Annotated in this window: 126 protein-coding genes, 5 tRNA genes, 3 pseudogenes and 1 riboswitch (1 of these 135 cut by a window edge); of the genes and pseudogenes, 116 read left to right on the top strand and 18 right to left on the bottom strand. The window is 38.5% G+C overall.

What is annotated here, in order from left to right:
• Positions 1 to 35 precede the first annotated feature (35 nt).
• Complete coding sequence (locus tag U9R83_RS22885; RefSeq protein ID WP_014458167.1) at positions 36 to 818, top strand: phosphatidylserine decarboxylase; 783 nt, start codon at positions 36 to 38, stop codon at positions 816 to 818.
• Positions 819 to 891: 73 nt separating this feature from the next.
• Here U9R83_RS22885 and U9R83_RS22880 read toward each other — a convergent pair whose 3' ends face one another.
• Positions 892 to 1,032, bottom strand: coding sequence for a sporulation histidine kinase inhibitor Sda (locus tag U9R83_RS22880; protein ID WP_013059264.1), 141 nt, complete (start codon positions 1,030 to 1,032; stop codon positions 892 to 894).
• 549 nt (positions 1,033 to 1,581) lie between these two features.
• On the opposite strand from U9R83_RS22880, the gene U9R83_RS22875 reads away from it, so the two are divergent.
• The 8 genes from U9R83_RS22875 to U9R83_RS22840 are packed head-to-tail and all read left to right on the top strand — an operon-like array spanning position 1,582 to position 6,674.
• Entirely contained in the window at positions 1,582 to 2,094 is a 513-nt protein-coding gene (locus tag U9R83_RS22875) for a YqeG family HAD IIIA-type phosphatase (protein ID WP_013059263.1), read from the top strand.
• A gap of 3 nt (positions 2,095 to 2,097) precedes the next feature.
• Positions 2,098 to 3,204: a ribosome biogenesis GTPase YqeH gene (yqeH, locus tag U9R83_RS22870; RefSeq protein WP_014458169.1), complete on the top strand. Its 1,107-nt coding sequence runs from the start codon at positions 2,098 to 2,100 to the stop codon at positions 3,202 to 3,204.
• Between the two features lie 19 nt (positions 3,205 to 3,223).
• A complete protein-coding gene (aroE, locus tag U9R83_RS22865) occupies positions 3,224 to 4,063 on the top strand; it encodes a shikimate dehydrogenase (protein ID WP_016765605.1) in 840 nt (279 codons plus the stop codon).
• An 18-nt stretch (positions 4,064 to 4,081) separates the two neighbouring features.
• Complete coding sequence (yhbY, locus tag U9R83_RS22860; RefSeq protein ID WP_013059260.1) at positions 4,082 to 4,381, top strand: ribosome assembly RNA-binding protein YhbY; 300 nt, start codon at positions 4,082 to 4,084, stop codon at positions 4,379 to 4,381.
• 60 nt (positions 4,382 to 4,441) lie between these two features.
• Positions 4,442 to 5,014, top strand: a complete 573-nt coding sequence (locus tag U9R83_RS22855) for a nicotinate-nucleotide adenylyltransferase (RefSeq protein ID WP_013059259.1) — start codon at positions 4,442 to 4,444, stop codon at positions 5,012 to 5,014.
• Complete coding sequence (yqeK, locus tag U9R83_RS22850) at positions 5,001 to 5,573, top strand: bis(5'-nucleosyl)-tetraphosphatase (symmetrical) YqeK (protein WP_014458170.1); 573 nt, start codon at positions 5,001 to 5,003, stop codon at positions 5,571 to 5,573. Before U9R83_RS22855 ends, yqeK begins: the two co-directional genes overlap by 14 nt.
• Positions 5,566 to 5,919, top strand: a complete 354-nt coding sequence (gene rsfS, locus U9R83_RS22845; protein WP_013085071.1) for a ribosome silencing factor — start codon at positions 5,566 to 5,568, stop codon at positions 5,917 to 5,919. The genes yqeK and rsfS overlap by 8 nt, the downstream gene beginning before the upstream one ends.
• Positions 5,916 to 6,674 (top strand): class I SAM-dependent DNA methyltransferase, encoded by a 759-nt coding sequence (locus U9R83_RS22840; RefSeq protein WP_014458171.1) that lies wholly within the window; start codon positions 5,916 to 5,918, stop codon positions 6,672 to 6,674. The genes rsfS and U9R83_RS22840 overlap by 4 nt, the downstream gene beginning before the upstream one ends.
• Before the next feature lie 40 nt (positions 6,675 to 6,714).
• Here the strand turns inward: U9R83_RS22840 and comER are convergent, their stop codons facing one another.
• Positions 6,715 to 7,545: a late competence protein ComER gene (gene comER / locus U9R83_RS22835; protein ID WP_042991880.1), complete on the bottom strand. Its 831-nt coding sequence runs from the start codon at positions 7,543 to 7,545 to the stop codon at positions 6,715 to 6,717.
• An 87-nt stretch (positions 7,546 to 7,632) separates the two neighbouring features.
• Between comER and U9R83_RS22830 the strand changes: the two genes are divergently transcribed.
• The 3 genes from U9R83_RS22830 to U9R83_RS22820 all read left to right on the top strand — a co-directional run bounded on the left by U9R83_RS22830 (position 7,633) and on the right by U9R83_RS22820 (position 11,300).
• Positions 7,633 to 8,277: a helix-hairpin-helix domain-containing protein gene (locus U9R83_RS22830; protein WP_014458173.1), complete on the top strand. Its 645-nt coding sequence runs from the start codon at positions 7,633 to 7,635 to the stop codon at positions 8,275 to 8,277.
• 96 nt (positions 8,278 to 8,373) lie between these two features.
• Positions 8,374 to 8,940: a ComE operon protein 2 gene (locus U9R83_RS22825; RefSeq protein WP_014458174.1), complete on the top strand. Its 567-nt coding sequence runs from the start codon at positions 8,374 to 8,376 to the stop codon at positions 8,938 to 8,940.
• Between the two features lie 68 nt (positions 8,941 to 9,008).
• On the top strand, positions 9,009 to 11,300 hold the full coding sequence (locus U9R83_RS22820) for a DNA internalization-related competence protein ComEC/Rec2 (protein WP_328575423.1): 2,292 nt from the start codon (positions 9,009 to 9,011) through the stop codon (positions 11,298 to 11,300).
• Positions 11,301 to 11,357: 57 nt separating this feature from the next.
• Here the strand turns inward: U9R83_RS22820 and U9R83_RS22815 are convergent, their stop codons facing one another.
• A complete protein-coding gene (locus tag U9R83_RS22815) occupies positions 11,358 to 11,492 on the bottom strand; it encodes a YqzM family protein (protein WP_013059251.1) in 135 nt (44 codons plus the stop codon).
• A gap of 327 nt (positions 11,493 to 11,819) precedes the next feature.
• Here U9R83_RS22815 and holA point away from each other — a divergent pair, with 327 nt between their 5' ends.
• Positions 11,820 to 12,836 carry a DNA polymerase III subunit delta gene (gene holA, locus U9R83_RS22810; RefSeq protein ID WP_042991883.1) on the top strand — a complete coding sequence of 339 codons (1,017 nt, stop codon included), beginning with the start codon at positions 11,820 to 11,822 and terminating at the stop codon, positions 12,834 to 12,836.
• 34 nt (positions 12,837 to 12,870) lie between these two features.
• Here the strand turns inward: holA and rpsT are convergent, their stop codons facing one another.
• On the bottom strand, positions 12,871 to 13,137 hold the full coding sequence (gene rpsT / locus U9R83_RS22805) for a 30S ribosomal protein S20 (RefSeq protein WP_013059249.1): 267 nt from the start codon (positions 13,135 to 13,137) through the stop codon (positions 12,871 to 12,873).
• A gap of 256 nt (positions 13,138 to 13,393) precedes the next feature.
• Between rpsT and gpr the strand changes: the two genes are divergently transcribed.
• The 35 genes from gpr to U9R83_RS22630 all read left to right on the top strand — a co-directional run bounded on the left by gpr (position 13,394) and on the right by U9R83_RS22630 (position 47,803).
• Positions 13,394 to 14,506, top strand: coding sequence for a GPR endopeptidase (gene gpr / locus U9R83_RS22800; RefSeq protein ID WP_013059248.1), 1,113 nt, complete (start codon positions 13,394 to 13,396; stop codon positions 14,504 to 14,506).
• An 84-nt stretch (positions 14,507 to 14,590) separates the two neighbouring features.
• Positions 14,591 to 14,926 carry a DUF3679 domain-containing protein gene (locus U9R83_RS22795; protein WP_014458177.1) on the top strand — a complete coding sequence of 112 codons (336 nt, stop codon included), beginning with the start codon at positions 14,591 to 14,593 and terminating at the stop codon, positions 14,924 to 14,926.
• Between the two features lie 128 nt (positions 14,927 to 15,054).
• Positions 15,055 to 16,878, top strand: a complete 1,824-nt coding sequence (gene lepA, locus U9R83_RS22790) for a translation elongation factor 4 (RefSeq protein WP_013059246.1) — start codon at positions 15,055 to 15,057, stop codon at positions 16,876 to 16,878.
• Positions 16,879 to 17,053: 175 nt separating this feature from the next.
• Positions 17,054 to 18,193, top strand: a complete 1,140-nt coding sequence (hemW, locus tag U9R83_RS22785; RefSeq protein ID WP_115654928.1) for a radical SAM family heme chaperone HemW — start codon at positions 17,054 to 17,056, stop codon at positions 18,191 to 18,193.
• 91 nt (positions 18,194 to 18,284) lie between these two features.
• Entirely contained in the window at positions 18,285 to 19,313 is a 1,029-nt protein-coding gene (gene hrcA, locus U9R83_RS22780) for a heat-inducible transcriptional repressor HrcA (RefSeq protein ID WP_013059244.1), read from the top strand.
• 105 nt (positions 19,314 to 19,418) lie between these two features.
• Entirely contained in the window at positions 19,419 to 19,979 is a 561-nt protein-coding gene (grpE, locus tag U9R83_RS22775; RefSeq protein WP_028411655.1) for a nucleotide exchange factor GrpE, read from the top strand.
• A 30-nt stretch (positions 19,980 to 20,009) separates the two neighbouring features.
• On the top strand, positions 20,010 to 21,827 hold the full coding sequence (gene dnaK, locus U9R83_RS22770) for a molecular chaperone DnaK (RefSeq protein ID WP_014458181.1): 1,818 nt from the start codon (positions 20,010 to 20,012) through the stop codon (positions 21,825 to 21,827).
• A gap of 235 nt (positions 21,828 to 22,062) precedes the next feature.
• Positions 22,063 to 23,193: a molecular chaperone DnaJ gene (gene dnaJ, locus U9R83_RS22765; protein WP_013059241.1), complete on the top strand. Its 1,131-nt coding sequence runs from the start codon at positions 22,063 to 22,065 to the stop codon at positions 23,191 to 23,193.
• A 117-nt stretch (positions 23,194 to 23,310) separates the two neighbouring features.
• The gene (gene prmA / locus U9R83_RS22760; RefSeq protein WP_042992417.1) at positions 23,311 to 24,252 is read left to right on the top strand and encodes a 50S ribosomal protein L11 methyltransferase; all 942 of its coding nucleotides are present in this window, start codon (positions 23,311 to 23,313) and stop codon (positions 24,250 to 24,252) included.
• A gap of 19 nt (positions 24,253 to 24,271) precedes the next feature.
• Positions 24,272 to 25,024, top strand: coding sequence for a 16S rRNA (uracil(1498)-N(3))-methyltransferase (locus U9R83_RS22755; protein ID WP_014458184.1), 753 nt, complete (start codon positions 24,272 to 24,274; stop codon positions 25,022 to 25,024).
• A 5-nt stretch (positions 25,025 to 25,029) separates the two neighbouring features.
• Complete coding sequence (gene mtaB, locus U9R83_RS22750; RefSeq protein WP_013059238.1) at positions 25,030 to 26,388, top strand: tRNA (N(6)-L-threonylcarbamoyladenosine(37)-C(2))-methylthiotransferase MtaB; 1,359 nt, start codon at positions 25,030 to 25,032, stop codon at positions 26,386 to 26,388.
• A 226-nt stretch (positions 26,389 to 26,614) separates the two neighbouring features.
• Positions 26,615 to 26,788, top strand: coding sequence for a 30S ribosomal protein S21 (rpsU, locus tag U9R83_RS22745; protein ID WP_013059237.1), 174 nt, complete (start codon positions 26,615 to 26,617; stop codon positions 26,786 to 26,788).
• Positions 26,789 to 26,803: 15 nt separating this feature from the next.
• A complete protein-coding gene (locus tag U9R83_RS22740; RefSeq protein WP_013059236.1) occupies positions 26,804 to 27,247 on the top strand; it encodes a GatB/YqeY domain-containing protein in 444 nt (147 codons plus the stop codon).
• Between the two features lie 178 nt (positions 27,248 to 27,425).
• On the top strand, positions 27,426 to 28,757 hold the full coding sequence (locus U9R83_RS22735; RefSeq protein WP_243549948.1) for an NfeD family protein: 1,332 nt from the start codon (positions 27,426 to 27,428) through the stop codon (positions 28,755 to 28,757).
• Positions 28,757 to 29,740 carry a flotillin-like protein FloA gene (floA, locus tag U9R83_RS22730; protein WP_013059234.1) on the top strand — a complete coding sequence of 328 codons (984 nt, stop codon included), beginning with the start codon at positions 28,757 to 28,759 and terminating at the stop codon, positions 29,738 to 29,740. Before U9R83_RS22735 ends, floA begins: the two co-directional genes overlap by 1 nt.
• 31 nt (positions 29,741 to 29,771) lie before the next feature.
• Positions 29,772 to 30,233: a hypothetical protein gene (locus tag U9R83_RS22725; protein ID WP_014458186.1), complete on the top strand. Its 462-nt coding sequence runs from the start codon at positions 29,772 to 29,774 to the stop codon at positions 30,231 to 30,233.
• A gap of 59 nt (positions 30,234 to 30,292) precedes the next feature.
• A complete protein-coding gene (yqfC, locus tag U9R83_RS22720; protein WP_013059232.1) occupies positions 30,293 to 30,577 on the top strand; it encodes a sporulation protein YqfC in 285 nt (94 codons plus the stop codon).
• A gap of 16 nt (positions 30,578 to 30,593) precedes the next feature.
• Positions 30,594 to 31,781: a sporulation protein YqfD gene (yqfD, locus tag U9R83_RS22715; RefSeq protein ID WP_014458187.1), complete on the top strand. Its 1,188-nt coding sequence runs from the start codon at positions 30,594 to 30,596 to the stop codon at positions 31,779 to 31,781.
• A gap of 3 nt (positions 31,782 to 31,784) precedes the next feature.
• Positions 31,785 to 32,759 carry a PhoH family protein gene (locus tag U9R83_RS22710; RefSeq protein ID WP_014458188.1) on the top strand — a complete coding sequence of 325 codons (975 nt, stop codon included), beginning with the start codon at positions 31,785 to 31,787 and terminating at the stop codon, positions 32,757 to 32,759.
• Between the two features lie 63 nt (positions 32,760 to 32,822).
• Positions 32,823 to 34,931: an HD family phosphohydrolase gene (locus U9R83_RS22705; RefSeq protein WP_035335158.1), complete on the top strand. Its 2,109-nt coding sequence runs from the start codon at positions 32,823 to 32,825 to the stop codon at positions 34,929 to 34,931.
• A complete protein-coding gene (ybeY, locus tag U9R83_RS22700) occupies positions 34,928 to 35,398 on the top strand; it encodes an rRNA maturation RNase YbeY (protein WP_014458190.1) in 471 nt (156 codons plus the stop codon). Before U9R83_RS22705 ends, ybeY begins: the two co-directional genes overlap by 4 nt.
• The gene (locus tag U9R83_RS22695) at positions 35,382 to 35,753 is read left to right on the top strand and encodes a diacylglycerol kinase family protein (protein ID WP_115654926.1); all 372 of its coding nucleotides are present in this window, start codon (positions 35,382 to 35,384) and stop codon (positions 35,751 to 35,753) included. Before ybeY ends, U9R83_RS22695 begins: the two co-directional genes overlap by 17 nt.
• Positions 35,754 to 35,844: 91 nt before the next feature.
• Positions 35,845 to 36,243: a cytidine deaminase gene (locus U9R83_RS22690; protein WP_013059226.1), complete on the top strand. Its 399-nt coding sequence runs from the start codon at positions 35,845 to 35,847 to the stop codon at positions 36,241 to 36,243.
• Positions 36,236 to 37,141 (top strand): GTPase Era, encoded by a 906-nt coding sequence (era, locus tag U9R83_RS22685; RefSeq protein ID WP_013059225.1) that lies wholly within the window; start codon positions 36,236 to 36,238, stop codon positions 37,139 to 37,141. Before U9R83_RS22690 ends, era begins: the two co-directional genes overlap by 8 nt.
• A gap of 155 nt (positions 37,142 to 37,296) precedes the next feature.
• Positions 37,297 to 37,440 (top strand): YqzL family protein, encoded by a 144-nt coding sequence (locus tag U9R83_RS22680; protein WP_014458193.1) that lies wholly within the window; start codon positions 37,297 to 37,299, stop codon positions 37,438 to 37,440.
• A gap of 27 nt (positions 37,441 to 37,467) precedes the next feature.
• Positions 37,468 to 38,232 carry a DNA repair protein RecO gene (gene recO / locus U9R83_RS22675; protein WP_014458194.1) on the top strand — a complete coding sequence of 255 codons (765 nt, stop codon included), beginning with the start codon at positions 37,468 to 37,470 and terminating at the stop codon, positions 38,230 to 38,232.
• A 258-nt stretch (positions 38,233 to 38,490) separates the two neighbouring features.
• Positions 38,491 to 39,129, top strand: coding sequence for a helix-turn-helix transcriptional regulator (locus tag U9R83_RS22670; RefSeq protein ID WP_025750542.1), 639 nt, complete (start codon positions 38,491 to 38,493; stop codon positions 39,127 to 39,129).
• A 33-nt stretch (positions 39,130 to 39,162) separates the two neighbouring features.
• Positions 39,163 to 39,966, top strand: a complete 804-nt coding sequence (locus U9R83_RS22665) for a pyruvate, water dikinase regulatory protein (protein WP_014458195.1) — start codon at positions 39,163 to 39,165, stop codon at positions 39,964 to 39,966.
• A 311-nt stretch (positions 39,967 to 40,277) separates the two neighbouring features.
• Positions 40,278 to 40,748, top strand: coding sequence for a YaiI/YqxD family protein (locus U9R83_RS22660; protein WP_080564741.1), 471 nt, complete (start codon positions 40,278 to 40,280; stop codon positions 40,746 to 40,748).
• A 41-nt stretch (positions 40,749 to 40,789) separates the two neighbouring features.
• A complete protein-coding gene (gene dnaG, locus U9R83_RS22655) occupies positions 40,790 to 42,598 on the top strand; it encodes a DNA primase (RefSeq protein ID WP_226554889.1) in 1,809 nt (602 codons plus the stop codon).
• A 65-nt stretch (positions 42,599 to 42,663) separates the two neighbouring features.
• Positions 42,664 to 43,797, top strand: coding sequence for an RNA polymerase sigma factor RpoD (gene rpoD / locus U9R83_RS22650; RefSeq protein ID WP_014458197.1), 1,134 nt, complete (start codon positions 42,664 to 42,666; stop codon positions 43,795 to 43,797).
• A gap of 382 nt (positions 43,798 to 44,179) precedes the next feature.
• Positions 44,180 to 45,319 carry an acyl-CoA dehydrogenase family protein gene (locus tag U9R83_RS22645; RefSeq protein ID WP_013059218.1) on the top strand — a complete coding sequence of 380 codons (1,140 nt, stop codon included), beginning with the start codon at positions 44,180 to 44,182 and terminating at the stop codon, positions 45,317 to 45,319.
• 131 nt (positions 45,320 to 45,450) lie between these two features.
• Positions 45,451 to 45,810 carry a cytochrome c550 gene (gene cccA, locus U9R83_RS22640; RefSeq protein ID WP_013085044.1) on the top strand — a complete coding sequence of 120 codons (360 nt, stop codon included), beginning with the start codon at positions 45,451 to 45,453 and terminating at the stop codon, positions 45,808 to 45,810.
• Between the two features lie 170 nt (positions 45,811 to 45,980).
• A complete protein-coding gene (locus U9R83_RS22635; RefSeq protein WP_014458198.1) occupies positions 45,981 to 46,685 on the top strand; it encodes a tRNA (adenine(22)-N(1))-methyltransferase in 705 nt (234 codons plus the stop codon).
• Positions 46,682 to 47,803: a Nif3-like dinuclear metal center hexameric protein gene (locus tag U9R83_RS22630; RefSeq protein ID WP_014458199.1), complete on the top strand. Its 1,122-nt coding sequence runs from the start codon at positions 46,682 to 46,684 to the stop codon at positions 47,801 to 47,803. The genes U9R83_RS22635 and U9R83_RS22630 overlap by 4 nt, the downstream gene beginning before the upstream one ends.
• A gap of 43 nt (positions 47,804 to 47,846) precedes the next feature.
• Here the strand turns inward: U9R83_RS22630 and U9R83_RS22625 are convergent, their stop codons facing one another.
• Positions 47,847 to 48,797, bottom strand: a complete 951-nt coding sequence (locus U9R83_RS22625) for a 4-hydroxy-3-methylbut-2-enyl diphosphate reductase (RefSeq protein WP_014458200.1) — start codon at positions 48,795 to 48,797, stop codon at positions 47,847 to 47,849.
• Positions 48,798 to 48,925: 128 nt separating this feature from the next.
• Entirely contained in the window at positions 48,926 to 49,639 is a 714-nt protein-coding gene (locus U9R83_RS22620; RefSeq protein WP_243549946.1) for a YqfQ family protein, read from the bottom strand.
• Between the two features lie 176 nt (positions 49,640 to 49,815).
• Between U9R83_RS22620 and U9R83_RS22615 the strand changes: the two genes are divergently transcribed.
• Together U9R83_RS22615 and U9R83_RS22610 are read left to right on the top strand one after the other, a co-directional pair.
• Positions 49,816 to 51,135 carry a DEAD/DEAH box helicase gene (locus U9R83_RS22615; RefSeq protein WP_014458202.1) on the top strand — a complete coding sequence of 440 codons (1,320 nt, stop codon included), beginning with the start codon at positions 49,816 to 49,818 and terminating at the stop codon, positions 51,133 to 51,135.
• A 28-nt stretch (positions 51,136 to 51,163) separates the two neighbouring features.
• Positions 51,164 to 52,051 carry a deoxyribonuclease IV gene (locus tag U9R83_RS22610; protein ID WP_016765580.1) on the top strand — a complete coding sequence of 296 codons (888 nt, stop codon included), beginning with the start codon at positions 51,164 to 51,166 and terminating at the stop codon, positions 52,049 to 52,051.
• Positions 52,052 to 52,100: 49 nt separating this feature from the next.
• Here the strand turns inward: U9R83_RS22610 and U9R83_RS22605 are convergent, their stop codons facing one another.
• Positions 52,101 to 52,352, bottom strand: coding sequence for a DUF2624 domain-containing protein (locus U9R83_RS22605; protein ID WP_116073681.1), 252 nt, complete (start codon positions 52,350 to 52,352; stop codon positions 52,101 to 52,103).
• A 273-nt stretch (positions 52,353 to 52,625) separates the two neighbouring features.
• On the opposite strand from U9R83_RS22605, the gene U9R83_RS22600 reads away from it, so the two are divergent.
• Genes U9R83_RS22600 through U9R83_RS22590 form a run of 3 tightly spaced genes read left to right on the top strand, consistent with a single transcriptional unit; the run spans position 52,626 to position 54,654 of the window.
• Positions 52,626 to 53,405 (top strand): metal ABC transporter ATP-binding protein, encoded by a 780-nt coding sequence (locus tag U9R83_RS22600; RefSeq protein ID WP_243549944.1) that lies wholly within the window; start codon positions 52,626 to 52,628, stop codon positions 53,403 to 53,405.
• Complete coding sequence (locus U9R83_RS22595; RefSeq protein WP_013059208.1) at positions 53,402 to 54,244, top strand: metal ABC transporter permease; 843 nt, start codon at positions 53,402 to 53,404, stop codon at positions 54,242 to 54,244. Before U9R83_RS22600 ends, U9R83_RS22595 begins: the two co-directional genes overlap by 4 nt.
• Positions 54,241 to 54,654: a Fur family transcriptional regulator gene (locus U9R83_RS22590; protein ID WP_014458205.1), complete on the top strand. Its 414-nt coding sequence runs from the start codon at positions 54,241 to 54,243 to the stop codon at positions 54,652 to 54,654. Before U9R83_RS22595 ends, U9R83_RS22590 begins: the two co-directional genes overlap by 4 nt.
• Before the next feature lie 31 nt (positions 54,655 to 54,685).
• Here the strand turns inward: U9R83_RS22590 and U9R83_RS22585 are convergent, their stop codons facing one another.
• The gene (locus U9R83_RS22585; protein ID WP_014458206.1) at positions 54,686 to 55,261 is read right to left on the bottom strand and encodes a 5' nucleotidase, NT5C type; all 576 of its coding nucleotides are present in this window, start codon (positions 55,259 to 55,261) and stop codon (positions 54,686 to 54,688) included.
• A 259-nt stretch (positions 55,262 to 55,520) separates the two neighbouring features.
• Between U9R83_RS22585 and U9R83_RS22580 the strand changes: the two genes are divergently transcribed.
• Entirely contained in the window at positions 55,521 to 55,886 is a 366-nt protein-coding gene (locus U9R83_RS22580) for a hypothetical protein (protein ID WP_014458207.1), read from the top strand.
• A gap of 36 nt (positions 55,887 to 55,922) precedes the next feature.
• Here U9R83_RS22580 and ispG read toward each other — a convergent pair whose 3' ends face one another.
• Both ispG and U9R83_RS22570 read right to left on the bottom strand, forming a co-directional pair.
• A complete protein-coding gene (gene ispG, locus U9R83_RS22575; RefSeq protein ID WP_201763664.1) occupies positions 55,923 to 57,026 on the bottom strand; it encodes a flavodoxin-dependent (E)-4-hydroxy-3-methylbut-2-enyl-diphosphate synthase in 1,104 nt (367 codons plus the stop codon).
• A gap of 151 nt (positions 57,027 to 57,177) precedes the next feature.
• On the bottom strand, positions 57,178 to 57,510 hold the full coding sequence (locus tag U9R83_RS22570) for a hypothetical protein (protein WP_014458209.1): 333 nt from the start codon (positions 57,508 to 57,510) through the stop codon (positions 57,178 to 57,180).
• A gap of 76 nt (positions 57,511 to 57,586) precedes the next feature.
• Between U9R83_RS22570 and U9R83_RS22565 the strand changes: the two genes are divergently transcribed.
• Complete coding sequence (locus tag U9R83_RS22565; RefSeq protein WP_208732867.1) at positions 57,587 to 58,798, top strand: MFS transporter; 1,212 nt, start codon at positions 57,587 to 57,589, stop codon at positions 58,796 to 58,798.
• 151 nt (positions 58,799 to 58,949) lie between these two features.
• Here U9R83_RS22565 and U9R83_RS22560 read toward each other — a convergent pair whose 3' ends face one another.
• Complete coding sequence (locus tag U9R83_RS22560) at positions 58,950 to 59,732, bottom strand: DUF1189 domain-containing protein (RefSeq protein ID WP_328575422.1); 783 nt, start codon at positions 59,730 to 59,732, stop codon at positions 58,950 to 58,952.
• A gap of 356 nt (positions 59,733 to 60,088) precedes the next feature.
• Here U9R83_RS22560 and U9R83_RS22555 point away from each other — a divergent pair, with 356 nt between their 5' ends.
• The 22 genes from U9R83_RS22555 (at position 60,089) to U9R83_RS22450 (ending at position 79,050) form a co-directional block, all read left to right on the top strand.
• Complete coding sequence (locus tag U9R83_RS22555; protein ID WP_013059199.1) at positions 60,089 to 60,574, top strand: DUF456 domain-containing protein; 486 nt, start codon at positions 60,089 to 60,091, stop codon at positions 60,572 to 60,574.
• Positions 60,575 to 60,636: 62 nt separating this feature from the next.
• Positions 60,637 to 60,711: transfer RNA gene (locus tag U9R83_RS22550), tRNA-Asn, on the top strand.
• A gap of 1 nt (position 60,712) precedes the next feature.
• Positions 60,713 to 60,786: transfer RNA gene (locus U9R83_RS22545), tRNA-Met, on the top strand.
• Between the two features lie 40 nt (positions 60,787 to 60,826).
• Positions 60,827 to 60,901 (top strand) — tRNA-Asn (locus U9R83_RS22540).
• Positions 60,902 to 60,904: 3 nt separating this feature from the next.
• Positions 60,905 to 60,981: transfer RNA gene (locus U9R83_RS22535), tRNA-Ile, on the top strand.
• A gap of 11 nt (positions 60,982 to 60,992) precedes the next feature.
• Positions 60,993 to 61,085: transfer RNA gene (locus U9R83_RS22530), tRNA-Ser, on the top strand.
• Positions 61,086 to 61,282: 197 nt separating this feature from the next.
• On the top strand, positions 61,283 to 61,891 hold the full coding sequence (sodA, locus tag U9R83_RS22525) for a superoxide dismutase SodA (protein WP_014458213.1): 609 nt from the start codon (positions 61,283 to 61,285) through the stop codon (positions 61,889 to 61,891).
• A 129-nt stretch (positions 61,892 to 62,020) separates the two neighbouring features.
• The gene (locus U9R83_RS22520; protein WP_013059197.1) at positions 62,021 to 63,298 is read left to right on the top strand and encodes an MFS transporter; all 1,278 of its coding nucleotides are present in this window, start codon (positions 62,021 to 62,023) and stop codon (positions 63,296 to 63,298) included.
• Positions 63,299 to 63,459: 161 nt separating this feature from the next.
• Entirely contained in the window at positions 63,460 to 65,637 is a 2,178-nt protein-coding gene (locus U9R83_RS22515) for a peptidoglycan D,D-transpeptidase FtsI family protein (RefSeq protein WP_014458214.1), read from the top strand.
• 613 nt (positions 65,638 to 66,250) lie between these two features.
• Positions 66,251 to 67,048: a phosphate ABC transporter ATP-binding protein PstB gene (gene pstB / locus U9R83_RS22510; protein WP_042992419.1), complete on the top strand. Its 798-nt coding sequence runs from the start codon at positions 66,251 to 66,253 to the stop codon at positions 67,046 to 67,048.
• A 22-nt stretch (positions 67,049 to 67,070) separates the two neighbouring features.
• A complete protein-coding gene (gene phoU / locus U9R83_RS22505; protein ID WP_013059193.1) occupies positions 67,071 to 67,730 on the top strand; it encodes a phosphate signaling complex protein PhoU in 660 nt (219 codons plus the stop codon).
• 193 nt (positions 67,731 to 67,923) lie between these two features.
• A complete protein-coding gene (locus U9R83_RS22500; RefSeq protein ID WP_014458216.1) occupies positions 67,924 to 68,418 on the top strand; it encodes a DUF4912 domain-containing protein in 495 nt (164 codons plus the stop codon).
• Entirely contained in the window at positions 68,411 to 70,729 is a 2,319-nt protein-coding gene (locus U9R83_RS22495; RefSeq protein WP_226554891.1) for a glycosyltransferase, read from the top strand. The genes U9R83_RS22500 and U9R83_RS22495 overlap by 8 nt, the downstream gene beginning before the upstream one ends.
• Positions 70,726 to 73,005, top strand: a complete 2,280-nt coding sequence (locus tag U9R83_RS22490) for a sugar phosphate nucleotidyltransferase (protein ID WP_182420456.1) — start codon at positions 70,726 to 70,728, stop codon at positions 73,003 to 73,005. The genes U9R83_RS22495 and U9R83_RS22490 overlap by 4 nt, the downstream gene beginning before the upstream one ends.
• A gap of 242 nt (positions 73,006 to 73,247) precedes the next feature.
• Positions 73,248 to 73,397, top strand: coding sequence for a 50S ribosomal protein L33 (gene rpmG, locus U9R83_RS22485; RefSeq protein WP_013059189.1), 150 nt, complete (start codon positions 73,248 to 73,250; stop codon positions 73,395 to 73,397).
• 46 nt (positions 73,398 to 73,443) lie between these two features.
• Positions 73,444 to 74,010, top strand: coding sequence for a 5-formyltetrahydrofolate cyclo-ligase (locus U9R83_RS22480; RefSeq protein WP_014458219.1), 567 nt, complete (start codon positions 73,444 to 73,446; stop codon positions 74,008 to 74,010).
• A complete protein-coding gene (locus U9R83_RS22475; protein ID WP_182420455.1) occupies positions 73,997 to 74,794 on the top strand; it encodes a DUF92 domain-containing protein in 798 nt (265 codons plus the stop codon). The genes U9R83_RS22480 and U9R83_RS22475 overlap by 14 nt, the downstream gene beginning before the upstream one ends.
• A 51-nt stretch (positions 74,795 to 74,845) precedes the next feature.
• Complete coding sequence (locus U9R83_RS22470) at positions 74,846 to 75,022, top strand: hypothetical protein (protein ID WP_013059186.1); 177 nt, start codon at positions 74,846 to 74,848, stop codon at positions 75,020 to 75,022.
• Between the two features lie 134 nt (positions 75,023 to 75,156).
• Positions 75,157 to 76,677 (top strand): rhomboid family intramembrane serine protease, encoded by a 1,521-nt coding sequence (locus tag U9R83_RS22465; protein WP_328575421.1) that lies wholly within the window; start codon positions 75,157 to 75,159, stop codon positions 76,675 to 76,677.
• A gap of 181 nt (positions 76,678 to 76,858) precedes the next feature.
• Positions 76,859 to 77,065 (top strand): YqgQ family protein, encoded by a 207-nt coding sequence (locus U9R83_RS22460; RefSeq protein WP_328575420.1) that lies wholly within the window; start codon positions 76,859 to 76,861, stop codon positions 77,063 to 77,065.
• Positions 77,066 to 77,067: 2 nt separating this feature from the next.
• The gene (locus U9R83_RS22455; protein ID WP_013059183.1) at positions 77,068 to 78,036 is read left to right on the top strand and encodes an ROK family glucokinase; all 969 of its coding nucleotides are present in this window, start codon (positions 77,068 to 77,070) and stop codon (positions 78,034 to 78,036) included.
• Positions 78,037 to 78,147: 111 nt separating this feature from the next.
• Positions 78,148 to 79,050, top strand: a complete 903-nt coding sequence (locus tag U9R83_RS22450; RefSeq protein WP_208732871.1) for a M14 family metallopeptidase — start codon at positions 78,148 to 78,150, stop codon at positions 79,048 to 79,050.
• Positions 79,051 to 79,085: 35 nt separating this feature from the next.
• Here the strand turns inward: U9R83_RS22450 and U9R83_RS22445 are convergent, their stop codons facing one another.
• Positions 79,086 to 79,262 carry a DUF2759 domain-containing protein gene (locus U9R83_RS22445; RefSeq protein WP_013059181.1) on the bottom strand — a complete coding sequence of 59 codons (177 nt, stop codon included), beginning with the start codon at positions 79,260 to 79,262 and terminating at the stop codon, positions 79,086 to 79,088.
• A gap of 208 nt (positions 79,263 to 79,470) precedes the next feature.
• On the opposite strand from U9R83_RS22445, the gene U9R83_RS22440 reads away from it, so the two are divergent.
• Complete coding sequence (locus U9R83_RS22440) at positions 79,471 to 80,103, top strand: MBL fold metallo-hydrolase (RefSeq protein ID WP_208732872.1); 633 nt, start codon at positions 79,471 to 79,473, stop codon at positions 80,101 to 80,103.
• A 37-nt stretch (positions 80,104 to 80,140) separates the two neighbouring features.
• Here U9R83_RS22440 and U9R83_RS22435 read toward each other — a convergent pair whose 3' ends face one another.
• Positions 80,141 to 80,377, bottom strand: a complete 237-nt coding sequence (locus tag U9R83_RS22435; protein ID WP_013059179.1) for a DUF2626 domain-containing protein — start codon at positions 80,375 to 80,377, stop codon at positions 80,141 to 80,143.
• Between the two features lie 261 nt (positions 80,378 to 80,638).
• Here U9R83_RS22435 and U9R83_RS22430 point away from each other — a divergent pair, with 261 nt between their 5' ends.
• From U9R83_RS22430 to U9R83_RS22390, 9 genes are all read left to right on the top strand, one after another.
• Positions 80,639 to 81,022, top strand: coding sequence for a Spx/MgsR family RNA polymerase-binding regulatory protein (locus U9R83_RS22430; RefSeq protein WP_013059178.1), 384 nt, complete (start codon positions 80,639 to 80,641; stop codon positions 81,020 to 81,022).
• Between the two features lie 269 nt (positions 81,023 to 81,291).
• Positions 81,292 to 82,344, top strand: coding sequence for a competence type IV pilus ATPase ComGA (gene comGA / locus U9R83_RS22425; RefSeq protein ID WP_013059177.1), 1,053 nt, complete (start codon positions 81,292 to 81,294; stop codon positions 82,342 to 82,344).
• Positions 82,335 to 83,381: a competence type IV pilus assembly protein ComGB gene (gene comGB / locus U9R83_RS22420; protein WP_014458228.1), complete on the top strand. Its 1,047-nt coding sequence runs from the start codon at positions 82,335 to 82,337 to the stop codon at positions 83,379 to 83,381. Before comGA ends, comGB begins: the two co-directional genes overlap by 10 nt.
• Before the next feature lie 14 nt (positions 83,382 to 83,395).
• A complete protein-coding gene (gene comGC / locus U9R83_RS22415) occupies positions 83,396 to 83,707 on the top strand; it encodes a competence type IV pilus major pilin ComGC (RefSeq protein WP_013059175.1) in 312 nt (103 codons plus the stop codon).
• Entirely contained in the window at positions 83,649 to 84,131 is a 483-nt protein-coding gene (gene comGD / locus U9R83_RS22410; RefSeq protein WP_223260330.1) for a competence type IV pilus minor pilin ComGD, read from the top strand. The genes comGC and comGD overlap by 59 nt, the downstream gene beginning before the upstream one ends.
• A complete protein-coding gene (locus U9R83_RS22405) occupies positions 84,115 to 84,453 on the top strand; it encodes a type II secretion system protein (RefSeq protein ID WP_116742547.1) in 339 nt (112 codons plus the stop codon). Before comGD ends, U9R83_RS22405 begins: the two co-directional genes overlap by 17 nt.
• Positions 84,450 to 84,887 (top strand): competence type IV pilus minor pilin ComGF, encoded by a 438-nt coding sequence (comGF, locus tag U9R83_RS22400; RefSeq protein WP_116742548.1) that lies wholly within the window; start codon positions 84,450 to 84,452, stop codon positions 84,885 to 84,887. Before U9R83_RS22405 ends, comGF begins: the two co-directional genes overlap by 4 nt.
• The gene (gene comGG / locus U9R83_RS22395) at positions 84,877 to 85,251 is read left to right on the top strand and encodes a competence type IV pilus minor pilin ComGG (protein ID WP_013059171.1); all 375 of its coding nucleotides are present in this window, start codon (positions 84,877 to 84,879) and stop codon (positions 85,249 to 85,251) included. The genes comGF and comGG overlap by 11 nt, the downstream gene beginning before the upstream one ends.
• A 43-nt stretch (positions 85,252 to 85,294) precedes the next feature.
• Complete coding sequence (locus U9R83_RS22390) at positions 85,295 to 85,480, top strand: YqzE family protein (RefSeq protein WP_013059170.1); 186 nt, start codon at positions 85,295 to 85,297, stop codon at positions 85,478 to 85,480.
• A 23-nt stretch (positions 85,481 to 85,503) separates the two neighbouring features.
• Here U9R83_RS22390 and U9R83_RS22385 read toward each other — a convergent pair whose 3' ends face one another.
• On the bottom strand, positions 85,504 to 86,328 hold the full coding sequence (locus U9R83_RS22385; RefSeq protein WP_014458232.1) for a YqhG family protein: 825 nt from the start codon (positions 86,326 to 86,328) through the stop codon (positions 85,504 to 85,506).
• On the bottom strand, positions 86,315 to 87,988 hold the full coding sequence (locus U9R83_RS22380) for a DEAD/DEAH box helicase (protein ID WP_115654916.1): 1,674 nt from the start codon (positions 87,986 to 87,988) through the stop codon (positions 86,315 to 86,317). The genes U9R83_RS22385 and U9R83_RS22380 overlap by 14 nt, the downstream gene beginning before the upstream one ends.
• Before the next feature lie 180 nt (positions 87,989 to 88,168).
• A riboswitch (glycine riboswitch) is annotated at positions 88,169 to 88,261 on the top strand.
• A gap of 212 nt (positions 88,262 to 88,473) precedes the next feature.
• Here U9R83_RS22380 and gcvT point away from each other — a divergent pair.
• From gcvT to gcvPB, 3 genes are read left to right on the top strand one after another with little or no spacing between them, the layout of a single operon-like run.
• On the top strand, positions 88,474 to 89,574 hold the full coding sequence (gene gcvT / locus U9R83_RS22375; protein ID WP_116742549.1) for a glycine cleavage system aminomethyltransferase GcvT: 1,101 nt from the start codon (positions 88,474 to 88,476) through the stop codon (positions 89,572 to 89,574).
• A gap of 20 nt (positions 89,575 to 89,594) precedes the next feature.
• Positions 89,595 to 90,941 carry an aminomethyl-transferring glycine dehydrogenase subunit GcvPA gene (gene gcvPA, locus U9R83_RS22370; protein ID WP_116742550.1) on the top strand — a complete coding sequence of 449 codons (1,347 nt, stop codon included), beginning with the start codon at positions 89,595 to 89,597 and terminating at the stop codon, positions 90,939 to 90,941.
• Positions 90,934 to 92,412, top strand: coding sequence for an aminomethyl-transferring glycine dehydrogenase subunit GcvPB (gene gcvPB / locus U9R83_RS22365; RefSeq protein ID WP_050689212.1), 1,479 nt, complete (start codon positions 90,934 to 90,936; stop codon positions 92,410 to 92,412). Before gcvPA ends, gcvPB begins: the two co-directional genes overlap by 8 nt.
• Before the next feature lie 44 nt (positions 92,413 to 92,456).
• Here the strand turns inward: gcvPB and U9R83_RS22360 are convergent, their stop codons facing one another.
• On the bottom strand, positions 92,457 to 92,840 hold the full coding sequence (locus U9R83_RS22360; RefSeq protein ID WP_014458235.1) for a rhodanese-like domain-containing protein: 384 nt from the start codon (positions 92,838 to 92,840) through the stop codon (positions 92,457 to 92,459).
• A 230-nt stretch (positions 92,841 to 93,070) separates the two neighbouring features.
• On the opposite strand from U9R83_RS22360, the gene U9R83_RS22355 reads away from it, so the two are divergent.
• The 6 genes and pseudogenes from U9R83_RS22355 (at position 93,071) to U9R83_RS22330 (ending at position 99,140) form a co-directional block, all read left to right on the top strand.
• Positions 93,071 to 93,904, top strand: coding sequence for a lipoate--protein ligase family protein (locus U9R83_RS22355; RefSeq protein ID WP_013085005.1), 834 nt, complete (start codon positions 93,071 to 93,073; stop codon positions 93,902 to 93,904).
• Positions 93,905 to 94,216: 312 nt separating this feature from the next.
• A pseudogene (locus tag U9R83_RS22350) lies at positions 94,217 to 95,005 on the top strand (ribonucleotide reductase N-terminal alpha domain-containing protein); the annotation flags it as partial.
• A 378-nt stretch (positions 95,006 to 95,383) separates the two neighbouring features.
• A pseudogene (locus U9R83_RS22345) lies at positions 95,384 to 96,037 on the top strand (ribonucleoside-diphosphate reductase); the annotation flags it as partial.
• Between the two features lie 282 nt (positions 96,038 to 96,319).
• Positions 96,320 to 97,441 (top strand): annotated as a pseudogene (locus U9R83_RS22340) (hypothetical protein); the annotation flags it as partial.
• 283 nt (positions 97,442 to 97,724) lie between these two features.
• Complete coding sequence (mntR, locus tag U9R83_RS22335; RefSeq protein WP_013085004.1) at positions 97,725 to 98,156, top strand: transcriptional regulator MntR; 432 nt, start codon at positions 97,725 to 97,727, stop codon at positions 98,154 to 98,156.
• Between the two features lie 102 nt (positions 98,157 to 98,258).
• The gene (locus tag U9R83_RS22330; RefSeq protein ID WP_016765549.1) at positions 98,259 to 99,140 is read left to right on the top strand and encodes a patatin-like phospholipase family protein; all 882 of its coding nucleotides are present in this window, start codon (positions 98,259 to 98,261) and stop codon (positions 99,138 to 99,140) included.
• 30 nt (positions 99,141 to 99,170) lie between these two features.
• On the opposite strand, the gene U9R83_RS22325 is transcribed toward U9R83_RS22330, so the two are convergent.
• Complete coding sequence (locus tag U9R83_RS22325; protein WP_013059160.1) at positions 99,171 to 99,569, bottom strand: SA1362 family protein; 399 nt, start codon at positions 99,567 to 99,569, stop codon at positions 99,171 to 99,173.
• Between the two features lie 48 nt (positions 99,570 to 99,617).
• Positions 99,618 to 100,574 carry a DUF1385 domain-containing protein gene (locus tag U9R83_RS22320; protein ID WP_014458240.1) on the bottom strand — a complete coding sequence of 319 codons (957 nt, stop codon included), beginning with the start codon at positions 100,572 to 100,574 and terminating at the stop codon, positions 99,618 to 99,620.
• Positions 100,575 to 100,872: 298 nt separating this feature from the next.
• On the opposite strand from U9R83_RS22320, the gene U9R83_RS22315 reads away from it, so the two are divergent.
• From U9R83_RS22315 to U9R83_RS22220, 20 genes are all read left to right on the top strand, one after another.
• Positions 100,873 to 101,409 (top strand): YqhR family membrane protein, encoded by a 537-nt coding sequence (locus tag U9R83_RS22315; RefSeq protein ID WP_115654913.1) that lies wholly within the window; start codon positions 100,873 to 100,875, stop codon positions 101,407 to 101,409.
• 121 nt (positions 101,410 to 101,530) lie between these two features.
• Positions 101,531 to 101,968, top strand: a complete 438-nt coding sequence (gene aroQ / locus U9R83_RS22310; RefSeq protein ID WP_013059157.1) for a type II 3-dehydroquinate dehydratase — start codon at positions 101,531 to 101,533, stop codon at positions 101,966 to 101,968.
• Between the two features lies 1 nt (position 101,969).
• Positions 101,970 to 103,028, top strand: coding sequence for a M24 family metallopeptidase (locus U9R83_RS22305; protein ID WP_182420447.1), 1,059 nt, complete (start codon positions 101,970 to 101,972; stop codon positions 103,026 to 103,028).
• A gap of 19 nt (positions 103,029 to 103,047) precedes the next feature.
• Complete coding sequence (efp, locus tag U9R83_RS22300; protein WP_013059155.1) at positions 103,048 to 103,605, top strand: elongation factor P; 558 nt, start codon at positions 103,048 to 103,050, stop codon at positions 103,603 to 103,605.
• 138 nt (positions 103,606 to 103,743) lie between these two features.
• Complete coding sequence (locus tag U9R83_RS22295) at positions 103,744 to 104,025, top strand: YqhV family protein (RefSeq protein WP_028411599.1); 282 nt, start codon at positions 103,744 to 103,746, stop codon at positions 104,023 to 104,025.
• 65 nt (positions 104,026 to 104,090) lie between these two features.
• On the top strand, positions 104,091 to 105,038 hold the full coding sequence (gene spoIIIAA, locus U9R83_RS22290; protein ID WP_014458242.1) for a stage III sporulation protein AA: 948 nt from the start codon (positions 104,091 to 104,093) through the stop codon (positions 105,036 to 105,038).
• A 6-nt stretch (positions 105,039 to 105,044) separates the two neighbouring features.
• Positions 105,045 to 105,557 (top strand): stage III sporulation protein SpoIIIAB, encoded by a 513-nt coding sequence (gene spoIIIAB, locus U9R83_RS22285; protein WP_013059152.1) that lies wholly within the window; start codon positions 105,045 to 105,047, stop codon positions 105,555 to 105,557.
• Positions 105,558 to 105,576: 19 nt separating this feature from the next.
• Positions 105,577 to 105,783, top strand: a complete 207-nt coding sequence (gene spoIIIAC, locus U9R83_RS22280) for a stage III sporulation protein AC (protein WP_013059151.1) — start codon at positions 105,577 to 105,579, stop codon at positions 105,781 to 105,783.
• 20 nt (positions 105,784 to 105,803) lie between these two features.
• Positions 105,804 to 106,187: a stage III sporulation protein AD gene (gene spoIIIAD / locus U9R83_RS22275; RefSeq protein WP_013059150.1), complete on the top strand. Its 384-nt coding sequence runs from the start codon at positions 105,804 to 105,806 to the stop codon at positions 106,185 to 106,187.
• Positions 106,188 to 106,211: 24 nt separating this feature from the next.
• Entirely contained in the window at positions 106,212 to 107,396 is a 1,185-nt protein-coding gene (gene spoIIIAE, locus U9R83_RS22270; protein WP_013059149.1) for a stage III sporulation protein AE, read from the top strand.
• Positions 107,393 to 108,022, top strand: coding sequence for a stage III sporulation protein AF (gene spoIIIAF / locus U9R83_RS22265; RefSeq protein ID WP_243549939.1), 630 nt, complete (start codon positions 107,393 to 107,395; stop codon positions 108,020 to 108,022). Before spoIIIAE ends, spoIIIAF begins: the two co-directional genes overlap by 4 nt.
• On the top strand, positions 108,019 to 108,681 hold the full coding sequence (gene spoIIIAG, locus U9R83_RS22260; RefSeq protein WP_013084996.1) for a stage III sporulation protein AG: 663 nt from the start codon (positions 108,019 to 108,021) through the stop codon (positions 108,679 to 108,681). The genes spoIIIAF and spoIIIAG overlap by 4 nt, the downstream gene beginning before the upstream one ends.
• A gap of 7 nt (positions 108,682 to 108,688) precedes the next feature.
• Complete coding sequence (locus U9R83_RS22255) at positions 108,689 to 109,339, top strand: SpoIIIAH-like family protein (RefSeq protein ID WP_226554902.1); 651 nt, start codon at positions 108,689 to 108,691, stop codon at positions 109,337 to 109,339.
• Positions 109,340 to 109,691: 352 nt separating this feature from the next.
• Complete coding sequence (gene accB / locus U9R83_RS22250) at positions 109,692 to 110,198, top strand: acetyl-CoA carboxylase biotin carboxyl carrier protein (protein WP_013059145.1); 507 nt, start codon at positions 109,692 to 109,694, stop codon at positions 110,196 to 110,198.
• A gap of 12 nt (positions 110,199 to 110,210) precedes the next feature.
• Complete coding sequence (gene accC, locus U9R83_RS22245; RefSeq protein WP_013084993.1) at positions 110,211 to 111,563, top strand: acetyl-CoA carboxylase biotin carboxylase subunit; 1,353 nt, start codon at positions 110,211 to 110,213, stop codon at positions 111,561 to 111,563.
• Positions 111,564 to 111,592: 29 nt separating this feature from the next.
• Positions 111,593 to 111,994: an Asp23/Gls24 family envelope stress response protein gene (locus U9R83_RS22240; protein WP_013059143.1), complete on the top strand. Its 402-nt coding sequence runs from the start codon at positions 111,593 to 111,595 to the stop codon at positions 111,992 to 111,994.
• A gap of 221 nt (positions 111,995 to 112,215) precedes the next feature.
• Complete coding sequence (gene nusB / locus U9R83_RS22235) at positions 112,216 to 112,608, top strand: transcription antitermination factor NusB (protein WP_013059142.1); 393 nt, start codon at positions 112,216 to 112,218, stop codon at positions 112,606 to 112,608.
• A gap of 84 nt (positions 112,609 to 112,692) precedes the next feature.
• A complete protein-coding gene (xseA, locus tag U9R83_RS22230) occupies positions 112,693 to 114,033 on the top strand; it encodes an exodeoxyribonuclease VII large subunit (protein ID WP_014458246.1) in 1,341 nt (446 codons plus the stop codon).
• Between the two features lie 3 nt (positions 114,034 to 114,036).
• On the top strand, positions 114,037 to 114,270 hold the full coding sequence (locus tag U9R83_RS22225; protein ID WP_013059140.1) for an exodeoxyribonuclease VII small subunit: 234 nt from the start codon (positions 114,037 to 114,039) through the stop codon (positions 114,268 to 114,270).
• A protein-coding gene (locus U9R83_RS22220) for a polyprenyl synthetase family protein (protein ID WP_014458247.1) crosses the window boundary here: on the top strand, positions 114,270 to 114,781 show its 5' portion. The gene runs 385 nt beyond the window's last position; the window shows 512 of its 897 coding nt (coding positions 1-512); its start codon is at positions 114,270 to 114,272; its stop codon lies beyond the right edge, outside the window. The genes U9R83_RS22225 and U9R83_RS22220 overlap by 1 nt, the downstream gene beginning before the upstream one ends.

Here is a 114,781-nt window from a genome sequence, read left to right as displayed (position 1 = left end):
AGTAAAGAACTATTCAGTATGTGGAGGTAAAATTATTGTTGCAGCACCTGTATCGAACGTTTATTGAGCTTACGAATCACCAAGGATCATCGAAGCTCATTCGAAAATTCACTTTCTCTAAATGGAGTCGGTTTGTTATACCCTCCTATACAAAAGTTTTTAAAGTAAATAAAGAAGAAATGGACAAGCCTCTGCATCACTATCAAAACTTACACGAGCTATTTATTCGCCGTTTGAAGCCTTCTGCCCGTCCGGTCGATCAGCAGAAAGATAGCGTTGTCAGTCCTGTAGATGCAAAGATAGAAGCATATGGAGTCATTACGCCTCAAAAAGAAATGATTGTAAAAAACAAACCTTATTCTATACAGGAAATGGTTTCAAATGATCTCATTCTTGAAAAATATATAGAAGGACAGTTTATTATCCTCTATCTTAGTCCGAAAGACTATCATCGCATTCACAGTCCTCTTAAAGCCCAAGTAGGGAATACGTGGACCGTTGGACAAAAGTCTTATCCAGTAAATTCATTAGGAATCAAATACGGGAAAGAACCGCTTGTGAAAAATTTCCGGAAGCTCACGGAGTTAACATTTGAGAATGGTCACATGCTAATGGTAAAAGTAGGAGCCATGTTTATAAACAGCATTGAAGCGGTTTCTAAAAAAGAAGTAGTCGAAAAAGGGGAAGAAATGGCTTACTTCACGTTTGGCTCGACTGTCATTTTATTATTTGAGAAGAACTCAATCACTTTTGATTCTAACGTTCACTCAGGTTCTTACGTAAAATGTGGAGAACCAATTGCTCATTTGAAAAAATAGAGCCTATATAATAAAAGAGTAGATAGATAAATAAAGATGCAGCTTTCTTTTATTAAGAAGGCTCTTTTATTCGTTAAGAAGGAATTTGTATGCTAATCTTTAATGATCTTCTTTCAATTTCCTCTTCAATTAATTTTATAAAATCAGGGCTTAATTGCAGTTCGGTTGCTTTGCTGTATGATTCAATAAGCAGCTCATCTGATAATTTTCTCATAAGATTGCCGCCACCTCCTACTAAAATAAATATCCTAAAAAGTTATATTTAAATGCTAATAAATTCCTTATTTATAATCTAACATGAATCAAATAAAGGAACAATCGTTCTGTTATCCACAGCTTTCGGTGGATAAAATGTGGGTATGTTGTTTATAATTACCATTAATTACTGAACTATAACAGAGGATAATGTGTATAAACTTATCCACATAATTAGGCTTATCATTTTTTGTCGAAAACTTTTAACAGAATTTGTTTACCACTTACCCTATTTGATAAGTAATAAACGTTTTCTGCACTATTTTTTATTTTAAGTTTGCAGAGAGTGAATATATCTTAAGCCCACGAACAAATGGAGGTTTACTGCCTTTTGTCAATAACTTTCTGTATAAAGTTAAAGCATTCACAAGTCATATCCTTTATACTAAGAAAAGACCTGTTTTTGAAGAGAATAAAATTTTAGGTTGGAAAATAACAAGAAGTCGTTATAATGATAGACGGCGTTAATTTTAGTATGTAACTATATATTCGAGGTGCATGATACGTGTTGAAACTTTTTTTACCAAATGAACATGTGAAAAACGTGTTTCAAATTAAGCCAGACGATTTGAAAGAGCGCGGAATAAAAGGAATTATTACCGACTTAGATAACACGTTGGTGGAATGGGATCGCCCTGATGCCACTCCGGAATTAATTGAGTGGTTTCAGTTAATGAAAGATAGTGGAATTAAAATTACGATTGTATCGAATAATGTGGAGAAACGAGTCAAGCTGTTTTCAGATCCAGTTGGACTTCCATTTGTATATAAAGCACGCAAACCGATGCGTAAAGCATTTAGAAGAGCTCTTCGTGATATGGAGCTGCAAAAAGATGAGGTTGTAGTTATTGGCGACCAGCTTTTAACGGATGTATTAGGAGGAAATCGCCTAGGCGTATATACGGTTTTGGTTGTACCAGTTGCGCAAACAGATGGATTTGTAACGAAATTTAACCGTAAAATGGAACGAAGAATTCTAGGTTGGATGAAACGAAAAGGTATGATTAACTGGGAGGATTAAAACGTGAGTGAAGAAAAATTACAGTGCGTAGGATGCGGAGTGGAGATTCAAACAGAACGACCGAATGAACTTGGCTATGCTCCAAAATCAGCGCTAGAAAAAGAAGCTATTATCTGTCAGCGATGCTTTCGCTTGAAGCATTATAATGAAGTACAAGATGTTTCCTTAACAGACGATGATTTTTTAAAAATCTTAAATGGAATTGGTCAAACGGACGGTTTGGTTGTAAAAGTTGTAGATATCTTTGACTTTAACGGCAGCTGGTTACCTGGTTTGCATCGATTTGTTGGAAATAACAAGGTTCTTTTAGTGGGAAATAAAGCAGATTTACTGCCAAAGTCTATAAAGAAAAATAAACTAATTCATTGGATGAAGCGAGAAGCGAAAGAGCTTGGGCTAAAATCAGTGGATGTGTTCCTCATGAGCGCACAAAAAGGACAAGGAATTCGTGAAATTGCCGAAGCCATTGAACATTACCGCGAAGGTAAAGATGTATATGTTGTGGGATGTACAAACGTTGGTAAATCAACATTTATTAATGCCATTATTAAAGAAGTAACGGGAGAAAAAGATATTATTACTACATCTCAATATCCGGGCACAACGCTCGATATGATTGATATCCCGCTTGATAACGGCGCGTCTTTATATGATACGCCTGGTATTATTAATCACCATCAAATGGCTCACTATGTAGATAAACGAGACTTAAAGTTAATTTCTCCTAAAAAAGAAATAAAGCCGAAGGTTTATCAGCTAAATGAAGGGCAAACGCTATACTTTGGAGGACTGGCGCGCTTAGATTATGTACAGGGAGGACGCAAGTCATTAACATGTTATGTATCGAATGATTTGCATATCCATCGTACAAAGCTTGAAAAAGCAGATGAGTTGTATGAAAAGCAAGCAGGTGAACTGCTTCAGCCGCCGCGCCCAGAGCAAATGAGTGAGTTTCCTGAACTTGTTGCACATGAATTTACAATAAAAAATGAAAAAACGGATATCGTTTTTTCAGGGCTTGGCTGGGTGACGGTTAATGAGTCAGGTTCAAAAGTTGTGGCGCATGCACCAAAAGGAGTCGGCGTATTTGTGCGCGATTCTTTAATTTAAACAAAAAGGGGAAAAAATCTTGAGTACATTATATGGGCTAGTTGGTTATCCGCTTGGGCATTCACTATCGCCATTGATGCAAAATGATGCCTTTAAACGTCTGAATATGGATGCTCATTATGAAGCTTTTCCAATTGAACCTGTTCATTTTGAGTCAGCCATTGGAGAGCTAAAAGATAAAAACATTCAAGGATTTAATGTCACGATTCCTTATAAAGTTGATATTATGAAGCATTTGGATGAAGTCGATCCATTAGCAAAGGCAATTGGCGCTGTAAATACAGTTGTTAATCAAGATGGCCGTTATATTGGATACAATACCGACGGAGAGGGGTATGTGACGTCTTTACTCAAAGCAGTAGAAGGCAGTTTATCCCAAAAAAGAATTTTAATTATTGGAGCTGGAGGAGCTGCAAAAGCTATTTTTTATACAATTGCAGCTCAGCATGCTCCTGAGGTAATTGCGATATGCAATCGTACCGTCGAAAAAGCAGCTGTATTAGCTAACGAGCTGCCTTTTTCGACGAAAACGGCGGCGATGTCTATTTCTGATGCAGAAAAACAATTAGATACATTTGATATTATTATTAATACCACTTCAGTGGGGATGTATCCTAATGTTGATGAGCTGCCTTTAGCACTTACTTTATTGCAAAAAGAAGCCGTAGTCAGCGATATTATTTACAACCCTTTAAAAACAAAGCTTTTAAAAGAGGCTGAAGCAAAAGGGGCAGGCACTCATAACGGTGTCGGTATGTTTGTACTGCAAGGTGCACTTGCATTTGAAAAGTGGACGAACGTCCGTCCTGACGAAGAGGCAATGGAACACATTGTTCTTTCAACACTAACTAAGAGATAAGATACAACGGAGGTTTTTATGTTAACAGGTAAACAAAAACGTTTTTTACGTTCAAAAGCACATCATTTAAATCCAATTTTCCAAGTAGGAAAAGGTGGAGTCAATGAAAATATGATTGGTCAAATTGCTGATGCATTAGAAGCAAGAGAATTATTAAAAGTAAGCATTCTGCAAAACTGTGACGAAGATCGTGACACGGTTGCTGCTCGATTAACAAAAGGAACAAAAGCAGAGCTTGTACAAGTGATTGGAAATACAATTGTATTATATAAAGAATCACGCGAAAATAAGCAGTTAATGCTTCCAAAAGTGAAATGAAATAGAGCGGGGAAACCCGCTCTATTTAAAAATGAAGTAAATTAAAGGAGTCGGGGATTGTTGAAGAGTATTGGAATTTTAGGTGGAACATTCAATCCGCCTCATTTGGGGCATTTAATGATGGCAAATGAGGTTTTGCATGCCTTGAAATTAGATGAGATATGGTTCATGCCGTCGTATATTCCACCTCATAAAACAATCAAAGAGCCTATTGAGCCATATCATCGTTTACAAATGCTAAAGCTAGCTATTGAAGAACATGATCAATTTACCCTGCAGCCGATTGAATTTGAGCGCAAAGAGCCTTCATATACATATGATACGATGAGAATACTAACAGAGAAATATCCAACGTATCAGTTTCATTTCATCGTTGGTGCTGATATGGTAGAATATTTGCCGAAGTGGTATGAAATTGATGAATTAGTCAATTTGGTTACATTTGTAGGTGTAAAACGCCCGGGGTATACCATTACCTCCCCTTACCCGATAAAAGAAGTAGAAGTTCCGCAGTTTGATGTCTCCTCTTCCTTTATTCGCGAACGAGTAGTAAAGAAAGAAACCATTCGTTATTTTATACCTGCTGGTGTTAAACAATATATCGAGGAGAATCAATTATATGAATCGAACTGAGGCATTAGAAATCGTAAAGAAACAGTTAACAGAACGTCGTTATATTCATACTGTCGGGGTAATGGAAACAGCAATTGAATTAGCTAAGCGTTTTGAAGTAGACGAAAAAAAAGCAGAACTGGCTGCTATTTTTCATGACTACGCCAAGTTTCGTCCAAAGGAAGAGATGAAGCAAATTATTATTGATCAAAACATGAACCCTTCTTTATTGGAATACAATACCGAATTATGGCATGCTCCAGTAGGCGCGTTTTTAGTGAGAAATGAAGTAGGGATTACGGATAAAGAAGTATTGGATGCAATTGCTTATCATACATCCGGAAGACCAGGCATGACGTTACTTGAAAAAATTGTGTACGTTGCTGATTACATTGAACCCGGAAGGAAATTTCCAGGGGTTGATGAAGTGCGGGAGTTAGCTAAAACCGACTTAAATGCAGCACTTATTCAATCACTGAAAAACACCATTTCTTTTTTAATGACTAAACATCAGGCCGTTTATCCTGATACGATGATGACATATAATGATTTAATCTTAGGAGGTCAAACACATGACTGAACGTGAATTGCTATCTCTTGTTGTAGAAGCAGCAGACGATAAAAAAGCAATCGATATCGTAGCGTTAAATATGGAAGGAATTTCACTTGTGGCAGATTATTTTGTTATTTGTCACGGTAACTCAGATAAACAAGTGCAGGCAATCGCTCGTGAAATTAAAGAAAAAGCACACGAACAAGGCATTTCTGTGAAGCGTTTAGAAGGATTTGAGCAGGCTAAGTGGGTTCTTGTTGATCTTGGAGATGTTGTGGTTCACATTTTCCATAAAGATGAGCGCGGATATTATAACTTAGAACGCTTATGGGGAGATGCACCATTTGTAAGTTCAGAAGAGCTACAGCTATGAGCAGGTACGGAGAATTTGCCTACGTATATGATCAGCTAATGGCAGACGTTCCGTATGACGATTGGGCTGAATTTTTTAATCAGCAGGTGGCAAAAGCGAAAACAAAGCCTGACAGTATATTAGACCTTGCCTGTGGCACGGGAGAACTCTCCGTTCGATTTGCACAAGAAGGTTTCTCCGTAGTAGGCGTTGATTTGTCTGATGATATGCTTATGGTAGCCCAGGAAAAAGCGGCAGAAGCAGGGGTAACGCTATCTCTTTTTCAGCAAAACATGGCGGAACTTGAGTTATTGAAAGAGTTCGACTGTGTAGTAATCTTTTGTGATTCTTTGAACTATTTGCAAAGTGATAAAGAAGTTCAAGAAACCATTCAACGTGTATATAAGCACTTAAAACCAGGTGGGCTCTTCATATTTGATGTTCATTCAGTGCATAAGATGAAGGACGTATTTGGAAATCAATCTTTTTCTTACGTAGATGAAGAGGTGTCGTATATTTGGAACTGCACCTATAACGATACAGACATGCGCGTAGAGCATGATATTACGTTTTTTGCTTATGATGAAGAAATCGATGCATATCATCGCTTTGATGAGGTGCATGCTCAGCGCACTTGGTCGATTGACCATTATCAATCATGGCTGAGCGAAGCTGGTTTTATAAATATAGAAGTGAGTGCAGATTTCAAAATGAGTAAGCCTACTTCAAACAGTGAGCGCATCTTTTTCTCTGCGCAAAAAAAAGAAGCCGAGTAGAGGCTTCTTTTTTTGTTTCAAAGCAGGATTTTTACAGAAATTATGGAATAAGACTATCAAACTGATTGTGAACAAGCTCAATGTCTTCGTCAAATTTTTCATGTGTTTTTTGAAATACGTGCACAAACATCTCTCCGAGTTCCGCTTCTAAAACTTTAATACCTTCTCCGGTTACACCGCCTTTTACGCATACTTTATCCTGCAAGGTAGGAAGCGTAAATATTTCTTTTTCCAACAGTTTTCCCATTCCAATAATCATATCACTGGCCATGACGGTAGCTTCTTCTTCAGAAATATTTGTTTCTTGAACTGCTGCATCAATAAAGCGTTGAAGCAAAAAGCTGAAAAATGCAGGACCGCAGCTTACGATATCGGATGATACGCGCGTAATCGCTTGATCAATAGCCACAGGCTTTGACATAGATGAAAATAATTCATGTAAATAATTTTGGTAAAAAGGCGTACATCTTTCTCCAAACGTGAAAAGAGAAACACCGGCTAATGCCCGATTCGTAATGCTAGGGATAATTCTAGCTGCTTGACTCGGAATGAGGCGTTCGATTTGTTCTACGCTAATTGGACTGGTAATGGATACAATGCAGTGTTCTTTCGTCAGCAGTGGTTCTAATTTTATTAAAAGGGGGTGAATATCCAATGGCTTAACACAAATAAAAATGACTTTGGATGCGTGAACAACTTCTTCAGCTGTATCAGCAACATGAATTTTTTTATGCTGCTGTTGAATCTCTTTGGCTCTTTTTTTTGTGCGATTCATAATAGTAATTTTAGAAGGACGTACGGCTTTTGATTCAATAAACGCATCAATTAATATTTTCCCCATGTTTCCTGTTCCGATAAACCCTATGTTCACTGATTCATTCCCTCCTTCAAAAGCCTTTTCTTCTAAACACTATGAAGACATAATGGAATTTATGACGTTACTTCAAAATTCAAAGGAGTGTACAATTTGACTTTTTCAAAAAAACAATGGCTAATTGGGTGCATTTGTTTAGCAGTTGGATTGGCGTTTTATATCTATCGTACAGGCGTAGAGAAACCGGAAAGTTCTCTTCAAACCTCAGATATGATAAAGGCAGAACCTTCTGCTGCAAAAAAAGAAGGAGAGTCGTCTGACCAAGTAATTTCAAGTCAAGACTCCCCATTTGTGATGGTCGATATTAAAGGAGCTGTTCAGAAGCCTGGGGTATACCAACTTCCGAAAGATGCAAGGGTAAAAGATGCTTTAGCACAAGCGGGAGGTGCTACGAAGGAAGCGGATTTAAGACAGCTCAATTTAGCTAGCAAACTACAAGATGAAATGGCTGTTTATATTCCAGCTGCTGGAGAAGAAATCCCCCCTTCATCTCCTATTTCCTCAATCTCTTCCTCAGGAACTTCAAATAATCAGCCCCTTGTTAATATCAATACAGCAACTACTGATGAACTGCAAACGTTAAATGGGATTGGCCCTTCAAAAGCCAGTGCCATCGTTTCCTATCGAGAAGAAAATGGCTTGTTTCAAAAAGTAGAGGATTTGGGGCAAGTATCAGGTATTGGCGAGAAGTCGCTAGAAAAAATTAAAGCGGAAATTACAGTACAGTAGAGACTTATTGACGATAAAGGAAAAGAAACGCTACACTATGAAAGAGACAAGTATGATTATAACCATTCAGTTTTAAATAAAAAGGTAGGGAATGAGATGAACCGGATTTCATGGGATCAATATTTTATGGCACAAAGCCATTTGCTAGCTTTAAGAAGCACTTGTGAACGTTTAGCTGTTGGGGCTACAGTTGTGCGTGATAAACGTATTATAGCTGGAGGATATAACGGCTCGATTAGCGGAGGGGTGCACTGTGCTGATGAAGGCTGTTATGTGATTGATGGACACTGTGTAAGGACTGTACACGCAGAAGTGAACGCACTGCTGCAGTGTGCTAAGTTTGGCGTGAAAACGGAAGATGCGGAAGTATACGTCACGCATTTTCCTTGTTTAAACTGCTGTAAAGCCCTTATTCAAGCAGGAATTAAAACAGTCTATTACGCTAATGATTACAAAAATCATCCGTATGCTGTTGAGTTATTTCAACAGGCGGGAGTGAAAACAGCAAAAGTTGAACTTGATGAAGCAGTCATTGACTTAAAAAGTAAAGAGAAGCTTCAATTTGTGACGGATGTTCTCGCTCGTTTAGAAAAAAGCGGAGCGGACGAAGCTGAAGTGATGAATTTACAGCGTGAGGCTCTCGCTTTGTTTACGGCAAACTAAAGATAAAAGAGGTTTTTTACTCGGTAACAGTAAAAAGCCTCTTTCTTTTAAGAAGAAAGGAGCTAAAAGTGAAAGGATATTATATTTACTGTGCTTTTAGCATGATGCTAGCTTTATATGTATATGATAACCATTCCGCTGTAAGCCTGTTTTTGCTAATCGTACTTTTCATGTTTCAATGGCTACAATGCCCGAGGAAAGTAGTCATTGCTTCTGCACTGTTGAGCGTTTTTTGCGTCTATCTATTAGCTGAGACAAACAAGCATAACAAAACGGTTCTTTTAGCTGAATCTTCTACTTTTACAGGCGAAATTTCATCTGTGCCGCATAGTGACGGCGACAAGCTTACTTTTAAGTTTACGGTTCAAAATGAAGAGGTCATGGCTTTTTATAAACTAAAAACGTTGGAAGAGAAACAGCAGCTCGAAAAGCTAACGATTCATCAAGTTTGTCAACTAGCGGGGCAATTAACTTCCCCTTCACCTGCTCGCAATCTTCATGCATTTGATTATCAGCAATATTTGTACCATCAGTCTATTCATTGGCAGCTTAACGTTAAGAGACTTGATTTGGTAAAATGCCAGCTCCCCACTTTAACTCCACTTACGTACCTTACCTTTATTCGTCAAAAAGGAATTAATTATATTCAACAAAATATGTCGGATCCAGGCGCTGGGTTTATGCAGGCACTAATTTACGGCGAGCGCACTGGCATCGAAGAAGAGAGTATCAAGCGCTATCAGCAATTTGGTTTAATACACTTGCTTGCCATATCAGGTCTTCATGTTGGACTGCTGATAGCCATGTGTTTTTATTTGCTCATTCGGATTGGAATAACGCGCGAGCGAGCCACTACGCTTTTACTTTTGCTTCTTCCTGTATACATGGTTTTGGCCGGTGGTAGCGCTTCAGTTGTCCGAGCTGTTTTTATGAGTATGCTGATGCTTATATCGATAAAGATACAAAGAAAAATTCTTTTGGTTGATAGCATCAGCCTTGCTTTTATAGCCATGCTGCTTTTTAAGCCGTACTATTTATTTGATGTAGGATTTCAGCTTTCTTTTGCCGTTAGTTTTGCATTGATTTTATCGAGTCAGACGATTTTACCTCGTTTTCATTCTTCTTTCAGCCAGCTCATGGCTGTTTCAGCGATTGCACAAGTCAGTTCACTTCCTTTATTGTTGTACTATTTTTATGGAGTATCTCTCCTCAGTTTGCCATTAAATATGGTTTTTGTCCCGTTGTTTTCTCTTGTTGTATTACCTCTTTGTTTGCTCATTCTTTTTGTTCGTATCCTCTTGCCGGGAGTGAGTGAACTGCTGGAGCAGATTCTTCACGTTCTTTTACTTTTTTGTGAAAAATTGCTTGGCTTTTTTGAGTGGATTCCCGCTGATTTTGTAACGGGAAAACCCCACATTGTGCTGTTTTTGGGCATGTACTTATGCATTTATGCTTTATTCGTGGCGATCGAAGACGGGAAATTTTTCGTTCGCTATATGTTTCTTCTCGTGGCATTGTTAGCCGCACAATGTATGTATCCTTATTTGAATCCAAAAGGAACGGTCACAATGGTCGATGTAGGGCAGGGAGACTGCTTTATCATTGAACTTCCTTACCGAAAAGGTGTGTATATGATCGATACCGGAGGAACGGTTTCATTTCCAAAAGAACCATGGCAAAAACGTCGTTCTTCTTTTGACGTGGGAGAAGACGTACTTGTTCCCTTTCTGCATTCAAAAGGAATGACAAAGATAGATAAAATGATTATCACACACGGCGATTATGATCACGCAGGGGCGGCACAGCATTTATTTTCACAAGTGGCTGTCGGAGAGCTGGTGCTTGGGAAAAAAGCCGAATTAAATGACGTAGAGAATGGCTTGGTGATTGCTGCTCAAAAACAAAGCGTGCCTGTTCAAATTGTTCAACAAGGAGATAGCTGGCAAGAAGGAGGTGTCTTATTTCAAGTTATTTCTCCGACAGGTTTCGAAGAAACGAGCAACAACGGCTCAATTGTAATAGACGCTAAGTTAGGAAATTTAAGATGGCTATTCACCGGAGATTTAGAAAAGGAAGGAGAACAAAGAATATTGAAAGACTTTCCCAACCTTAAAGCAGATGTATTAAAAGTTGGACATCATGGCAGTAAAACCTCAACTTCAGAAGAGTTTGTTCAACATTTAAATCCTAAAGTAGCGCTTGTTTCAGCGGGGGAAAAAAATCGTTATGGTCATCCCCATCAAGAAATATTAGAGCTTCTGAAAAGCTACGGGATTTATATTTATAGAACGGATGAAGATGGTGGGGTAATGTATGAATTTACAAAAAAGTCAGGAACGTTTTCGCAGCAACTTCCATAGTCTATAGTAAGAAAAACGAACTAAAAAAGACTGCTAAGAAGCAGCCTTGAAGCAATTTTACGAACCCAAGTAGTGAATCACAGTTGCTATAACAAATAAGGCAGTGAAAAAGCCAAATGAAACACCAAATCCTACGGCAGAATCGACAGCGTCGTTGCGTTTACTTTGGACACTTTCTTCAAATTGGTTCATTAACACCCCTCCTGTTTACAGTATAATCTAACTTTTTTTAAAAATCTAGACAATTTAAAAGCGTTTTCACAAACTGACAACAGTTAACAACTATACTTTATGAGCATGAGGAGAAAATAGAGATAAGGGTTTAATCATTAACAAATAAGTAACCTAGGGCTTATATTGTTGATGTTTATCATAAACTGAGGAATTGTCGTTTTAAGACAATTCCTTTTGTATTGTTGCCAAAAACTCGTAACACCTTTACGATAGAAATTGTATTTTGTTTATCAATAACTATACATAATCAATATAGATGAATAAAAAAAGAGGAGCGTATATACGTTGGCAGTTGATAGCTTAAAAAGTATTACCAAAAATAATATAGCCCCCGTTTACTTAATACATGGGGTTAATGCATTTATGAGTAAAAAGATTAGAGATAAAATCGTCGACTATACGTTGAATGAAGAAGATAAAGAATTTAACTTGTCACTATACGATTTAGAAGAGACATCGATTGATCAAGTTCTAGAAGATGCTGAAACGCTTCCTTTTTTAGGAGACAAGCGTGTAGTGGTTGCGAAAAATGCAGCATTTTTAACGGCTGAAAAATCAAAAGATAAAGTCGAGCATGATCTGGCAAAACTTCAGCAATATGTCGAACAGCCCCCGTCTTTTTCAACGTTAATTCTTCTAGCCCCTTATGAAAAGCTGGATGAAAGAAAAAAAATAACAAAATTATTAAAAAAACAAGCAGCTTACATCGAAGCGAACGAATTTGGTGAAAAAGAAATGAAGCAGTGGATTCATAATTTACTTTCAAAAGATGCAGTGAATATGGATGAAGATGCTGAAACACTGCTTATTCAGCTTGTGGGTCTTAATGTAACGCTTGTGACAAATGAAATTGAAAAAATGGTGTTATACGTTGGACAAGGAGGAGTCATCACAAAAGAAGTTGTGCTTAAGCTTGTGGCAAAAACGCTTGAACAAAACGTATTTACGCTTATTGACGCTGTTATTCAGCGAAAGGTTTCTATCGCTTTAAATATGTATCAGGATTTGCTGCGTAACAACGAAGAGCCTATTAAAATTTTATCTTTGTTAGCGACGCAGTTTCGTTTGATTTATCATACGAAGCAGCTGTCTAGTCAAGGATACGGTCAGCAGCAAATTGCTCAAACGATTAAGGTTCATCCGTTTCGGGTGAAAATTGCTTTGCAGCAGAGCAGAAGCTTTGAGGAACAGCAGCTTAAAGAAATTTTAAAGGATTTAGCAGAGGCAGATTATGAAATGAAGACGGGGAAAATGGATAAAGCGCTTATTTTACAGCTATTTTTATTAAAAAGAGCGCAATAAAAAAACGATCCTAATGGGATCGTTTTTGTCTCAATTATGCAGATAAACCGTTAAGTTTTACTGCTAAGCGAGATTTTTGACGAGCTGCAGCATTTTTGTGGATAATACCAGATTGTGCGGCTTTGTCTAATTTTTTAGAAGCAACAGCAAATGCTGCTTTTGCGTTATCTACATCGTTGTTTTCAACTAAAGCTTCAAAGTTTTTGATTGCAGTACGCATAGCTGATTTAGCTTGAATGTTATGAGCACGGCGAGCTTCAGTAGTTTTTACACGTTTGATAGCTGATTTAATGTTTGGCATCCGTTTCACCTCCCGAAATGATAACAATCGAGATTATATAGAACTCGACATTCTTCACAATAAGAACAAAAGATATTTTATCAAACACAAGGACAGAATGCAATAGCCTTGACAAGGAATTTTATATGACAGACCTCTCTTTAAAAGCTTGTAGCTGATATTGCGCCCTTCCTTCTACTTTTCATTTCTTAAATGCATGAATCTGCCAGTCCTCGGTGACAATAATTTCAACAAAGATTGTCTAGGAGGTTAAGAAATGGAAAAAGAACTTGATTTAAGTCAATATAGCGTGCGCACGGATTTAGCTGTCGAAGCAAAAGATATAGCGTTAGAAAATCAGCCTAAACCGAATAACCAGTCAGAAATCAAAGGCGTAATTGTAAAAGAAAAAGAAGAACAAGGTGTCAAAATTTCAATGGTAGAAATTACGGAAGAGGGCGCAGAAGCAATCGGTAAGAAAAAAGGCCGATATGTAACCCTCGAATCGGTAGGCATTCGCGAGCAGGATACTGAAAAGCAAGAGGCCATGGAAGAAGTATTTGCTAAAGAGCTGAATTTTTTTATTAAAAGCCTCAACATTCCAGATGATGCTAGCTGTCTTGTAGTGGGCCTTGGAAACTTAAGTGTTACACCAGATGCGCTTGGACCAAAGGCAGTAGATAATTTGTTGATTACAAGACATTTGTTTGAGCTACAGCCTGAAAGCGTGCAAGATGGCTTTAGACCCGTTAGCGCCATTGTTCCGGGAGTAATGGGAATGACGGGTATTGAGACAAGTGATATTATCTTTGGCGTTGTAAAGAAAGTGAATCCAGATTTTATCATTGCAATCGATGCACTGGCCGCTCGTTCGATTGAACGGGTAAATGCTACCATTCAAATTTCAGATTCAGGTATTCATCCAGGGTCTGGGGTTGGAAACAAACGCAAAGAAATCAGTTATGAAACACTTGGCATTCCAGTTATTGCAATAGGTATTCCAACGGTAGTGGATGCTGTTTCCATTACAAGCGATACAATTGACTTTATCTTAAAACATTTCGGCCGAGAAATGAAAGAGCAGGGAAAGCCGTCTAAGTCGCTGCTTCCGTCCGGTATGACGTTTGGAGAAAAAAAGAAGCTCACCGAGGATGATTTACCCAACGAAGAGCAGCGTCAAACGTATCTCGGTATGATTGGCACCCTTCCCGATGAAGAGAAAAGACGTCTTATTCATGAAGTGCTTGCACCTTTAGGCCATAATTTGATGGTTACACCAAAAGAAGTGGATATGTTTATTGAAGATATGGCTAATGTAGTTGCAGGAGGACTTAACGCTGCTTTGCATCATGAAGTGGATCAAGAGAACTTTGGGGCATATACTCATTAATACGCTTTTAGATGAATGAGTTCTTCAGAATATAGTCATAATGGTTAGTACTACAGAAGATAAAGAAGTAAGGGGCCTAATAATATGATTAAATTTACTTTAAAATCAGTAGTGCTAACCATTTTTTTACTGTGCGTCGTATTTTTAGGGATGCAGACGGCTCAGCAAGGGTTGATTAAAATGAAGGGATATAATGATCCTTCGATTGAACATGTTATTAATGTGTCTAAAACGTCAGATGGTCAGGTGGAAGCTGCTGTTTTAGGTTCAAAAAAAGTCGTGAACATTGATGAAAAACAGCAGTTTTTAGAAAAACGAAAGGCTTTTAACTTTTTCTCCTCGCTAGGTCAAAGTCTAGCGGAAGGCGTGAAAAGTACAATAGGAAAAGCTTTTAAGGCTATCCATCATCTTCTTAATTAAAAGCAGAATCTCTTTCTGCTTTTTTGTATGGAAAAATCCCCAATGGAATGCTTATTGAATGTTGACGAATGTGTTGTTATAATTTAATTTAGTGTATTTTGCCGATTTTCAGTAGGAGTGAAAAAAATATGGATAGAGAAGCAAGATTGAAACGACAATCGAAAATCAGAAACTTTTCGATTATTGCTCATATAGACCACGGTAAGTCAACATTAGCAGACCGTATTTTAGAAAAAACAAATGCGTTAACACAGCGAGAAATGAAAGCTCAGCTTTTGGATTCGATGGATTTAGAACGTGAACGTGGAATTACCATTAAATTAAATGCTGTGCAGCTTCAATACAAAGCAAAAGATGGAGAAGAGTATACTTTTCATCTAATTGATACACCGGGACACGTCGATTTTACATATGAAGTGTCGCGAAGTTTAGCCGCGTGTGAAGGTGCTATTCTAGTAGTAGATGCAGCTCAAGGTATTGAAGCTCAAACATTAGCAAACGTATATTTAGCGCTTGATAACAACCTTGAAATTTTACCTGTCATTAATAAAATTGACCTGCCGAGCGCAGAGCCAGAGCGAGTGCGCCAAGAGGTTGAAGACGTAATTGGATTAGATGCGTCAGAAGCTGTATTAGCTTCAGCTAAAGCAGGAATTGGAATCGAAGAGATTTTAGAACAAATTGTTGAAAAAGTTCCTGCTCCTGAAGGGGATCCAGATGCACCGCTTCAAGCACTAATCTTTGATTCATTTTATGATGCATACCGAGGTGTAGTTGCATCTATTCGTATCGTACAGGGACGAGTAAAAGTAGGCGACAAAATTAAAATGATGGCAACAGGAAAAGAGTTTGAGGTAACGGAGCTAGGTGTGTTAACGCCAAAAGCCGTGGCTAAAGATGAACTTTCTGTTGGGGACGTAGGGTTTTTAACAGCAGCTATTAAAAACGTTGGAGATACGCGAGTAGGGGACACGATCACTCTTGCTAAAAACGGAGCAAGTGAACCTCTTCCTGGTTATCGTCGTCTGAATCCAATGGTATACTGCGGACTGTATCCAATTGATACAGCGAAGTATAACGATCTTCGTGAAGCACTAGAAAAGTTAGAGCTAAATGACTCTGCACTTCAGTTTGAACCAGAGACGTCTCAGGCCTTAGGGTTTGGTTTCCGATGTGGATTCTTAGGGTTGCTTCACATGGAAATTATTCAAGAGCGTATTGAGCGCGAATTTAAAATTGATTTAATTACAACAGCTCCAAGCGTTATTTATGACGTGTATTTAACAGACGAGACTCATCTGTCTGTAGATAACCCGTCTAATATGCCGGACCCACAAAAGATTGAACGCGTAGAAGAACCGTATGTGAAGGCAACGATGATGGTACCAAACGATTATGTTGGTGCTGTGATGGAGCTTTGTCAGAAGAAGCGAGGCAACTTTATTGATATGCAGTACTTGGATGCTAATCGCGTCAGTATTGTGTATGAAATTCCGCTAGCGGAAATTGTATATGATTTCTTTGATCAATTAAAATCAAATACAAAAGGATATGCGTCATTCGATTACGAGCTTATTGGATATCAGCCTTCGAAGCTTGTGAAGATGGATATTCTCTTAAATGGTGAAACGGTCGATGCGCTGTCGTTTATCGTACACAGAGATTCAGCTTACGATCGTGGTAAAGTCATCGTAGAAAAGCTTAAAGAGCTTATTCCACGTCAACAGTTCGAAGTGCCGATTCAAGCGGCAATCGGTCAAAAAATTGTGGCGCGTTCAACAATTAAAGCCATTCGTAAAAACGTTTTAGCAAAATGTTACGGAGGAGATATCTCTCGTAAACGTAAACTTCTTGAAAAACAAAAAGAAGGTAAGAAACGTATGAAGCAGGTCGGATCGGTTGAAGTACCGCAGGAAGCATTTATGGCTGTGCTTCGCATGGACGAAGATTAATAGCTGAAATTCTATTATTTAACATGTCGAATTAGTTTTGAAAATGAAGCTAATCTGATACGATAGTAAAGAGTTTTGAGCGCCGTAAATAAGTGTGAACGAACATAGATAAAAATACCGCAGAGAGACTCTGCGGTATTTTTATCATTTATAAATGTGATTGAGGTGAAAGTCCATGGTGAAGGCAGCATATCTGCATATCCCGTTTTGTCATCATATTTGTCACTATTGTGACTTTAATAAAGTGTTTTTCAAAAATCAGCCTGTTATGCCATATTTAAAAAGCATGCGGGAAGAAATGAAACAAACAGTGGAACGTTATCCAACAACCAATTTAAACACAATATTCGTTGGAGGCGGCACGCCCACAGCGTTAGATGAACAGCAGCTAGAGTATTTTTTAGAATCCATTCGTATGTATCTTCCTTATGACGAAAAAGGTGAGTTTACATTTGAAGCGAATCCGAATGAATTGACAAAGGAAAAGCTTCAGCTTCTTCATGATTATGGCGTGAATCGTTTAAGCATTGGTGTACAAACGTTTAATGAAAGATTATTGGAGAAAATTGGACGTGTGCATTCAAATAGACAGGTATTTGATTGTGTTGAGCAAGCGAGAAAGATTGGAATGTCGAATATAAGCTTAGACTTAATTTATAGCCTGCCGGAACAAACAGTAGCTGATTTCTCTTCTACGCTTCAAACCGCTTTTTCATTAGAGGTAGAGCACATGTCTGCCTATTCGTTAATTATTGAACCTAAAACCGTATTTTATAATTTAATGAATAAAGGAAAGCTGCCTCTTCCTGCTCAAGAAGAAGAAGCAGCCATGTATGAGCTGCTCATGAAAGAAATGGACAAACAAGGTTTTCATCAATATGAAATCAGTAATTTCGCAAAGTCAGGCTACGAGAGTATTCATAATCTAACATATTGGAACAACGAAGATTATTACGGAATTGGGGCAGGCGCACATAGCTATATAGACGGAATAAGACGAGCAAATATTGGACCATTAAAAAAGTACATTGATTCGGTCGAGCAAAACGGAAATGCATATCTCAATGAAGTGAGCGTGACCGAGGCTGAAAAAATGGAAGAAGAAATGTTTTTGGGCCTTCGTAAAACAAAAGGAGTCTCAAAAGAGGAGTTTAAGAAAAAATTCAATCGAGAATTAAAAGATGTATTTGGAGAACCTATTCAAGAATACAAAGAGAAAGGACTTTTGGGTGAAGACAATGGCTCAGTCTTTTTAACACACAATGGTCGATTTTTGGGGAATGAAGTTTTTCAAGCCTTTATTGGGATAATCTAATATCAAATCGTTGACATCGCTATAGTGATTTGGTAATTTATTATTAGATTTAGCACTCAGAGTTTTAGAGTGCTAACAGAGGTGATGAAGCGTGCTTACTGATCGACAGTTATTAATTTTACAAGTCATTATTGATGATTTCATTCGATCTGCGCAGCCGGTAGGCTCTCGAACATTATCTAAGAAAGAAGAGTTTAATTTTAGTTCGGCTACGATTCGTAATGAGATGTCAGACCTAGAAGAACTTGGATTTATTGAAAAAACTCATACTTCTTCAGGGCGCGTTCCGTCTGAGAAAGGTTATCGTTATTATGTTGATCATCTAGTGTCCCCGCAGCATTTGAAAGCAAGCGACGTCTCGACGGTACGTTCAGTATTTGCTGAACGCATTGTAGAACTGGAGCAGCTCGTTCAAAAGTCAGCGCAAATTTTATCTGATTTAACGAGTTTAACGTCCATTGTGCTAGGGCCAAAAGCGGTCAGCCATAAATTAAAACAGCTGCAGATTTTACCTTTAACGGCTCAGTCAGCTGTTGCCATTATTGTGACCGATACAGGACACGTTGAAAGTCGGACGATTACGCTGCCGAGCAGTATTCAACCTTCCGATATTGAAAAGATGGTTAACATTTTGAACGAAAAGCTCATCGGCGTTCGCATTACTGATTTACATGATAAAATGTACAAAGAAGTAGCGACGCTCTTAAAAAGCCACATTCAAGGGTATGAGCAGACGATGGATATACTCAATGATGCATTAAAGCTCAACATGAATGGCAAATTAGTAGTTGGCGGCAAAACGAATATGTTTGCTCAGCCGGAATTTCATGATCTTAATAAAATTCGCGGGCTGTTCAACATTATTGAACATGAACAGCAGTTTTATAAGCTGCTAAGCCCAAACGAGGCTGGCATACACGTGAAAATTGGTCATGAAAATAAGTTGAATGAAATGGTAGGGTGCAGCTTAATTACAGCTAGTTATTCTTTTGGTCACGAACAGCTTGGCACAATTGCTATACTGGGACCGACCCGTATGGAATATGCGCGTGTGATTAGTTTGCTTACACTGCTATCATCAGATATGTCTCAAGTGTTAACAAACTTGTATAAAGAATAAAGGAATCGGGTGGAATATATTACTTCCATCCTTTCCCTGTGATAAAATAAAAATCGTTGTTTAAAATGTGAAAATGTGTGTAAACATTTAAGGGAGGTGAATGAATTGTCAAACGAAAAGCAAGTAGAAGAACAAAACGAAGAAGTGGTTGAAGAAGTTCAAACAGAAGCTGCTGAAGCAACTGAAGCTGAAGCGTCTGAGGAAGTAAACCCTCTTCAACAAGAAAATGATCAATTAAAGCAACAGCTTGAAGAAGAAGAGAATCGCTACTTACGTCTACAAGCTGATTTCGATAATTTCCGTCGTCGTTCACGTCTCGATGCAGAAGCTGCTCAAAAATACCGTGCTCAATCATTGGTTGCGGATATTTTACCAGCACTTGATAACTTTGAACGTGCATTACAAGTTAACACAGCTGACGAACAAACCAAATCTGTGCTACAAGGTGTAGAAATGGTATACCGTCAATTGGTAGAGGCACTTCAAAAAGAAGGTGTTGAAGCAATTGAGTCAGTTGGGAAAACTTTCGATCCATACGAGCATCAGGCAGTGATGCAAGTAGAAGACGATGAATACGAACCGAACACGGTAGTAGAAGAGCTTCAAAAAGGTTACAAATTAAAAGATAAAATCATCCGCCCTGCGATGGTTAAAGTGAATCAATAACACTACATATTATGAAGGAGGTCATTGTCAATGAGTAAGATCATTGGTATCGATTTAGGTACAACTAACTCTTGTGTCGCTGTATTAGAAGGCGGCGAACCAAAAGTAATTCCAAATCCAGAAGGAAACCGTACAACGCCATCAGTTGTGGCATTCAAAAACGGTGAGCGTCAAGTTGGGGAAGTAGCGAAACGTCAAGCTATTACAAACCCTAACACAATTATTTCAGTTAAACGTCATATGGGTACAGACCATAAGGTGGAAGCTGAAGGTAAGCAATACACGCCTCAAGAAATGTCAGCTATCATTCTTCAACATTTAAAAGGTTATGCTGAAGAGTATTTAGGTGAGCCTGTAACAAAAGCTGTTATCACAGTTCCTGCTTACTTTAATGATGCTGAGCGTCAAGCAACAAAAGATGCTGGTAAAATTGCTGGTTTAGAAGTAGAGCGTATTATTAACGAGCCTACTGCAGCAGCACTTGCATACGGGTTAGAAAAAACAGATGAAGATCAAACAGTTTTAGTTTATGACCTTGGTGGCGGTACGTTTGACGTATCTATTCTAGAACTTGGCGACGGCGTATTTGAAGTTCGCGCAACTGCAGGTGACAACCGCCTTGGTGGTGACGACTTTGACCAAGTAATCATCGATTATTTAGTAGCTGAATTCAAAAAAGAAAACGGCGTTGATTTAAGCAAAGATAAAATGGCGCTTCAACGTTTAAAAGATGCGGCTGAAAAAGCGAAAAAAGATTTATCAGGCGTAACATCTACGCAAATTTCTTTACCATTTATCACTGCTGGAGAAGCTGGTCCTCTTCACTTAGAGGTATCTTTATCACGTGCTAAATTTGACGAGTTATCAGCAGGTCTTGTTGAGCGTACAATGGCTCCTGTGCGTCAAGCTTTAAAAGATGCAGGTCTTTCTGCAAGCGAACTTGATAAAGTAATCTTAGTTGGTGGTTCAACTCGTATCCCAGCGGTACAAGATGCAATCAAAAAAGAAACTGGTCAAGATCCTCATAAAGGTGTAAACCCTGATGAAGTAGTTGCACTTGGTGCAGCAATTCAAGGTGGCGTATTAACTGGTGATGTAAAAGACGTTGTATTACTAGACGTAACGCCTTTATCACTAGGTATCGAAACAATGGGTGGCGTATTTACAAAGCTAATTGAGCGTAATACGACAATTCCAACAAGTAAATCACAAGTATTCTCAACGGCTGCAGATAGCCAAACGGCTGTAGATATTCACGTTCTTCAAGGTGAGCGTCCAATGTCTGCAGACAACAAAACGCTAGGACGTTTCCAATTAACAGATATTCCTCCTGCACCACGCGGAGTACCTCAAATCGAAGTATCATTCGATATTGATAAGAACGGTATCGTAAACGTTCGTGCAAAAGATTTAGGTACAAACAAAGAGCAGGCTATTACAATTAAATCTTCAACTGGTTTATCAGATGACGAAATCGAACGCATGGTAAAAGAGGCGGAAGAAAACGCAGATGCTGATAAGCAACGTAAAGAAGAAGTGGAACTACGCAACGAAGCAGATCAATTAGTGTTTACAACTGAAAAAACATTAAAAGATCTTGAAGGAAAAGTAGAAGAAGCTGAAGTAACAAAAGCTAACGAAGCAAAAGATGCTTTAAAAGCTGCGATTGAAAAGAATGACCTTGAAGAAATCAAAGCGAAAAAAGATGAGCTTCAAGAAATCGTTCAAGCGTTAACTGTAAAATTGTATGAGCAAGCTCAACAAGCTCAGCAAGCAGGTGAACAAGGCGCTCAAAATGATGATGTTGTAGATGCAGAGTTTGAAGAAGTAAACGACGACAAAAAATAATGCATCTTGACGACTAACGTGAATGACGCCATGGTGCGATTCACATCTTTTTAAAAAGTCAAAGTCAAGCTTATTTCTTGGCTTTGACTTTTTTAACGTGGAAAAGCGAAAGGGAAAGTTTTTCTCTTGGCTCTCTGCGTGCATGAGAGCAATAGAAAGTAACTTTTATGTTGCTATGGAATTATTAATAATGATACAATTACGTTTATGTGAAACGATTCGGGAGTGAGTATTGATGAGTAAGCGAGATTACTATGAAGTACTCGGTATCAGTAAGAGCGCTACAAAAGATGAGATAAAAAAAGCATACCGCAAGCTTTCTAAACAATATCATCCAGATATTAACAAAGCGGAAGATGCTGCTGACAAATTTAAAGAAGTAAAAGAAGCATATGAAGTATTGAGTGATGACCAAAAAAAAGCACAATACGATCAATTTGGTCATACTGATCCAAATCAAGGCTTTGGCGGCTTTGGTGGAGGCGGCTCAGACTTTGGCGGCTTCGGCTTTGAAGATATTTTCAGCTCGATCTTTGGTGGTGGTGGTCGCAGACGTGACCCTAATGCTCCGAGACAAGGTGCCGATTTACAATACACGATGACACTTTCTTTTGAAGAAGCTGTTTTCGGAAAAGAAACAACAATTGAAATTCCACGTGAAGAAACGTGTGAAACATGTCACGGTTCAGGTGCAAAACCTGGAACAAAAGTCGATACATGTTCGCACTGTAATGGTTCAGGCCAGTTAAACGTTGAACAAAACACGCCGTTTGGCCGCGTGGTAAATCGACGTGCGTGTCATCATTGTAATGGTACGGGAAAAATCATTAAAGACAAATGTGCAACGTGCCACGGTGACGGTAAAGTAACAAAGCGACGTAAAATTAATGTTAAAATTCCAGCTGGTGTAGATGATGGTCAACAGCTGCGCGTTAGTGCTCAAGGAGAACCAGGGGTAAATGGTGGTCCTCCGGGAGATTTATACGTAGTGTTCCACGTGCGCACTCATGAATTCTTTGAACGTGATGGAGACGATATCTACTGCGAAATGCCTTTAACGTTTGCTCAGGCAGCGCTAGGTGATGAAGTAGAAGTGCCAACTCTACACGGCAAGGTGAAGCTGAAGATTCCTGCTGGTACACAAACGGGGACGAAATTCCGTTTAAAAGGAAAAGGTGTGGCAAACGTACGAGGATATGGTCAAGGAGATCAGCATATTCACGTTCGCGTTGTAACGCCAACAAAAATATCAGAAAAACAAAAACAATTATTGCGTGAGTTCGCTGAACTGAGCGGTCAAGAAGCCGTTGATGAGCAGCATGATTCCTTTTTTGCAAAAGTAAAACGAGCAATTAAAGGAGAATAATTGTCTTTCATAGTAAACAGAGACAGGTTGGTAAAGGTACTTTGCCAACCTGTCATCTGTCATGTTCATATTTAAAATCCTATATTACTGAAGGCAGAAAGGATGAAGTTGGTAGCAATGAAATGGTCTGAAATTTGTATTCATACAGCGCAAGAAGCAATTGAACCCATCTCTCATATTTTACATGAATCAGGAGCTAGCGGGGTAGTCATTGAAGATCCTGCTGATTTAGTGAAGGACAGAGATACAACTTTTGGTGAAATCTATGATTTAAACGTAGAAGACTACCCAGAGGAAGGTGTAGTGATTAAAGCATACCTTCCAGTTAACAGCTTTTTAGCAGAAACTGTGGATGGTATTAAAAAAGAAATTAATGGACTGCTTGTTTACGATTTTGATTTAGGAGCTAACAAAGTTACGATCAGTGAAGTGAACGAGGAAGAGTGGGCCACTGCTTGGAAAAAATATTACCACCCCGTGAAAATTTCAGAGCGTTTTACGATTGTACCAACTTGGGAAAACTATGAAAAAGTAAGCACAGATGAATTAATTATCGAGCTTGATCCTGGAATGGCTTTTGGTACAGGTACGCATCCAACGACGGTTATGTCTCTTCAAGCATTGGAAAGAACAGTGAAAGCAGGAGATACTGTTATTGATGTGGGTACAGGTTCAGGCGTGCTAAGTATCGGTGCAGCTCTGTTAGGAGCAAGCGATATACAAGCTCTAGACCTTGATGAAGTAGCCGTACGTTCTGCCCGGGAAAATATTGAACTGAATCAAGTTGGAAATATCGTAACAGTAGGTCAAAACAACTTATTGCAAGGTATAGAAGGACCGGTTGACATTGTTGTGGCGAATATTCTTGCTGAGGTAATCGTTCGTTTTGTAGACGATGCTGCAAAGGTATTAAAGCCAGGAGGCATGTTCATTACATCAGGTATTATTAGTGCGAAAAAAGAAGATGTCAAAAAAGCGTTAACGGGAGCGGGCTTTGTTATTCAAGAAGTAACGCTTATGGAAGACTGGGTAGCAATTATTGCGCAAAAACAAGCTTAACAAGTGAGAAGGTGTCAAGATGCAACGTTATTTTCTGCCAAATGATCAATTTCAAGAGCAAAGTGTCATAGTGACACATGATGATGCCCATCATATCTCACGCGTCATGAGAATGAATGAAGGATCACAGTTTATTGCCTGTAATGAACAGGGGCAAGCTGCATTGTGTGAAATTGAAAATATTTCCGCTAACGAAGTGAAAGCATCTATTATAGAATGGATAAGCGAAGAAAAAGAGCTTCCAGTCCATGTTACAATTGTGAACGGTCTGCCTAAAGGGGATAAGCTCGAGCTTATTATCCAAAAAGGGACAGAACTTGGGGCATATAAGTTTATCCCTTTTATTGCGGCTCGTTCAGTTGTTAAATGGGATGATAAAAAGAGTCAAAAAAAATTAGATCGCTGGAACAAGATTGCTAAAGAGGCTGCAGAACAATCTCATCGTACGATTGTACCAGCAGTAGAAGCCCCAATTTCTTTTAAAAAACTAGTAGAAATTAGCGGTGATTATACTCATAAAGTTGTAGCCTATGAAGAAAGAGCAAAGCAAGGAGAAACATCTCATCTACACGCTGTTCTTTCAGCTTTAAAACCCGGCAATTCCGTGCTTGTGGTTGTAGGCCCCGAGGGTGGTTTGACCGAGCAGGAAGTAGAAGTATTAGAAGAAAATGAATTTACAATAAGCGGATTTGGTCCGCGAATTTTACGAGCAGAAACAGCTCCTTTATATGCGCTGTCTGCTATATCTTATCAAACTGAGTTAATGAGGTGACGATTATGTCAACAGTTGCTTTTCACACGCTAGGGTGTAAAGTAAATCACTATGAAACAGAAGCAATTTGGCAATTGTTCAAAGGCCAAGGCTATGAGCGTGTTGAATACGAACAAACTGCCGATGTATATGTAATTAATACATGTACGGTAACAAATACAGGAGATAAAAAAAGCCGTCAAGTTATTCGCAGAGCTGTGCGAAAAAATCCAGATGCGGTTATTTGTGTAACTGGGTGTTATGCTCAAACTTCGCCAGCTGAAATTATGGCCATTCCTGGTGTTGATATCGTAGTAGGTACACAAGATCGCGTTAAGATGCTTGATTATATTGAACAATTTAAAAAAGAGCGTCAACCGATTAATGGTGTAGGAAACATTATGAAAACACGCGTATATGAAGAGCTAGATGTACCGGCATTTACAGACCGTACGCGTGCGTCGTTAAAAATTCAAGAAGGCTGTAACAACTTCTGTACATTCTGTATTATTCCATGGGCTCGCGGTTTAATGCGATCTCGTGATCCTAAAGAAGTCGTAGCACAAGCACAGCAGCTAGTGGATGCAGGCTATAAAGAAATCGTGTTAACAGGTATTCACACTGGCGGATACGGAGAAGACATGAAAGATTACAATCTTGCACAGCTTCTTCGTGATTTAGAGTCGCAAGTAAAAGGATTAAAACGCATTCGTATTTCGTCAATTGAGGCAAGCCAAATTACGGACGAAGTGATTGAGGTACTAGATCAATCAGAAATGGTTGTACGTCATTTGCATATTCCTCTTCAATCAGGTTCAAATACGGTATTGAAGCGCATGCGTCGTAAGTATACAATGGAGTTCTTTGGTGAGCGCTTAAACCGTCTGAAAGAAGCTCTTCCTGGATTAGCGATTACATCAGATGTTATTGTCGGCTTCCCAGGTGAGACAGAAGAAGAGTTTATGGAGACGTATAACTTTATTAAAGAGCACGGTTTTTCAGAGCTTCACGTATTCCCGTATTCTAAACGTACAGGTACGCCAGCAGCTCGTATGACCGACCAAATTGATGAAGAAGTAAAAAATGAACGTGTGCATCGTTTAATTGAACTTTCAAATCAATTGGCAAAAGAATATGCTTCAACGTTTGAAGGAGAAGTACTAGAAGTAATTCCGGAAGAAAAATATAAAGAAGATCCTGAAAGTGGTTTATATGTAGGGTATACTGATAACTACTTAAAGGTTGTGTTTAAAGCGTCTGAAGAAATGGTTGGAAAGCTTGTAAAAGTTAAAATTTCAAAAGCTGGATATCCTTACAATGAAGGTGAGTTTGTTCGCGTGCTAGATGAGGTTCATCTTCAAGATCAGGTGAAAATGAGCTCATAACACTTATTGAAAAGCTGCGTGTTTACGCAGCTTTTTTCATACGTATAAAAAAGCTGAACGAGTAATGTTTTATCAAGAAAGTTCATAAAATAAAGGGGGAATAACTGCATTACTTTATGTAAAGCGGTTGACCTTAAGGAATCATTATATTATAATTGCAAAAGACATGTCTAACATGTCATTTCATTATGATGTTAGTGGTTTTGTTCGGAGGGAGGGAATTAGAATGTCAAGAACAGTTGTTCGTAAAAACGAATCGCTTGAAGATGCTCTTCGTCGCTTCAAACGTTCAGTTTCAAAAACTGGTACGTTACAAGAAGCAAGAAAGCGCGAATTCTATGAAAAGCCTAGCGTAAAGCGTAAGAAGAAATCTGAAGCTGCTAGAAAACGCAAGTTCTAATAAGAGGGTGGATTTATGAGTCTTCTCGAGCGTTTAAATAGTGATATGAAACAAGCGATGAAAAACAAAGAGAAAGAGAAGCTTGGGGTCATTCGTATGGTCAAAGCATCTCTTCAAAACGAAGCCATTAAGTTAGGAACTGACCTAACTGAAGCAGACGAGTTGACGGTTATTTCTCGCGAATTCAAACAACGTAAAGACTCCCTCCATGAATTTGAGAAAGCAGGTCGTCAAGATCTTGTTGATAAAATTCATTCTGAATTAGCGGTTTTAGAAGTTTACGCTCCTAAACAGCTAACTGAAGAAGAGTTATCTGAAATTATTAAAACGACGATTGAAGAAACGCAGTCTTCCTCTAAAGCTGATATGGGGAAAGTTATGGGAGCGCTTATGCCGAAAGTAAAAGGCAAAGCGGATGGCTCTCTTGTTAATAAGCTTGTCCTTCAACACTTATCATAAAAAACACCTTACCTTGTGTAAGGTGTTTTTTATATGGATAACAATCGAACGTATGTTTTATTTTTCTAGTGTGAAGAATAAAATAGATAAATTTTAAAAAATTTGAAACTATTGTTAAAGTTATTCGTATATACAGATACATGCTCATACTATCTATGGAAGGAGGGAAGTGTATTCGGTGAAAACCTTATTTTCTTTCGTGTGCTTTCTTATCTTAGCCACTGGGTTATTCCCCACTATTAGCACCGCTGACGTGAAGCGCGTACACGTTATTCCTGTAAATAAAACAGTAGAAAATGGACTGCTTTCTTTTCTAAACAGATCCATTGAAGATGCGGAAAATGACGGTGCAGACTTGATTATATTGGACATAGATACTCCTGGAGGAGCTGTAGATGCAGCTTCTGAAATAGCTAAAAGCTTAACCTCAACACCTATTCCTACCGCTGCTTTTGTCGATAAAAAAGCATTATCAGCCGGAGCGTATATTGCACTTAACGCCGATCAAATTTATATGACACCCGGTTCTACAATGGGGTCGGCAGCTGTGATTGACCAACAGGGAAATGCAGCAGGAAAAAAAGCTCAGTCCTACTGGTTATCGGCTATGAAGAGCGCAGCAGAACAAAATAACCGAAACCCTGAATATGCAGAAGCGATGGCAAACACAAAGATGGTAATACCTGAGCTCAACTTAAAAGGAAACGAATTGTTGACGCTCACTCCGAAGCAAGCCGAGCAAGTTGGTTATTCAGAAGGAACTGTAAAAAATTTAGATAATCTCCTGAGCGTACTTGGCTATGAAGATGCTAAACTGACGTATGCAAAAATGAGTGTAAGTGAACAAATTGCTCGTGTTCTTACCCATCCGCTTGTTGTGCCCATTTTATTATCCATTGGTGCTTTAGGAATTGTAATTGAATTGTTTACGCCTTCATTTGGTATTGCGGGCTCTATTGGAGTAGCTTCACTTCTTTTATTTTTCTATGGTCATATGGTAGCAGGATTAGCAGGAATGGAAGCGGTCGTTTTATTTATAGCAGGAATTATACTGCTTCTGTTAGAGATTGTAGTACCAGGCGGAATTTTAGGACTACTAGGGCTTGGAGCTATCATTTTAAGTTTTTTTATGTCAACAGATAATAATGTCGAAATGGGAATTTCTCTTGTAATTGCAATAGTGGTGGCACTGGGAGGTGCGTTTGTGATGATGAAATTTTTTAAAAGAAAGCTTACACCTTTCAAAAAAATGGTGCTTAATGATTCACTTAATACCGAATCTGGTTATGTATCGAATCAAAATCGTTATGAATTAATAGGAAAACAAGGTAAAACAACAACACCGCTGCGTCCTTCAGGTACCGTGCTCATCGATGAAGAGTATGTGGATGTAGTCACTGAAGGCGGATATTTAGACAAAGATGTGTTAGTAAATATTATAAAAGTAGAGGGATCAAGGGTTGTGGTGCGGAAGCTTACAGAGCCTTTGAAAAAGGAGGACCTTAATTAATGGAAGTAGGTAGCGTATTGTTTTTTGTAGTTATTGGTCTAGCAATCATTGCTTTAGCTGTTTTTTTCACTTTTGTACCGATTATGCTATGGATTTCAGCATTAGCAGCAGGCGTTCGTATTAGTATTTTCACACTGGTCGGAATGAGACTTCGTCGAGTGATACCATCTCGCGTTGTGAACCCGTTAATTAAAGCAAGTAAAGCAGGTTTAGGTATTACCATTAATCAATTAGAAAGCCACTATTTAGCAGGCGGTAACGTTGACCGCGTGGTAAATGCGTTGATTGCAGCGCACCGAGCAAATATTGAGTTAACATTTGAGCGCGGAGCAGCTATCGACTTAGCGGGCCGTGATGTGCTCGAAGCTGTGCAAATGAGCGTTAATCCAAAAGTTATTGAAACACCTTTTATTGCAGGGGTGGCTATGGATGGAATCGAAGTCAAGGCAAAAGCCCGAATTACCGTTCGTGCAAACATTGATCGACTAGTAGGGGGAGCTGGAGAAGAAACGATTATTGCCCGTGTTGGCGAGGGGATTGTTTCCACAATTGGTTCGCAAAAAGATCACAAAAAAGTATTGGAAAATCCTGATATGATTTCTCAAACGGTGTTAGGAAAAGGGCTGGATTCAGGAACAGCGTTTGAAATCTTATCCATTGATATTGCTGACATCGATATTGGTAAAAATATTGGGGCAGTTCTTCAAACAGACCAAGCGGAAGCAGATAAAAATATTGCACAAGCAAAAGCCGAAGAACGTCGTGCCATGGCCGTTGCTCAAGAACAAGAAATGCGTGCAAAAGTAGAGGAAATGCGTGCAAAAGTAGTAGAAGCAGAAGCAGAAGTACCGTTAGCGATGGCAGAAGCACTGCGCTCTGGCAATATTGGTGTCATGGATTATATGAATATTCAAAACTTGACTGCTGATACGGATATGCGTGATTCAATTGGAAAAATGTCTAAAGAAGACGATGAGAAATAATGAATCAGCTTAACAAGGAGGTTTTCTCCTAATGAATATCGTTGAAACGCTTATTAAACTAATTATTAATAATGCTTTCATTTTTGTCATCATTGGAGGGATTATTTTTAACGTTGTGCAGCGTTTTATGGCTCAGTCAAAAGAGGAAGAACAGCAGCGTTCTAAAAGAGCTCCTATGCCTCCTGTAAACAATCCTTCAAGGCGGGAAAGACCTAGATATCGTCCTGTCAAAGAAGAGCCAAAAACAGCTCGTATGGAGCCGGAAACTGTTCCTTCAGCAGAAACAAATCCTTTGCAAGAAAAATTGGAAGAGCTAAAAAATCGTCCGCATCATGAACCGTCTATTCAAAAGAAAATCACGGTTGACAAACCAAAAATCACGGGTGAGAAAAACGTTCTCAAGCCCATTTCTCGTAAAGAAGCTGTTCAAGGAGTGGTATGGTCCGAAATTCTGGGGCCGCCAAAATCGAAACAACGTAAATATAAACGATAAATAGATGTGATACATTAACCCCCTTTCTCATAAACATGAGATGAAAGGGGGTTCTTTTTATGAGCAAAAAGTGGAGACACCAAATGAAAAGATGGATGACAAAAACAATGGAACTACCCGCTGATGTATTAATGGATCTTCCCCGTATTACGTTAGTTGGACAAATACACATTTATATTGAAAATCATAAAGGTTTATTAGCCTTTTCTGATACTGAAATACGCGTGTTACTAAAACAGGGACAAATGTTAATTCGAGGTGAAGGACTGGTCATTAAAGTAATACTGCCAGAAGAACTGGTTTTAGAAGGTAAAATCAATCAAGTTCTTTATTTAGAACAATAACACAAGGAGGAAAAAAATGAAGAATGGATGGACAAACTTTGTTATTGGTACCGTACGTATTCGAATTGTTGGAAAAGGAATTGAACGTTTCTTAAATAATTGTGTGAGACAACAGATTATGATTTCGAATGTCCATAAAGTTGACGGTCAGCTAGCGACAGCAACGATATTATTGAAAGATGTAAAGAAAATTCGTATACTAATTCGCAACGCAGATTGTAAAATTTATTTTATAAGAGGCAGAGGTTTTCCTTTTTTAACAAAGCGAGTGATCAAAAATAGTGGATTTGCTTTAGGTTTTCTTTCTTTTTTTATTATTCTTGGTTTGCTTTCCAACATGGTGTGGAAAGTGGAAATTAGTGGTGCAGAACCACAAACAGAACATCAAATGACTAAGCAGCTTGCCAAAATAGGTGTAAAAAGAGGAGAGTTTCAATTTCTGTTAGAGAGTCCTGAAAAAATTCAGCGCTATTTAACGGATAATATGAACAATATTACCTGGGTGGGAGTAGAAGTGCGCGGCACTTCTTATCACTTCCAAGTGGTTGAAAAAAATGAGCCCAAGCCTCAGCAAAAAACACCTTACCAACATTTAATTGCTAAAAAGAAAGCCATTATTACGAATTTGTTTGTCGAAAAAGGACAACCTTTAGTCAAGGTTAATGATTTTGTCAATGAAGGCGAGGTCTTGGTTTCCGGTATTATCGGAAACGAAAAAAATAAAAAAGTAGTAGCTGCTAAAGGGAAAGTCTACGGTGAAACATGGTACAAGTCTGAGGTAGAAGTGCCTTTAAAAACTGATTTTCAGGTATTAACGGGTAATGGATATACGAAGCACTATTTAGATTTTCAAGCTTTTAAAATGCCTCTTTGGGCTTTTAACAAAGAAAAATACAGCTCAAGGGTGACAGAAAAAGTGGAGCATCCACTCTATTTTTTTAAATGGAAATTACCTCTGTCGTATGAGAAAGTTGCTGTACGAGAAGAACAGAACTCTCAGCGCGTCTATTCTAAACAAGAGGCGGTGGAAAAAGCTTTGGAAATCGGTCGAAAAAAATTACTATCAACTTTAGGTGAGGATGCTAAAATAAAAGGTGAAAAAGTTTTGCACCAAGAACAGGACAATGGTAAAGTTAGATTATCAATACATTACCAAGTTATAGAAAATATTGCGAACACTCAACCAATTATTCAAGGAGATTGATGAATGTCAGAACAGCTAGTAACAATTAACGTACAACTTGATGATTCAAACGAAGCCATTTCATTATTTGGCGTACAAGATGCGAATTTAAAGCGAATTGAAGAAGAAATGCAGGTCTCTATCATTTCAAGAGGTGAGACTGTTGTAGTCTCGGGAAGTACAGAAAATGTTCAGCTAGTGGAAGAAATGCTTAAAAAGTTACTGAACATTATCCGAAAAAATATTTCCATATCTGAACGAGATGTTGTGTATGCGATTCAATTAGCTAAGAAAAATTCTCTCGAGTTTTTTGAAGATGTATATGAAGAAGAGATTGGTAAAAATGTAAAAGGTAAGACTATTCGTGTTAAGACATTAGGACAAAGTCAATACATTTCTTCTATTAAGAAAAATGATTTGGTATTTGGAATTGGGCCTGCTGGTACCGGTAAAACGTATTTAGCCGTTGTCATGGCCGTTAATGCTCTTAAAAATGGTCACGTACAGCGTATTATTTTAACACGTCCTGCTGTTGAAGCAGGTGAAAGTCTTGGCTTCTTGCCAGGAGATTTGAAAGAAAAAGTAGATCCGTACTTGCGGCCTCTGTACGATGCATTACATGATGTATTAGGAACAGAACACACGCAACGCCTAATCGAACGCGGAGTTATTGAAATAGCACCCCTTGCCTATATGCGAGGTCGTACACTAGATGATGCGTTTGTTATCTTAGACGAAGCGCAAAACACCACGATGGCGCAAATGAAGATGTTTTTAACACGACTAGGATTTGGGTCCAAAATGGTGATTACAGGAGATATTTCACAAATTGATTTACCAAAAGGAGCTCAGTCTGGTCTAGCAGCTGTCTCGAAAATCCTGACCAATGTTAAAGGTATTTCATTTGTTCATCTAGAACAGTCAGATGTTGTGCGCCATCCACTTGTGGGACGCATCATTCAAGCGTACGAACAAGCTGACCAAAAGACCCTTTCTTAATAGGGTCTATTTTTTGTAAAAGGGGGTACGTTTGTGTCAACGTTTCGGATAATCAAGCAAACAATGGCACAGATCGAGCGATTACGGTTAATTCAAATTGGGTTATATGCCTTGCTAGGTGTAATGATGTTTGCGTCTATGTATAGCAATGTAAAGCCGCAGGAATTAGATCTCAGATTACTGTCTATTTCCCCGCAAACCATTTACTCACCCGTTACCATTGAAGATAAAGAGAGTACAGAGAAAAAACGGGCAGAGGCAGAACAAGCCGTTGAAGATGTGTATACACAAAAAACAGAATACGCACAGAACCAAGTCGATCTTGTTGCATCTATTTTTGATGCGATGATGGAAGTTAATACAGAATATGAAAAAGAAGATCATGAAGATGACAGTATCGATGCCGTATTAAAAACCAAACAAAAAATGCTAGAGGACAAGCTTCCTGAAGACATTCAAAAAAACTTGCCAAAGGATACCATTAAGCAGCTGCTTCAGTCTTCTAACAGTGATTTATCGATTGCAAAAGATGCTGTAGTCACGGCCGTTCATCATGTGATGAAAGATCAAGTGAAGATTAGCGATGTAGAAGAGAAAAAAGACCAGGTAGAAAGTCAGCTTGTTTACACCAATGTCAGCAATTCCCTAAAGGATTCAATGAATGCAATTGCTAAATTCGCTATCATTCCAAATGTGATTTATGATCCACAAAAAACAGCTGAAAACCGTCAAGCAGCTGTGGAAAAAGTGGAGCCTGTCCGAATCAAACAAGGCCAGATTATTGTAGAAGAAAATCAGCTTATTAATCCTGATATATATCGTCAGCTCCAGCTCGCGGGATTGTTGAATAATAAAGGATCTATTCAGCCTTTTGCGGGGTTAGCTTTGCTGATTGTAATGATGATAGCGGGCCTCATTTACTATTTACGTGAATTTCACACCAAGACATATCAGCCCTTGCTGTTGTATGTATTGGTAGCAACCATTACGATTGGCCTCATGAAAATCTTAAGCTTGTTTCAGCAAATTGATTTATCGGAAATTGGTTTCTTAGCTCCTGTTGCGGTGGGAGGTTTGCTGATTCGAATTTTAATGGATGAACGCATTGCTATTTTATCAAGCATTGTATTTGCTATTTGTGGAAGCATTATTTTTAATGGTGAATTGACAACCTCGTTTAATATGAACATTGGGATCTACTTTTTAATTAGCAATATTGCTGCTATTTTATTTTTAAGCAGACAGCACAGGCGTTCACGGATTTTACAGGCAGGTCTATTTGTGGCTATGGTAAACGTAATTATCAGCTTTGCTATTATTTTTATTAAAAATGGCCAAATCGGCACTGTAGAGCTTGGCTATTACAGCATGATGTCAATTGCATCTGGTGTTATTGCTTCCGTTTTAACTATAGGCTTGCTTCCGTTTTTTGAAAGTGGATTTGGCATTTTATCTACGATGAAGCTGATTGAATTATCGAGTCCTAATCATCCGCTATTACGTAAAATCTTAACCGAAACACCTGGAACGTATCATCACAGTGTAATGGTGGCAAACTTATCTGAAGCGGCGTGCGAAACGATAGGAGCTAACGGTTTATTAGCGAGAGTCGGAGCTTATTACCATGATATTGGTAAAACGAAGCGACCGCAGTATTTTATTGAAAATCAAATGAATATTACCAATCCGCATGATAAACTAAGTCCGAAGACTAGTAAAAATATTATAATCGCACATGCTACAGATGGAGCTACCATTTTGCGAAATCATAAGTTTCCAAAAGAGATTGTAGATATTGCAGAGCAGCATCACGGAACGACCCTGCTTAAGTTTTTCTATCATAAGGCACTTGAACAGACAGAAGAAAAAATTGATGAAAAAGAATATCGCTATCCTGGACCAAAGCCTCAGTCGAAAGAAGCAGCGGTTATTTGCATAGCTGATAGTGTAGAAGCAGCCGTAAGGTCAATGTCCAATCCGACTCCGGAAAAAATTGAGAACTTGGTGCGAAATATTATTAAAGACCGCTTGCAGGATGAGCAGCTTAGCGAGTGTAACGTAACGCTCAAAGAGCTAGAGTTAATTCGCCAAGCACTATGTGAAACTTTAAATGGGATTTTTCATTCCCGAATCGAATATCCAGAGATAAAAAAAGAGAAGGTGAAGGTATGAGTTTAGTTATTGATTTTATTGATGAAACAAACGAAGTGAGTGAAGAACAGCAAAAAGAGCTTGAGCAGCTGCTTGAAGCTGCTGCTATATATGAAAATCTGCAAGAGGATGCAGAAGTATCCGTTACATTTGTGGATAATGACCGAATTCAAGAAATCAATCATCAATACCGCCATAAAAATCAGCCAACGGATGTAATATCGTTTGCGCTAGAAGAAATGGGCGAAGATGAAATGCAAATTATCGGAGATGAGATGCCAAGGGTCCTAGGGGATATTGTCATTTCGATTCCAAAAGCTCATGAGCAAGCAGAAGAATACAATCACTCGTTTATGAGGGAGCTAGGATTCTTGACGGTTCACGGTTTCTTGCACTTGCTTGGATATGACCATGAAACATCAGAAGATGAAAAAGAGATGTTTACACGTCAAAAAGATATTTTAGAACAATATGGACTCTCGCGATAAAAAGGGGATAGCTAAAGTTGTCAGTAGCTTTGGTTATGCAATAGAAGGGTTTATATATGTTTGTAAAACACAGAGAAATATGCAAATTCACATAGCAGCTTCTTTCATCGTCCTCCTCTTAGGCACCGTGCTGTCAATTACAGCTGGTGAATGGACGGTTGTGCTGCTTCTAATTGCAGGCATGTTCAGCTTGGAGTTAATGAATACAGCAGTTGAAAAAGTTGTCGATTTAGTTTCTCCTGAATATCACATACTAGCAAAACACGCAAAAGATGCAGCCGCAGCCGCGGTGTTGGTCTATGCGTGTTTTGCTGTCCTTATAGGAGGAGTTATTTTCTTAAAGTATTTGTTTTAAAAAGGATTCTTTTTGGTTCTTTACACCCCCGTGGTATAATAAAAAAGGACAAGTTAAAAGACATGTAGAAGCGCAAAAGGAGAGCGGATAAATGGATAAGACCGGACTGATTGATGAGGCGAAAAAAGCTCGTGAAATGGCTTATGTACCGTATTCAAAATTTAAAGTTGGTGCAGCTTTATTGACGAAAGATGGAAAGGTTTATCGCGGCTGCAACATTGAAAATGCAGCTTATAGCATGTGCAATTGTGCTGAGCGTACGGCTTTATTTAAAGCCTATTCAGAAGGAGATAAAGAGTATGCAGCACTTGCTGTAGTAGCTGATACTGATCGTCCTGTTTCTCCGTGTGGAGCATGCAGACAAGTAATCTCTGAGCTTTGTCCAAAAGAAATGAAAGTTATATTAACCAATTTAAAAAATGACATACAAGAATTAACTGTGGAAGAATTACTTCCAGGAGCATTTTCATCGGAGGATTTACATGAGTAATAATGAATTTAAGTCAGGTTTTGTTTCAATTATTGGAAGACCAAACGTAGGGAAATCAACTTTTTTGAACCGAGTAATTGGTCAAAAGATTGCGATTATGAGTGATAAACCGCAAACAACTAGAAATAAAATTCAGGGTGTGTATACGGAAGATCAAGCGCAAATTGTGTTTATTGATACACCAGGAATTCATAAACCAAAGCATAAATTAGGCGACTTTATGATGAAGGTAGCGCAAAATACGCTTAAAGAAGTAGATTTAATTTTATTTATGATTAACGCAACAGAAGGCTTAGGTCGAGGCGATGAATTTATTATTGAGCGTTTAAAGGATACAAAAACGCCTGTTTTCCTTGTGATTAATAAAATTGATGAAATTCATCCAGACGAATTGTTTTCAATTATCACGAATTATAAAGACTTATATCCTTTTGCTGAAATTGTGCCAATTTCAGCTTTACAAGGAAATAACGTGGAGCGTTTGCTTGATCAAATTAAGCAGCGATTGCCGGAAGGTCCGCAATATTATCCGGCAGATCAAGTAACAGATCATCCAGAGCGCTTTATTATTACGGAATTGATTCGTGAAAAAGTACTGCATGCAACGAGGGAAGAAATACCTCATTCTATTGCCGTTGTGATGGATTCTATGCAAAGACGAGATAATGGTGCTGTTTACGTCGGCGCTACAATTATCGTCGAAAGAGATTCACAAAAAGGCATTGTAATTGGAAAGCAAGGAAAGATGTTAAAAGAGGTAGGAAGAAAAGCAAGAGCAGACATTGAAGCCCTTTTAGGTTCAAAAGTATTTTTAGAACTATGGGTAAAAGTGCAAAAAGATTGGCGAAACCGAGCGTCGCATCTTCGTGACTTTGGATTTAGAGAAGACGAATACTAATCATTTAAGTTCTTGTTTGCATTGATTTATATCCCTTCATAAAAGAAGGTAATTTGTAAAAAATTGTGTTACATGATTTTACGTCGGAAGGCTATTCTAAACATAAGGAATTGAAATATGTATCTGATCTTTATGGTTAGAAAGGTGGGAGTTCTATGTTGAATTTTACTTGGAACATTTTTTCACAAACAGGTAGCATTGATACTTATCTCATTTTTAAGGAACTTGAAAATGAAGTGAAAGAAAGACCCGAAACATATGAGGACAACAGCGAAAGTCTCAATTCTCCCTTGTCTTAGCCTTCTGTAAGATGGCGGTGATGATGATTGTTTAAAAAGTGTGAAGGAATTGTCATTCGAACGAATGATTACGGTGAATCAAATAAAATTGTCACCATTTATTCACGTGAACTCGGAAAAGTGGGTCTCATGGCAAGAGGGGCAAAAAAGCCCAGTAGTCGCTTGGCTTCCGTCACACAATTATTTACGTATGGATACTTTTTTATACAAGCAGGTTCGGGAATGGGTACTCTCCATCAAGGAGAAGTTATCTCATCTATGAGAAGCATACGCGAAGATATCTTCACAACAGCGTATGCTTCTTATATTCTTGAATTAACGGATAAAGCTACTGAGAACAATAAACCAAATCCATTTCTATTTGAGTTGCTGCACCAAACTATTCATTATATGAACGAAGAGTATGATGCAGAGATCTTAACATTTATTTATGAAATGAAAATGTTAAACGTTCTAGGTCTTCATCCTACATTAAATGAATGTGCAGTCTGCCATCGAGGTGAAGGAACATTTCATTTTTCCATTCGAGAAGGCGGGTTTATTTGTCATCGATGCTTAGAAAAAGATCCTTATCATTTGAAAATTAGTCCGATGACGGTTAAACTATTAAGACTATTTTATTACATTGATTTAAAGCGGTTAGGTTCTATTTCTGTTAAGCCTGAAACAAAAAAACAATTAAAGTTTGTAATTGATCAATATTACGAAGAATATTCAGGATTGTTTTTAAAAACAAAGCGGTTTTTGAATCAGATGGAGTCTTTAAAACAATCGCTCTCTGATGAGAAATAGAAAAGATAATCAGTGATATGCAAGGAATTGCTGTCGCTAGGGTGCCTCGTAGTGTGTAGAGGACACCCTTTTTACTGTGGAGCGAAGGGATAGTTTCGCTTATTGTAAGCGTAATGCCTGCTTTTTTTGAGAAGCCGTGGTAAAATAAACGGCATTCTAAAAAGATAAAATGCTAAAATTAATAAGTTATAGCTTTTACTTTTGCTTAAAAAGTATATAATGTTTTATAAATAGTATGTCACATTTAATGATTAGGTGGTGAGTACAATCGAACTGAACAAACGACAAGAACAAATTTTGCAAATTGTCAAAGACGAAGGCCCTATTACAGGCGAGCATATTGCAGATCAGCTTAGCCTTACGCGGGCAACACTAAGACCGGACTTGGCTATTTTAACAATGGCTGGTTATTTAGAAGCGCGACCGCGCGTCGGTTACTTTTACACAGGTAAAACAGGAGCACAGCTTCTTACAGATAAAATAAAAAAAATACAGGTGCAAGAATATCAGTCTATCCCGGTAGTCGTGAACGAAAATGTGTCGGTATATGATGCTATTTGTACAATGTTTTTAGAAGACGTGGGGACCCTTTTTGTAGTGGATGAGAAATCCCAGCTAGTGGGAGTACTGTCGCGTAAAGATTTATTGCGCGCAAGTATCGGAAAGCAAGAGCTCACATCTATTCCTGTTCATATTATCATGACGAGAATGCCCAACATTACATATTGCTATCGCGAAGATTTGTTAATTGATATTGCTAAGATCTTAATTGAAAAACAGATTGATGCTATGCCCGTTATTAAAGAGGGAGACGGCAATTTTGAAGTGGTGGGACGCATTACCAAAACAAATATTACAAAATTACTAGTAGCATTAGCAAACGATGAAGTATTATAAGTGAAAAAGGATTAAAAAGGGGATGCACAAAATATGAACAACCCATGTCTTTATGTCATTTCGGATTCTGTAGGTGAGACAGCTGAACTAGTTGTAAAGGCTGCATCAAGCCAGTTCAATATGACGGACTTTGTAATTAAAAGAGTACCTTACGTAGAGGACATCGCAACACTTTCAGAAGTGGTTTCAGTAGCGAAGTTGAACAACGCTATTATTGGCTTTACGTTAGTAAAGCCCGAAATGAGAGAATTTTTAATTCAAGAAGCGTCCAAGAACGGGGTAGAGGTATTTGATATTATTGGACCTTTAATTGATAAAATTCAATCTTCTTATCAACTTTCTCCTCGCTATGAGCCTGGAATGGCTAGAAAATTAGACGAAGATTATTTTAAGAAAGTAGAAGCGATTGAATTTGCAGTGAAATATGACGATGGGCGTGATCCGAGAGGTATTCTTAGAGCAGATATCGTATTAATCGGTGTATCAAGAACATCTAAAACACCTCTTTCTCAATTTTTAGCACACAAGCGTTTGAAAGTAGCCAATGTTCCAATTGTACCTGAGGTAGATCCACCAGAAGAGCTGTTTCATGTATCACCTGAGAAGTGTATAGGGCTTACTATTAGTCCTGAAAAATTAAACGATATTCGTAAAGAGCGTTTGAAGTCTCTTGGGCTAAACGATAAAGCAATTTATGCTAATATTGGCCGTATTAAAGAAGAACTTGAATTTTTCCAAGGGATTGTAGATAAGATTGGCTGTGAAGTAGTTGACGTATCCAACAGAGCCGTAGAAGAAACAGCTGGTATCATTCTTAATACCATCAAAAAGAAATAAACGATGGATCTCCTCTGTGCGTGACAGAAAGGAGATTGCTTTCTTATGTTTATAGACTGTAAGCCTAAGAAGATATACGTAATATGAATATGACAGAACTTTTAAAAACAAGTGACTTTTGTATAGAAAATATAGGTTGTTTATATTATAATAAAAAATTGTGATAAAAAAGAATAGTTTTAGGTTTAGACTTTGTTAAGAACGAATAAACTATTTATATAAAAGTCAAGTCAAAATCGAAAAAAGTATTCGACAAATGCCATCTACAGGAAATAACAAATTGTTAGAAGGAATCTCTGGAGGGATGTAGAATACAGAGTTATAGCAAAAGAAAAAGTAAAGTTTTTGTCGATGCTGATGCATGCCCTGTTAAAGCAGAAATCGTTGAACTTACACATACATATGACATCGAGCTTGTGTTTGTTGCTTCCTATGCTCACATGCAAACAAATCCTACACCAGGAAAATGGGTCTATGTGGATGCAGAAAAGGAAGCCGCAGATTTATACATTTTAAATCACGCAGTCAAGCAGGATATTGTTGTAACTCAAGATACTGGCTTAGCAAGCATGTTAGTAAGTCGAGGGGTTTACGCACTGTCTCCTCGTGGAAAGTACTATAATGACGACGAAATGAATACGGTGCTTTTCTTTCGCTATGTTTCTGCAAAAGAGCGACGGTCAGGGCGTCATACTAAAGGCCCAAAGGCATTTAGTGAAGAAGATCGCCAGCATTTCATTCAAGCTTTTGAAAAAATGTTGTCGAAACTTGCAGGAATTTAGCACTTAGTGAAGAATATTATATGAAATACGGAGCTGTTACTATGGCAAATCGAATTCCTGATGAAGTAATCGACCGTATTCGGCATTCAGTAGATATTGTCGACGTCATAAGCGATTATGTACAACTAAAAAAACAAGGGCGCAATTATTTTGGACTCTGTCCGTTTCATGGGGAAAGCACACCGTCTTTTTCAGTATCGCCTGATAAACAAATTTATCATTGCTTTGGATGCGGTGCAGGAGGGAATTCATTTTCATTCATAATGGAATTAGAAGGACTGTCCTTCACAGAAGCAGCTCAGCAGCTTGCTGAAAAAGGAGATATTCCTTTCGAACATGAGATACATCCTCATGAAGAAGATAATCAAAAGCCTAGCAATAAAATGATTGAAGCACACGAGCTTTTAAAGAAATTTTACCATCATTTATTGGTAAATACAAAAGAAGGCCAAGATGCTTATGATTATTTAATAAATCGAGGGTTTTCACGAGAAATTATCGATGAATTTGAGATAGGTTTTGCTTTAGATTCGTGGGAATTTGTAAGTAAGTTCTTAACAAAACGTGGGTTTAATCCGCAAGAGATGGAACATGCAGGTTTAATCATTAAACGCAACCAAGATGAAACGTACTTTGATCGTTTTCGCGATCGAATTATGTTTCCTATTGCTGACTTGCAAGGCAAAACAATTGCATTTTCAGGGCGCCTGCTAAAAGAGATAAAAGGGCAGCCTAAATATTTAAACAGTCCCGAAACTTCTATTTTTAACAAAAGTCGCACACTCTACAACTTTCACCGCGCTAAAAAACATATACGCAAAAATCAGCAGGTTATTTTATTTGAAGGATTTGCAGATGTTATTTCGGCTGTTAAAGCGGGGTGCCCGAACGCAATTGCAACAATGGGAACTGCCTTAACAGAAGAACAAGCCAAGATTATTCGCCGAAATGTAGAGTCCGTTATCATTTGCTATGATGCAGATTCTGCCGGAATTGAAGCAGCGCACAAAGCAACTGCTATCTTAACAAATGTGGGTTGTACCGTTAAGATTGCTGTGATGCCGGATGGTTATGACCCGGATGATTATATTAAAGAATACGGGGCAGAGAAGTTTCAAAATGATGTTATTAATAGCAGCTTGACCTTTATGGCATTTCAAATGAGGTATCTCCGCCGAAAACGAAATCTACAAAATGAATCTGAACGTATGCAGTACATTGAAGACGTTTTGAAAGAAATAAGCCTCCTTACGAAAGCCGTAGAGCGAGATCATTATTTACGCCAATTGGCCCAAGAGTTTTCCATTTCATTAGATGCGCTTAAAGAACAGCAGTATCAAGTGTATCGAACTGAAAAAAAGAAAAAGGATAATGATTCTCCAAATCGAAATAATATAAATAGACAACCAGTCGTAAAGAAAAGCTTATTACCGGCTTATCAAAATGCAGAACGTTTTTTGATCGCTCATATGTTGAAAGATAAGGATGTAGCATTTAGAATTCAAGACCGACTTCAAGGTCAGTTCAATGTCGAGGAACATCGTGCGCTTGTTCTATATTTGTATGCTTATTACGAGGAAGGACACGAGCCTAATCCGAGCGGATTTATCGAACGGTTGCCCGAGTCTTCGTTGTCTAGTCTAGCTTCAGAATTGGCGATGATGTCAATCAATGATGAATTGTCGGAGCAAGCTTTGAATGATTATATCCAAACGATATTGGTTTATCCACAAAGGGTAGCGATAGAAAAAAAAGAAGCAGAAAAGCAAGAAGCAGAGCGTCAAAAAGATTATTTAAAAGCTGCGACAATAGCAATGGAAATTTTACAGTTGAAAAAAACGTTAAAATAAACGATATTGCGTATTAGTCCCACTTTTAGAAGGTTTTCCTTAAAATTTTGGAAGGAGGGGATCTGATGGCTGAAAAATCAGCTCAATCAAAACAACTTGATTCAGATTTAACAATTGAACAAGTAAAAGATCAATTGACCGAAATCGGAAAAAAACGTGGTGTACTCACATACGAAGAAATTGCAGAGCGTATGTCGAACTTCGAAATTGAATCCGATCAAATGGATGAATATTATGAATACCTTGGAGAACAAGGTGTTGAAGTAATGAGTGAATCTGAAGCAAATGATGACGATGCCGATCCCGATATTCAAGAACTGTCAAAAGAAGAAGAGTTTGATTTAAATGATTTAAGTGTACCTCCTGGTGTGAAAATTAATGATCCAGTTCGTATGTACTTAAAAGAAATCGGACGCGTTGACTTATTGTCAGCAGAGGAAGAAATCAATTTAGCAAAACGTATTGAAGAAGGCGATGAAGAAGCGAAACGTCGTCTTGCTGAAGCAAACTTACGTCTTGTTGTAAGTATCGCTAAACGCTATGTTGGGCGCGGTATGCTGTTTCTTGATTTAATTCAAGAAGGAAACATGGGTCTTATTAAAGCGGTAGAAAAATTTGATTATCGCAAAGGTTATAAATTCAGTACGTATGCGACATGGTGGATTCGTCAAGCTATTACTCGTGCAATTGCTGACCAAGCGAGAACGATTCGTATTCCCGTTCATATGGTTGAAACGATTAACAAGCTAATTCGTGTTCAACGTCAGCTTCTACAAGATTTAGGTCGCGAACCATCTCCTGAAGAAATTGCAGAAGATATGGACTTAACACCAGAAAAAGTTCGTGAAATCTTAAAAATTGCTCAAGAGCCGGTTTCTCTTGAAACACCAATTGGTGAGGAAGATGATTCTCATTTAGGTGACTTCATTGAAGACCAAGATGCAACATCACCTTCTGAACATGCTGCATATGAATTATTAAAAGAGCAGTTAGAAGACGTTCTTGACACGTTAACAGATCGCGAAGAAAATGTTCTTAGACTCCGATTTGGTCTGGACGATGGACGTACGCGTACGCTTGAAGAAGTAGGAAAAGTATTTGGCGTAACGCGTGAGCGTATTCGTCAAATTGAAGCTAAAGCGCTTCGTAAGCTTCGTCATCCTAGCCGAAGCAAACGTTTAAAAGATTTCTTAGAATAGATAAAAGCGTAAATAACGCTTATGAGATAGCTTCTTTCCTAGAGGAAAGGGGCTATCTATTTTTTATGGAATAAATTTCATAAAAACGCATTTTGAAGAAGTATATTGATTTTTTTACCAACTTTTCTTCTTTCATATATTTTACTGAATTGTCCTTCGTTTTGCAAATGCTCCTTTATATTCTTTTGTTCCAGAGCATAAGCTGTTCAACTTCCTTTTAAACATCCGAAAAATGGAATCGCTATCATTTTATTCATGCTTTGACTAGTACTTCTCTATTATAACATGAAAAAATTAAAACGTTTTAAAAGTTGAGAAAATTTACAAAAATGAATTATAATTAAATAATGTAAGCGTATACATTTTTTTAGGGGGAATAAAAATGAATTTTGAATTAACCAATGAACAAAAGATGATTCAACGGACGCTCAGAGAGTTTTCAGAGGCGGAAGTAGCACCGAATGCACTAGAGCGCGATCGAAGTAAGCAATTTCCGCTTGATGTTTTTAAAAAGTTAAGTGAGCTTGGTGTAATGGGTCTTCCTTTTCCTGAAGAGTATGGAGGCGGAGGAGCAGATACGGTTAGTTTTGCTATTGTCGTAGAGGAATTAAGTAAAGCTTGTGGCTCTACAGGAATTACATACTCAGCTCATGTTTCGCTCGGGGGGGCACCTATTTATTTATTCGGAACAAAGGAGCAAAAAGAACAGTACCTACCTGCTTTATGCTCTGGGGAATCTTTTGGAGCGTTTGGTTTAACCGAACCGAACGCAGGAAGTGACGCGGGGGGAACGGAGACCGAAGCAGTGTTGAAGGATGGAACATTTAGGATTAATGGAAGTAAATGCTATATTACGAATGCCAGCTATGCAAAGTTTTTAGCTTTAACGGCTGTTACAAATCGCACAGAAGGTAAAAAAGAAATTTCAGCTATTATCGTGCCTACAGAAGCTCGAGGTTTTACTGTAATAGACAATTACGAGAAAATGGGTCTACATGCTTCAAATACAACTGAACTCGTTTTAGAGGATGTTGAAGTGCCTGAAGAGAATTTACTCGGTGTAAGAGGAGAAGGTTTTAAACAATTTCTAATGACGCTCGACGGAGGAAGAATTGGAATTGGCGCAATGGCCGTTGGAATCGCTCAAGCGGCTTATGAAAAAGCACTGTCATATGCGCAGGAAAGAAAGCAATTTGGGAAAGCTATTTCATCGTTTCAAGCGATTCAGTTTAAATTAGCTGATATGGCGATGAAAATTGAGTTAGCAAGAAATATGGTGTATAAAGCAGCGTGGTTAAAAGACCAAGGAAAGCCATTTACGAAAGAAGCTGCTATGTGTAAACTGTATGCTTCTGAAATTTGTATGGAAGTAGCCAGTCAAGCTGTTCAGATTCATGGAGGATACGGCTACATGAAGGAGTATCACGTGGAGCGGTATTTACGAGATGCCAAGCTTTTAGAAATTGGAGAAGGAACTTCAGAAATTCAGCGCTCGGTTATCGCAAGGCAAATTGGCTGTTAAGATAAGTAATAAGAAATTAGTTAATTATGTAAATAAAACCCTTTCACTTATGAGCATTTTCAAGTAAAATAAAAGTGCTTATACTATTTTGTTATTTCTAGGGATGGGAATACATAAAGGGGGTATAGTGAGTGAAGCGAAATCCGCTAATACCATTTTTATTAATTGCGGTAATTGGGATTGCTTTAATGTTAACGCTTTCGTTCAACGGATTGAACAATGCAAAAGAAATCGCGGCTGAAAAAGAAGGCGGTGGCGCGGAACAGCAGGCTTCAGCTAAACCAGAAGAAATTTATCAAAAAACTTGTATTGGTTGTCACGGTGATCAGTATCAAGGTGGAGTAGGTCCTTCGTTAAAAGGAATTGGGAAAAAAGTTTCTCAAGACGAAATTGCAGATATTGTTGTGAACGGTAAAGGAAACATGCCGGCCGGGCTGGTTCCTCCGGAAAAAGCGAAGGAAATGGCTAAATGGGTATCAGAAATTAAATAGAGTTCAGAAACATGATTTTCTGGAAAGCCGCTCATTTATAAAGCAGGCTTTTTTTTTTATGATTTTTTTATACGCATTCGGCTAGAATGAAAACATGAAGAGAAATAGGAATCATGCAGCTATCTATGTTAAAATAATGAACAGTAATCACATAGAGAATAGGTGACAAAATGAATGAATTAAACTTATCAACAAGACTTGAAGAAGTAGTAAAGTCGATTCCTTTGGGAGCAAAGATAGCAGACATTGGCTCAGATCATGCGTACTTGCCGTGTTTTGCTTATTTAAATGGATATATTAGCGGTGCCGTAGCAGGAGAAATTACAGAAGGTCCTCTTCAATCTGCTATTCAGCAGGTGAAAAAAACAAGCTTAACGGACGTTATTGACGTTCGAAAAGGAAATGGCCTAGAAGTAATATCACCGAATGAAGTAGACTGTATTACAATCTGCGGAATGGGTGGAACGCTTATTACGATGATTTTAGAAGAAGGAAAGGCGAAATTAGAAGGCGTCAAAAGACTTGTGCTTCAGCCGAATATTGGTTCACATCATATTCGCAGCTGGTTGATTCAACATAACTGGGAAATCATTGATGAAAAAATCATCGAAGAAGACGGTCGTATGTATGAAGTCATCGTCGCTGAACCTGGAAACGCCTTAGCTCCTTATAAGGGTGAAGTGGAAGCCGGTGTGTTAATGGGCCCTATTTTAAAAGAAAAGCGCTCTTCTGCTTTTATTGCAAAGTGGACGCATGAACTAAATCATCTTCAACAAATTGTCAGCCAAATGGAGCAGGCTCAATCAGAGGAAAGCAAAGTAAAACTTCAAAAACTTACCCAAGACATCTCATTAATTGAGGAGGCGTTAAAATGAGTAAAATCCCTAACGGATTTCAAGTAATTGAAGCATTTGAATCATTTTCTCCCAAGCATTTAGCGGTTGAAGGAGATAAAATTGGTTTGCAGATTGGAACGTTAAACAAGCCTGTAAAAAAAGTAATGGTAACGTTAGATGTTCTTGAAACCGTCGTAGACGAAGCGATTGAAAAACAAGTGGATTTGATTATTGCTCATCATCCTCCTATTTTTAGACCTCTAAAACAAGTGGTTACAGATCGTCCTGAAGGGCGTATTTTAGAGAAATGCATCAAACATGATATTGCCGTATATGCTGCTCATACAAACTTAGATATAGCTAAAGGCGGAGTAAATGACTTATTGGCCGAAGCATTGGGGCTACAAGAGACAAAAGTGCTGGTTCCAACAACGTCTATTGAGCTGAAAAAGCTTGCTGTATTTGTTCCTTCAAATCATGCTGAAGCAGTGCGCACAGCTATTTGTGATGCGGGAGCTGGACATGTTGGCCTTTACAGTGACTGTACGTTTTCAACAGAAGGCGAAGGCACATTTAAACCTTCTTCAGAAGCCAATCCATACATTGGCTCAAAAGGAGAGCTAGAACGTGTCAATGAAATAAAGGTTGAAACTATTTTTGAAGCAGGTCAACAAAATAAAATTATTCGTGCCATGCTCAGTGCTCATCCTTACGAAGAAGTAGCCTATGACATTTATCCAGTGGAACAAACGGGCGAAACGCTTGGACTTGGACGAATTGGTAAGTTAAAAGAAGAGATGACGTTAAAACAGTTTGCCGATCACGTTAAACAAGCATTGGATGTAGATGGTGTCAGAGTAGTAGGGTCTATGGATGCCACTGTGAAAAAAGTAGCTGTTCTTGGCGGAGACGGAAACAAATATATTACAAACGCAAAATTTAGCGGAGCAGATGCCTATGTAACAGGTGATTTGTACTTCCATGTTGCGCATGATGCAATGGCAATGGGATTAAACGTTGTAGATCCTGGTCATCATGTTGAAAAAGTCATGAGACAAGGTGTAACGCGTGTATTAAACAGTCTTTTTAATGCGAAAAACTTTGAGTGTGAAGTATTTGATTCAAAAGTAGACACAAACCCATTTACGTTTATGTAACAAAGAAGGTGTTGACGAATGTCAACACCTTCTTTTGCATCTATTAAGACGATTTTTTTGTTCGAACTTTTGGTAAAATTTTTGAAAGAGGTACGCTTTTTTCACGTGTCCATGTTGTTTCATCTTCCGGATCGAACTGATCTAGAAAATTGATGACCTCTTTTGTAATTGGAGTAGGGGTAGATGCGCCTGCCGTAACAGCTACGGTTTTCGCGTTCATCAACCATTCAATCTGAAGCTCTGAGATGTCACCAATACGATATGCCTCAGTGCCGGCAATCTCCATTGATACTTGAGCTAAACGGTTTGAATTGTTACTTTTAGGATCTCCTACTACGATTGTAACATCTGCTTCACCTGCTTGCTCGGCTACAGCTTCTTGGCGAACTTGTGTAGCTAAACAAATTTCCTTGTGAACTTCAGCGTGCGGATATTTTTCTTTTACCTTTTCCATTACTTCTGCAACGTCCCACTGACTCATTGTTGTCTGGTTTGTTACAATGATTTTCTCACGTTGAATATTTAAATCGGCTACGTCTTCTGCTTTTTCAATTAAATGAACGATATCTGGTGCGATACCAAGTGCACCTTCTGGCTCAGGGTGATTTCGTTTTCCAATATAAATAACGTCATAACCTTCTTTTTCTTTTTGGCGAATAAGGTCATGGGTTTTTGTAACATCCGGACATGTAGCATCGATTGTTGTTAAGCCTTTTTCTTTTGCTCGTTCTTTTACTTCTGGAGATACTCCGTGCGCAGTAAAAATAACGGTTCCTTCATTTATCTGGTCTAAGATTTCTAGGCGATTAGCACCGTCCAGTGTGATAATGCCGTCCTCTTCAAACGCATCTGTAACGTGTTTATTATGAACAATCATTCCTAAGATATAGATTGGTCGAGGCAATGATTTATCTAAAGCGGCGTTTCGTGCAATGACCATTGCGTCTACTACACCATAACAATAGCCGCGCGGTGCAATTTTAATAACTTTCATTTCAATTTCCTCCTCATCATAATCCTGACGAGCAATTCAACTCGCTTCTATTATATAAAAGAGGAAGGAAGAATACAAAGATATTCTTTTTTAACTCACTGTATTTCCTTAAGGAATCAGCAGATTTATCAAATATAAAGTTTTGGTTTAGACACCCGATCTCTAGAGGGAAGTTCAATTTCTTCTTCGAAGAAATCCAGCTCATCATCGGATGAATCCGTGCTTTCTGCGCCTGCTGATAAAACCTTACTGTCTTTACTTTCATCAGTTTCAGAAACCTCTGTTCCTTCTGCTTCGAGTACTTCATCTGTGTCATCACTTGAGCGCAAGGCCTGATAGATTTTCCATAGAGAAGGAGCATTTTTGACAAGAGGTCCGTATTGTTGAATCATAGGTCCCATCGTTTCCGCAGCTTTTAATACTCGCTGAACATTCCCCATCATGGAGCTCAAGTTAGCAGGGTTCGTTAATCCTTGCAAACCTCCAAGCAGGGAAGAAGAGTTAGTCGCTCCTGCAGCACCTTGGGCTCCTGAAAGGCCAGAAAACAAAGAACCTCGAGGAGCAGCAGCAGCTGCTTGTTGAAAGGGGATGTTTCTATTCCCGCCTCTTCGGAATAGGCGAGTTAAGAAGTTACCTCCTCCACGGTTCAGGCCTTGCTGATTCGGGTAAAATGATTGTTGAGCATTTGTTTGCTGGGCAAAGTTACGGAACTGCTGTAATGGATTAAATTGGCCAAAGTTACCAGGTTGTTGCCCAAAGCCGTTTTGCGGTGGTATTCCTGGCATCATTCTTCTTTGCATACCGGGTGGAAATGGTGGTCTTCGCTGTAGCAAAGGACGCACCTCCTTTAGTAAAGTAGATTTTCTTTTACTATCGTATGCAACTCGCGATAAAATGTTTTTGAAACAGGTAATAAGTTTTAGTAATATGAATGAGAAGTAGTCACAGAAGGAAAAATCGATTATAATCATATATTGTGCCTTAAAAGATGAACGTGAATGTAAAAAAGGAGACTATTATGGAAAAAACAAACTTTGAACGTTTTGAGTTTCAACCATTTTTAATAGAAGCAATTAAACAATTAGGTTTTTATCAGCCTACAGAGATTCAGGAGCGATTAATTCCTTCTGTTTTAAAAGGGGAAAGTGTAATTGGTCAGTCCCAAACAGGGACAGGCAAAACACACGCTTATTTATTGCCTTTACTTGAAAAGGTAGACCCTAAAAAAGAAGAAGTACAAGTTGTGATTACCGCTCCAACTCGTGAGCTTGCTTCTCAAATTTATCAAGAAGTATTAAAGCTAACAAAACACAGTGCTGAAGGAGAAGAAATTTCAGCAAAATGTTTTATCGGCGGTACAGATAAGCAGCGTACAATCGACAAATTAAAGAAGCAGCCTCAAGTTGTTGTAGGAACACCGGCTCGTTTGTTTGATTTAGTAAATGAAAAAGCGTTAATTGTGTATACAACAAAGGCGTTAGTAGTAGACGAAGCTGATTTAATGCTTGATATGGGATTTTTAGAAGATGTGGACCGTTTGGCAAGCAATATGCCTGAAAAATTACAGATGCTTGTTTTTTCAGCAACTATTCCTGAAAAACTAAAGCCATTCTTAAAAAAATACATGGAAAATCCAAAATTTACGCATGTTTCGCCGAAGCAAGCAGCAGCGGCTAAATTAGAGCATGTATTAGTTCCACTACGTCATCGTAACAAGTTTAAGCTGCTGCATGATATGCTTATTTCGTATAATCCTTATTTAGCTATCGTCTTTACAAATACAAAGAAAATGGCGGACGAAGTAGCAGATGACCTACTGTCTAAAGGCTTAAAGGTAGGAAGAATTCACGGAGACTTATCTCCTCGTGACCGTAAGAAAATGATGAAGCAAATTAATAATTTAGAATTTCAATACGTAGTAGCGACAGATTTAGCAGCTCGCGGTATTGATATTGAAGGAATTTCACACGTCATTAACTTTGAGCTTCCTTCAGATCTAGATTTCTACATTCACCGCGTAGGACGTACAGCTCGTGCCGGTCATTCTGGAATTGCTGCTACAATCTTCGATGTGGAAGATGAAGATGCAGTAAATAAGCTGGAGAAAATGGGAATCGAGTTTGTAAACAAAGATCTTCAAAAGCAAGAATGGGTTTCCATCGATGACCGTAACCGCCGTAAAAAGCGTGTGAAGAAAGCGGATGAAGTGGGAGAAGAGGCACATCGCTTTATTCAAAAGCCGAAGAAAGTAAAGCCTGGCTACAAGAAAAAACGTGCTCGTGAAATTACAAAGTATGTGCAAAAGAAAAAGCGTAGTGAAAGACGCAACAATCGTTAATCGCAATAGGTTAGAGGTGTAAAAAGTAATGTTGAAAATTGGTTCTCACGTATCAATGAGCGGCAAAAAGATGCTTTTAGGAGCAAGTGAAGAGGCAGCTTCTTACGGAGCAAATACGTTTATGATCTATACAGGCGCTCCACAAAATACTCGTCGCAAAAAGATTGAAGAGCTTAATATTGAAGCTGGTCTTCTGCATATGAAAGAGCATGGAATGACAGATATTGTTGTACATGCTCCCTATATCATTAATTTAGGAAATACAACAAAGCCCGAAACATTTGAGCTTGGAGTAGATTTCTTAACGTCTGAAATTCAGCGCACCCATGCTCTTGGCGCAAAGCAAATTGTTCTTCATCCAGGGGCTCACGTGGGCGCCGGAGCAGATGCCGGTATTCAGCAAATTATCAAGGGCTTAAACGAAGTGTTGACAGCTGATCAAGAAGTTCAAATTGCGCTTGAGACAATGGCTGGAAAAGGAACAGAGTGTGGAAGAAGCTTTGAAGAAATTGCCCAAATTATTGATGGCGTGACGCACAATGAAAAGCTCTCCGTTTGTTTTGACACATGTCACGTACATGATGCTGGTTATGATATCGTTCAAGACTTTGACGGTGTATTAAATGAATTTGACAAAACCGTAGGAATACAGCGAATTAAAGTGCTTCACATCAATGATAGTAAAAATGTACGCGGTGCTCGAAAAGACCGCCATGAAAACATTGGATTTGGTGAAATCGGATTTGGTGCACTGAATTATATTGTTCATCACCCAGCGTTTAAAGAAGTTCCTAAAATTCTAGAAACTCCTTATGTGGGAGAAGATAAGAAAAATAAAAAAGCGCCATATCAGTTGGAAATTGATATGATTCGTGCACAAAGCTTTGATTCAGAGCTAAAACAAAAGCTTATGTAATTTCATATGGGATTGAAAGAGGTCATGTCTATAGACATGACCTCTTCTTTTACATCAACTGCTGAAATAATTCGTTCACTCGTTTGGCAGTTTCACGATCTGTTACTTGAGCAATTTGTTTGATTAAATTTCGGCGCTCTTCAAGGTTATAAATATTTACGGGCTGCTGTCTAATGACGGATACAAGGGTGTGTGCCTGCTGATCTGTAATGGGAATGTTGTATTGTTTGCTATACTTTAAAAGCTCTTTCGGGGTAATGTTGTTTACTTTCTTATTGACAATCTGCTGTACAATTTTCATATGATTACCTCCTCGTCATATACAGTTTATGAATAAAAAAGAAAGATGTGACTATATTGTGTAATAAAACAACATTTTGAGCCGGATGAACTTACGGAGGCAAGAAAGCCAAGGAGTGAAACGGCTTAGTTTACAAATAAAAGACAATCCTGTATACTACATTAATGACTAAATCGTAATGATTCTGAGAAAGTAAATGGGTAACGGAGTATACGATAGAAACCGTGCCCTCTTTTGTATGGAGAAATATAAAAAAAGAATGGTGAGGCGCATATGAATACACCTGATATCATTGAAATTGATCATTTATCATTTCAATATGATGGAGTGAATGTATTAGAAGATATAAGTTTTTCAATTCCAAAAGGAGCTTTTTTGGGTCTCGTTGGTCCAAATGGCTCTGGAAAATCAACGCTAATCAAATGTTTGCTTGGTTTGCAAAAACCATCTCAAGGTGCAATTCGTTTATTTGGAAAAGATCAGAGAAGGTTTAAAGAACGAAGTAAAATTGGATATGTATCGCAAAAAGCGAATAGTTTCAACAGCGGCTTTCCTGCTACCGTTTTTGAAGTAGTTTCCACGGGTCTTACTTCAAAATTAGGTTTGTTTCGCTTTATGAATGCTTCTCATAAACAAAAAGTGAAAGAAGCGGTAGAAGCAGTGGGGATGAGCGAATTTTTAAATCGAAACATAGGAGAGCTATCCGGTGGTCAGCAGCAGCGAATTTTTATTGCGCGCGCGCTTGTAAGTGAACCCGAGCTGTTAATTTTAGATGAGCCAACAGTCGGAGTGGATGCACAAAATGTGTACACTTTTTATGAGCTTCTTGAACAGTTAAATAAAGAAAAAGGAATTACGCTTGTGCTTGTTACTCACGATATTGGCACTGTCTCAGAAAAAGTAACCCACGTTGCTTGTTTAAATAAATTTCTACACTTTCATGGGAATGCCAAAGAATTCGAACAGCTTTGTGAACATGACGTATCTATGTTTTATGGTCATAATGTTCATGTGTTAACCCATGATCATCATCATGGAGGGCAGCACGTATGATAAGCAGTTTATTTCAATTTGAGTTTTTACGAAATGCATTTTTAACCGGTATGATTATTGGCGTCTTAGCTCCTTTATTGGGCACGTTCATCGTAGTAAGACGTCTTTCTTTAATTGCAGACGCGTTAAGTCATGTGACGCTAGCGGGGATTTCTGCGAGCTTGCTTCTTAGTCAGAAAATAGGGTTTATGCAAGGAGTGAACCCCGTCTATTTAGGGATGGTATCTTCCGTTACAGGCGCTCTTTTTATTGAAAAACTTCGAAGCGTCTATAAGCATTACCAAGAGCTGGCCATTCCGATTATTTTATCGGGCGGAATTGGTATTAGTGCAATTTGTATCTCGCTAGCGGACGGTTTTAATAATGATTTAATGAATTATTTGTTTGGAAGCGTAAGTGCGGTGAGTCGTTCGGATCTTTGGACAGTTGTTGTCATAGCCGTATTTGTCATAGCTATTGTCTTTTTCTTATATAAAGAATTGTTTATTTTATCTTTTGACGAGGAGCACGCTTCTGCTTCTGGGATTAAATCGAAGTGGATGCACTTTTTATTTATTGTGATGGTTGCTCTTGTCATTGCTGTATCGATGCGTATCGTCGGTATCTTATTAGTGTCATCTCTTATGACTCTTCCTGTAGCAGCAAGCATTCGCTTAGCTAGAGGCTTTAAACAAACGATTCTGCTTTCGGTAATTTTTGGTGAAATATCTGTTTTAGGCGGATTATTTTCAGCGTACTACTTGGATTTAGCACCAGGCGGTACAATTGTTGTCATTGCTGTTGTTATTTTAATCATATCTATTATGATTAATAAAGGACGGAAGGGGAAACAAAAATGAATTTAACTGAAGCCATTCATTTATTAAAAGATCAAGGATATAAACATACAGGAAAACGTGAAGAAATGCTTTCTTTGTTTTCGAAGTCAAACAAGTATTTAACAGCAAAAGATGTATTAGAATATATGAAGCCTGATTATCCTGGCCTGAGCTTTGATACAATCTACCGTAATTTATCATTATTTGTGGAATTAGGTGTACTTGAAACGACGGAGCTTTCGAGCGAAAAGCACTTTCGATTTAAATGTGCAACTGCTCATCATCATCACCACTTCATTTGTTTAGACTGTGGGAAAACAAAAGAAATTGAAGCTTGTCCGATGGAACACGTAAACGAGGATTTGAGAGGATATAATATTACAGGCCATAAATTTGAGATTTACGGTCAATGTATCGAATGTAATCAATAAAAAAGAGAGGGCGTTAAGCACCTCTCTTTTTTTATTTTTGCTGTTCTTTTAACCAGTTGGCTACCCACTGATCTGCTTCTAGCCAATTGTATACGCGAACCACTCCTTTTGGAACAGGTAAGCGATTGTAAGGAGTATCAAATAAGATAACGGGAATATTGCATTCTTCACTGATTTCACAGGCATTATCATGTTTGTCTTCAAAAAAGATGTCAACATCATATCGTTTTGCTGTCTCAACTTTAAAATGAGAGCCGACTAACTCAATGTGATGAAACGATAGTTCATTTTTTTGAAACCATTCTTCCGTGACGTCCAATAGCTTATCGTGCCTTGCACTAATAAAGAATAATTCGTGCTTTTGATGCCATTTTTGCAAAACCGCTTTTGCATCGTCTGCAAGTGGAGAGGTTTCGTAAATAGACCGTTCATTTGCTTTAAACCATTTCCCCAGTTCTGCAGGTGATACATTTACAAAAGGGCTGAAATCATACTCTGTAATATCTTCAAGTGTTAAATTTAAGTTAAAGGCTTTATTTAAATGAGGAACAAAAGTTTCAGGAGAAGTAACAGTTCCATCAATGTCAATTCCAAACTTTTTCGTCAACTACGTGCACTCCTTTAATACGTTTATTCTACCTAGGTGCTTAATTATTCTTGTCTAGTGTAACATAAAGCTCAAAGAGAAACAGTAATACTTTTTATACGCTTTTGGCAAGACGTAATGATCACTCCACGGCCTAGTGATTGCGTCTATATTTGTTTCTTGTAAGAGAATGAACAGCTGTATAAGATTGACACTTATAATTTTCCCTCGCATTCAGATACTATAAATGCTCCTTATTTACGAAAGCGAGGGATTAAGCATGGAGAATGAAGAACAAAGGCGTAGAAAAGATGTATATGAAGCTGATTTCATGGAAGAAACTGCAGCTGAAGTAGGTGTTCCTTACCGAGTAGGAGAGCCTCATGCAGAGCGTGAAGTAATAGATGTGGATCGCAATCGCAATCATGAAGTCGCTGAACGAGGAGAAGGAACGGGATACGGTCGTTTCGCACTCGTGCTTTCAATTCTTTCACTATTCTTTTTACCAATTATTCTTGGTGCCGCTGGGATTATTCTAGGGTTTATCGCACGCAGAAAAGGAGCACTTACGCTAGGAGCATGGGCAATAGGGATCGGAGTTGTATCGATTATTGTCGGTACGTTTATATTACCGTTCTTTTCATAAAAAAAGCGAGGCGCATATGCGCCTCGCTTTTTTTTATTATGATTTAGCTGCAGCTTTTTCAGCTTCTTGCTTTGCGTGATATTCAGCAGCAATTTTATCAATTTCTTTTTTTAGTTCCTCAACCATTGTTTCTTCAGGAACTTTGCGTACGATTTCACCTTTGCGGAATAAAAGACCCTCACCGCGTGCTCCTGCAATCCCGATATCAGCTTCACGAGCTTCACCAGGACCGTTTACAGCGCAGCCAAGTACCGCTACTTTAATCGGTGCTTTTACAGTTGAAATATACTCTTCAACTTCATTAGCAATGCTAATTAAATCAATTTCAATGCGTCCGCAAGTTGGACAAGAAATAAGGGTTGCAGCATTGGAAGCTAAACCGAATGATTTTAGCAATTCACGCGCAACTTTTACTTCTTCTACAGGATCCGCACTTAAAGAAATACGTAATGTATTTCCAATTCCTTTAGATAAAATAGCGCCAAGACCTGCTGCACTTTTTACAGTTCCTGCAAATAATGTTCCGGATTCTGTAATCCCTAAGTGAAGAGGGTAGTCAAATGCTTGAGCAGCTTTTTCATAAGCTTCAATTGCCAAGTTAACATCCGATGCTTTCATTGAAACGATGATATCATGGAAATCAAGATCTTCTAAAATTTTAATGTGATGAAGTGCACTTTCTACCATGCCATCTGCTGTCGGATAGCCGTATTTATCTAAAATACGTTTTTCAAGTGAACCGGCGTTAACTCCAATACGAATTGGAATATTTTTAGCTTTTGCAGCATTTACAACAGCTTCCACTTTTTCACGGCGTCCAATATTACCTGGGTTGATACGGATTTTATCCGCTCCGCCTTCAATTGCTTTTAACGCTAAGCGATAGTCAAAATGAATATCTACAACTAATGGAATGTTAATGCGTTTTTTAATTTCAGGGATTGCATCTGCTGCGCGCTCGTCTGGACAAGCAACACGAACAACTTGGCATCCTGCTTCTTCTAAACGTTTAATTTCTGCAACCGTTGCTTCAACATCATGTGTCTTAGTGGTTGTCATACTTTGAATAACTAACTCGTTGCTGCCTCCGATTGTTAAATCTCCAACTTTAACCGGGCGTGTTTTTGTACGATGTATAATTTCACTCACGTGATAATCTCTCCTTCAAAATGAAATCAAGAATTTGAATTCATTAATAGAATAACTCTTTATGAACAAAATAACTAGTAGAAAGTACTACCTTAGCTATTTTAACAATGACTATCCCATCTTGACAAGAAGAATGCTGTCATTACTTGTAAATAGGGAACTTATACGTTTTTCCAATTTGAATATCCTCAGGTGCTGTACCGTTATTTAACTTTTTAAAGTCTGTAATCATTTGGTTCATAGAAACCGGTAACGATTTTTTTGTAAGTTCTTCAATGACGGACAAAACTGTATCGCCTGGCTTAATTTTTATTTTTGTATAGGTGGAAGAAGAGCTGGCGGCTTTTGTTTCTGCAGGCTGCGCTTTGCTGACTTGAACTGCTTCAGTAGCAGTAGGGATGGTTCCGTATTTAATGTCATAATGACAAATATATCCGATAAAAGCGAAAGCGGCTAATGCACATAGCTTTTTCATTATGCTCCTCCTTCATTCTTTTGCTTATGTGTAAAGCCTATGCTTGTCTTACTTAAATATGATTGGAGAAAGAAATTTGAAGGAAAAATTAATGATTGTTTCATTAGGCTTATTGCCTTTAATCATGGTATTGGGGAATTCCATGCTCATTCCCCTGCTACCGAGCATTCAAAAGTCGCTTCACTTAAGTGGAGTCCAAACCAGTTTGATACTGAGTGTATTTTCGATTCCAGCTGCATTATGTATTCCTGCGGTAGGAATTTTATCAGACCGATATGGGCGTAAAAAATTAATTATGTATTCGCTCATCGTGATGATAATCGGTAGTTTTATCGCTGCTAGTAGCGCTTCGTTCTCTTCTGGAAGCTTTGCTGTATTGATGGCTGGAAGAGTGATTCAAGGGATTGGCGCTGCTGGTACTACAACGTTGGCAATGGCATTAACTGGAGATGTATTTATAGGTGAAAAAAGGGCAAAAGTCCTCGGGCTTTTAGAAGTGTATAACGGAGCAGGAAAAGTGGTTGCACCTATAATTGGAGCAACGGCGGCACTCGTCGTATGGTATGCCGCATTTTTTGTGTATCCTTTAGCTGCAGGTGCTGCTTTAGTAGGTATAGCCATATACGTGAGAGAAGCAAAAACAGGCTCGGAATCAGTATCTGTTCAAGAATATTTAAAGAGAGCTATTGGGATTGTCTATGATAAAAGAAAATCGCTTTTTCCTTTATTTTTTGTGGGGGGATTGGGGTTGTTTTTATTATTTGGCATTTTATATTATCTATCTTTCTTAATAGAGGAAACGTATCATATAGACGGTTTTTTTAAAGGAACCGCTTTTTTATTTCCTCTTGGGGCGATGACGTTCGTTTCTTATTGGACGGGTCAGCGCATTAAAACGGATGTAGAGCTCATGAAAAAATTAATGGTAGTAGGAATGATTCTTTTATTCGTGATGTTTGGAATATTAACGCTTATTTACACGCTTCCTATTCTGATGTTTTGTTTGACAGTCGCCTTTGGCGGCTTAGGATTTGTTCTTCCGTGTATTAATATGATGATTACTTCAGCGGCTTCAGATGAAGAAAGAGGGTTCATTGTATCCATTTATGGAACGGTGAGATTTTTAGGAGTAGCGTTGGGACCTGTTGTTTTTGAAGTGTGGATGCATGCTGAAAGGCTGATGTTTATTTATAGCTTTATTCTGCTCGCAGCAGGAGGTTTGTGGGTTTTGTATCAGTTGAAAATTTTTTCTTCTGCAATGGGAAGAAGAAAAGTTGTACAGAAATAAAGAGGCTGGCACAAAAGTATGTTAGTTGAAGAAGCTCCGAACGAATTTGATTCTTGATCAAGAATCAAATTCGTTCGGAGCTTTTTATTGGCAGGGTAAACATAGATTTTATGTATGTAGGTGCTTCTAGCGGTTGATTGGATTCATTTCGTTATGTTTCAATCGCTTTATTAGGTTTTATCTTTTTTCTTATAGGAACCCTTGTGACGAGCAATAAGTAAATGAAGAACGTTCCTATCCAGTAAAGAGAGCTATGTGTTGCTAGAGACAAAGAAAAAGCTTCAAAAAGCGTATAAAGCAGCGTGAAGGCTACCGTACTATAAGCGCTCAGTGCCCATAGCTGTTTGAAAGGTAGCTGCTTTTTAGTAATGAGTCCAATCAGTTTTCCAAGGTAAGCAAGGCAGGTAATAGCAAGGAAGTTTAGTCCAGATGTTAATACGTACAGTAAAAGCGTAGCGATAGGGACAAGTATGTATAAAGAAAATTTTTGTTCGTGCAGCAAGTTTAACAGTTCATTTTTATCTTTATGATGCCAGTTTAGCAACTCATATGAATACGTTTGTGTTTGTGAATTAGTCGTGATGTAAATTCCATCCTTTAAAAAACCAATTGCATGAGCAGGGGAATGAAACCGTTCAATAGACTGTGAGGGATTTAAGATAAAAGCGGTACCGTTTACTTTTTTTGTGAAAGGTTGACTTGACGTAAGCTGTGAATTTGAAATAGAAAAAGAAGAAACAGACTTCGGGAGATCTGTAGTAGCGATATGATAGCCGTTTACAATCGTCAAAGCCATAAAGAAAAATGTAGGCAGCAAAGAAATAAATGTTAAAAACAGAACAAAGCCAATTGTTTTATTCGTATGCTCAAAGCGAAGCGACCTTATTTTTTTGAAGGAAGTAAAGCTCCATGCCATCTTTTTCAGCATGCTCATTGTAAAACCTCCTCTTATTGAAAATTCTGATTATACCTTATTTTATAGCGGAAATTTAAGGTTTACAATAGATTTTAGAAACCGTTACCAATTATAATGATGCGATGGAGCGTTTTGTCAAAGCACATCTTATACTCAAATAGACTTATATGTACAGGTTTTGCTGTCATTGTTTTTGGAGATATTACGGGCAGCCTGAGGACCGTGCTGTTAATATTACAGAGGTACACTCGAAAATCATTATTTGAAGAGGTATTCGAAAGTAAAATAAAGGAAGGACTTATCGTGCAAGCTCTTTCTTTATAGGAGTGATTATTGTATGATAAATAGTAATAATAAAAAGGATAGGTGCGGGCATGGCTATTTTATGTTGGGCATTAATTATCATTAGCTTTGTTGTATCGTTTGTTGGGTTGGTTTATCCCATCATCCCAAGCGTGCTATTTGTAGCTCTAGGATTTGTTATATACGGTTTATTTTATGATTTTAGCTCCTATAGCTGGTTATTTTGGGTGATACAAGGATTGTTAGTTGTCGCACTTTTTTTAGCAGACTATATAGCTAATATTATTGGTGTGAAAAAATTCGGAGGCACTAAAGCAGGTGTTTGGGGAAGTACAGTTGGGCTGCTTGTGGGTCCGTTTGTCATTCCGGGATTTGGAATTATTTTAGGGCCGTTTATCGGAGCGATTGTAGGAGAACTTATTGTTCATCGGACCACCATTAGCAACGCAGTAAAAATTGGAGTAGGTTCGGTTATTGGCTTTTTTAGTGGCGCTATTTCAAAAGGATTTATTCAACTGCTGATGATTGCCTATTTTTTATACGCTGTTTTAAAATAATATATTGACTTTAGGCTAGAAACATGTTAAATTTTTAATGTCGCTAGTAAATGTTATATTGTTCCACAGTAGCTCAGTGGTAGAGCTATCGGCTGTTAACCGATCGGTCGTAGGTTCGAGTCCTACCTGTGGAGCCATGGCGGTGTAGCTCAGCTGGCTAGAGCGTACGGTTCATACCCGTGAGGTCGGGGGTTCGATCCCCTCCGCCGCTATTTTCCAATTTACATTTGTGACATACATAATTCATATTGTTCCACAGTAGCTCAGTGGTAGAGCTATCGGCTGTTAACCGATCGGTCGTAGGTTCGAGTCCTACCTGTGGAGCCATGGGGACCCTTAGCTCAGCTGGTTAGAGCAGACGGCTCATAACCGTCCGGTCGCAGGTTCGAGTCCTGCAGGGTCCACCATTTATAGGGTTGGAGGAATACCCAAGTCCGGCTGAAGGGATCGGTCTTGAAAACCGACAGGGGTGTTAAAGCCCGCGGGGGTTCGAATCCCTCTTCCTCCGCCATACTATTGTTTATTCAAAGCTTCTTTTGAGAAAAAGAAGCTTTTTTTATGTTTAAAAGAATAGCGAATGGGAAATAGGTAAATATAAATCATGGATTAGGTACTTTTTATTTGAAACAGTAGGGTAAATTTGCTAATCTAAACGTATATGGTGCTTTTGCGCCAAAATGCTTACATATTTTGAAGGAGGAATTATTCATGGCTTACAAATTACCAGAACTACCTTATGCATACGATGCACTGGAACCACATATCGACAAAGAAACAATGAATATTCACCACACAAAACATCACAACACATACGTTACAAACCTAAACGCTGCTGTTGAAGGTAAAGCGGATTTAGAAAGCAAAAGTATTGAAGAGTTAATTTCAAACTTAGATGCTGTTCCTGAAGATATCCGTACAGCAGTACGCAATAACGGTGGCGGTCATGCGAACCACTCATTATTTTGGACAATCCTTTGCCCTAACGGCGGCGGTGCTCCAACTGGTGAATTAGCAGACGCTATCGCTAGCAAATTCGGAAGCTTTGATCAATTCAAAGAAGAATTTGCAAATGCAGCTAAAACTCGCTTCGGTTCTGGCTGGGCTTGGTTAGTTGTAAACAACGGCCAATTAGAAGTAACAAGCACACCAAACCAAGATAGCCCATTAATGGAAGGCAAAACGCCAATTCTTGGTCTAGACGTTTGGGAGCACGCTTACTACCTAAATTATCAAAACCGCCGTCCAGATTACATTTCAGCATTCTTTAATGTTGTAAAATGGGACGAAGTTGCTAAACGTTACGACGCTGCAAAATAAGCTGAAGACGTATTTAAGAGCCAGTAAAGTAATTATTACCTTTACTGGCTTTTTTGTTTTCCAATTCTTTTACATATCTCCTTTTCTTTTTCACACACTAGGTGTAGAAGAGAAAAGGAGTTTTTTGATATGCCTTTATTAAAAAAAGTAGTTGGAGATGTAGAAGTTAGTAAAGATTTACTTTTGCTTTTAATTATAGGCGGTCTTTATGCCTTGGCTATTTCAATTTCCAATTCGTTTGTTAACATTTATCTGTGGAAGCAATCAGGCGAATTTTCAGATCTCGCTATTTATAATTTAGCGGTAGTGGTGCTTCAGCCGCTTACGTTTATTTTAGCAGGTAAATGGGCCAAACGAATTGACCGGGTTGTGGTTTTAAGGTTAGGTGTATCTTTTTTAGCTGTTTTTTATATCGCTGTATTAGTCAGTGGAGCTAACGCAGCCGAGTATTTAGTATTGCTTGGTGGACTGCTGGGTATAGGGTATGGCTTTTATTGGCTAGCTTTTAATGTGCTAACTTTTGAAATTACAGAACCTGATACAAGAGACTTTTTTAATGGATTTTTAGGGATCTTAAACTCTTTTGCAGGGATGATTGGTCCTTTAGGAGCGGGCTTCGTTATTTCCGCTTTGTATGAATCACTTGGGTATAAAATTGTGTTTGGTGTATCGTTGCTATTGTTTATCGGTGCCGTTGTGCTTAGTTTTTTTATTACAAGACGCGCAGCGGAAGGAGTATACAAATTTAAAGAAGTATGGGCTGAACGAAAAGTCAATAAAGACTGGAATCGAATATTGCAGGCTCATTTCTTTCAAGGGTTGCGTGAAGGTACGTTCATTTTTGTTGTATCCGTCATGGTATTTATTACGACGGGAAGTGAATTAGCATTAGGAACATATGGACTGGTGAATTCAGCGGTTGCGTTTGTAGGCTACTATGTTGCCTCAAGATTTATTAAGCAAAAAAATCGTCTTCGATTTATCTTCACAGGGGGCCTCCTTCTCTATGGAGCAGTCTTTTTGCTTATCTTTAACTTATCGTATCCAAAGTTAATTATATATGCTGTTTGTATTGCCATTGCTTATCCTATTTTGTTGGTTCCATTCATTTCTCTAACATACGATGTGATTGGACGAGCAAAAGACGTTGTTTCAAAAAGAATTGAATACATTGTTGTTAGAGAAGTATTTCTGAATATTGGACGCGTCGTTTCCATATCTTTATTTTTAATAGCTGTACTATTTTTTGATGAAGCAAAAAGTATTCCTATTTTATTAGCTATTGTTGGAGCAGGGCATACGATCATTTATTTTTGTGTGAGACATATCTCGCAGCCTCTGCACAAAAAAGAAACGACTGTTACTCCTCCAGTATTAAATGAAGGAGATGGAGAGTCTCCAGCTTAGAGTATTGTGAGCTCCTTCATTTGCACTATGGAAAATGTCTCGCTTTTCTTTTAAAATAAATACGTTGTGTAAATAGGCACCTGTCAGGTGTCTATTTATTTGCTAAATATCTGATTTTATGGTGTTATGGTATATATGTTTTATAAAGTGTAGGTGTTGGTATGAAAAAGAAAAAAAGAAGAAAAAGTCACGTGCCTTTTCGTGTGAACTTACTTTTCTTGACCGTATTTGCCCTATTTTCCGTATTAATTTTGCGGTTAGGACTTGTTCAAATTGTTTACGGTGAGAATTACGAACGAGAAGTCGAAAAAACTCAGGACGTTACAGTCAGTACGCCTGTTCCTCGAGGGAAAATGTACGATCGTTATAACCGCGTAATTGTAGATAATACCTCTTTAAATACGATTACATATACTCGTTTTCAAGGAAATACAGCTGAAGAAAGGCTGCGCATCGCTAAAAAGTTAGCCACTATGATCGATGTTCCTTACACTACAAATGTGATTGATGTTCCAGAAAATAGAAAGAATAAAGATGCTAAAAACGTGGTAAAAATTACAGAACGCGACATGAAGGATTATTGGATTATGCTTCACCCTAAAGAAGCGGAGCAGAAAATTACGCAAGCTGATCGCAAAAAAGTTCAAGATGGTGAAATGACTGATGACGAACTGTATCAACGTCAGTTAGACCGCATTTCTAAAAAAGATTTAGAAAGTTTAAAGAGCGATTTAGAAGTTCTTGCCATTAAGCGCCAAATGGAGGCAGGTTATTCTAACACGCCCCAAATTGTTAAAAGCGGTGTGACAAATGAAGAGTATGCCGTTGTAAGTGAGCACTTAGATGAACTTCCAGGTGTTGATACAACGACGTATTGGGATCGCTCATACCCAGAAAACAGTACTCTCCGTACTTTGCTTGGAAATGTATCATCTGCCAACGAGGGACTGCCTAAAGATAAAGTGCAATATTACTTGTCAAGAGGCTATAGCCGAAATGACCAAGTTGGGACGAGCTATTTAGAGAAGCAATACGAAGCTCAGCTCAGCGGTCAAAAAGAAAAAGTCCAATATGTAACAGATAATAAAGGAAATCTCCTTGATACAATTCAAGTGTCTAAAGGTGAACGAGGCAGTGATTTGGTTTTAACTATTGATATGGAGCTTCAAAAAGCGGTAGAAAAACAAATTACGGAGCAGCTTTTAGCCAAAAAGCAAATGAAGGGAACGCAATTTTTAGACCGTGCTTTTGTGATTATGATGGATCCTCATACAGGAGAAATCTTAACAATGGCAGGTAAAAAATACACCGTTGATAAGAAGACTGGAGCGCCTAAAATAGAAGATTTTGCATTAGGCAATATTTCAACATCTTATACAATGGGCTCTGTTGTAAAAGGAGCAACGGTTCTAGCCGGCTTAGATTCAGGAGCTATTAAGCCAAACACAGTGTTCGTTGATGAACCGTTAAAAATTAAAGGAACACCGGTTAAGAAATCAGCTGAGGCTGAAGGGTTAGGGCCCTTAACGTATTCATCTGCGTTAAAATATTCATCTAACGTATTTATGTTTAAAACGGTAATGGCTATGGCTGGGTTACAGTATCATAAAAACATGACTTTACCGATTAAACCCGATACATTCAGCGAACTGCGTTCTTACTACAGTCAGTTCGGCTTAGGTGTATCAACAGGCATAGACCTTGATAACGAATCAACAGGTGTCCAAGGCGGAAGCGATGTTCCAGGTACAGCGCTTGATTTAGGAATTGGTCAGTATGATACGTACACGCCGCTGCAGCTTGTTCAATATACTTCTGCAATAGCTAATGGAGGCTATCGCATCAAGCCGCAGCTAGTAAAAGAAATCCGAAAACCAACGATTAAAACCGATGAAATTGGCGGTACGCAGCATTCATTTGAACCTGATGTGTTAAATCGTATCACGATGAAAGAAGAATACATTAAAGATGTTCAAAATGGCTTTAAGCGCGTTACGCAAGAACAAGGCGGTACAGGGTATGCAGCTTTCCATACGGCGAACTATAATCCTGCTGGTAAATCAGGAACGGCACAAGCCTATGAGAAAAACCCAAGCGGAGGGGATCCGATTAAAGTTAATAATTCGAACTTTGTGGCCTTTGCTCCGGCAAATGATCCTGAAATTGCAGTAGCTGTCGTGGTACCATCGGCATTTGTGCCAAGTGCACCAAATACCATTACAAAAGAGCTTGCTCGTTCTGCGCTCGATACTTATTTTGATTTAAAGAAAAAAGGTGAACAAGAAGTAAAAGATCAAGAAGAGAATCAACAGGCTGTCATTGCAAACGACGCCAATTAAAGAGGCTGGGAAAAAAGCATATTAGTTGAAGTAAGATCCGAACGAAGTTGATTAAGAATCAGCTTCGTTCGGATTTTTTTATTGGTAGGGTGAACGTAGATTTCATGTATGTAGGTGCTTCTAGCGGTTGTTTGGAGGGAAAGGCGAAAGCGACGAGGAGGCTCACCGGCCGCCCGTGGAAAGCGAAGCCTTGCACGGAAATCAATAGTGGTGTCGGAAGTAGTTCATACTAGCTTATTTATCCAATTTACCCATCTTTATATTGAATTAATTTAGTTATGTCTCTACCTCTTCTTTTTTTATCGGAAATCTTTACATATATGGTTTTTTATTGAATTTGAGGGTCGTAAGAACTAGTTTTTTACCTAAAAAACACGCAGATAGACCTTCATTTACAAAAGCTTTACATTGAGTTAAAACACAATTAATAGTCGGCTATTATTCTGTAAGTGTAAGGATTAATAGAAATGATCAAAATAAGGGGAAGCGTTTCGGCTTCTCGTATTTATTTACACTGATAGTAAACAATAGATATTAAATAGACATAGAGAGACTTTTATTGTGCTCAAAACGGTTAAAGACGATGAAGGAGGATTATCCAATGGCAATAACAATGGAATTGACTAACAAAGAAAAAGTGAATACTCCGCAAACAAAAGAAATTGTATATAAAACAAAAGGTTTGAATTTATGGTATGGCGACACACATGCCTTAAAAAATATTGATTTAGACATTCATGCTAACGAAGTTACCGCGATCATCGGTCCATCAGGGTGCGGAAAATCAACATATATTAAAACGTTAAATCGTATGGTAGAAATGACTCCAATTGTTCGTACATCAGGTGAAATTGAGTATAGAGGGAAAAATATTTTTGATAAATCGTACCATGTGGAAGAGCTGCGCACGCAAGTAGGAATGGTTTTCCAAAAGCCAAATCCGTTCCCAAAATCTATTTATGATAATATTGCGTACGGTCCAAGAATTCATGGCGTTCGCAACAAGAAAAAACTAGATGAAATTGTTGAAAAAAGTTTACGAGGAGCAGCTATTTGGGACGAAGTTAAAGATCGTTTGAATCAAAATGCGAATGGGTTGTCAGGTGGACAACAGCAGCGTATCTGTATTGCGCGCTGCTTGGCTATTGAACCCGACGTTATTTTAATGGATGAGCCTACTTCTGCCCTCGATCCAATTTCGACATTAAAAGTAGAAGAGTTAGTACAAGAATTAAAGAAAGACTTCAGCATTATTATTGTTACACATAACATGCAGCAAGCGGCACGTATTTCAGATAAAACAGCATTTTTCTTAAATGGAGAAGTGGTAGAGTACGCAGAAACAGATAAAATCTTCTCAATGCCATCTGATAAACGCACAGAAGATTATATTACAGGTCGTTTCGGTTAAGACATACAAGGAGATGGGATGAGTGGTTGTACGCGAAAAGTTTCATGGTGATTTAAAGATATTACGTGAAAAATTATTAGAAATAGGGCGCTTAACGCATGAGGCGCTATCAAAATCAATTGAAGCATTGCAAACAAGTAACGTTGAGCTGGCGCTAGAAATTATCGACGGCGATTCATACGTTGATGATTTAGAAGAAGAAATTAATGACCTAGCTATCCTGCTGATTGCAAAGCAGCAGCCGGTGGCTATCGATTTAAGACGTATCATTGTGGCAATTAAAATTGCTTCGGATGTTGAGCGTATGGCAGATTTTGCAGTTAACGTAGCAAAATCGGCTATACGAATTGGAAATGAGGAATTAATTAAGCCGTTAGAACATGTAAAGAAAATGCACGATATTTCAATTGAAATGTTGAGCCTTTCGTTAAAAGCTTATCATGAGGAAGATCTTGTGTTGGCTAAAAAAGTAGCGGAAATGGACGATCAAGTGGATGAGCTTTACGGAATAACAATCAAAGAACTTTTAAGTCTTGCTAAAGAAAAGCAGGAGGCTATGAACCAAATTACGCAGCTTTTATTTGTAGCCCGCTATTTAGAGCGTATGGCTGATCATACTACTAATGTAGCAGAAAGCGTATTTTACCTTGTAAAAGGCAAGCGCTACGACTTAAACGAATAGTAGAAAAACCTCTTCTAATAAACGAAGAGGTTTTTTTGTTAGTAAATTATAATTACTATGTTAACCTGAATTTTTAACACAAATCGACAAATTGCGTTTATTGTGGCAACTTTTTCTGAATGGTAAGATGTTAATAAGTTTATACGGCATTTATGTGTAGAAAAAACATTCTAAGAAACGAAGTGATAAAACAGTGGCTGCTAATCTTATTCAAAACTTAAATGTGTGTATAGCTACTCAGCTTGACTCATCCCGTATTTATGTTCACTGGTCGTTTTCTGAGCATATTCGAGAGATGGTAGAAAGTATGTTTTCGACACGGTGGGAAGAATTGAATTTAGCTATGTGTACGTATGATATAACAGGTCTTCATTTTAACGGCCATGAATCAAACCGCTATTATATGGAGGGGCTTACTCCTAAGCAAGACTTCATGTTTATGAACAGCTTGGAAAGTGAGCGCACGTATGTAATAGATATTGGTATTCAAGATAAAGAAGGAAGTTTTTTTTCCCTTCTTCGTTCAAATTCAGTTTATTTGATGAAAGAACAAAATGAACAAGTGAATGTAACTTCGTTAGGCTGGATGTACGAACCTGTAAAAGTTCACCAGGGTGTTCAAAATGAATTTAGCACATATTCCTTATATTCAAATGATTTGGAGCAGGTGAAGAAGCAATATGAATAGTGATGACTGTATTCTTTTAACTTATATGCATTGTCCGTTGCTACATGTACTTCAAACAGAGAGTGAGTATCCCCTGTTTGAACAAGTAACGAACGAGCTCATCCCTTTTTTAGATCAAATTGAGTCTAAGAAATTGATAGGTGCAACAGCTGTGATGTCTTGTGTGTTTTTGAACGCATTAAACGACGAGGAGTTTAACACTCGTTACGCTCAATATTTACACCAGTTTTCAAGCCGGCAGCATCAGAGAGCACTCACTTTTTTAAAAAAGTGGAACGGGAGCTTGTTCTCAGCCTGCAAATATTTCTTTCAGCATGACATGATGGAATGTATCCCTACTACCGTAACGAACGCGTTTGTTTCCACCCTTAAAACCGAACAAACATTAAATCTCCAAATTACAGAAGCAATACGTGTTTTTCAACAGTTTTTTGAAAAAAAGCCCGTCGGTTTTTTTATACAGCAAGGAGAGTATACTCATCAAGTAGATATGCTCCTAAAATCTCATCAAATGCGCTATACCTTTGTGAAGTCATCAACAGATGAACTAAAAAAGTCGCCTGCTGGCATTATCTTGTTTCCATATCCTAAGCAAGGAAAACAAGTTGAGGAAGGAACAATGAATAAAGCGAGCGCTGTTTTGGATTTGAAGGCTAAGGACACGCTTGGCTTTCAGCGAATGCAAGCAGTAAGTGGTATATTTCAATATCCTTTAGATTACGCGAGGGATATAGAGTTTCATCAAAACGAAACTCTTGCACTCTACGGTGCAACAAAAAGCGCCGAATTTGTCAGTGAGAACAATCAATTGTTTATTTCAACCGTACAGAAGTCAGAGGCGATGCTAGATGTTATCGAGTCTAAACATCCTAGCGTGGTAAATGCTATCTACCGACAGTGGCTCCTTTTAAGTAGCAGCGATTGGCTTTATAATTTTGAAAAAGTCAAAGATGAATACGAAAGACAAGTAAAACTGTTTGATTTTCTTTGTCACGAAGAGAATCCAAGGATGGATAGCGAAAACAGTTTTCTTTCAGGAAGTTCTTTTTTATACCCTACAAAAGAGATAGAGCCGGCGGCTTTATCACTAAATCAATATAAAGGCGGTCTCTCCATTTTAATGCTTGCATGGGAATTCCCTCCTCTAGTTATCGGAGGACTTGCACGACATGTATTTGATTTATCCAGAGCGCTAGCTAGAGCTGGCCATCATGTTAGTGTATTAACGACGTATGTAGAGGGGCTGCCGGAATATGAGCGTTTATACGGTGTTCACGTTTACCGAGTTAAAAGCCTGCAGCCTCATCATCCGGACTTTTTGACATGGGTAAACAGTTTGAATGTGGCTATGGCTCTTAGAGGACTGCAGTTAGGCTACAAGCTGTCTTTTGACGTTATTCATGCTCATGACTGGCTTGTTGCATCCGCTGCAAAATGTTTAGCAGATAAAACGGATAGACCGCTAATTACGACCATTCATGCGACAGAACATGGGCGCAATAATGGTATTCATAATGACATGCAGCAGAAAATTCACTTGCAAGAAGAGGAGCTGATTCGACAATCAAGCTCAATCATTGTCTGCAGCGACTATATGAAGAAAGAATTAATCACTTTATTTCACGTAGAGCAAGATAAAATTGCTATATTTCCAAATGGAATTGACAAGCAGCTGGTAGTCGACGCAGTAAATGAGCGGTTAAAAGAAAGTTTACAAAAGAAATATAATTTTAGAAAGGCCCCTATTATTTTTTCAATTGGACGAATTGTATATGAAAAAGGATTTCAGCTATTTATTGAAGCAGCGGAACTATTTAAGAAAAAACAAATAGATGTTCAATTCGTTGTAGCAGGAAAAGGGCCTTTACTTCATGAGTTTCGAACACAGGTAAGTGAAAAGCAATTAGACAAATACGTGTATTTTATTGGATACATTACCGATAACGAACGAAATCAGCTTCTTCAAGCTTGCAAAATGGTTGTTTTTCCAAGTCTATATGAACCTTTTGGAATTGTGGCTTTAGAGGGGATGGTAGCCAAGAAGCCAACTATCGTTGCCGATACAGGAGGTCTAAGCGATATTGTTTCACATTTCGACACGGGCCTGACGTTTGCCCGAGGAGATACGCTCGAATTAATCAACTGCATAGAATTTTTGTTAAAAAATGAAAAAACGGCTGCAAAAATCAGCGAAAATGGGTATAGAAAAGCAACAACTATGTTTAGCTGGGAAAAAATCGCTATTGATACAAGTAAGCTGTTTCAACATCACATTTGCCAGGATAAAAAAAGGAGGGAGGCAAAAAATTGAAAGCCATTATACTTGCTGGCGGTAAAGGAACAAGACTGCAGCCCTTGACCTATACGATTCCAAAGCCTATGCTGCCGCTTTATGATAAACCTGTGATGGAATATAGCATTGAACTGCTTAAGAAACATGGAATTACAGAGATTGGGATTACGCTGCAGTATAGGCATGAACAAATTATTGAATACTTTGGGGATGGCTCTCAGTGGGGAGTGACGCTTACTTATTTTATCGAAAAAGAGCCTCTTGGAACAGCTGGCGGAATTAAGCGAGCAGAGGCCTTTATTGAGGAAGACTGTATTATTATTAGTGGAGATGCCTTAACAGAAATTAATCTTCAAGACGTTATTCATTTTCATTATGAACAAAAAAGCGAAATGACCATTGTTACAAAAGAAGTAAACGACGTGCGGGGTTATGGAGTGGTGACGATAGATGAAGGGCATCGAGTCATGGGATTTGTAGAGAAACCGACCTACGAACAGGCCAATAGCCGATTGATTAATACGGGAGTGTATGTGATCAAAAAATCCGTTCTTGATTACGTGAATTCTTATGGTCCTACAGATTTTAGCTTTGACATTATCCCGCTGCTTTTGGAATATAATCATACTGTGTGCAGTTTTGTAACGGAAGATTATTGGATTGATATTGGGCAAATCCACCATTATCGTCAAGCACACTATGATTTGTGGAGGAAGTGGTTTGGCAATAGACAGGAAAGTATTGTCTCAGATGACGCGCTTATAGAAGAAGGGGTGACTATTTACGATCCGGTTTACGTAGGAGAAAATGTGGTGATTAGAAAAGGTGCTTCAATTGGTCCTTACACGATTATCGGAACAAATAGTATCATAGAAGCACATGCTGCAATCGATAAAACGATTTTGCTTCAAAACGTAACGGTGGGGGCAGAATCGTTTTTATACAACGCTACGATAGGTCCCTATGTAAATGTTCAAGCAATGACTACGTATGTCCAAGATACAGTAGCTGAAAATCAATTGCTACCTCAACTTTCTGTAAAACCAGATGTTTCTATCTTCAAAAACGGTCGCCTGTATGTACATTCATCTGTTGATCGAGAAAGACTATACAATGCGTTATTACTTGTATGCAAACACCAAGGGGCGTTCTGTCTAGCAAGCGATGATGAAGGAGAAGCCATTCAACTTCGCAAAGAATGCTTTTCTTTTTTACGGAGTAATCATTCAGCTGTGTATGATATTAAAAAAGAAGCTCTTCCGGTATTTCGATATTACATGATGACTTCACAAGCGAGGATTGGTATTTACATTGGTGTGGATAGCAAAAACAGCGGCCTCTTTTTAGAAATATATGACAAGAAAGGGCAATTAGTTAATCAGCTTATTGAAAAAAAGATTGAGCGGATGTACCTTCAAGCTAAACAAGCAAACATAACAACTTCTGTTTCACTTAAAGAAACAAGCATAGGAAATATCAGGGGAGAATATTGTGATGCTTTAGTAAAATCAATTAATCAGCATGTTTTATTAGAAGACAGTACGCGGATTGGCGTAATTTGTTCGCCGTTTATACAGGAAGTTGTCGAATTATTATGTAAGCGTCTTCGTGTCCACGTTTTATTTTTAAACAAATGGGAGAAAACAGAAGAAATCAAACGAATAATTAAACGAAATAAGCTGTCTTTTTGTATTCAGATTAAAGAAGATGGAGAAACATTTGCTCTATATGATGAAAAAGGCTGCAGCGTAAATGACTCAGAAATTATGTCGCTTTATATTTATAGCGTATACATGACAAAAAAAGTAGCATTCGTTCCTATTCCTATACACTATTCATCCACACTAGAAACATTTGCTCAATCTCTCAATCAATCATTTATGAGGACAAAAGCAAAAAAACGTGACTTGCTTAGTCTTTTGGGGCCCGTTCAATTTCAGTTAGATGCCATGTACGCTTTATGTCAGCTGATCGAATTAATTATGGTGCAACAGCGTAGAATTTCTGAAATGATTCAATATGTCCCCCATGCCTATATGAACTGGCGCTATATTTCATGTCCGCTAGAAATTCAAGAACAAGTGATGAAGAAACTATTAGAAGAAGCAATCGGTAAACAAGTGTATGTCATTGATGGCTTAAAGATTTACCATGATCCCCATGAATGGACGCTTATTTTGCCCGATGGTCACTTGCCTGTATTAAATATTTATTCAGAGGCGTTAAACACTCAGACTGCCAAGAAGCTGTCGGCATATTTTGTAGAAAAAATACAAGAGTATCAAAGAGTGTAAATAATGGCTTTTATTTAAAAGAAAGGAAGTACGCCTCTCATAAAAGGAGTTCCGCTTATTTCAAGAAACTTCATCTATATATAAGGCGTAGCGGAGAAGGAGCTCAGGGCTCTAAGAGGAAAGAAAAAGTGAAGAAATGAAATTAAATGACTTTCTTCAAAAAAACAGACTGGCATTTCCTTTCGAAAAATGATATTATATTAAAGTCTGATTTATGTTTATAATGTTTGGAGGGAAAATAGATGCGCGTAAACGTTACATTAGCTTGCACTGAAACTGGTGACCGTAATTACATTACAACTAAAAACAAGCGTAATAACCCAGATCGTCTTGAGTTAAAAAAATACAGCCCAAGACTTAAAAAAGTTACACTTCATCGTGAAACAAAGTAAGCAGTAGGAGTACAATCCTGCTGTTTTTTTTATAGGGGGAATTAAAATGAAATCTCATCTGCGCAAAGAGATGAAGCGCGTTCTTAATTTAATTTCTGAAGAGCAGCACGAGTCACATTCAACAAGCATAGCAAATGAACTGTATGAAACTTGTTTATGGAAAGAAGCTAGAGTGATTGCAGTTACGGTTTCAAGAAATAAAGAAGTTAATACAAAGCCCATCATTGAACGTGCTTGGAAAGATGGAAAGAAAGTAGCTGTTCCAAAATGCAACCCCACAACATCTCAAATGATTTTCTACGAGATTACGAATTTTTCACAGCTTGAAGTAGTTTACTACGGGTTAGCCGAACCCATTATTGAAGAAACGGTTCTGGTCTCAAAATCTTCAATTGATTTACTCCTTGTTCCTGGCGTGGTATATAGCAAAAATGGATATCGTATCGGCTACGGAGGCGGCTATTACGATCGTTATTTAACAGACTATACCGGACAGAAGCTAAGCCTTGCATTTGATTGTCAAGTCGTTTCGGAGGTTCCATATGAATCTCATGATGTTCCTGTTCAATATATTTTGACAGAGAAGGAGCTTATTTGCTGTGAATCCGTTTGATGTTGCCATGATCATTGTGATATTACTCATGGCAGGAGCAGGCTACTGGGCAAAAGCACTGACTGTATCGGGAGCCTGCATGTCTTTTATCGTAGGAGCGAGCGTTTATATCGGTTTTTCACTTCAAGGTTTTTTACTCTTACTCTTATTTTTTAGCACTTCTACGTTGTGTAGTAAGTACAAGAAAGAAAAAAAGCGTGGATTAGAAGAAAAGCTAGAAAAGCACGACAGACGAGATTATATTCAAGTCCTTGCTAACGGGGGTGTAGCCGCTGCTTGCAGTTTGTTATATGCTGCAACAGCTTCGCCTGTTTGCATGTGGATGTTTATGATCAGTATTTCAGCTGCTAATGCTGACACATGGGCATCTGAAATAGGCTCTCTTAGTAAGAGGCCGCCGTTTTACATTTGGACGTTAAAGAGAGTAGAAGCCGGTACCTCAGGAGCCGTATCGCTCTTAGGCACAGCAGCGGGAGCAGCGGGAGCTTTTCTTATTGCTGCCGCTTGTTATTTTGCTTTTCCCTATGTATCGCTGAGTGGTATATTGCTAGTCGGTTGCTTTGGTTTCATCGGAAATGCTATAGACACTCTTCTTGGAGCAAGTGTGCAAGTTCGCTTTCGTTGTCAAAGCTGCGGTATTGAAACAGAACGGAAAGAGCATTGTCGTAAACCAACGATAAAAGAGAAAGGAATCATTTTCTTTAACAATGATGTTGTGAACCTTGCCGCTATTTTGCTTGCTGCTTTTACAGGCGGAATCCTTATCCTGTTTTTACCTATATAAGAGCATAAAATGTTCGTCATAGGAGCAAAGTAAACGTAAGGAGGCTTGAAAATGAGACATATTGTATTAGTACTTACGCTTTTAGTCGTTGGAACGCTAGGCTATCAAATGAGATACCGTGTTTTAAATTCCCTGTTTGGAAATTCGTTTATCCGCAGTCTAGCTGTTCGTTCATTTTTTAATTTGCCGTTTGTTCGGGATCGTTTAATGAAGCAGGTCTTCCGCTAAGAGCGAAAGATACATAAAAAACACCTTACAGACCTGTAAGGTGTTTTTTTATAGAAAAAGAAAAAGGGAAAATCGTTGCTTTTTTCCTGGGTTTCTGCCATCTTTACATATAGAGAGTGTGAGGAGGTGACTATTTGTCTAGGCAAGATTTTTATTATTTGCAGCTGGCACAGCATTTGCTTGGCCATTCTTCATATGAGTTGATTTCGATGAAAGCTGATGCTTCAGAGCTATGGTTTCAATCTTCGCATCGCAAAGATAAGTCAATTGTCCGCATAGTCCGCCGGAATTTTAAATCAGCCGTTGAACAGCAAAAAGATGTGTTATATGCATTACAAAGAGCTGAGAATGTGCGAAAGCAGAGCGGTAAATCAACGCTTACTCTTAACACGATTTACTTTGCTGATTTTGATCCGTTTTATACTGAGCAGTCCTTAGAAAGTGCGCCAAGTCCCTCTAAAGTGAATAGTTACGTTGAACAACTAACGGCAGAGAAAGCAAGCGCTTATGAACCTCTATTCGAACGGCTAGATCTTACATTGGAAAGCGCAGACAATTTCTCTTCCGAAGAAGAAGCCGAGCGCATAGAACAGTGGAAACATAAAATTGTGCTTTTTGTACAGAAAAAACAAAGCGAAGAACAGCAAATAGCTGGATACGGGAAGCCTATTTTTACATATATATTTTTAGCGCTGCAAATCTTAATGTTTCTATTTCTGGAGTGGAAGAGCAGTACACAAAATACGCTCACTCTGATTCAATACGGAGCTAAATACAACCCCTTAATTATGGAAGGCGAATGGTGGCGTTTTTTTACCCCTATAATTTTGCATATAGGACTTCTGCATTTGCTTATGAATAGTGTAGCCTTGTATTATTTAGGAACGCTTGTAGAGAGGATATATGGCAGCGGGCGTTTTGTCTTTATTTATATATTTGCCGGGTTTGCAGGATCTCTAGGAAGTTTTATATGGAATACGTCTATTTCCGCAGGAGCCTCAGGGGCTATTTTCGGCTGCTTTGGAGCTTTACTGTTTATAGCAAGAACAAATCCACGCTTCTTTTTTCGAACAATGGGGTCGAGTTTCATTGTCATTATTGTAATTAACTTGATTTTTGGATTTGTTGCGCCGAACGTCGATAATGCAGGGCATATTGGCGGTTTGGTTGGCGGATTTTTAGCTGCAAGCATCGTCAGTTTACCGAAACAAAAAAAGCTGTATATTCAGATTCCGGCTTTCATTTGCACGCTTTTACTAGTAGGAAGTCTGCTTTTTTATGGATATCATGAGCGTTCTGTTTATCAAGATGAACCCTATGCACTCAGCGTAGCGGCTACGTATCTTCAGCAGAAGCAGTATGAAGAAGCAAAAGATGCCATTAAGCTTTTTGTTGAAAAAGGAACAGGAAATAGTAACGTGTATTTCGTCAGTGCTCGCGCAGAATTTTATCTTGAAAATTATAAAGCAGCTAAACAGCAATTGAATCAGGCTATAAAGTATGATTCAACTTTTCATGAGGCGTATTACAATTTAGCTCTGGTGAATATGAAACTGAATGATATTCCAGCGGCCACACAAAATATCGATAAAGCAATTGCGCTTGAACCGCAAAATGAAAAATACGAAAAGCTGAAGCAAGAGCTAGAAAATTAAAACTGTTGAATGACGAATTTAATATTTTATACTTTACTATTGTGAGAACGTTTACTAGAATATTAATATGTAGACCTAGCAGTGGGCGTTAAATACGGCCGCTGTTTATGACTGAATGACTGTTGAGTTATCTCAAAATAAATGAATCATATCACCTAGAAAATAGGATAAAGGTGACAGAATGAATACGTTATATGATGTACAACAATTATTAAAGTCCTTCGGCATTTTTATATACGTGGGCGATCGTATTTCTGATTTAGAGCTGATGGAAGCGGAAGTAAAAGAGTTATATCAGTCTAACTTGATTGATGTACGTGATTACCAAATGGCAATTCTTTTGCTTCGTCGAGAGTTAAAACAACAAAAAGAGAAAAAGGATGAATGAACATGGATGACAAATGGTTAGTTGGAGTTGATTTAGGCGGTACAACAATAAAAATGGCCTTTATTAATCATTATGGAGAAATCATTCACAAATGGGAAATTAATACGGATGTGAGCGAGCAAGGCCGTAAAATTCCAACAGATATTGCAAAAGCAATTGATAAAAAGTTAAACGATCTTGGAGAAGTAAAATCAAGGTTAGTAGGCATTGGTATTGGTGCACCGGGGCCTGTCAACTTTGCAAACGGTTCGATTGAAGTAGCTGTCAATTTAGGTTGGGAAAAATTCCCTATCAAAGATATCTTGGAAGTAGAAACTTCTCTTCCTGTTGTAGTAGACAATGATGCAAACATTGCAGCGATTGGAGAAATGTGGAAGGGTGCTGGAGACGGAGCAAAAGATTTACTTTGCGTTACGCTTGGCACAGGCGTTGGCGGTGGCGTCATTGCAAATGGTGAAATTGTACAAGGCGTAAATGGAGCCGCTGGTGAGATCGGGCACATTACTTCTATTCCTGAAGGCGGAGCACCGTGTAACTGCGGCAAAACCGGCTGTTTAGAAACAATCGCTTCAGCAACTGGAATTGTACGTTTAACAATGGAAGAATTAACGGAAACGGACAAACCAAGTGAGCTTCGCACAGTGTTAGAACAAAATGGACAAGTTACATCTAAAGATGTATTTGATGCAGCTCGTTCAAAAGATGAGTTAGCGATGCATGTTGTAGATAAAGTTGCCTTTCATTTAGGTCTAGCACTAGCAAACTCTGCTAATGCATTAAACCCTGAGAAAATCGTTCTAGGCGGCGGTGTGTCTCGTGCAGGCGAGGTATTACTTGCACCGGTAAGAGATTATTTCAAACGTTTTGCATTTCCTCGCGTAGCGCAAGGTGCTGAATTAGCAATCGCTACTTTAGGAAACGATGCGGGAATTATTGGAGGAGCTTGGTTAGTTAAATCTTATTTTGAATAATAAGCAAGCATCTAACTGAGATAAAAAAGCGCTTTGACTAAATGTCAAAGCGCTTTTTTATCATGCATCTTTTCAATCTTTACATATACATAGTGTAAAGGAGTGAAGATTATGCAAATTGTAGATATCCAAAAGCCCTACGATTACACGCGAACAATACGAGATATCCAAACACTTTTAACATACTACCCCTATGGTTCTCTTGAATGGATAGGGTGCAGCGTGCTCGGAAAGCCGATTCCTCATATTTTAATTGGAAACGGAGAAAGAAAGGTTCATATTAATGCGTCTTTTCATGCCAATGAATGGATTACGACAAATGTTCTTCTACAGTTTGTTGAAGATTATTTAGCTGCTCTTCATTATGATCAGGCGTTGAACGGGCAGGAAGCAAGAGCTCTTTTTAATCAAGTTACGCTTTCTACAGTTCCAATTGTTAATCCAGACGGAGTAGATCTGGTCTTAAAAGGTCCTCCTGTAAGTGAACCTTATGCGTCTTTTCTTTCTAAAATAGGAAGAGACTTTCCTGATTTTCAAAGCTGGAAAGCAAATATCCGAGGGGTAGACTTAAACAATCAGTTTCCGGCTTATTGGGAAATTGAAAAAAAGCGCAAAGAACCTAAAGCTCCGCATTATCGGGACTTTCCAGGCTATGAATCTCTGTCTGAACCTGAAGCGCAGGCAATGGTAAAACTTGTTGAGCGTCATGATTTTGATTGTGTGATAGCTTTACATACCCAAGGAGAAGAATTTTACTGGGGGTATATGAATGAAGAGCCGAAGGAAGCGGAGGAAATAGCCAGTTATTTTGAAAGAGTAAGCGGTTATAAAGCAGTCAAAACGATTGATAGTCACGCTGGATTTAAGGATTGGTTTATTTTAGAAAAGAAAAAGCTAGGGTTCACCTTAGAACTGGGAAAAGGAATTAATCCGCTGCCTTTATCTGAAATATCACGCGTATATAATCCGACCAAAGCTATCTTAGTTGCGGCAATGGAATATCTATCTATTTGAAAAGCCACGCAAAGCATATGCTTTGCGTGGCTTTTTTAATGATGTACCGCCGGATAACCGTGATGTATAATGGTCATCACGGTAAACCATCCGAATACCCCGAATGTTAGTACCGAAAAACCAATGCCTAATATGTTTTTATTTCTAAAAGATGAAATAGCTGCAAATACGCCTAGCAATGTTGTTAGTGCAAAAATAATCATAAGACCCACTCGAAGAAACCTCCTTTAGGCAACTTAAAATTAAAGCGCTATCATTAGCTTATCCCTTTAATTGTAAAACTTTTCTAACCGTTTGTCGAGATGAAAACCAATCTTTCTTTCGCCTTGTTAGCTTAGAAAGGTCCTTACTTTCATTTATAAGATGATGTGTGTATGATAATGCATATAACGGAAATAAATTTTACAAGGAGGATACATTATGAACTATCATCGTATACCGCTAGGACCTATTCAAACGAATTGTTATGTCGTTGCTAACGAAAAAAAAGAGTGTTTAGTTTTTGACCCGGGAGCTCAGGGAAAACAGCTCGTTGAATTTCTAGAAAAACAAACGTATAAACCGTTGGCTATTTTGCTGACACACGCTCATTTTGATCACATTGGAGGAGTAGATGAAGTGATGAATCACTACTCTAGCCCGCTTTATGTACATAAAAATGAAAAAGAATGGCTTCATAATAGTGATTTAAACGGTTCAAAATTTTTTGACCTAGGAGAAATTACGGCTCCAGATGCAACCGATATTATTTCAGTCGAAGGCAATTTAACAATTGGCTCATTCCAATTTGAGGTGTACGAAACGCCTGGCCATTCTCCTGGCAGCGTTTCATATTATTTCAAATCGGGTAACTTTGTAGTATCTGGTGACGCGCTTTTTGCAGGCGGCATCGGACGCACAGATTTACCTGGAGGCAATCAAGCTCAGCTGTTAGAAAGCATCGAATCGAAATTGCTGTCCCTTCCAGAAGATACGCTTGTACTAAGCGGTCACGGACCTGAAACAACTGTGGGACACGAAATGGATCAAAATCCTTTCCTAAATGGTTTTTAAGAATACAAAAAGCGATGGAAGCCCATCGCTTTTCTCTTTACTGTCCTGGTGTCATCATAAAAGTTGACCAGTACGTGAACCCCACAAAAAAGACGGTCAAATATGCTCCGAAAACGTAAATGTACATTCTTTCAGACAGCTTTAAATAACTAAGAATTACAAAAAAGCCTGTTTGAGCTAAAAAGAGTAAAGAAGTCTTATGCATGTGACCGAGGTAAAACATTACAGTGAAAATTGCTGTCCAGAACCCCATTACACGGTACATTCGTTCCACGTCCATTTCCTCCTTTATCAAACTTAGTTAGTGTCATGATGAATGTCATCGCTGTGTAAGCACTAGAAAGCACTTATAAAACTATATCGATACTTTTCCATTATAATACATCCTTTCTTTCCTGAAAACGCTATCTTTTCCTTGAAATACGACAGAAGAAAAAAAGTTATACAAAACATGTGCAAAATACTATACAAAAGTTATACAAAACGTGTACAATGTATATAAACAATCTATAACTAAAAAACGGGAGGGTTTCATATGGAAGAAATTAAATTTTATACGTATCCGAGCTGTACATCTTGTCGTAAAACGAAAAAGTGGCTAGTGAAGGAAGATGTAAATTTTAAAGAGCGTCATTTATTTAGAGAAACACCTACTCATAAAGAAATGCTTGAACTTCTTTCTATGACAACAGAAGGGATGGATGAACTTCTTGCTAAAAGAAGTCAAGAATATAAAAAGTTAAATGTTGATGTGGATAGCATGACTCTATCTGAAGTAGTCAATCTATTAATTGAACATCCTCGTTTACTTCGCCGACCAATTTTAACAGATGGCAAAAAGCTTGTAGTAGGCTATAACGAATCTGCTCTTAAAAATTTAGTCAAGAAAAAAACAAGTCTTGCTTCTCTAGTTGTGTAAGCGTACATGATGAAGAAGCTCAATTCAGTAAATAACGAATAAAACGACAGCGTAGAGTTTTACATCACGTTGTCTTTTTTTATGTAGTCGTTTAGAGGTGTACAGAAGTTGTACATCGTGTACAAGGACTGAAGCGAAGCAAAGAAGCGTATACTAAAAAAATTATAAAAAATGAAAAAAGAAGGAGGAAAATCTCGAAAAAGGTCGAAATTACTGTTTCTAGATGTTTTACCAATCATCTTTATCACAAATAAAGGAGTGATGATCGTTTGACCGAAATTGAACAGTTTGCAACTTACATTATACGAGATGCATGTGAGTGCCGAAGTTCTGATGTGCATATTGTGCCCCGAAAGAAAGATGCTGTGATTCAGCTACGAATTGACCAAGAGCTTATTTTAAAGAGGGTTATTTCGAAGGAAATGTCTGAACGGCTCATTTCACATTTTAAATTTTTAGGGGGAATGGATATTGGCGAGCGCAGAAAACCTCAAAATGGTGCACTGACCACTTCCATTGATCACTATCAAGTAAATTTGCGTTTATCAACTCTTCCTACTTCTCATGATGAAAGTCTTGTTATTCGGCTTTTGCCTCATCAACAATCTACATCTCTCAAACATTTATCGCTTTTTCCTGAACATACTAAAAAGCTTATTTCTCTCTTGAAATTCTCTCATGGATTAATTATTTTTACCGGTCCTACAGGATCGGGTAAAACCACTACTCTATATACTCTTTTACACGAAGTAAAGCATCTTTTTAATCGAAATGTTATTACACTAGAAGATCCTATTGAAAAACCGAGTGAAACCGTGCTTCAAGTACAGGTAAATGAACGGGCGGGGATTACGTACACGACTGGTTTAAAAGCTATATTGCGCCATGACCCAGATATTATCATGGTGGGAGAAATAAGAGATAGTGAGACTGCCAAAATTGCTGTGAGAGCAGCGCTTACCGGACACTTGGTTTTGACAACGATGCATACTAAAGATACAAAAGGATCTTTGTACAGGCTGCTTGAGTTTGGTGTTAGCTTTCAAGAAATGGAACAGACTCTTGTAGCAGTAGCTGCACAGCGCCTTGTAGAAATTCGCTGTCCGCTGTGTTCCGGAAAATGCCACCCAGCTTGTAAAAAGATGAGGAAGCATCGTCAGTCCAGCATATACGAATTGCTTTATGGCAAGGAGCTTAGCGCGGTCATGAGAGAAGTGAAAGGAGAAAATGCGGATTATGATTATAAGACGCTCCGAGATGTTATTCTAAAAGGAATTGCGCTAGGTTATTTATATCCGCATTCGCTAGACGGATGGGGGTAAAGACAAATAGACAAAAAAGGTGGTCTCTTGCTCAGCAAGCGAAAATTCTTAAGCAGGTCTCTAAGCTTTTGGAAAAAGGCTACACTCTTTCTCAAGCTCTTTCGTTTTTGACGTTTCAAGTATCTAACAAAGAAAAAACGGATATTGAAAAATGTCTTGAGCAGTTAAAACGAGGAGAATCTTTGCACGATGCTTTTGTTAAACTTCAGTTTCACCGTGATATTTTAAGCTATTTATATTTTGCAGAACAGCATGGAAACCTTCAATTTGCTTTAAAAGAAAGTAGCTCAATGATTGAAGAAAAAGTAAGGCATCGTAAAAAATTTCAAAAGCTTGTTCAATATCCCGTATTGCTACTGCTGTTTATTCTTTCCATTTTATTTGTTTTAAGTACGGTTTTACTTCCACAGTTTGAAGCTCTGTACTTATCCTTTGGAAACAAGCAGTCTTCGTTTATCCTTCTATTTATGCAGGCGATGTCGTTCTTTCCTTTTGTGTTACCTGCAGTCATCAGTATGCCAATCATCCTGTATTTGTTTTATGTGATTTACATTAAAAAATTGCCTCCAGTAGTTCAGATGCAGCTCTTTATGAGAGTTCCCGTTATCCGAACGTTCACACGGCTATTTAACTCGTACTTTTTTTCTGTTCATATGAGCAATTTACTAAATGGTGGTTTATCTATTTATGAATGCTTTGCTCTTTTTCAAAAGCAAGAGCATCATCCATTTTTTCAAGTGGAAGCTTTTGCTTTTACAGATCAACTTTCCTCAGGAATGCGATTAGATCATATCATTTCAGGTAAATCTCATTATGAAAAAGACTTGGCTCATGTTATTGTTCATGGCCAGCAGAACGGTGAGCTTTCTCAAGAACTGTATGATTACAGTCTATTTATGATGGAAAGAATGGAACAGTTTATTTTTCGTATTTTAAAATATGTACAGCCGCTTACATTCTTATTCATCGGAATTGTCATTCTGCTTATGTATATGTCCGTTATGCTTCCGATGTTAGAAGTGATGTCGAGCTTGTAGAAAGGTGAAAGAATATGATTCTAAAAGGTGATAAAGGATTTACCCTTATTGAAATGCTCATTGTTATGCTCGTTATTACCGTGCTTTTGCTCATTATGATTCCAAATGTATTAAAGCATAATACGGTTATTAACAACAAAGGCTGCTCAGCTCTTGTCAAAACCGTAGAGGCTGAGGTACAAGTATACGAACTTGAAAATGGCGAAAAACCAAGTCTAGAAGAGCTTGAAGCAGGAGGCTACTTAAAAGAAGGCACCGTGTGTCCAAATGGCCAAGCTATTCAAATTGACGGTACCGGAAAGGTTACAGCTAGTGGTTCTTCTTAAGCAAAAAGGATTTACCCTCATTGAGATGCTGATGGTTTTATTTATTGTGCAAGTGATGATGTTTTCCATTATCGTAGCCATTCGACCGCTTGTGGAATATTACAAAATCACACTATTCTTGCGACAGCTGCAAAGCGACACGTTTTATGTGCAGCAGACAGCCATGAACCGAGAATCTCCAATTAAAATTAACTTCGCACCGAAGGGAACAGAATATATTATTTCTGATTCTCGTGCCGTTCTTTATAAGCGCGCCTATGACTCCACCATTCATATCACATTTGGAAGCGGCAATTCCACGATACAATACAACAAAAACGGCAATATTTCTCAGGCAAAGACCATTTTTATCAGCAATCAAAAATTTAAATATAAAGTTACTTTTCAAATAGGCAGAGGGCGTTTTTATGTGGACAAGATGTAAGGGTCAGCAGGGCTACACCTTGTTAGAAATGCTTGTTTCATTTAGCATGCTTTTACTCCTAACCGGTACAATTATTCCTTTGTATGTTCAGATGAAGGAAGCAGAAAAGAAGCAATATGTTTCGTATCAAGCTGATGCTATCTTGCACGAAGAGCTATTGAAATATAAATATGAAGCAGGATATAAACGGCGAGAAAAAATCGTAAAAGAAAACGTTGCGTTTTATCTGAAGTGGTACGGAGAAAGTGCTCAAAAGCTTTGTGTAGAATGGACAGATTCCGCTGATAAAATGAAAAAGAAGTGTGATGTGATGTTGAAGTGAAAAGGGAAAAAGGCTTTACGCTTGTAGAGATGTTAGTCAGTTTTACTCTTTTTTTAATTATTGTTTCATTTTTCCCCATTATCATTCCGCTAGCTAAGCAAACATATAATCCGGACTTTAGTATGAATGAAATGGAGTGGGAAATTTTTGTGAATCAACTTGCTATGGAATATCGAGAAGCAAAAGAAGTGGGAATTCATGCGACTACGCTTACGTTGAAAATGGAAAATAATCAGATCATCACTTATGAACGCTACGACGACAAGATAAGAAGACGAGTGGATGAAAGCGGTCATGAAGTTGTGCTGCAGCACATTAAGAATATTATGTATGAACAGCAAAAAGAAAGGCTGTTGATTCGTTCAACAGACGGTGTTAACAAAGTTAGAGAAGAAACCATTACGACGTTTTTGATGCTTGCTCATGAAACATAATGAGCAAGGATTTATTCTCCCGGTCGTTTTGGCATTTTGTGCGCTTTTTCTTCTGTTAGTAGCTCAGCAAACCACTTATTTTGTGACGAAAAGTTCATTTTATCAAGAAGTAGAGCAGAAAAATCGTCTGCAGCATCTTTTAGAAAATGCGGTTGTACATGTAAAAAAAGAAATAAAAGAACATAATAAATCTCCATCTGCATCTTTAGTATTAGAAACTGGTACGGTTTCATACGAAGTAGTAAGTGAAGATGAGCAGATGATCATCTTAAAAATAAAATGTCAAACATTGCAAGGAAGAGCATTGACGGAAACGGCATATATTCAAAAAAAGGATCAGCACATTGTGAAGTGGACGGATTAAGTCTCTTTCTCTCCGGATATAATAGTGCTGAGGAGATGATTATATGAAAACGAATGATTATGTAAAATATATGACTCAGCAATTTGTACAATATATGGATCAGCCAAAAGAAGAGAGGAAAACGAAAAAGATTCAAAAAAAAGAAGAACGAGCACCTTTTGCAAACAGATGGTTTGGGATGATTCCGCTGTCGTTTATGCTGTGGTACCGAAAGAAAAAAGAAAGATGAGCATATCATATGCTCATCTTTTTTTAACCAGCTTGTGTTTTATTAAATTGACGAGACATCGTTTCGGGCGATATGTAAAATAAGCCACCGTTTATAAACTTAAATAAGATAGTCGGTTCGTACAGCTCTTGAAGCGCTGTTTTCTCTGTCACATATATTTCTGGGAGCTCTTCCGCTGTTTCATAAAAATGATCAAGAAGCGCTAAGTCTTCATACCATCTTTCCTGTGCTTTTTCTGCCCATTCAGTCGGTTGAGTTTTAACGTAGTCAGTCACATATGATGTGAGTCGCGCAATCGCACTTTTCGGTTTAATAAAAGGTGAAAGAGTAAAGCAATAGTCCGAGATTTTAGATGACAAATTTTGATTAATGATTAATTCATGAAATGATTCAATGATTTGTCCATTGATTAAATTAATGCCAAGCGACAAGAGCTCGTCTTTTTTACGATCACATTTGTACGAGACTTTAATATTTAACGCAAGCCAAGGATGTAAAGGCTGATTTGTTGGCTGAGCTGATGAAACTTGTTCATACAAGTGAATAAATCCGCCTAGCTTTTGAGTAGAAGCGAAAATTTGATGCAGCCTAGGTGAGCCAAAATGAATTCGTTCTCCTTGAACAGAATCATCTTCAAACGCTGGGTCTGTAATGAAAGTGAGTGAAGCAGGATTTGCTTCTCCGCCTGTCTTTTCAACATAATGCCAATAAAATGGACGATTCATCAACTCTTTGTCAAGTTCGATCGTTAATTGAACCGTTAGATAAGATGGTGTTTCTGTGACAATAGAACAATTATTAGCTAGAAAGTAACGCTTTAAAAATTGATGAATATCAGTTTGCTGCATGCTGATCCTCCTCGCTGTCTTCGTATTGAATAATAGACGTCAAGTTCTCCATTTTGATTTTTATTTCTCCTTCACTCCGTGAATGAAATAAAATATCCTGAATATGCTCTTCGATATTTTTTAAATCAAGCTTTGTTAAAATATCATCTAACTCTCCAACAACTCGTTCAAAAAGGTTTATTTTTTCGTATAACAATTTTAAAATATGTTCTTCGACCGTATGTTGAATGGCTAAATTGTAAATGTGAACATCATGTTTTTGACCTAAACGATGGACCCTTCCAATTCGCTGTTCTAGACGCATTGGATTCCACGGTAGATCATAGTTAATGATATGATGACAAAACTGAAGGTTGATTCCTTCTCCGCCCGCTTCAGTGGCAATAAATACTTGCGCGTGGCTTTCAAAAAGCTGCTTCATCCAGTCTTTTTTACCTCGCTTAAATCCGCCTCTAAACGGTACAGAGGTAATTCCATGCTGTTTTAAATACCACTGTAAATACAGTTGAGTTGCTCTGTACTCAGTGAAAATAATGACTTTGTCATCAATTTTTTGAACGAGCTCTAGAACTTTTTCTGCTTTTGCATTTTGCGGTACTTGCTGAAGTAGTTCCATTAACGGAGTAATCATATGTTCCGTTAATGCGCTGTTTTGATCTTCCTGACGTTCCAGCATGTTTTTTAATGTCATATATACCGCTTCACGGCTGCTGCAGGCCTCTCGCTGCAGAGTTAAAATTGAAAAAGCGCTTGAAGCGTGCAGTCCGTTTCCTTTAAAAGACGTAATCGCATCGTATAGCTCGCGTTCTTTTGGCGAGAATTCAACAGGAATGGTTTGAACAATTCGCTTCGTCCATTCGATACCCGTATCGTGGCGGCGGTTTCGAATCATAACTTTGTTAACAAGCTCTTTTAAGTGTTCATCGTTTTGCAAAGAACGTTTTTTAGCGGAAAATAATTCTTCGAAATAGTCTTTATTGCCGAGATGGCCAGGCTTTAAAAGAGAGACTAAGTTAAAAATTTCTTCAATTCGATTTTGAATCGGTGTTGCGGTTAGCAACAGACAAAATTTCTTTTTTAGACTTTGCACAAATTCATAGTTTTTTGTTTTGTTGTTTTTAAGTTTATGGGCTTCATCAATGATGATGAGGTCGTAGTCTTGTTCTAGCACAATTTCTCGATGAGGAGAACGTTTTGCTGTATCAATTGAAGACACAACGATGTCACACTGATCCCACACATATGATTTCCTTTGAGGGACTGCGGGAATATAAAATTTTTGATTCAATTCCATGGCCCACTGTGAAACAAGCGAAGCTGGAACTAAAATGAGAACTTTTTTAACAAGTCCGCGAATCATATATTCCTTCAAAATTAACCCTGCTTCAATCGTTTTCCCCAGTCCTACTTCATCTGCTAAAATGGCTTTCCCATTCATTGTTTCAACTACTTGTTTGGCTACTTCGAGCTGATGAGGAAGCGGCGTTAAATCGGCTAGATGTTTTGGGCTTTGTAGTCCTTCAAATTCTGAGATAAGCGTTTGGTCTTCTATTTCATAGGCAAGTTTATACAAATCCCATGCTGACCAAGGGCCGTCTTGCTCCAATTTAGTTGAGAAGGCTGCTTCCCATGTTTCATCGATGTTTAATTTCACTTTCATGATAAAAATGCTCCTTTGTAAAAAATTTTTATTGAACAAATGATAAGAATCAGGTAGGATAAAAATATATTTAGAAAATTTTAAAAAGAAAATAGATTAGCACTTTACAAATGATTGTGTGAATAAAGATAGATACATCTTTCAGTAGTATGCCCAACTTTACCAACTTTATAGAAGCGAATGACGACACGGGGAGAGACTACTTGAATGTAGCGCCGAAGGAGCAAGCAATAAAATTGTGAATCTCTCAGGCAAAAAGACTCTTGTTTGACGCAGCTCTGGAGAGTGTCTATGCGTTTATAGACCACCCACGAGGCAAACCTATTCGTTTATAGGTAAACTTTCAGGTGAAAAGGACAGAGACTTCCTACTAAATACAGTAGGGGGTTTTCTGTCCTTTTTTGTTTGGATACATAGTGATCCCCACACTATTTGAAAACTCCCCGTTATGAAAAGTTTCACGTGAAAAAGAGGAGGACATAAATATGACAACAGAATTACACAAAACGCCGCTTTATGATACCTATCAAAAATATGGTGCCAAAACAATTGATTTTGGAGGATGGGCTCTTCCCGTTCAATTTTCTTCTATTAAAGAAGAGCATGAAGCTGTACGTACAAAGGCAGGTCTTTTTGATGTCTCTCATATGGGAGAAATTCTTGTAACAGGAGCTGATAGCTTAGCTTTTCTTCAGCACACGATGACAAATGACGTTTCTACCCTTGTAGATGGAAAAGCACAGTATACAGCTATGTGTTATGAAGACGGAGGCACGGTAGATGATTTGCTGATTTATAAAAAAGCAGATCAAGAGTATTTGCTAGTCGTAAACGCTGCTAATATTCAAAAAGACTATGAGTGGCTAGTGTCTCACAAACAAGGAGATGTAACGCTCGTTAATCAATCTGATGAAACTGCGCAGCTAGCTTTACAAGGTCCTTTAGCAGAAAAAGTTTTACAAACTTTAACGAACGAAGATTTATCTTCCTTAAAGCCATTTACATTTGCTGATGATGTAGAAGTAGCGAATGTAAAAGCTCTCGTTTCACGTACTGGATATACCGGAGAAGATGGCTTTGAAATTTATTGTTCTTCAGCTGACGCCTCTCACCTGTGGACGGCTATTTTAGAAGCAGGCAGTGACGAAGGTGTGTTGCCCTGCGGGTTAGGAGCTCGCGATACGCTTCGTTTTGAAGCTACTTTGGCTTTATATGGCCAAGAGCTTTCAAAAGATATTACGCCCATTGAAGCTCGAATTGGATTTGCAGTGAAAACGAACAAAGACAGCTTTATTGGAAAAGAAGTGTTAAAAGAACAGCGTGAAAGCGGAGCGTCCCGTAAGTTAGTGGGAATTGAGATGATTGATAAAGGTATACCACGACACGGTTACGAAGTATTTGCAGGTGAAGAACAAATTGGATTTGTGACAACAGGAACACAGTCACCTACACTAAAGAAAAATATCGGTTTAGCGCTATTATCAGCAGAATATTCAGAGCTTGGTCAAGAAGTGGAAGTGCAGGTTCGAAAAAAACGCTTAAAAGCAAAAGTGGTTTCAACACCTTTTTATAAACGTTCAAAGTAAGCTTTGGGGAGGAATTTAACATGTTACATCGCTATTTACCAATGACAGAACAAGATCAGCAGCAAATGTTAGCAGCAATTGGTGTTTCATCTGTTGATGATTTATTTTCAGATATTCCGCAGCGCGTTCGGTTTCAAGGAGAATATAATATTAAAAAAGCGGCTTCAGAGCCTCAGCTGTTAAAAGAATTAAATAATATGGCTGCTAAAAATGCTCATTTAAAAGACTGTGCTTCTTTTTTAGGAGCAGGAGTTTATGATCATTACATGCCGGTTATTGTTGATCATGTTATTTCTCGTTCGGAATTTTATACGGCCTATACTCCGTATCAACCAGAAATTTCTCAAGGAGAACTTCAGGCCATCTTTGAATTCCAAACAATGATTTGTGAGTTAACGGGGATGGACGTGGCCAATTCTTCTATGTATGACGGAGGAACTGCTTTAGCAGAAGCCGCTATGCTCAGTGCGGGTCAAACAAAAAAGAAAAAAGTACTTGTCTCTGCGGCTGTTCACCCTGAGTCAAAAGATGTGTTAAAAACGTATGCGAAGGGTCAATACATTGAAGTGGTAGAAATCCCTGCAGCAGACGGAGTAACAGATATGATTGCATTGGAAAAAGAGATGGGGAGTGACGTGGCAGCTGTTATTGTCCAATACCCAAATTTCTACGGACAAATCGAGCCGTTAAAAGAAATTGAAGAAATGACTCATCAAGAAAAATGTATGTTTGTCGTTTCAAGCAATCCTTTATCATTAGGTTTACTTACGCCTCCTGGAGAATTCGGAGCTGATATTGTCATTGGAGATGCACAGCCATTTGGTATTCCAAGTCAATTTGGAGGCCCGCACTGCGGATACTTTGCAACTACGTCTAAGCTTATGCGGAAAATTCCAGGGCGATTAGTAGGGCAAACGGTGGATGAAAACGGTAAGCGAGGGTTTGTTTTAACGCTTCAAGCTCGTGAACAGCATATACGCCGCGATAAAGCGACGTCTAACATTTGTTCAAATCAAGCGTTAAATGCTTTAGCGGCATCAGTTGCAATGACAGCTTTAGGCAAGCAAGGTGTAAAAGAAATGGCGCTGCAAAACTTATCAAAAACGCATTATGCATATGAAGCGTTAAAGGCAAAAGGGGTAAATGTAGCATATGAAGGACCGTTTTTTAATGAATTAGTCGTGAAGCTTCCTGTTTCGGTAACAGAAGCAAACAGTCAGTTATTAGCTTCAAAAATAATTGGCGGTTATGATCTTAGCCGTGATAACCAAGAGCTTGAAAATCACATGCTGCTTGCTTTTACAGAGCTCCGTACAAAAGAGGAAATTGACCAACTTGTAAATGAATTGGGGGATCTTCATGCTTAATCAAAATCAATCACTTATTTTTGAAAGCAGTAAAGAAGGACGAATCGGCTATTCATTGCCTGAGTTAGATGTGCCAAAAGTTAATGCTGAAGAACTGCTTGGAAAAGCGTATGTGCGTACCGAAGCGCCTGAGCTTCCTGAAGTATCAGAACTCGATATTATGCGTCATTACACCGCGCTTTCAAAACGAAATCACGGAGTGGATTCAGGATTTTATCCGCTTGGTTCATGTACGATGAAATATAATCCAAAAGTGAACGAACAAGCAGCACGCATTGCTGGTTTTGCGCACATCCATCCGCTTCAAGATGAGCAAACGGTTCAAGGTGCTCTCGAACTTTTATATGATTTACAAGAGCATTTAACAGAAATCACAGGAATGGATGAAGTAACGCTTCAGCCAGCAGCAGGTGCTCACGGTGAGTGGACCGGGCTTATGATGATTCGTGCCTATCACGAAGCAAATGGTGAGACGCAGCGAACAAAAGTCATTGTTCCAGACTCAGCTCACGGAACGAACCCGGCTTCGGCAACAGTTGCGGGATTTGAAACGGTAACGGTAAAATCAAACGAACATGGTTTAGTGGACTTAGAGGATTTACGCCGCGTAGTAGGAGAAGATACAGCCGCTTTAATGTTAACAAATCCAAATACGCTGGGGTTATTTGAAGAAGATATTTTAGAAATGGCTGAAATTGTTCACGCAGCAGGTGGAAAGCTTTATTATGACGGTGCAAATTTAAACGCAGTATTAAGTAAAGCCCGTCCTGGAGATATGGGGTTTGACGTGGTTCATTTAAACCTTCATAAAACGTTTACAGGCCCTCATGGAGGAGGCGGTCCTGGTTCTGGTCCGGTAGGGGTAAAAGCAGATTTAATTCCTTATTTGCCTAAACCAGTGCTTGTGAAAACAGAACAAGGCTATCACTTTGACTATAACCGTCCTCAGTCAATTGGACGCGTAAAGCCGTTTTACGGAAACTTCGGCATCAACGTTCGCGCTTATACGTATATTCGTTCAATGGGGCCAGACGGCTTAAAAGCCGTAACAGAAAATGCTGTGTTAAATGCCAACTATATGATGCGTCGTTTAGCAGAGCACTATGAGCTGCCGTTTGACCGTCACTGTAAGCACGAATTTGTTTTATCAGGAAAACGTCAGAAAAAGCTTGGCGTACGCACATTGGATATCGCGAAACGACTGCTTGATTTTGGCTATCATCCGCCGACGATCTACTTCCCGCTTATCGTAGAAGAGTGCATGATGATCGAACCAACGGAAACAGAGTCGAAAGAAACGCTAGATGCGTTTATCGATGCGATGATTCAAATTGCAAAAGAAGCAGAAGAAACGCCTGAAGTCGTACAGGAAGCTCCTCATACAACGGTTGTGAAGCGCCTTGACGAAACGCTGGCAGCTAGAAAGCCAGTGCTTCGCTATCAGAAAGAACAGGCTGTTCAAAACGTCTAACAAAAAACCTCGCCCAAAGGCGAGGTTTTTCTATATACATACCATTATTTTTTCTTTTTCACTTTACCGTTCCACATTTTGAAGCCGCCTTTTAAATCATAGATTTCTTTAACACCGTGGCGACGAAGCATTTGTGCTGCGCGTCCTGTGCGCATTCCGCTTTGACAATAGATGTAGACAGGCTGATCTGAACGAAATTCTTTAATGCGCATACGGAACTGTGACAGAGGAATATTTCGTGCGCCTAAAATATGTCCGTTTTCGAATTCATTCGGTTCACGAATATCAACTAGCTGTGCCTTGCGGTAGCCGCTGCGGAATTCTTCTTCAGTTAACGTTTTCATAATGCGACGTTGGACAAAGAACATAACGACAGAGTATATGATGATTACTCCAAGTAAAATGAGTACTGCTGTAATTGCTGACATGCTGATTCTTCCTTTCTTCGACAAAATCCATACTCTTATTATATAAGTGAATGAAATTAGAAGTAAAGCGATTTTGCCTTGAATCTAGCGGATTTCTTCCCGAAAATGAAAAAACTACCACATTTGAATTCACAGTTTTGTGTTGCTCTTTGCTTTTCCTTAGCTCAATCTTTTGGTAGACTAAAAAACGGATTTATTTTTTATATTACATATAGCTGAGGATGAGGTATATGAAAGCAAAGTGGAGATTTATTGATTCCAACAACCGTTCGCCTTATTACAATATGGCGTTAGATGAAGCGTTATTAGAATGGCATAGTAAAGGGGAAATTCCACCTACGATTCGTTTTTACGGATGGAACCCTCCAACGCTGTCGATCGGTTATTTTCAAAAAGCTGAAAAAGAAATTAACTTTGATAAAGTAAAAGAATTAGGATTAGGCTTTGTAAGACGTCCAACGGGCGGCAGGGGCGTGCTTCATGACGAAGAGCTTACTTACAGCGTCATCGTATCTGAAGAGTATCCTAACATGCCTAAGACAGTTACAGAAGCATATCGCGTGATTTCAGAAGGTTTACTGGAAGGTTTTCGTTCGTTAGGGCTCGAGGCTTATTTTGCTATTCCTCGTTCAGAAGAAGAAAAAAATAGCTTAAAAAACCCTCGTTCATCTGTATGTTTTGACGCTCCTTCTTGGTATGAACTAGTTGTAGAGGGCCGCAAAATTGCTGGAAGTGCTCAAACTAGACAAAAAGGAGTTATCCTCCAGCACGGCTCTATCCTGTTAGAGATTGATGAAGATAAATTATTCAGCGTGTTTAATTACCCAAATGACCGCGTGAAAGAAAGAATGCAGCGCGCATTTCGTTCTAAAGCGGTAGCGATCAATGCAATTGCGGGCCGCAAAATCTCTATTGAAGAAGCAAAAGAAGCGTTTTATAAAGGATTTGCTTCTGCTCTTGATATCGATTTAGAACCGTATACACTGTCTGAAGAAGAGGAAGCATATGTAGAAGAACTAGCGCGCACAAAGTACGGATCGGATGAATGGAACTTTAAGCGCTAAACGAATGCGGATGGTAAATAGATAAAAGTGCAACTTCTTATAAGTTGCACTTTTTATTGGAATTTTTAGAAACAATGCTTGGCTAATAGAATACATAGGGAAGAAAAGTCAAACACTTTTTTTACGAAAAAAAAAATATTTCACTTGACACCCTTCTATATGTAGATGTTTGGATAAGTGTCAAATACTATATATTGAATTCGTCCAAGCCGTGTGGTAAGTTATTGATAGTTGATTGAAAAACTCTATTTCCTTTAAAAGGAAATAGAGTTAATAAATTTATAGATGTTCGATAGGTAAGGAGTTGTGAGAATGACTGTTTTGTTAAATCAAAAAGTGAATATGAATGTTGAAAAGCTCAATTCAGATATTGAACGCTTTCCGCAAGTACATCCGATTACACCGGATATGAAGTTAACTCATAAAGGTGTTTCAAGATTGGTAATGTTAGACCGCTATGCGTTTAAAGATACGGAAAAATTAACGTTATCAGAAGGAGATTTTGTTGTTCTAACTGTAAAGGAAGACCCAAAATTTCCAGCACGAGGACTTGGCTATGTGGAAAGCATTAATTTTGAGCAAAAAACCGCTGTTGTCAAGGTAGAAGATGAGTTTAGAGGAGCTTTATCACCTGAAGAAGCAGAAAATGGGTTAATTACTCGTTCTTTAGATGTCATTGAAAAACCTCTAGAGGTCTTCTATGAGCAAATTGCAAAACGTAATGCAACAGGCTTAGCTTCTGTGGAAAAAACAGAAGAAAAGCGCAAAGAGTGGTTTGAAAAGTTCTATCAAGAGCTTGTTCAGCTAAACTTTGTACCAGCTGGCCGCGTTCTTTACGGTGCAGGTGCTGACACGGACGTAACTTACTTTAACTGTTACGTAATGCCTTATGTAAAAGATTCACGTGAAGGTATTTCAGAACACCGCAAACAAGTAATGGAAATCATGAGCCGCGGAGGCGGTGTTGGAACCAATGGTTCAACTCTTCGCCCGCGCAACACGCTGGCTCGCGGTGTAAACGGCAAATCATCTGGTTCGGTTTCATGGTTAGATGATATTGCTAAACTGACGCATCTTGTTGAGCAAGGTGGGTCGCGTCGTTAACAAACCGGCGACGTAATCTCGTGAATTGCTGGAACACCCTTAGAGCTTTCTTCACCACAACGTGATCGGCAACGATGAGCGTGATGGTTAGAAAAGAGGAAAGATTGGGCAATCAGCAGCCAAGTGTCTTTGGAAACGAAGATAAAGGTTCAACGACTATTGAAACTTCCTAAAAGTTCTAATGCAATAAAACTTTAGTGAATAAACTAGGTGTTATGATGGAAGCAAAGGAAGGAGTAAACCATAGCAAACGGCAACGTCGCTATGGGGCACGAGACAAAGGGATTTTCTTCTTTGATGATATAGTCTGATCTTACATGAAAGTGTAAGAGTACGGCAGAAATGACCGTACCCTTCTTAACGAAGAGTAACAAATTGGGGGCCCAAATGATCATGCTTGCCGACTGGCATCCTGACATTGTAGAGTTTATTATTTCTAAAATGCAAAACCCTCGCATTTTACGTTTCTTAATTGAAAACACAAATGACGAAATGATTAAAAAGCACGCTCAAGATAAATTGAAGTTCACGCCGCTAACAGAGTCTGAAGAAGCGATGTACCAAGGAATCATTAACTATAAACAAATTCCTGGTCTTGGTGGGTTCAGTGAAAAAATTATTAAAGATGCAGAAGAAAAGCTGCAAACAGGCGGAACGTACAGCGTTCATAACTCAGAGTTTTTAACAGGAGCAAACATTTCTGTATGCTTAACAAAAGATTTTATGGATGCTGTTGAAAACGACGGTGAATACGAACTTCGCTTCCCAGACGTAGAAAGCTATTCAAAAGAAGAAATGGCTAACTACAATGAAAACTGGCACGAAGTAGGCGATGTGCGCGAGTGGGCAAAACAAGGAAACAAAGTTCGTACGTACCGTACTATTCGTGCAAAAGAGCTATGGAACTTAATTAATATTTGTGCAACGTACTCAGCTGAACCAGGCATTTTCTTCTTTGACAATGCTAATGACATGACAAATGCTCAAGCATATGGTCAGCACGTTGTTGCAACGAATCCATGTGGTGAATAGTTTGCCTCATGTAAAACATTGCGGAATAAAGCAGGAACCCTGAGATGGGAATCTGAACCGAAGGCTAAACGTAAAGGTTTAGTCAGGGGCAACGCATAGAAGCTGATCCTGTATAACAGACTATAATGCTTCCAAGAGGCCGCAACGTTACAATTTTAAAGCTCCGAAAAAGTACTTGAAAGAAATGGCTGAATAATTGTAACGAAAACGTATGCTGAACTTACGTAAATATGAAGCGTAAGAGGTAGAGGATAAAAAGCCTTTACGATAACAAATTTGGAACAACCACTTGCACCATTCTCTGTTTGTAACTTAGCTGCTGTTAACTTAGCGCAAATGGCAGATAAAGAAACAAAAACAGTTAACTTTGAAAAGCTACGTCAAACGGTTGAAACTGGCGTTAGAATGCAAGATAACGTTATTGATGCAACTCCTTATTTCTTAGAAGAGAACCAAAAGCAAGCGCTTGGCGAACGCCGCGTTGGTCTTGGTGTAATGGGTCTTCACGATCTTCTTATTTATTGTGAAACAGAATACGGCTCTGACAAAGGCAATCAGTTAGTAGATAAAGTGTTTGAAACAATTGCCACGACGGCTTACCGCGCGTCTGTAGAGCTTGGAAAAGAAAAAGGAAGCTTCCCGTTCTTAGTGGGCGAAACAGATGCTGAAACGGCTTCTTTACGTGAAGCATTCACAAATACAGGCTTCATGAAAAAAATGCCTGAAGATATTCGTGAAAACATTAAAGAGCACGGTATCCGAAACTCTCATTTATTAACAGTAGCGCCAACAGGCAGTACTGGAACAATGGTTGGGGTATCAACGGGTCTTGAACCTTATTTCTCATTCTCATACTTCCGAAGCGGCCGTTTAGGTAAATTTATTGAAGTAAAAGCTGATATCGTTCAAGAGTATTTAGATCAGCATCCAGAAGCAGATCCAAACAACCTTCCTGAATGGTTCATTTCAGCTATGGAACTTGCACCACAAGCTCACGCGGACGTGCAATGTGTGATTCAGCGCTGGATTGACAGTTCAATTAGTAAAACAGTAAACGCTCCTCGTGGTTACACGGTAGAGCAAGTTCAAAAAGTGTACGAGCGTCTGTATAAAGGCGGAGCAAAAGGCGGTACAGTGTACGTAGATGGAAGCCGTGATGCACAAGTCTTAACGCTAAAAGCAGAAGAAAATACATTTGATGAAGAAATTGAAGCGCCAAAAGAAGAAACAAAACCGCACGTGGTGTTAGTTGATACAATTAACGAAATTCGTTCAACTGATGTAACAATCGGTTCTGAAGTAGGCAATACTTGTCCGGTTTGCCGTCAAGGAACGGTAGAGGAAATGGGCGGATGCAACACATGTACAAACTGTGGTGCACAGCTGAAATGCGGCCTTTAATTTTTAATCATGATACTAGTAAAAGCTGACTCAAGTGAGTCGGCTTTTATTATGTATGAAAATGGGGCATAAATAAGAAGCGGGAACGAACGGTTCTTGTATTTGAATAAGCATTGTAGTATGATTTTAATTGAATGTCTTTTATCCAGTTTTATCTTATGACATCGCTTTATTTACACGTTTTTTTCACATAGATTATCAAACATGAACACGATATCACTATAAGAAACAGACATTTATGATTTATTATTAGCAATACATAATATTAATTGGGGGAGATTTCATGCCTACACCGAGTATGGAAGATTATATTGAACAAATATATATGCTAATTGAAGATAAAGGATACGCTCGAGTGTCTGATATTGCTGATGCATTGGCGGTTCACCCCTCATCTGTAACAAAGATGGTTCAAAAACTAGACAAAGATGAGTACTTAATTTATGAAAAATATCGAGGCCTTGTTTTAACAGCTAAGGGACAGAAGATTGGAAAACGTCTTGTTTATCGCCACGAGCTTTTAGAGCAGCTATTGCGAATCATTGGCGTGGATGAGAAAAATATTTATGATGACGTAGAAGGAATTGAACATCATTTAAGCTGGAATTCCATTGATCGAATTGGGGATTTAGTTCAATACTTTGAAGAAAATCATAATCGTATTCAAGATCTTCGCAACGTACAAAAACGAAATGAAGAAGAGCAAAAATTATAATAAAAAAGCAGCGGCCAATAGCGTCACTGCTTTTTTTCTTTTTATCATAACTTGTTGCTGAGTCGACTACAAATGTAGAGTGGGTAGTTTGGAGGAGAGGCTGTGTACGTCGACGGAGTGTTTTCAGGTGGCGGTATTAAAGGGCTTGCACTGATTGGCGCGTTACAAGCTCTAGAAGAAAAAGGGTTGATCTTTCGGCGGTTAGCCGGAACGAGTGCGGGTTCCATTATTTGTGCATTTGTAGCAGCCGGTTATACAAGTGAAGAAATTGTTGAAATGATGAATGAAATTGAGTTATCGTCTTTTTTAGATCAAAGAATGTCTTTTTTACCATCAAGCTTGACAAAGTGGCTGTTTTTATATTGGAAAATGGGATTATATAAAGGAGAAAGGCTTGAAAAGTGGATTGCTGAGAAATTGCGGAGCAGAGGAATTCGTACATTCGCTGATTTGCCTGATCAGTCGCTGCGTATCATTGCTTCAGATTTGACCAATAGTACGATGCTTGTTCTTCCAGATGATTTGCCTAAATATCAAATCGACCCGAATCGTTTTTCTGTAGCAAGAGCCGTTCGAATGAGCTGCAGCATTCCATATTTTTTTGAGCCGGTTAAATTAAAATCTACCCCAAGCAGTTTAATAGTTGACGGGGGCGTGTTAAGCAACTTTCCAATTTTTCTATTTGATGATGATAAAAGTCTTAAGAAACGACCGGTAATTGGTGTGAAGCTGAGCCCGAAGGACGAAGAGAGAGAAAGGAATAAAATTAAGAATGCCGTTGGTTTATTCAGTGCGCTTTTTGAGACGATGAAAGATGCGCACGATGCGAGACATATTTCAAAACGTCACGAAAAAAATATTATCTTTTTACCTGTTAATCAAGTTTTTGCTACAGAATTTACCCTCACAGAAGAGCGGAAGGAAGAGCTGATTGCGTTTGGCAAAAAGCGTACAAGGGCATTTTTGAAAAAATGGTGCTATTAAAAAAACAAGGAGGCTTTTCTCCTTGTTTTTTTAAAAGAATGCTCTATTTTTCTTTTTTCCTTTTTTACCTTCGATGACGGTCAAGTGTGAGTTGTTTTTCTTTTTCTTTAGCGGTTTCGTTGATTTGGATACCGGGCGCTTATTTGAGCTTCGGTACGTATGCATATCAACTTTGTTGCTTCCTCGCTCTTTTTCTTTTTGACGCAGTTTCGATTGCTTTACTGCGCGCACATAGCCTCTATCTTGACCTTTTGTCTGAGAAGGGCGGAGAATAAACCGATAAACTAAGTAAAACAAAATGATAAACAGAAAAATATAACCTGCTTGACGTAATAAAACAGCTGGATCTGTAATCAACGTAAATGCAAAGCCAATGACTCCTAACCCGATTAGACCATATACAAGTGGTTTCACGAATGGACGTCTCATTTTGTTCACCTCCTAAAATAGTAAAAAAAGAAAGCAAAACGGTGTGGATTAGACAACTTGTTCGTCAGTGGTAGAAGAGAGTTCATTTTCAACGCGTAAAAGTTCTTTAAATGAAGCAATCGCAACTTCAACTTGATCATCTTTTGGTTCTTTGGTTGTTAAAAGCTGAAGCCATAAACCGGGATAACCTAAAAAGCGAAGAAGAGGGACATGACGAACTTTATTGGTTAACTGTAACACTTCAAATGATAAACCAAGGACAACTGGAATTAATGCAAGGCGATCCACAATTCGTAACCAAAGAGGATCCGTTGGAACTAGTAGGTAGACAAACATTCCTACAACTACGGTAAAGAGGATAAAGCTACTTCCGCAGCGATAATGAAGTCGAGATTGTGCTTGAACGGCTTCTACCGTAAGTTCAGCATTGTTTTCATATGCATTAATGACCTTGTGTTCTGCTCCATGATATTGAAACACCCGTTTAATAAGTGGCGTTTGTGAAATCACATAAATATAGCCAAGGAGCAATAATAGTTTAAATACTCCTTCAATAAAAACTTGAGCTACACTCGAAGTGAAAACAGGACGTGTCAATTGTGCTAAAAACACAGGAATCAATGTAAATAGTACTTTCCCGAAAAGAAAGGATATTACACCAATAGTTGCAACGCCAAATATTAAAGATAGTTTTGATTCTTTTTTCTCTTTTTGTTGTTCTGCTGCTACTTGAGCATCATCTTCTGGATTCACGTCATAGCGTTCAGAGGAAAAGTTCAAGTGCTGCGTACCGTTTGCACTAGCTTCAACAATAGCAGCAATTCCTCGTAAAAAAGGAATTTTTTTTAAAGCAGTGAGTACGGAATTTGATTTTCTTTTTGAATGAAAATAATCAATAGATTGATCTTTGCGGCGAATAGCCGTCACCATCATACGTTTGCCACCGAACATGACGCCTTCTATAACGGCTTGACCACCATACGCAGGTTTTTGTAATTTAGACATTTCAGGCACCAACCTAACTTAACTAGACTAGACTTCTTAGTATTTTATATTCTACAGCAAAATCAAATAAACCTCTAGGCGGATGCATGTTATCTAGTTTAGCCAATATTTTTCATCTCCACACCCTTGTTATGAATTTTTTTCCTCTCACTTATAAAATTTGTTTATGAAACTCTGTGCCAAGTAGTTTTAAAATGTCTCTGCGATATCAGGCTTCCTTCTTGCGTATAGGAAGAGTAATAAACGTAAAAACTTAGAAATGAGAAAAAAGTTCATACTACATCAAGAGGTGATTAATATGTCAGAACCTAAAGAACAGCATGAAAAAAAACAGGATAACCACCCTACGCATAAGCAGGAAATGTCTTTTTTATTTAAAGCCGTCTTTATTTCCTTTTTTGGAGGGGTTTTCTGGAGCTTTATTGGCTATTTAAATTATCTGTTCAGCTTTAGTATTATCAATCCAAACATGCTTTTAGATCCATGGGCATTAGGTGATTGGAAAGATAAAGGAATAGGTGTTATCGTCAGTATTTTTCTTATAGGGGTATTATCTATTGTTGTCGGGTTGTTATACTACGTCCTATTAAAGAAGTTTAAAACAATTTGGATAGGTTTTGCTTACGGCTTATTATGGTGGGCAATTGTATTCGTTGTTTTGAATCCGCTCTTTCCCAACTTAAAAACAATTGGAGAGCTTCCAGCTAACACGATTATTTCATCCCTCTGTATTTATATTTTATATGGTGTATTCATCGGATATTCCATTTCTTTTGAAGCTGCAGAGCTTCAAACAAAAGATGAATCTACAGATTTTCAAACGGCGAATAAGTAGTGTGAATGTTCCAACGTATGCTAATATATTCTATATAATGATTTAAAAAGAAAAATAAAGTGCAAATTCACACAAGTGAGCTGCATAAAGGGTTCGTAATAGGGGAGAGTGTTGAAGTAAGATGAATAAGATTTTAGTAATAAACGGTCCTAATTTAAATCGTTTAGGCGTACGCGAACCAGCGGTATATGGGACAGATAATCTTCAAAATCTTGAAGAGAAGCTTCAGCGAGCAGGCAGAGACCACGGAGTAGAAGTTGAGTGCGTACAGTCTAATCACGAAGGTGTAATTATCGACTGGATTCACGAAGCGGATGAGAAATTTGATGGTATTATGATCAATCCTGGTGCTTTTACTCACTACAGTTATGCCATTCGAGATGCGATTGCCAGTATATCTGTTCCTGTTATTGAAGTGCATATTTCGAACGTACATAAGCGTGAAGAGTTTCGCCATCATTCGGTGACGGCACCTGTTACGCATGGTCAAATTGTTGGGTTAGGTTTATATGGATACGAGCTTGCCCTGCAGGCACTTTTACAATTAAGGGGGAAATAAAATGAAAATCGAAAAACTACGCGAACAGTTTTCAAAGTTGAATGTGGACGGTGTTGTAATTACAAGTGAATATAACAGACGCTACATGACCAATTTTACAGGATCTGCAGGTGTCGTTATCATTTCTGAAAACAAAGCGGCATTTGTAACAGATTTTCGTTATGTTGAACAAGCAACTAGTCAAACAGAAGGTTTTGATATCGTTCAGCACAAGGGGCCTATTGTAGAAGAAGTAGCGAATGTAGTGAAACAATTTGGAATTAAAAAGCTTGGTTTTGAACAGAATTATGTTACATATGGACAGCATCAATTATTTGATAAGCATATCGGAGCGGAACTTGTTCCAATCTCGCACGCAATCGAAAACTTACGCTTGATAAAGAGTGACTCAGAGATTAAGATATTAAAGGAAGCTGCAAAAATAGCAGATGCAGCATATGAACATATTTTAACCTTTGTTCGTCCTGGTTTAACAGAGCTTCAAGTATCTAATGAACTGGAGTTCTTTATGAGAAAACAAGGCGCAACATCTTCATCCTTTGATACAATTGTTGCTTCAGGGCATCGCGGGGCTTTACCGCATGGTGTTGCTTCTGACAAAGTAATTGAAAAAGGTGAACTTGTAACGCTTGATTTTGGCGCATACTATAATGGTTACTGTTCAGATATCACACGAACATTTGCCGTCGGTGAAGTAAGTGATAAGCTAAAAGAAATTTATAATGTCGTACTGCAAGCGCAGCTTAACGGAATGAACGGCATCAAAGCAGGTATGACAGGTAAAGAAGCAGATGCGCTAACGCGTGATTATATTACAGAACACGGATACGGCCAGTATTTTGGACATTCGACCGGTCACGGCGTAGGGTTAGAAGTACATGAAGGCCCATCACTTTCTGTGAAATCTACAGATGTACTGCAGCCAGGTATGATTGTAACCGTTGAACCAGGTATTTACATACCAGACTTAGGGGGCGTTCGTATTGAAGATGATACGATCGTCACAGCAGAAGGTAATGAGGCATTATCGCACTCATCAAAAGAGTTCATTATTTTATAAAATGTAGGAGGATTTCTTCATGATTTCAGTAAATGATTTTCGTACAGGTTTGACAGTAGAAGTAGACGGAGGTATTTGGCGTGTAATGGATTTCCAACACGTAAAGCCTGGTAAAGGCGCTGCATTCGTTCGCTCAAAACTACGTAACCTTCGTACAGGAGCTGTGCAAGAGAAAACGTTCCGTGCAGGTGAAAAAGTAGGAAAAGCACAAATTGATAACCGTAAAATGCAATATCTATATGCAAGCGGCGATCAGCACGTATTCATGGACAACCAGTCTTATGAGCAATTAGAGCTTCCGGCAAGTGCAATTGAATATGAGCTAAAATTCTTAAAAGAGAATATGGAAGTAGCAATTATGATGTACCAAGGTGAGACATTAGGTGTTGAACTTCCAAACACAGTTGAGCTTAAAGTAACAGAAACTGAACCTGGTATTAAAGGTGACACAGCTTCTGGCGGTACAAAACCGGCAACTGTTGAAACTGGCTTAACAGTAAACGTTCCGTTCTTCGTAAACGAAGGCGACGTATTAATTATCAACACAACAGACAGCAGCTACGTATCACGCGCGTAATTCGGTCGCGTAAGCAAGCTGCAAACACACAAAAAAGGCAGAGAATGGTTCTCTGCCTTTTTTGTGTGTTTTTTTGTGCTAACTCTTCCTTATTTTGCATAGGTTGTACTAAACAACGCAGAGATATAGGAGGGGCTTATGAAGCAGTGGTTGGATCATTTAAACGGTACGGTATTAACGATGGCGTGCCTTCGATTTATTTCTTCATTTATTGAGTTTATTGCCGCTATTTTAATTGTCACAAATAATGATGTGAAAAAAGCATTAATGATTAATGGGATGTTAGCGCTTGTTGGACCGATTGTAATGGTGAGTTCTTTTACCATAGGTTTAGTGTCCGTAGCCGATCAATTATCTTTTGGGAAATTAATCATGATTGTAATAGGAGTGCTCTTCATTTTAATCGGTGTTTTTAAATAAAAGGTAGGCATAAAATGGTCAAGCTCATAATACATTGAAGTGAGTTCAAATATGAGGGGATGAATATGTTAAACGAAATACTTGCAATCTTTCCGCCTAATTTAAAAAAGACTGTTGAATTTTATGTCACAAACCATTCTCATGTACTAGAGGAAATTCGAGTGCGCATAGGAAGACCTGTCGAATTTACAATCAACAATCAGCCATATTTCGAATCGTATCTTCCAAGTGCAGAAGATGCTTTGTTTATCTTAAATAAATTAAGCCAGTTTTCGATTTATATGATTGAAGAAGAATTGAAAAAAGGATATGTCACCATTGAAGGCGGGCACCGGGTTGGACTAGCGGGAAAAGTCGTAACGGAAAATGGACAGGTTCGTGTGATTCGAGATGTATCATCCTTTAATATCCGGATTGCTAAACAAAAGATAGGTATTTCGAATCGACTTATTCCTTTTTTATACAATCGCTATTGGCAAAGTACGGTCATTATAGGACCTCCTCAAACAGGAAAAACAACCATGATTCGCGATTTAGCCAGAGTAATAAGTACTGGCATAGAGCGCTCTAAAATTCCTCCGTTTAAAGTGGGAATTGTAGATGAACGATCAGAAATTGCTGGGGCTGTTAAAGGGGTTCCTCAGCATACATTCGGATCTAGAATGGATTTATTAGATAGCTGTCCGAAAGCTGAAGGCATGATGATGATGATTCGCTCTATGAGCCCCGATGTGCTAATCGTGGATGAAGTTGGAAGTGAAGAAGATTGTAAAGCCGTACTTGAAGCCGTTAATGCTGGCGTTCGTGTCATTATGACCGTTCATGGGTATGACATTGACGATTTAATGAAGCGTCCCACTTTGCAAGCTTTAATGAAACTTCATGTATTCAAAAGGTATGTTGTGCTATCGAACAGCCGAGGTCCTGGAACACTTCAGGCTATCTACGATGAGCACTATAATTCCATGAAAACGTCCGCTGAAAAGTCGCTTATTGAAAATAGTAAAGGGTGATGGTGTATGAAACTGTTTGGTGCCATCTTTATCTTATTTGCTTCCACTTACACAGGATTTGAGTTTGCAAAGCAGCTTAGTGCAAGACCTAGGCAGCTGAGGCAATTAAAAACGGCTCTGAGGTCGTTAGAAGCAGAAATTATGTACAGCAATCGGCCTCTTCAAGAAGTTGCTCATTTGTTATCTCTACAGCTTCCTAATCCTTTGGCTTCTTTATTTAATGAGTTTTCAATGAAATTAAAAGAAGGTACTGAAAGTGTCAAGGAAGCTTGGGAAAAGACGTTGGACCAATTTTGGAAACAAACCGCACTTAAAACGGGAGAACTAGAAATCTTAAAACAATTTGGTGAAACGCTTGGTCAGCATGATCGTTATTCGCAGCAAAAGCATATCTTACTGACGCTGAATCATCTTGAACGCGAAGAACAAGATGCAGTTGATAAGCAGAATCGCTATGAAAAAATGGTTAAAAGTTTAGGTTTTCTATCTGGATTGCTACTGGTCATTCTATTGATGTAGCGATGGAGGAGGATTGAATGTGGGAATTGATATGAACACCATTTTTCAGATTGCTGGGATTGGTATCGTCGTAGCTTTTTTAGTCACCGTACTCGAACAGATGGGAAAAAAAGATTACGCGAACTGGGTTACGCTCATCGGTTTTATTTATATTTTATTTATGGTTGCTTCGATTGTAGAGGACTTATTTCAGAAAATCAAATCGGTTTTTTTATTTCAAGGGTAGAGGGGTGAGTTGCCATTGAAATGCTTCAAATTGTGGGCTTAGGATTAGTAGCTACGTTTTTGGCTCTTATTTTAAAAGAACATAAATCACCTATTGCTTTTTTACTTGTTGTATTCGTGGGATCCGTGATCTTTCTTTTTTTAATTGATCAAATCTACGAGATTATTAAGATGGTCGAGCGGCTGTCGATCAATGCCCACGTTAACATGATTTATGTGGAAACCATTTTGAAAATCATTGGTATTGCCTATATTGCCGAATTTGGTGCTCAAATTACGAAAGATGCAGGACAAGGTGCGATTGCTTCTAAAATTGAATTAGGTGGAAAAGTGCTGATTCTCTCCATGGCAATTCCTATTTTGACGGTCATTATTGAAACGATTATTTCAATGCTGCCCAATTAATTTTACTTAATATGAGGTGACGAAATGAAGCGGTGGACGTTTAAAGTGAATATACTCGCTCTTCTTTTGTTCCTCTTTTTTTTCTTTCCAGAAAATGTACAAGCTTCCGAACCCCCGAAGCAGCAAGAACTTGTCAATGAACAAATTGATAAGCTCGGTATCGATGAAGTCAAACAGTTTTGGGACGATATTATTACCCAATACGGCGGCTTTTTACCCGAGAGTCAGAAGGGAAGTTTAGTCGATTTTTTAAAAGGAGAAAAAGAGTTCTCTCTTAAAGAATGGCTAGGAGGTCTTGTAAAGTTTTTATTTCACGAAGTATTAGCGAATGGAAAGCTCCTCGGTACGCTCATTATGCTAACGGTTTTTAGCGTGTTTTTGCAAACGCTCCAAAGTGCGTTTAATCAGCAAACCGTAAGTAAAGTAGCGTATGCGCTTGTATATATGGTTTTGATCATCATTGCTCTTAATAGTTTTCAAATTGCTATCTCTTATGCAACTGGAGCGATTGAGACTATGACTAAATTCATTTTAGCTCTGGTGCCGCTGCTGCTTGCCTTAATGGCATCATCAGGGGGAGTTGTATCGGCAGCCTTTTTTCATCCGATGATTTTGTTTTTAATGAACACAAGCGGCTTGCTTATTCAATACGTAGTGATGCCGCTGCTTTTTCTTTCAGCACTGCTTAGCATTGTGAGTACGATTTCAGATGAACATAAGGTTACACAGCTTGCTCAGCTGTTGAGAAATATAAGCATTGGCGTGCTTGGAATATTCCTAACTGTTTTTTTAGGAGTGCTATCCGTTCAAGGGGCCACGTCAGCTGTTGCGGACGGTATTACGATTCGAACGGCAAAGTTTGTCACAGGGAACTTTATACCTGTTGTAGGGCGTGTGTTCACAGATGCGGCTGATACAGTCATCAGTGCCTCGCTTCTATTAAAGAATTCAGTAGGGATTGCTGGAGTAGCAGTCTTACTGTTAATCGTCGCGTTTCCGGCTATTAAAGTGTTAACGCTCGCTTTTATCTATAAGTTAGCAGCAGCTCTTCTTCAACCCATTGGAGGAGGACCGGTTATTTCCTGCTTGAGCATTATCAGCAAAAGCGTCATCTATATTTTTGCGGCGCTTGCGGTTGTCTCGCTTATGTTTTTCTTATGTTTAACGGTCATCATCACAGCGAGCAACGTCACAATGATGGTGAGGTGAAGAAATTGCAGGCCTTAACGACGTGGATTACTAATATCGTTCTTTTTATCTTATTAGCTACCATTATTAATTTACTGTTGCCCAATTCTAGTTTTCAAAAGTATACGAAGCTGGTGGTTGGACTTCTTTTGATGCTGATTATTATTACACCCGTTTTTCAAATTTTTAAAGTGGATGTTAATCAAATGCTAAAATCACTTAGTTTATCATCTATTCGATCCGATCAGCAGATAGAAAATTCAATAGAAAATCAGAAAAAAGAAATACAAGCTTCACAACGTGCATATATTTTAGAACAAATGGCTGTCCAAATGGAGGCAGATGTAAAAGAGGAGTTGATGGATCAGTATGGTGTAGCAATTGATCGAATTCACATTGAAACAAAAAAGCCGAACGACGAACCTACCGCTGATAATATTAAATCCATTTCAGTTGCCGTAAGTAAAAAAACATCGGGTGATTCCGAGGTTGTTTCAGCTGTGAAAGTTATTTCTATTGATACCTCCACACCGATCGAAACAAACAAACCAACAGAATCCAAGAAATTATCCAACTATTTAGCAGCAAAATGGGATGTAAAACAAGGCCAAGTTGTTGTGAATATGGAGGAGGGAGACACGAAATGAGTCAAAAGCCAGAAAAAGGTGACCCATCATTTTTTCAGCGGTTCTTTTCACTTAAACAGTCATCAACTACGAAGAAACCTTCAAAGTTAATGTATATAGGCATTTTACTAGCTGCAGGCGTTATCTTTATGGTATTTAGCAACTCACTCACAACATCTATGAATTCAGGCGGATTACTAAAGAGTGCAAGCAAAGAAACCAGCGCACCACCGGTATCACAGGATGTTCCCGCTTTTAGCTCTAAAAAGACAACAACAATGACGGGCTATGAAGAGCGGTATGAGGAAGAATTGAAAGATATTTTAGACCAAGTTAGAGGCGTCAGTAAGGTAAAAGTAATTGTGAACTTAGATGCAACAGAATCCAAAATATATGAAAAAAACAGCGTCACAAAATCGCAAACGACCAATGAAACAGACCGTGAAGGAGGAACTCGTAAAGTTGAAGATTCCTCAACAGATGAACAGCTGGTCATTGTGAGGAGCGGAGAACAAGAAAAGCCTGTTGTAGTCAAAACCGAAAAGCCAAAAGTACGAGGTGTGTTAGTTGTCGCTAAAGGAGCTGATAATATCGAGGTAAAAAAATCTATCATTGAAGCTGTGACAAGAGCGCTCGATATACCAAGTCATAGAGTAGCAGTATTAGCGAAAAAAGGATGAGGGGGAAATGAGTATGTTATTAAAAAAGCAAACAGTTTGGTTATTAACGATGTTAAGTTTAGTTGTTGTGTTATCGGTGTACTATATGACAACGCCAGAAAATCCTCAGAGTAATGTTGCGCTAGTAGACAATGAAAAACAAAGCGAAAAGCAGGCTGATGACAAGACTCCTGCAGAAGATACAAAACAACAGACAGATGAGAAATCAGGAACAAAAGAAGATTCAAAAACTGAAGGCTCAGCAGAAGATGTAAAGAAGGAAACGGCTAAAAATGCAAAAGAATCAGCAGTTGTATCAAGCACAGATAGCGACGAGCTATTTACGGCGCTTCGTTTGGAATTAAATGATGAAAGAAGTCAATTAAAAGAAGAGTATCAGGAAGTAGCGGCATCAAAAAATGTGACGCCTGCAGAAGTAAGCAAAGCGATGGATAAAATTGATGAATTATCAAAGCTTGGGGAAAAAGAAGCCACGCTGGAAACATTAATTAAAGCAAAAGGATACAGTGACGCGCTAGTAAGAGCAGACGGAAAGCAAGTTCAAATTACCGTTAAGACAGAAAAACACTCAAAAACAAAAGCAAATCAAATCATTCAGCTAGTTAAAAAAGAAATGGGGCCAAAAGAAGTAGCGGTAGAGTTTCAGCCAACTAAATAAAGGGAATAAAGGGAGTGTAAAACAGCCGAAAATTAGGGTTGTTTACACTTCTTTTTTTATGAAATGACTAAAATCGAAGCGAGACGGTAAAAATTTTAACATGGCTTTCTTTTTTTACTTCGGTTATAATAGGTTTCATAATCTTATATTAGTACTAGGTGACAAGTGTTTTCACAAGTATTGTCATCTGTAAAGCTATGTTTCCATTTATAAAACGATAACGCTAAAAAGTTATTATAGAGTAAGTGGAACTTCTTTTTAATGTTTGCCAAACGAATTGAATGGCTGTAGCCATTTATCGTATTATTAACATTGTAGAGAATTCTATTTTCATGAGGTAGGAGTGTTCAATATGTTAAAAATTCAAGAGATCCGTGAGATCATTAAACTAGTTGATCAATCATCAATCGAGGAGTTCACCTATGAGCACGAAGGCTCCAAAATCAAGATGAAGAAAAAAGACGCAATTGTTTCCAAACAAGCGCAGCAAGTAGTGGTTTCGGCACCTGAACAAGCAGCAGCACCTGCACCGCAGGCAGCAGCGGCTCCAGCGCCAGCCCCAGCAGCACAGTCTGCTCAACCAAAAGAAGAACAAGCGGCCCCAGCGGTTGATGAGAGCTTACATAAAATTACATCTCCGATGGTAGGGACATTCTATGCGTCATCATCGCCAGAATCAGATGTATACGTAACTCCTGGAGATAAAGTACAAAAAGATTCGGTTGTATGTATCGTAGAAGCAATGAAGTTATTTAATGAAATCGAAGCAGAAGTTAAAGGTGAAATCGTTGACGTATTAGTTGAAAATGGACAACTTGTAGAATACGGTCAACCTCTTTTCTTAGTAAAGCCTGAATAAGGAGCGGTAAATATGATTAAAAAGCTATTAATTGCGAATCGAGGAGAAATTGCGGTTCGAATTATTCGAGCGTGTAAAGAATTAGGTGTAGAATCAGTAGCTGTTCATTCTCAAGCTGATCGTGACTCTTTGCATGTACAATTAGCAGACGAAGCGTATTGTATTGGACCAACGTCATCTAAAGACAGCTATTTAAACTTTACAAACATTATGAGCGTTGCGATGCTGACGGGCTGTGACGCCATTCACCCTGGATACGGCTTTTTAGCTGAAAACGCTGATTTTGCAGAGCTATGCAGAGAGTGTAACGTTACATTTGTAGGACCAAGTCCTGAAGCCATTAACAAAATGGGAACAAAAGACGTAGCGAGAGAAACCATGCGTGAAGCGGGTGTCCCAATTGTTCCTGGTTCAACTGGAATTGTAGAGTCAGTGGAAGACGGTATGTCAATTGCTAATGATATTGGCTATCCTGTTATTATTAAAGCAACGGCAGGAGGCGGAGGAAAAGGAATCCGCGTTGCTAAAAATGAACAAGAGCTTATCAAAGGTATTACAATTACCCAGCAAGAAGCTGCTACAGCTTTCGGTAACCCTGGTGTGTACATTGAAAAGTTCATTGAGGATTTCCGTCACGTTGAGATCCAAGTGTTGGCTGATTCTCATGGGAATACTGTACATTTAGGAGAGCGTGATTGCTCGATTCAACGCCGTCTTCAAAAATTAATTGAAGAAACGCCTTCTCCAGCGTTAGACGAAAAAACGCGTGAATTAATGGGCGACGCTGCTGTTAAAGCTGCTCAAGCCGTTAATTACACAGGAGCCGGAACAGTGGAATTCATTTATGATTACCGTGAAAACAAATTTTACTTCATGGAAATGAATACGCGTATCCAAGTAGAACACCCTGTTACAGAGATGGTGACGGGAGTTGACTTAATTAAAGAACAAATCAAAGTTGCAAATGGTGAAACTTTACCGTTTACGCAAGAAGAAGTGACATTTAACGGATGGGCAATTGAGTGCCGAATCAACGCAGAAAACCCAGAGAAAAACTTTATGCCATCACCAGGTACGATTCAAATGTACTTGCCGCCAGGTGGCTACGGAGTGCGCGTAGACTCTGCTGCATACCCGGGCTATGCAATCCCACCTTACTATGATTCAATGGTGGCTAAATTGATTGTTCATGCGCCAACTCGTGAGGAAGCTATTGAACGAATGAAGCGCGCATTAGATGAATTTGTTATCGACGGCGTTGCGACCACTATTCCTTTTCACCAAAAACTATTAAATCATGAAAAATTTGTTAGTGGTGAATTCAACACGAAGTTTCTTGAGCTATATGACGTAATGAATTCTTAGTATAATATAAACTATAGGAGGTGCTGTACATGAATGAAAATCATGTATTAGAAATGGAAGAACACCCAAATTCTCTTGGCAAAGTAGAAATTGCTCCTGAGGTTATTGAAGTCATTGCGGGTATTGCTGCTTCTGAAGTAGAAGGCGTTTCTGCAATGAGAGGAAATTTTGCAGCTGGCGTTGTGGAGAAACTAGGAAAGAAAAACCACGGTAAAGGTGTAAAAGTGGACTTAACAGAAAACGGGATAAAAGTAGACGTGTTTTGTATGATGAAGTTTGGGGTGTCTATTCCAAACGTAGCGCAACAAGTACAAGATAACATTCGTCAAGCCCTTAAAAATATGACAGCTATTGATCTCGATGAAGTAAACATTCATATCGTAGGGATTCAGTTTGATACGCAAAAAACTGATATTGAAGAAGTTGAATAAAACAAACGTTTACCTAACGGCTGTTGCTAAAATGGAATAACGTATGATTACTTGTTCCTTTTCAACACAAGCTATGGTAAAGTGAAAAAGACTGTCTCGTCATAAAGACGGTCTTTTTCGTGTTCTATAAACTTCGTATAAGAACAATGAAGTATCGTTTCATAAACTATGCTATTATCTAGGTATACTAGTTGAAGAAGATAAATAAAGGAGCAAAAATAATGAAAAGACATACAGCACGCCAAAAAGCATTACAAGCACTATTTCAGCATGATTTAGGGCAGACCGAGCCAATGGAGGCAATCGGAAATGTTGTACAAAACGAAAAGTCTGATCAATTTTTAGAAAGTCTTGTGCTAGGTGTGGTTGAACATCAGCAAGAAATTGATGAACTTTTACGCAATCATTTAGAAAAATGGACGTTAGACCGCGTAGCTACTGTAGACCGCGTTATCCTGCGTATTGCCGTATACGAAATGAAGTACGAAGAAGAAATTCCTACGAGCGTTACGTTAAATGAAGCGATTGAATTAGCGAAAACGTTTGGCGATGATCAATCAAGCAAGTTTATCAATGGCGTATTGTCTAAAGTGTTAACAACTTTATCTAAATAAAGGTTCATCTTGCCAAGTTAAGTGACTAAAATGCTTCTCTCCTTTATATAAAGGGGAGAGGGTGACTGCAAAGGAGGCAAAATGATGGGTGAAGTGCGTTATCTAACCGTTACGGCCCTTACACGATACATCAAGCGCAAGTTTGACGTAGACCCTCACATGCAAGATGTATGGATTAAAGGAGAAATTTCTAACTTTAAACGCCATAGTCGAGGACATATGTATTTTACCTTAAAAGATCAAAATGCTCGTATCGCAGCCGTTATGTTTGCTGGGCATAACCGTCAGCTTAATTTTCAGCCTGAAGAAGGAATGAATGTACTGATTCGAGCTGAAATTTCGGTTTATGAACCAAGCGGAAATTATCAAATGTACGTAAAAGAAATGCAGCCTGACGGCGTTGGAAACTTATACTTGGCCTACGAACAGCTGAAAAAAAAGCTGGAAAAAGAAGGCTTATTTGATCCTGCTAGAAAACGAAAACTGCCGAAGTATCCAACAACAATAGGTGTTATTACGTCTCCTACTGGAGCCGCTGTACGTGATATTATTACAACATTAAAGCGCAGATATAACGCCAACATTATTGTTATGCCCGCTCTTGTTCAAGGAGTCAATGCGGCCCCGTCTATCATCAAGGCAATTGAAGAAGCAAACCGTCGTAAAGAAGCAGACGTATTAATTGTTGGGCGCGGTGGTGGGTCAATTGAAGAGCTTTGGGCTTTTAACGAAGAAAGCGTTGCTCGTGCAATTTTCACTTCTACTATTCCTGTTATTTCAGCGGTTGGACATGAAACCGATTTTACGATTGCAGACTTTGTAGCAGATCTGCGCGCCCCTACTCCAACGGGTGCTGCAGAATTGGCTGTGCCTCATATCAGTGAAATTACAGAAAGATTGACTCAGCGAAATATCCGTCTTCTTCGTTCGATGAAAGAGATGCTTCAGTCTAGTAGCCGCAGGCTTGAACGATCTCAGAAATCATATGCTTTTCGTTATCCTCAAAAGTTGGTCGAGCAAAAAGAGCAGCAGTTAGACCAGCTGATGGAGCGTTTTTATCGTGAAGGTAGAAGATACATTGAGCATAAACGAACGAACTACGAGCAGCTAACAGCCGCTTTGTTACGAAATCATCCTGAGCATCAGTTAATGAAAGCAGCAGAGCGTCAACAGCAGCTGACGAAAATGCTGACAAAAGAGATGCAGCAGCTGCTAAAGCAAAAACAGCTTTTATTTGCCACGGCAACGTCAAAATTACATACGCTTAGTCCATTAAAAACAATGGAAAGAGGCTACAGCTTAGTATACGATAAAGAAAAAGAGTTAATTAAATCAACCAAACAAGTATCCAAAGGCGATGTGGTAAACGTTCGTTTGACCGATGGACAATTGCAGTGTGAAGTTTCGAAAATAGAGGAGCGATGAAAAATGGCGACAAATAAAGAGTATACGTTTGAAGAGGCGATGGAGCAGTTAGAAACCATCGTAAACAAGCTAGAAGAAGGCGACGTGCCTTTAGAAGAAGCAATTCAACAATTCCAAGAAGGAATGACTCTTTCAAAATTCTGTCACGATCGTCTTCAGCATATTGAAAAGCAAATGGAAACTATTTTACGTGAAGACGGAACGCTTGAGCCATTCTCGGTACAGGAGGAAGAGTGATGGTGAATGAAATGAATTTAAAAGAGTATATTTCTTTTACAAAAGATCGAGTAGAAACACGCTTGCCTGAAGTGGTAAAAGCATTACATGCTCCGGTTAACTTAAAGGAATCCATGCTTTACTCGCTTACGGCAGGAGGAAAGCGACTTCGCCCAGTGCTGTTGTTTGCAACGCTACATGCATTTGGAAAAGACGAGAGCATGGGATTAGAAACAGCCTGTGCAGTGGAAATGATTCATACATATTCGCTCATTCACGATGATTTACCTAGCATGGATGATGACGACTTAAGAAGAGGAAAACCGACGAATCACAAAGTGTACGGCGAAGCAACGGCTATATTAGCTGGAGATGCTCTTTTAACAAATAGCTTTCAGCTCATTTCTGAAGCGGCACATCCTGAAATTACATCACATATGAAACTTCAGCTCATTACAGAACTGGTAAAAGCAAGCGGAACAGAAGGTATGATCAGCGGACAGGTTGCGGATATGGAAGGCGAAAAAAAGCA

The sequence above is a fragment of the Priestia sp. LL-8 genome (genome assembly GCF_036227845.1).
In the GTDB taxonomy this organism is placed as follows: domain Bacteria; phylum Bacillota; class Bacilli; order Bacillales; family Bacillaceae_H; genus Priestia; species Priestia zanthoxyli.
The sequence above is the reverse complement of the archived record's forward strand: the minus strand, read 5'-3'. Positions and strand labels throughout refer to the sequence as shown.

Coding starts and splice junctions, on each gene's coding strand:
- U9R83_RS22740 (WP_013059236.1), top strand. CDS start 26,804: ATGAGTCTTCTCGAGCGTTTAAATAGTGATATGAAACAAGCGATGAAA.
- hemW (WP_115654928.1), top strand. CDS start 17,054: ATGGTGAAGGCAGCATATCTGCATATCCCGTTTTGTCATCATATTTGT.
- nusB (WP_013059142.1), top strand. CDS start 112,216: ATGAAAAGACATACAGCACGCCAAAAAGCATTACAAGCACTATTTCAG.
- dnaK (WP_014458181.1), top strand. CDS start 20,010: ATGAGTAAGATCATTGGTATCGATTTAGGTACAACTAACTCTTGTGTC.
- dnaG (WP_226554889.1), top strand. CDS start 40,790: ATGGCAAATCGAATTCCTGATGAAGTAATCGACCGTATTCGGCATTCA.
- U9R83_RS22440 (WP_208732872.1), top strand. CDS start 79,471: ATGAACTATCATCGTATACCGCTAGGACCTATTCAAACGAATTGTTAT.
- U9R83_RS22355 (WP_013085005.1), top strand. CDS start 93,071: ATGAAAGCAAAGTGGAGATTTATTGATTCCAACAACCGTTCGCCTTAT.
- U9R83_RS22645 (WP_013059218.1), top strand. CDS start 44,180: ATGAATTTTGAATTAACCAATGAACAAAAGATGATTCAACGGACGCTC.
- U9R83_RS22605 (WP_116073681.1), bottom strand. CDS start 52,352: ATGAAAATTGTACAGCAGATTGTCAATAAGAAAGTAAACAACATTACC.
- U9R83_RS22385 (WP_014458232.1), bottom strand. CDS start 86,328: ATGCAGCAAACTGATATTCATCAATTTTTAAAGCGTTACTTTCTAGCT.
- U9R83_RS22610 (WP_016765580.1), top strand. CDS start 51,164: ATGTTGAAAATTGGTTCTCACGTATCAATGAGCGGCAAAAAGATGCTT.
- yqeK (WP_014458170.1), top strand. CDS start 5,001: ATGAATCGAACTGAGGCATTAGAAATCGTAAAGAAACAGTTAACAGAA.
- U9R83_RS22520 (WP_013059197.1), top strand. CDS start 62,021: ATGCCTTTATTAAAAAAAGTAGTTGGAGATGTAGAAGTTAGTAAAGAT.
- U9R83_RS22665 (WP_014458195.1), top strand. CDS start 39,163: ATGAACAACCCATGTCTTTATGTCATTTCGGATTCTGTAGGTGAGACA.
- U9R83_RS22295 (WP_028411599.1), top strand. CDS start 103,744: ATGAAGCAGTGGTTGGATCATTTAAACGGTACGGTATTAACGATGGCG.
- U9R83_RS22635 (WP_014458198.1), top strand. CDS start 45,981: ATGAATGAATTAAACTTATCAACAAGACTTGAAGAAGTAGTAAAGTCG.
- spoIIIAB (WP_013059152.1), top strand. CDS start 105,045: ATGAAACTGTTTGGTGCCATCTTTATCTTATTTGCTTCCACTTACACA.
- U9R83_RS22325 (WP_013059160.1), bottom strand. CDS start 99,569: ATGAGACGTCCATTCGTGAAACCACTTGTATATGGTCTAATCGGGTTA.
- U9R83_RS22360 (WP_014458235.1), bottom strand. CDS start 92,840: ATGTCAGCAATTACAGCAGTACTCATTTTACTTGGAGTAATCATCATA.
- U9R83_RS22570 (WP_014458209.1), bottom strand. CDS start 57,510: ATGAAAAAGCTATGTGCATTAGCCGCTTTCGCTTTTATCGGATATATT.
- spoIIIAE (WP_013059149.1), top strand. CDS start 106,212: ATGAAGCGGTGGACGTTTAAAGTGAATATACTCGCTCTTCTTTTGTTC.
- gpr (WP_013059248.1), top strand. CDS start 13,394: ATGGAAAAAGAACTTGATTTAAGTCAATATAGCGTGCGCACGGATTTA.
- ybeY (WP_014458190.1), top strand. CDS start 34,928: ATGAGTTTAGTTATTGATTTTATTGATGAAACAAACGAAGTGAGTGAA.
- dnaJ (WP_013059241.1), top strand. CDS start 22,063: ATGAGTAAGCGAGATTACTATGAAGTACTCGGTATCAGTAAGAGCGCT.
- U9R83_RS22825 (WP_014458174.1), top strand. CDS start 8,374: ATGAACCGGATTTCATGGGATCAATATTTTATGGCACAAAGCCATTTG.
- U9R83_RS22320 (WP_014458240.1), bottom strand. CDS start 100,574: ATGTCTAAATTACAAAAACCTGCGTATGGTGGTCAAGCCGTTATAGAA.
- U9R83_RS22755 (WP_014458184.1), top strand. CDS start 24,272: ATGCAACGTTATTTTCTGCCAAATGATCAATTTCAAGAGCAAAGTGTC.
- U9R83_RS22460 (WP_328575420.1), top strand. CDS start 76,859: ATGAATACGTTATATGATGTACAACAATTATTAAAGTCCTTCGGCATT.
- U9R83_RS22580 (WP_014458207.1), top strand. CDS start 55,521: ATGGAGAATGAAGAACAAAGGCGTAGAAAAGATGTATATGAAGCTGAT.
- gcvPB (WP_050689212.1), top strand. CDS start 90,934: ATGCTTAATCAAAATCAATCACTTATTTTTGAAAGCAGTAAAGAAGGA.
- gcvT (WP_116742549.1), top strand. CDS start 88,474: ATGACAACAGAATTACACAAAACGCCGCTTTATGATACCTATCAAAAA.
- rpsT (WP_013059249.1), bottom strand. CDS start 13,137: ATGCCAAACATTAAATCAGCTATCAAACGTGTAAAAACTACTGAAGCT.
- spoIIIAD (WP_013059150.1), top strand. CDS start 105,804: ATGCTTCAAATTGTGGGCTTAGGATTAGTAGCTACGTTTTTGGCTCTT.
- accC (WP_013084993.1), top strand. CDS start 110,211: ATGATTAAAAAGCTATTAATTGCGAATCGAGGAGAAATTGCGGTTCGA.
- gcvPA (WP_116742550.1), top strand. CDS start 89,595: ATGTTACATCGCTATTTACCAATGACAGAACAAGATCAGCAGCAAATG.
- U9R83_RS22615 (WP_014458202.1), top strand. CDS start 49,816: ATGGAAAAAACAAACTTTGAACGTTTTGAGTTTCAACCATTTTTAATA.
- lepA (WP_013059246.1), top strand. CDS start 15,055: ATGGATAGAGAAGCAAGATTGAAACGACAATCGAAAATCAGAAACTTT.
- U9R83_RS22315 (WP_115654913.1), top strand. CDS start 100,873: ATGTCAGAACCTAAAGAACAGCATGAAAAAAAACAGGATAACCACCCT.
- U9R83_RS22225 (WP_013059140.1), top strand. CDS start 114,037: ATGGCGACAAATAAAGAGTATACGTTTGAAGAGGCGATGGAGCAGTTA.
- U9R83_RS22690 (WP_013059226.1), top strand. CDS start 35,845: ATGGATAAGACCGGACTGATTGATGAGGCGAAAAAAGCTCGTGAAATG.
- rpmG (WP_013059189.1), top strand. CDS start 73,248: ATGCGCGTAAACGTTACATTAGCTTGCACTGAAACTGGTGACCGTAAT.
- spoIIIAG (WP_013084996.1), top strand. CDS start 108,019: ATGAGTCAAAAGCCAGAAAAAGGTGACCCATCATTTTTTCAGCGGTTC.
- U9R83_RS22405 (WP_116742547.1), top strand. CDS start 84,115: ATGTGGACAAGATGTAAGGGTCAGCAGGGCTACACCTTGTTAGAAATG.
- U9R83_RS22630 (WP_014458199.1), top strand. CDS start 46,682: ATGAGTAAAATCCCTAACGGATTTCAAGTAATTGAAGCATTTGAATCA.
- comGB (WP_014458228.1), top strand. CDS start 82,335: ATGGGGGTAAAGACAAATAGACAAAAAAGGTGGTCTCTTGCTCAGCAA.
- rpoD (WP_014458197.1), top strand. CDS start 42,664: ATGGCTGAAAAATCAGCTCAATCAAAACAACTTGATTCAGATTTAACA.
- spoIIIAA (WP_014458242.1), top strand. CDS start 104,091: ATGTTAAACGAAATACTTGCAATCTTTCCGCCTAATTTAAAAAAGACT.
- U9R83_RS22470 (WP_013059186.1), top strand. CDS start 74,846: ATGAGACATATTGTATTAGTACTTACGCTTTTAGTCGTTGGAACGCTA.
- U9R83_RS22625 (WP_014458200.1), bottom strand. CDS start 48,797: ATGAAAGTTATTAAAATTGCACCGCGCGGCTATTGTTATGGTGTAGTA.
- U9R83_RS22390 (WP_013059170.1), top strand. CDS start 85,295: ATGAAAACGAATGATTATGTAAAATATATGACTCAGCAATTTGTACAA.
- U9R83_RS22710 (WP_014458188.1), top strand. CDS start 31,785: ATGTCAGAACAGCTAGTAACAATTAACGTACAACTTGATGATTCAAAC.
- U9R83_RS22695 (WP_115654926.1), top strand. CDS start 35,382: ATGGACTCTCGCGATAAAAAGGGGATAGCTAAAGTTGTCAGTAGCTTT.
- yhbY (WP_013059260.1), top strand. CDS start 4,082: ATGTTAACAGGTAAACAAAAACGTTTTTTACGTTCAAAAGCACATCAT.
- U9R83_RS22515 (WP_014458214.1), top strand. CDS start 63,460: ATGAAAAAGAAAAAAAGAAGAAAAAGTCACGTGCCTTTTCGTGTGAAC.
- U9R83_RS22450 (WP_208732871.1), top strand. CDS start 78,148: ATGCAAATTGTAGATATCCAAAAGCCCTACGATTACACGCGAACAATA.
- aroQ (WP_013059157.1), top strand. CDS start 101,531: ATGAATAAGATTTTAGTAATAAACGGTCCTAATTTAAATCGTTTAGGC.
- U9R83_RS22600 (WP_243549944.1), top strand. CDS start 52,626: ATGAATACACCTGATATCATTGAAATTGATCATTTATCATTTCAATAT.
- U9R83_RS22430 (WP_013059178.1), top strand. CDS start 80,639: ATGGAAGAAATTAAATTTTATACGTATCCGAGCTGTACATCTTGTCGT.
- mtaB (WP_013059238.1), top strand. CDS start 25,030: ATGTCAACAGTTGCTTTTCACACGCTAGGGTGTAAAGTAAATCACTAT.
- xseA (WP_014458246.1), top strand. CDS start 112,693: ATGGGTGAAGTGCGTTATCTAACCGTTACGGCCCTTACACGATACATC.
- U9R83_RS22705 (WP_035335158.1), top strand. CDS start 32,823: ATGGCACAGATCGAGCGATTACGGTTAATTCAAATTGGGTTATATGCC.
- U9R83_RS22725 (WP_014458186.1), top strand. CDS start 29,772: ATGAATATCGTTGAAACGCTTATTAAACTAATTATTAATAATGCTTTC.
- U9R83_RS22480 (WP_014458219.1), top strand. CDS start 73,444: ATGAAATCTCATCTGCGCAAAGAGATGAAGCGCGTTCTTAATTTAATT.
- efp (WP_013059155.1), top strand. CDS start 103,048: ATGATTTCAGTAAATGATTTTCGTACAGGTTTGACAGTAGAAGTAGAC.
- U9R83_RS22380 (WP_115654916.1), bottom strand. CDS start 87,988: ATGAAAGTGAAATTAAACATCGATGAAACATGGGAAGCAGCCTTCTCA.
- U9R83_RS22305 (WP_182420447.1), top strand. CDS start 101,970: ATGAAAATCGAAAAACTACGCGAACAGTTTTCAAAGTTGAATGTGGAC.
- mntR (WP_013085004.1), top strand. CDS start 97,725: ATGCCTACACCGAGTATGGAAGATTATATTGAACAAATATATATGCTA.
- U9R83_RS22240 (WP_013059143.1), top strand. CDS start 111,593: ATGAATGAAAATCATGTATTAGAAATGGAAGAACACCCAAATTCTCTT.
- floA (WP_013059234.1), top strand. CDS start 28,757: ATGGAAGTAGGTAGCGTATTGTTTTTTGTAGTTATTGGTCTAGCAATC.
- U9R83_RS22255 (WP_226554902.1), top strand. CDS start 108,689: ATGAGTATGTTATTAAAAAAGCAAACAGTTTGGTTATTAACGATGTTA.
- era (WP_013059225.1), top strand. CDS start 36,236: ATGAGTAATAATGAATTTAAGTCAGGTTTTGTTTCAATTATTGGAAGA.
- rsfS (WP_013085071.1), top strand. CDS start 5,566: ATGACTGAACGTGAATTGCTATCTCTTGTTGTAGAAGCAGCAGACGAT.
- U9R83_RS22495 (WP_226554891.1), top strand. CDS start 68,411: ATGAATAGTGATGACTGTATTCTTTTAACTTATATGCATTGTCCGTTG.
- U9R83_RS22880 (WP_013059264.1), bottom strand. CDS start 1,032: ATGAGAAAATTATCAGATGAGCTGCTTATTGAATCATACAGCAAAGCA.
- U9R83_RS22795 (WP_014458177.1), top strand. CDS start 14,591: ATGATTAAATTTACTTTAAAATCAGTAGTGCTAACCATTTTTTTACTG.
- comGD (WP_223260330.1), top strand. CDS start 83,649: ATGGCCAAGCTATTCAAATTGACGGTACCGGAAAGGTTACAGCTAGTG.
- U9R83_RS22840 (WP_014458171.1), top strand. CDS start 5,916: ATGAGCAGGTACGGAGAATTTGCCTACGTATATGATCAGCTAATGGCA.
- accB (WP_013059145.1), top strand. CDS start 109,692: ATGTTAAAAATTCAAGAGATCCGTGAGATCATTAAACTAGTTGATCAA.
- U9R83_RS22590 (WP_014458205.1), top strand. CDS start 54,241: ATGAATTTAACTGAAGCCATTCATTTATTAAAAGATCAAGGATATAAA.
- comGG (WP_013059171.1), top strand. CDS start 84,877: ATGAAACATAATGAGCAAGGATTTATTCTCCCGGTCGTTTTGGCATTT.
- yqfD (WP_014458187.1), top strand. CDS start 30,594: ATGAAGAATGGATGGACAAACTTTGTTATTGGTACCGTACGTATTCGA.
- comGC (WP_013059175.1), top strand. CDS start 83,396: ATGATTCTAAAAGGTGATAAAGGATTTACCCTTATTGAAATGCTCATT.
- pstB (WP_042992419.1), top strand. CDS start 66,251: ATGGAATTGACTAACAAAGAAAAAGTGAATACTCCGCAAACAAAAGAA.
- rpsU (WP_013059237.1), top strand. CDS start 26,615: ATGTCAAGAACAGTTGTTCGTAAAAACGAATCGCTTGAAGATGCTCTT.
- U9R83_RS22595 (WP_013059208.1), top strand. CDS start 53,402: ATGATAAGCAGTTTATTTCAATTTGAGTTTTTACGAAATGCATTTTTA.
- U9R83_RS22560 (WP_328575422.1), bottom strand. CDS start 59,732: ATGAGCATGCTGAAAAAGATGGCATGGAGCTTTACTTCCTTCAAAAAA.
- U9R83_RS22680 (WP_014458193.1), top strand. CDS start 37,297: ATGTTGAATTTTACTTGGAACATTTTTTCACAAACAGGTAGCATTGAT.
- U9R83_RS22815 (WP_013059251.1), bottom strand. CDS start 11,492: ATGAACCAATTTGAAGAAAGTGTCCAAAGTAAACGCAACGACGCTGTC.
- U9R83_RS22455 (WP_013059183.1), top strand. CDS start 77,068: ATGGATGACAAATGGTTAGTTGGAGTTGATTTAGGCGGTACAACAATA.
- sodA (WP_014458213.1), top strand. CDS start 61,283: ATGGCTTACAAATTACCAGAACTACCTTATGCATACGATGCACTGGAA.
- U9R83_RS22555 (WP_013059199.1), top strand. CDS start 60,089: ATGGCTATTTTATGTTGGGCATTAATTATCATTAGCTTTGTTGTATCG.
- yqfC (WP_013059232.1), top strand. CDS start 30,293: ATGAGCAAAAAGTGGAGACACCAAATGAAAAGATGGATGACAAAAACA.
- prmA (WP_042992417.1), top strand. CDS start 23,311: ATGAAATGGTCTGAAATTTGTATTCATACAGCGCAAGAAGCAATTGAA.